Annotated in this window: 81 protein-coding genes, 3 tRNA genes, 6 rRNA genes and 1 pseudogene (1 of these 91 cut by a window edge); 54 read left to right on the top strand and 37 right to left on the bottom strand. The window is 48.2% G+C overall.

What is annotated here, in order from left to right; all coding sequences use genetic code 11:
* Positions 1-102 precede the first annotated feature (102 nt).
* Positions 103-1,965, top strand: a complete 1,863-nt coding sequence (locus ACFPK9_RS13175; protein ID WP_377095366.1) for a sensor histidine kinase — start codon at positions 103-105, stop codon at positions 1,963-1,965.
* A gap of 31 nt (positions 1,966-1,996) precedes the next feature.
* Positions 1,997-2,650 (top strand): response regulator, encoded by a 654-nt coding sequence (locus tag ACFPK9_RS13170; protein ID WP_377095365.1) that lies wholly within the window; start codon positions 1,997-1,999, stop codon positions 2,648-2,650.
* Positions 2,651-3,081: 431 nt separating this feature from the next.
* On the opposite strand, the gene rrf (ACFPK9_RS13165) is transcribed toward ACFPK9_RS13170, so the two are convergent.
* The 6 genes from rrf (ACFPK9_RS13165) to ACFPK9_RS13140 form a co-directional block, all read right to left on the bottom strand.
* Positions 3,082-3,197, bottom strand: a 5S ribosomal RNA gene (gene rrf, locus ACFPK9_RS13165).
* A 290-nt stretch (positions 3,198-3,487) separates the two neighbouring features.
* Positions 3,488-6,285: ribosomal RNA gene (locus ACFPK9_RS13160) — 23S ribosomal RNA — on the bottom strand.
* A gap of 374 nt (positions 6,286-6,659) precedes the next feature.
* Positions 6,660-6,736 (bottom strand) — tRNA-Ile (locus ACFPK9_RS13155).
* A 13-nt stretch (positions 6,737-6,749) separates the two neighbouring features.
* Positions 6,750-6,825 (bottom strand) — tRNA-Ala (locus ACFPK9_RS13150).
* A 221-nt stretch (positions 6,826-7,046) separates the two neighbouring features.
* Positions 7,047-8,577 (bottom strand): 16S ribosomal RNA (locus ACFPK9_RS13145).
* The 16S, 23S and 5S rRNA genes sit together here with 2 tRNA genes alongside, the layout of an rRNA operon.
* 538 nt (positions 8,578-9,115) lie before the next feature.
* Positions 9,116-10,243, bottom strand: coding sequence for an LOG family protein (locus tag ACFPK9_RS13140; protein ID WP_377095364.1), 1,128 nt, complete (start codon positions 10,241-10,243; stop codon positions 9,116-9,118).
* 102 nt (positions 10,244-10,345) lie between these two features.
* On the opposite strand from ACFPK9_RS13140, the gene ACFPK9_RS13135 reads away from it, so the two are divergent.
* The 3 genes from ACFPK9_RS13135 to rimK all read left to right on the top strand — a co-directional run bounded on the left by ACFPK9_RS13135 (position 10,346) and on the right by rimK (position 14,525).
* Positions 10,346-11,332 (top strand): DUF5685 family protein, encoded by a 987-nt coding sequence (locus ACFPK9_RS13135; protein ID WP_377095363.1) that lies wholly within the window; start codon positions 10,346-10,348, stop codon positions 11,330-11,332.
* 69 nt (positions 11,333-11,401) lie between these two features.
* On the top strand, positions 11,402-12,997 hold the full coding sequence (locus ACFPK9_RS13130; RefSeq protein WP_377095362.1) for a glycine--tRNA ligase: 1,596 nt from the start codon (positions 11,402-11,404) through the stop codon (positions 12,995-12,997).
* Between the two features lie 130 nt (positions 12,998-13,127).
* A complete protein-coding gene (gene rimK, locus ACFPK9_RS13125; protein WP_377095361.1) occupies positions 13,128-14,525 on the top strand; it encodes a 30S ribosomal protein S6--L-glutamate ligase in 1,398 nt (465 codons plus the stop codon).
* Positions 14,526-14,539: 14 nt separating this feature from the next.
* Here rimK and ACFPK9_RS13120 read toward each other — a convergent pair whose 3' ends face one another.
* Complete coding sequence (locus ACFPK9_RS13120; protein WP_377095360.1) at positions 14,540-16,270, bottom strand: hypothetical protein; 1,731 nt, start codon at positions 16,268-16,270, stop codon at positions 14,540-14,542.
* 165 nt (positions 16,271-16,435) lie between these two features.
* Between ACFPK9_RS13120 and moeB the strand changes: the two genes are divergently transcribed.
* The 3 genes from moeB to ACFPK9_RS13105 all read left to right on the top strand — a co-directional run bounded on the left by moeB (position 16,436) and on the right by ACFPK9_RS13105 (position 19,642).
* The gene (gene moeB, locus ACFPK9_RS13115) at positions 16,436-17,563 is read left to right on the top strand and encodes a molybdopterin-synthase adenylyltransferase MoeB (protein ID WP_377095359.1); all 1,128 of its coding nucleotides are present in this window, start codon (positions 16,436-16,438) and stop codon (positions 17,561-17,563) included.
* A 442-nt stretch (positions 17,564-18,005) separates the two neighbouring features.
* Positions 18,006-19,400: an RNA polymerase factor sigma-54 gene (gene rpoN / locus ACFPK9_RS13110; protein ID WP_377095358.1), complete on the top strand. Its 1,395-nt coding sequence runs from the start codon at positions 18,006-18,008 to the stop codon at positions 19,398-19,400.
* A gap of 169 nt (positions 19,401-19,569) precedes the next feature.
* Positions 19,570-19,642 (top strand) — tRNA-Lys (locus ACFPK9_RS13105).
* A 656-nt stretch (positions 19,643-20,298) separates the two neighbouring features.
* On the opposite strand, the gene ACFPK9_RS13100 is transcribed toward ACFPK9_RS13105, so the two are convergent.
* From ACFPK9_RS13100 to ACFPK9_RS13075, 6 genes are all read right to left on the bottom strand, one after another.
* Positions 20,299-23,244, bottom strand: coding sequence for an ArnT family glycosyltransferase (locus ACFPK9_RS13100; RefSeq protein ID WP_377095357.1), 2,946 nt, complete (start codon positions 23,242-23,244; stop codon positions 20,299-20,301).
* Between the two features lie 365 nt (positions 23,245-23,609).
* Complete coding sequence (locus ACFPK9_RS13095) at positions 23,610-24,980, bottom strand: tetratricopeptide repeat protein (RefSeq protein WP_377095356.1); 1,371 nt, start codon at positions 24,978-24,980, stop codon at positions 23,610-23,612.
* Positions 24,952-26,355 carry an HlyD family secretion protein gene (locus ACFPK9_RS13090; protein ID WP_377095355.1) on the bottom strand — a complete coding sequence of 468 codons (1,404 nt, stop codon included), beginning with the start codon at positions 26,353-26,355 and terminating at the stop codon, positions 24,952-24,954. The genes ACFPK9_RS13095 and ACFPK9_RS13090 overlap by 29 nt, the downstream gene beginning before the upstream one ends.
* Complete coding sequence (locus ACFPK9_RS13085; protein ID WP_377095354.1) at positions 26,321-27,271, bottom strand: lysylphosphatidylglycerol synthase domain-containing protein; 951 nt, start codon at positions 27,269-27,271, stop codon at positions 26,321-26,323. Before ACFPK9_RS13085 ends, ACFPK9_RS13090 begins: the two co-directional genes overlap by 35 nt.
* 4 nt (positions 27,272-27,275) lie before the next feature.
* The gene (locus ACFPK9_RS13080; protein WP_377095353.1) at positions 27,276-28,601 is read right to left on the bottom strand and encodes a glycosyltransferase family 4 protein; all 1,326 of its coding nucleotides are present in this window, start codon (positions 28,599-28,601) and stop codon (positions 27,276-27,278) included.
* Positions 28,602-29,001: 400 nt separating this feature from the next.
* The gene (locus tag ACFPK9_RS13075; protein ID WP_377095352.1) at positions 29,002-30,024 is read right to left on the bottom strand and encodes a glycosyltransferase family 2 protein; all 1,023 of its coding nucleotides are present in this window, start codon (positions 30,022-30,024) and stop codon (positions 29,002-29,004) included.
* 338 nt (positions 30,025-30,362) lie between these two features.
* Here ACFPK9_RS13075 and ACFPK9_RS13070 point away from each other — a divergent pair, with 338 nt between their 5' ends.
* The gene (locus ACFPK9_RS13070; protein WP_377095351.1) at positions 30,363-31,754 is read left to right on the top strand and encodes an efflux transporter outer membrane subunit; all 1,392 of its coding nucleotides are present in this window, start codon (positions 30,363-30,365) and stop codon (positions 31,752-31,754) included.
* Here the strand turns inward: ACFPK9_RS13070 and ACFPK9_RS13065 are convergent.
* Positions 31,724-32,050: an Hpt domain-containing protein gene (locus ACFPK9_RS13065; protein WP_377095350.1), complete on the bottom strand. Its 327-nt coding sequence runs from the start codon at positions 32,048-32,050 to the stop codon at positions 31,724-31,726. The genes ACFPK9_RS13070 and ACFPK9_RS13065 overlap by 31 nt on opposite strands.
* 44 nt (positions 32,051-32,094) lie before the next feature.
* Between ACFPK9_RS13065 and ACFPK9_RS13060 the strand changes: the two genes are divergently transcribed.
* From ACFPK9_RS13060 to ACFPK9_RS13050, 3 genes are read left to right on the top strand one after another with little or no spacing between them, the layout of a single operon-like run.
* Entirely contained in the window at positions 32,095-33,447 is a 1,353-nt protein-coding gene (locus ACFPK9_RS13060) for a sigma-54-dependent transcriptional regulator (RefSeq protein ID WP_377095349.1), read from the top strand.
* Between the two features lie 42 nt (positions 33,448-33,489).
* Complete coding sequence (locus ACFPK9_RS13055) at positions 33,490-34,029, top strand: heme NO-binding domain-containing protein (RefSeq protein WP_377095348.1); 540 nt, start codon at positions 33,490-33,492, stop codon at positions 34,027-34,029.
* A 5-nt stretch (positions 34,030-34,034) separates the two neighbouring features.
* Entirely contained in the window at positions 34,035-36,122 is a 2,088-nt protein-coding gene (locus tag ACFPK9_RS13050) for a PAS domain-containing hybrid sensor histidine kinase/response regulator (protein WP_377095347.1), read from the top strand.
* Between the two features lie 59 nt (positions 36,123-36,181).
* Here the strand turns inward: ACFPK9_RS13050 and ACFPK9_RS13045 are convergent, their stop codons facing one another.
* Positions 36,182-38,614, bottom strand: coding sequence for a DUF4114 domain-containing protein (locus ACFPK9_RS13045; protein ID WP_377095346.1), 2,433 nt, complete (start codon positions 38,612-38,614; stop codon positions 36,182-36,184).
* Positions 38,615-38,837: 223 nt separating this feature from the next.
* Here ACFPK9_RS13045 and ACFPK9_RS13040 point away from each other — a divergent pair, with 223 nt between their 5' ends.
* Both ACFPK9_RS13040 and ACFPK9_RS13035 read left to right on the top strand, forming a co-directional pair.
* On the top strand, positions 38,838-39,656 hold the full coding sequence (locus ACFPK9_RS13040; RefSeq protein ID WP_377095345.1) for an NTP transferase domain-containing protein: 819 nt from the start codon (positions 38,838-38,840) through the stop codon (positions 39,654-39,656).
* 32 nt (positions 39,657-39,688) lie between these two features.
* Positions 39,689-39,964 carry a hypothetical protein gene (locus tag ACFPK9_RS13035; RefSeq protein WP_377095344.1) on the top strand — a complete coding sequence of 92 codons (276 nt, stop codon included), beginning with the start codon at positions 39,689-39,691 and terminating at the stop codon, positions 39,962-39,964.
* Here the strand turns inward: ACFPK9_RS13035 and ACFPK9_RS13030 are convergent.
* Together ACFPK9_RS13030 and rsmA are read right to left on the bottom strand one after the other, a co-directional pair.
* Positions 39,961-40,755 carry an HAD family hydrolase gene (locus ACFPK9_RS13030; protein WP_377095343.1) on the bottom strand — a complete coding sequence of 265 codons (795 nt, stop codon included), beginning with the start codon at positions 40,753-40,755 and terminating at the stop codon, positions 39,961-39,963. The two genes, ACFPK9_RS13035 and ACFPK9_RS13030, sit on opposite strands and share 4 nt — an antisense overlap.
* A gap of 194 nt (positions 40,756-40,949) precedes the next feature.
* A complete protein-coding gene (gene rsmA, locus ACFPK9_RS13025) occupies positions 40,950-42,302 on the bottom strand; it encodes a 16S rRNA (adenine(1518)-N(6)/adenine(1519)-N(6))-dimethyltransferase RsmA (protein WP_377095342.1) in 1,353 nt (450 codons plus the stop codon).
* Between the two features lie 203 nt (positions 42,303-42,505).
* Here rsmA and ruvB point away from each other — a divergent pair, with 203 nt between their 5' ends.
* From ruvB to ACFPK9_RS13005, 4 genes are all read left to right on the top strand, one after another.
* A complete protein-coding gene (gene ruvB / locus ACFPK9_RS13020; RefSeq protein ID WP_377095341.1) occupies positions 42,506-43,522 on the top strand; it encodes a Holliday junction branch migration DNA helicase RuvB in 1,017 nt (338 codons plus the stop codon).
* A gap of 222 nt (positions 43,523-43,744) precedes the next feature.
* Positions 43,745-44,008: a 50S ribosomal protein L28 gene (gene rpmB / locus ACFPK9_RS13015; protein ID WP_377095340.1), complete on the top strand. Its 264-nt coding sequence runs from the start codon at positions 43,745-43,747 to the stop codon at positions 44,006-44,008.
* 378 nt (positions 44,009-44,386) lie between these two features.
* Positions 44,387-45,445, top strand: a complete 1,059-nt coding sequence (locus ACFPK9_RS13010; protein ID WP_377095339.1) for a hypothetical protein — start codon at positions 44,387-44,389, stop codon at positions 45,443-45,445.
* Between the two features lie 28 nt (positions 45,446-45,473).
* A complete protein-coding gene (locus tag ACFPK9_RS13005) occupies positions 45,474-46,106 on the top strand; it encodes a PEP-CTERM sorting domain-containing protein (protein ID WP_377095338.1) in 633 nt (210 codons plus the stop codon).
* A gap of 293 nt (positions 46,107-46,399) precedes the next feature.
* Here the strand turns inward: ACFPK9_RS13005 and ACFPK9_RS13000 are convergent.
* Both ACFPK9_RS13000 and ACFPK9_RS12995 read right to left on the bottom strand, forming a co-directional pair.
* Positions 46,400-46,732: pseudogene (locus ACFPK9_RS13000) on the bottom strand (peroxiredoxin); the annotation flags it as partial.
* Positions 46,733-46,744: 12 nt separating this feature from the next.
* Entirely contained in the window at positions 46,745-46,870 is a 126-nt protein-coding gene (locus ACFPK9_RS12995; protein ID WP_377095337.1) for a hypothetical protein, read from the bottom strand.
* Between the two features lie 281 nt (positions 46,871-47,151).
* Here ACFPK9_RS12995 and ACFPK9_RS12990 point away from each other — a divergent pair, with 281 nt between their 5' ends.
* Positions 47,152-47,730 carry a CDP-alcohol phosphatidyltransferase family protein gene (locus ACFPK9_RS12990; RefSeq protein ID WP_377095336.1) on the top strand — a complete coding sequence of 193 codons (579 nt, stop codon included), beginning with the start codon at positions 47,152-47,154 and terminating at the stop codon, positions 47,728-47,730.
* Positions 47,731-47,764: 34 nt separating this feature from the next.
* Complete coding sequence (gene der, locus ACFPK9_RS12985; protein WP_377095335.1) at positions 47,765-49,195, top strand: ribosome biogenesis GTPase Der; 1,431 nt, start codon at positions 47,765-47,767, stop codon at positions 49,193-49,195.
* A 253-nt stretch (positions 49,196-49,448) separates the two neighbouring features.
* Here der and hpt read toward each other — a convergent pair whose 3' ends face one another.
* Positions 49,449-49,973: a hypoxanthine phosphoribosyltransferase gene (hpt, locus tag ACFPK9_RS12980; RefSeq protein WP_377095334.1), complete on the bottom strand. Its 525-nt coding sequence runs from the start codon at positions 49,971-49,973 to the stop codon at positions 49,449-49,451.
* Between the two features lie 133 nt (positions 49,974-50,106).
* Here hpt and ACFPK9_RS12975 point away from each other — a divergent pair, with 133 nt between their 5' ends.
* From ACFPK9_RS12975 to sufD, 4 genes are all read left to right on the top strand, one after another.
* The gene (locus tag ACFPK9_RS12975; protein WP_377095333.1) at positions 50,107-50,511 is read left to right on the top strand and encodes a Fur family transcriptional regulator; all 405 of its coding nucleotides are present in this window, start codon (positions 50,107-50,109) and stop codon (positions 50,509-50,511) included.
* Positions 50,512-50,582: 71 nt separating this feature from the next.
* A complete protein-coding gene (sufC, locus tag ACFPK9_RS12970; protein WP_377095332.1) occupies positions 50,583-51,329 on the top strand; it encodes a Fe-S cluster assembly ATPase SufC in 747 nt (248 codons plus the stop codon).
* Between the two features lie 66 nt (positions 51,330-51,395).
* Complete coding sequence (gene sufB / locus ACFPK9_RS12965) at positions 51,396-52,841, top strand: Fe-S cluster assembly protein SufB (RefSeq protein WP_377095331.1); 1,446 nt, start codon at positions 51,396-51,398, stop codon at positions 52,839-52,841.
* A gap of 69 nt (positions 52,842-52,910) precedes the next feature.
* The gene (gene sufD / locus ACFPK9_RS12960; RefSeq protein ID WP_377095330.1) at positions 52,911-54,200 is read left to right on the top strand and encodes a Fe-S cluster assembly protein SufD; all 1,290 of its coding nucleotides are present in this window, start codon (positions 52,911-52,913) and stop codon (positions 54,198-54,200) included.
* Between the two features lie 66 nt (positions 54,201-54,266).
* Here sufD and ACFPK9_RS12955 read toward each other — a convergent pair whose 3' ends face one another.
* Both ACFPK9_RS12955 and ACFPK9_RS12950 read right to left on the bottom strand, forming a co-directional pair.
* Complete coding sequence (locus ACFPK9_RS12955) at positions 54,267-56,930, bottom strand: DUF1592 domain-containing protein (protein WP_377095329.1); 2,664 nt, start codon at positions 56,928-56,930, stop codon at positions 54,267-54,269.
* Positions 56,931-56,933: 3 nt separating this feature from the next.
* Positions 56,934-58,241 carry a DUF1552 domain-containing protein gene (locus ACFPK9_RS12950; protein ID WP_377095328.1) on the bottom strand — a complete coding sequence of 436 codons (1,308 nt, stop codon included), beginning with the start codon at positions 58,239-58,241 and terminating at the stop codon, positions 56,934-56,936.
* Positions 58,242-58,734: 493 nt separating this feature from the next.
* On the opposite strand from ACFPK9_RS12950, the gene ACFPK9_RS12945 reads away from it, so the two are divergent.
* Entirely contained in the window at positions 58,735-59,508 is a 774-nt protein-coding gene (locus ACFPK9_RS12945) for a PEP-CTERM sorting domain-containing protein (protein ID WP_377095327.1), read from the top strand.
* A 68-nt stretch (positions 59,509-59,576) separates the two neighbouring features.
* On the opposite strand, the gene ACFPK9_RS12940 is transcribed toward ACFPK9_RS12945, so the two are convergent.
* From ACFPK9_RS12940 to trpE, 4 genes are all read right to left on the bottom strand, one after another.
* Positions 59,577-61,187, bottom strand: coding sequence for a GNAT family N-acetyltransferase (locus tag ACFPK9_RS12940; protein ID WP_377095326.1), 1,611 nt, complete (start codon positions 61,185-61,187; stop codon positions 59,577-59,579).
* Between the two features lie 63 nt (positions 61,188-61,250).
* Positions 61,251-62,522, bottom strand: a complete 1,272-nt coding sequence (locus ACFPK9_RS12935) for a hypothetical protein (protein ID WP_377095325.1) — start codon at positions 62,520-62,522, stop codon at positions 61,251-61,253.
* A 67-nt stretch (positions 62,523-62,589) separates the two neighbouring features.
* A complete protein-coding gene (gene pabA, locus ACFPK9_RS12930; RefSeq protein ID WP_377095324.1) occupies positions 62,590-63,153 on the bottom strand; it encodes an aminodeoxychorismate/anthranilate synthase component II in 564 nt (187 codons plus the stop codon).
* 12 nt (positions 63,154-63,165) lie between these two features.
* Positions 63,166-64,665 (bottom strand): anthranilate synthase component I, encoded by a 1,500-nt coding sequence (trpE, locus tag ACFPK9_RS12925; RefSeq protein ID WP_377095323.1) that lies wholly within the window; start codon positions 64,663-64,665, stop codon positions 63,166-63,168.
* Between the two features lie 28 nt (positions 64,666-64,693).
* On the opposite strand from trpE, the gene ACFPK9_RS12920 reads away from it, so the two are divergent.
* The 3 genes from ACFPK9_RS12920 (at position 64,694) to ACFPK9_RS12910 (ending at position 66,932) form a co-directional block, all read left to right on the top strand.
* Positions 64,694-64,891 carry a DUF6922 domain-containing protein gene (locus ACFPK9_RS12920; protein WP_377095322.1) on the top strand — a complete coding sequence of 66 codons (198 nt, stop codon included), beginning with the start codon at positions 64,694-64,696 and terminating at the stop codon, positions 64,889-64,891.
* Between the two features lie 311 nt (positions 64,892-65,202).
* Positions 65,203-66,309, top strand: coding sequence for a hypothetical protein (locus ACFPK9_RS12915; RefSeq protein WP_377095321.1), 1,107 nt, complete (start codon positions 65,203-65,205; stop codon positions 66,307-66,309).
* 23 nt (positions 66,310-66,332) lie between these two features.
* Complete coding sequence (locus ACFPK9_RS12910; RefSeq protein WP_377095320.1) at positions 66,333-66,932, top strand: 3'-5' exonuclease; 600 nt, start codon at positions 66,333-66,335, stop codon at positions 66,930-66,932.
* A 153-nt stretch (positions 66,933-67,085) separates the two neighbouring features.
* On the opposite strand, the gene ACFPK9_RS12905 is transcribed toward ACFPK9_RS12910, so the two are convergent.
* Positions 67,086-69,947, bottom strand: a complete 2,862-nt coding sequence (locus ACFPK9_RS12905) for a GNAT family N-acetyltransferase (RefSeq protein WP_377095319.1) — start codon at positions 69,945-69,947, stop codon at positions 67,086-67,088.
* 247 nt (positions 69,948-70,194) lie between these two features.
* On the opposite strand from ACFPK9_RS12905, the gene rplM reads away from it, so the two are divergent.
* Together rplM and rpsI are read left to right on the top strand one after the other, a co-directional pair.
* Entirely contained in the window at positions 70,195-70,626 is a 432-nt protein-coding gene (gene rplM / locus ACFPK9_RS12900) for a 50S ribosomal protein L13 (RefSeq protein WP_377095318.1), read from the top strand.
* 26 nt (positions 70,627-70,652) lie between these two features.
* Positions 70,653-71,048, top strand: a complete 396-nt coding sequence (gene rpsI / locus ACFPK9_RS12895) for a 30S ribosomal protein S9 (RefSeq protein ID WP_377095317.1) — start codon at positions 70,653-70,655, stop codon at positions 71,046-71,048.
* 92 nt (positions 71,049-71,140) lie between these two features.
* Here rpsI and ACFPK9_RS12890 read toward each other — a convergent pair whose 3' ends face one another.
* From ACFPK9_RS12890 to aqpZ, 3 genes are all read right to left on the bottom strand, one after another.
* Positions 71,141-71,431: a hypothetical protein gene (locus ACFPK9_RS12890; RefSeq protein ID WP_377095316.1), complete on the bottom strand. Its 291-nt coding sequence runs from the start codon at positions 71,429-71,431 to the stop codon at positions 71,141-71,143.
* A gap of 82 nt (positions 71,432-71,513) precedes the next feature.
* On the bottom strand, positions 71,514-73,538 hold the full coding sequence (locus tag ACFPK9_RS12885) for a thioredoxin domain-containing protein (RefSeq protein WP_377095315.1): 2,025 nt from the start codon (positions 73,536-73,538) through the stop codon (positions 71,514-71,516).
* A gap of 205 nt (positions 73,539-73,743) precedes the next feature.
* Complete coding sequence (aqpZ, locus tag ACFPK9_RS12880; RefSeq protein WP_377095314.1) at positions 73,744-74,436, bottom strand: aquaporin Z; 693 nt, start codon at positions 74,434-74,436, stop codon at positions 73,744-73,746.
* A 374-nt stretch (positions 74,437-74,810) separates the two neighbouring features.
* Between aqpZ and ACFPK9_RS12875 the strand changes: the two genes are divergently transcribed.
* Positions 74,811-75,305: a protein-tyrosine phosphatase family protein gene (locus ACFPK9_RS12875; RefSeq protein WP_377095313.1), complete on the top strand. Its 495-nt coding sequence runs from the start codon at positions 74,811-74,813 to the stop codon at positions 75,303-75,305.
* Between the two features lie 134 nt (positions 75,306-75,439).
* Positions 75,440-77,311, top strand: a complete 1,872-nt coding sequence (locus ACFPK9_RS12870) for a carbon starvation CstA family protein (protein WP_377095312.1) — start codon at positions 75,440-75,442, stop codon at positions 77,309-77,311.
* On the opposite strand, the gene ACFPK9_RS12865 is transcribed toward ACFPK9_RS12870, so the two are convergent.
* Positions 77,295-78,017: an SIMPL domain-containing protein gene (locus tag ACFPK9_RS12865; RefSeq protein ID WP_377095311.1), complete on the bottom strand. Its 723-nt coding sequence runs from the start codon at positions 78,015-78,017 to the stop codon at positions 77,295-77,297. The genes ACFPK9_RS12870 and ACFPK9_RS12865 overlap by 17 nt on opposite strands.
* A 110-nt stretch (positions 78,018-78,127) precedes the next feature.
* On the opposite strand from ACFPK9_RS12865, the gene ACFPK9_RS12860 reads away from it, so the two are divergent.
* The 11 genes from ACFPK9_RS12860 (at position 78,128) to ACFPK9_RS12810 (ending at position 92,760) form a co-directional block, all read left to right on the top strand.
* Positions 78,128-80,125, top strand: a complete 1,998-nt coding sequence (locus tag ACFPK9_RS12860; RefSeq protein ID WP_377095310.1) for an ABC-F family ATP-binding cassette domain-containing protein — start codon at positions 78,128-78,130, stop codon at positions 80,123-80,125.
* A gap of 157 nt (positions 80,126-80,282) precedes the next feature.
* Positions 80,283-80,690: an ElaB/YgaM/YqjD family protein gene (locus tag ACFPK9_RS12855; protein WP_377095309.1), complete on the top strand. Its 408-nt coding sequence runs from the start codon at positions 80,283-80,285 to the stop codon at positions 80,688-80,690.
* An 80-nt stretch (positions 80,691-80,770) separates the two neighbouring features.
* Positions 80,771-81,214, top strand: a complete 444-nt coding sequence (locus ACFPK9_RS12850; protein WP_377095308.1) for a phage holin family protein — start codon at positions 80,771-80,773, stop codon at positions 81,212-81,214.
* A complete protein-coding gene (locus tag ACFPK9_RS12845; RefSeq protein WP_377095307.1) occupies positions 81,178-81,627 on the top strand; it encodes a hypothetical protein in 450 nt (149 codons plus the stop codon). Before ACFPK9_RS12850 ends, ACFPK9_RS12845 begins: the two co-directional genes overlap by 37 nt.
* Before the next feature lie 13 nt (positions 81,628-81,640).
* Positions 81,641-84,178, top strand: coding sequence for an AsmA-like C-terminal region-containing protein (locus ACFPK9_RS12840; RefSeq protein WP_377095306.1), 2,538 nt, complete (start codon positions 81,641-81,643; stop codon positions 84,176-84,178).
* Between the two features lie 130 nt (positions 84,179-84,308).
* Entirely contained in the window at positions 84,309-86,966 is a 2,658-nt protein-coding gene (locus ACFPK9_RS12835; RefSeq protein WP_377095305.1) for a hypothetical protein, read from the top strand.
* On the top strand, positions 86,963-87,640 hold the full coding sequence (locus ACFPK9_RS12830) for a hypothetical protein (RefSeq protein ID WP_377095304.1): 678 nt from the start codon (positions 86,963-86,965) through the stop codon (positions 87,638-87,640). Before ACFPK9_RS12835 ends, ACFPK9_RS12830 begins: the two co-directional genes overlap by 4 nt.
* A gap of 6 nt (positions 87,641-87,646) precedes the next feature.
* A complete protein-coding gene (locus tag ACFPK9_RS12825) occupies positions 87,647-88,636 on the top strand; it encodes a prenyltransferase/squalene oxidase repeat-containing protein (protein WP_377095303.1) in 990 nt (329 codons plus the stop codon).
* Complete coding sequence (locus ACFPK9_RS12820) at positions 88,633-90,090, top strand: hypothetical protein (RefSeq protein ID WP_377095302.1); 1,458 nt, start codon at positions 88,633-88,635, stop codon at positions 90,088-90,090. The genes ACFPK9_RS12825 and ACFPK9_RS12820 overlap by 4 nt, the downstream gene beginning before the upstream one ends.
* A gap of 2 nt (positions 90,091-90,092) precedes the next feature.
* On the top strand, positions 90,093-91,397 hold the full coding sequence (locus tag ACFPK9_RS12815) for a hypothetical protein (RefSeq protein WP_377095301.1): 1,305 nt from the start codon (positions 90,093-90,095) through the stop codon (positions 91,395-91,397).
* A complete protein-coding gene (locus ACFPK9_RS12810) occupies positions 91,387-92,760 on the top strand; it encodes a hypothetical protein (protein ID WP_377095300.1) in 1,374 nt (457 codons plus the stop codon). Before ACFPK9_RS12815 ends, ACFPK9_RS12810 begins: the two co-directional genes overlap by 11 nt.
* Before the next feature lie 20 nt (positions 92,761-92,780).
* Here ACFPK9_RS12810 and ACFPK9_RS12805 read toward each other — a convergent pair whose 3' ends face one another.
* A complete protein-coding gene (locus ACFPK9_RS12805) occupies positions 92,781-94,289 on the bottom strand; it encodes a glycoside hydrolase family 75 protein (protein ID WP_377095299.1) in 1,509 nt (502 codons plus the stop codon).
* Between the two features lie 111 nt (positions 94,290-94,400).
* Between ACFPK9_RS12805 and ACFPK9_RS12800 the strand changes: the two genes are divergently transcribed.
* The 9 genes from ACFPK9_RS12800 (at position 94,401) to ACFPK9_RS12760 (ending at position 105,892) form a co-directional block, all read left to right on the top strand.
* Positions 94,401-95,537, top strand: a complete 1,137-nt coding sequence (locus ACFPK9_RS12800; protein ID WP_377095298.1) for a M20 family metallopeptidase — start codon at positions 94,401-94,403, stop codon at positions 95,535-95,537.
* A 99-nt stretch (positions 95,538-95,636) separates the two neighbouring features.
* Positions 95,637-96,836 (top strand): enoyl-ACP reductase FabV, encoded by a 1,200-nt coding sequence (gene fabV / locus ACFPK9_RS12795; protein WP_377095297.1) that lies wholly within the window; start codon positions 95,637-95,639, stop codon positions 96,834-96,836.
* Positions 96,837-96,941: 105 nt separating this feature from the next.
* Positions 96,942-97,673 carry a TlyA family RNA methyltransferase gene (locus tag ACFPK9_RS12790; protein WP_377095296.1) on the top strand — a complete coding sequence of 244 codons (732 nt, stop codon included), beginning with the start codon at positions 96,942-96,944 and terminating at the stop codon, positions 97,671-97,673.
* Between the two features lie 67 nt (positions 97,674-97,740).
* A complete protein-coding gene (locus ACFPK9_RS12785; protein ID WP_377095295.1) occupies positions 97,741-98,700 on the top strand; it encodes an AAA family ATPase in 960 nt (319 codons plus the stop codon).
* A 2-nt stretch (positions 98,701-98,702) separates the two neighbouring features.
* Positions 98,703-99,569 (top strand): DUF58 domain-containing protein, encoded by an 867-nt coding sequence (locus tag ACFPK9_RS12780; protein ID WP_377095294.1) that lies wholly within the window; start codon positions 98,703-98,705, stop codon positions 99,567-99,569.
* A gap of 4 nt (positions 99,570-99,573) precedes the next feature.
* A complete protein-coding gene (locus tag ACFPK9_RS12775; RefSeq protein ID WP_377095293.1) occupies positions 99,574-100,296 on the top strand; it encodes a hypothetical protein in 723 nt (240 codons plus the stop codon).
* Positions 100,293-101,318 carry a vWA domain-containing protein gene (locus tag ACFPK9_RS12770; protein ID WP_377095292.1) on the top strand — a complete coding sequence of 342 codons (1,026 nt, stop codon included), beginning with the start codon at positions 100,293-100,295 and terminating at the stop codon, positions 101,316-101,318. Before ACFPK9_RS12775 ends, ACFPK9_RS12770 begins: the two co-directional genes overlap by 4 nt.
* Entirely contained in the window at positions 101,315-103,387 is a 2,073-nt protein-coding gene (locus ACFPK9_RS12765) for a VWA domain-containing protein (RefSeq protein WP_377095291.1), read from the top strand. Before ACFPK9_RS12770 ends, ACFPK9_RS12765 begins: the two co-directional genes overlap by 4 nt.
* Entirely contained in the window at positions 103,388-105,892 is a 2,505-nt protein-coding gene (locus tag ACFPK9_RS12760; RefSeq protein ID WP_377095290.1) for a tetratricopeptide repeat protein, read from the top strand. It begins immediately after the preceding gene.
* Positions 105,893-106,512: 620 nt separating this feature from the next.
* Here the strand turns inward: ACFPK9_RS12760 and rrf (ACFPK9_RS12755) are convergent.
* Together rrf (ACFPK9_RS12755) and ACFPK9_RS12750 are read right to left on the bottom strand one after the other, a co-directional pair.
* Positions 106,513-106,628 (bottom strand): 5S ribosomal RNA (rrf, locus tag ACFPK9_RS12755).
* Positions 106,629-106,918: 290 nt separating this feature from the next.
* Positions 106,919-109,716: ribosomal RNA gene (locus ACFPK9_RS12750) — 23S ribosomal RNA — on the bottom strand.
* A 221-nt stretch (positions 109,717-109,937) separates the two neighbouring features.
* Here ACFPK9_RS12750 and ACFPK9_RS12745 point away from each other — a divergent pair.
* Positions 109,938-110,066, top strand: coding sequence for a hypothetical protein (locus ACFPK9_RS12745; protein ID WP_377094844.1), 129 nt, complete (start codon positions 109,938-109,940; stop codon positions 110,064-110,066).
* Positions 110,067-110,162: 96 nt separating this feature from the next.
* On the opposite strand, the gene ACFPK9_RS12740 is transcribed toward ACFPK9_RS12745, so the two are convergent.
* Positions 110,163-111,693, bottom strand: a 16S ribosomal RNA gene (locus tag ACFPK9_RS12740).
* Between the two features lie 566 nt (positions 111,694-112,259).
* Between ACFPK9_RS12740 and ACFPK9_RS12735 the strand changes: the two genes are divergently transcribed.
* Positions 112,260-113,171: a YihY/virulence factor BrkB family protein gene (locus ACFPK9_RS12735; protein WP_377095289.1), complete on the top strand. Its 912-nt coding sequence runs from the start codon at positions 112,260-112,262 to the stop codon at positions 113,169-113,171.
* Here the strand turns inward: ACFPK9_RS12735 and proB are convergent.
* Entirely contained in the window at positions 113,131-113,883 is a 753-nt protein-coding gene (gene proB, locus ACFPK9_RS12730; RefSeq protein WP_377095288.1) for a glutamate 5-kinase, read from the bottom strand. The genes ACFPK9_RS12735 and proB overlap by 41 nt on opposite strands.
* On the bottom strand, positions 113,880-115,343 hold the 3' portion of the coding sequence (locus ACFPK9_RS12725) for a putative manganese-dependent inorganic diphosphatase (protein WP_377095287.1). Its footprint extends 243 nt past the window's final position; only the last 1,464 of its 1,707 coding nucleotides appear in the window; its start codon lies off the right edge, out of view — the gene reads right to left on this strand; the stop codon is at positions 113,880-113,882. The genes proB and ACFPK9_RS12725 overlap by 4 nt, the downstream gene beginning before the upstream one ends.

Below are 115,343 nucleotides of genomic sequence, written 5' to 3'. Positions count from 1 at the left end.
TTTTTCCTTTCCCTGCTTCTGGGACTTCTGCAGTCATCCTACGGACAGGCCAACACAAACTCGGCTAGAGATAAGCTTTCTCTCACTAAGCTCGAGCAACGAATGAAAGCCATCAATGCCGAACTCGAACAACTGGCCAGCTATAGCCTACGCAGTGGCACAGGCTCAGTCGGCTACCAATCAGAGGCCCATAAGACCGCTATCGAAGGAGAAAAAATCCGTATCGACTTAGGCGCAGAGTTCCCCATCGACCAAATCGTCTTAGTTCCAACCATCAGACGCGACCCGAACACTGGACTACAAGCCGATGGCTTCCCTGCCGCCTTCCAACTTATAGCCGGCACCGATGACACCAGCACTGTCGTGGCTAGCTACACGGAAAAAGATAAGCTCTTACCCCGTATCGCTCCACTCGCAATCTCCTTCCCATCAGTCAATGCATCCTGGATCGAACTCCAGGTCTCCCATCTCACCATGCGTAGCTGGGGCAACTTCTATGTAGTCCAACTCTCAGAGATCATGGTCTTTAGCGGATTAGAAAATGTTGCCCTCACTCAAGCGGTTACAACTAGTTCACAAATAGTGAACCAAAATGCGCGAGACCCAAAATTCCTCGTCGATGGATACGTCCCCTACCTCATGGATGCAGCCAATGGCAGTAAAAGCAAAGCTGTCACCTTTCATACCCATGACGAACTTCAGCAAGTCATTCTCACCATCGATTTAGAAAAATCACAGCTGGTCAATCAGATCAATCTTCACATGACTGACCTCAGCCACACCATCCCTGAGGCCACACTCAGTGACCACGCTGTCCCTCGTAAATTACGTGTCATCTCGTCAAACGACCCCTATTTTTCCGAGCAAACTACCCTCTTCGAATTCAACCAAAACTCGATCTACGATGTCGGCCCCATCCTCATGCGCCGTTTCCCTGAAACTAAATGCCGTTACATTCAAGTCCAAGTCCTAGAACTCCAGCCCAACATTCACAACTCTAAAATCAATTACTCCGTAGGCTTCGCCGAGATAGAAATACTTTCAAAAGGCCAGAACATCGCCCTCCACAAACCCATCCTGCATTCCAGTATCTCGCGCACTAAAAGATCACTGAGCCGATTAACCGATGGCAACAATTTCCTAGGAGAAATTTTGCCGACCCGCGAATGGATGAACCAACTCGCACGACGTCACGACCTCATCACCGAACGACCTCGCGTAGCTAAACGCTTAAGCCTGCTCTTCGATCTTCAAAAAAAGAACCTCCAGCGCATGTACTGGATCGCCGCCCTGCTCGCCATCTGCATCGCCTTAGCCATACTCATCGAGCGCCTCTACCACCTGCGCCAGCTCGAGAAAATGCGCACACGCTTCGCCGCCGACCTCCATGACGAACTCGGTGCAAACCTCCACGCCATTGGCTTGCTCGGAGACTTGGCAAAAGAAGCCGTACATTCTCCAAAGGATTTAATAGAAACTGTCGATGAAATTCGCGCCCTAACCGAACGTACCGGTAAGGCTGCTCGATACTGTGCCGACGTCTATGAAGCACAACTCTGCGGCAATCTAAAACTAGACATGCAACGAAGCGCCCAACGCATCCTTGCCGATATCGATTACGAACTCATCATCGAGGGCGATGAACTGCTCCAGCAGCTCAAACCACGAACACGTGCCGACCTCTTTCTATTTTATAAAGAAAGCCTAGTAAATGTCAGCCGACATTCAGAAGCGAGCCACTGCGTCATTAACTGCATCGCCAATCACCAAAAAGTCACTCTAACAATCTTCGACAACGGTATCGGAATCATTGGAACAGCAGAAAACAAAATGCCCGCTTCACTTAAGCGTCGCGCCAAACTCCTTAAAGCAAAGCTTAACATCGAAACCCCACCACACGAAGGCACAAAGATCACCCTGCAGTTGCGTCGTAGCCAGCGCTTTATTACACTCAAAAACAGCTAAAGCGGCTTCCGCTCTCAAAAAAAACTTCCCCATGAAAACTCCAATTCAAATCATGCTCGTAGAGGACAATCCAGAATACCGAAATGTTCTCAAAGTCGCGATCAACCGAACACCTGAAATGGAGCTCGTCGGCACCGTCGGCACTGCCGAGCGAGCCATGCAAAAGCTTGACCCCGCTGAAAAAACGCAAGCCCCTGATCTCATTCTACTCGATCTAGTATTGCCCGGCCTCTCCGGCCTAGATGTCATACCATGGTTCAAGACCAACGTCCCCGACACTAAAATCATCATCCTCACTCAATCCGAGAATGAAGCCGACATCCTTCTTGCAATTACCTTAGGAATCTCTGGCTACCTCCTAAAATCCTCCACCATCCAACAGATCAAAGATGGAATTCATACAGTCATGAATGGTGGTGCATCACTCGACCCAATCACGGCAAAATTCATCCTAAGCACACTCAAAAAAAACTCTAAAACAGTTCATACAGACATTCCCCTGACTGAACGAGAGCATGAAATCCTCGGCTTACTGAGCCAAGGACTCTCAAAAAAGGAAATCAGTACCAAACTAAACATCAGCTTTTTCACAGTCTCCACTCACATCCGGCACATCTACCAAAAACTAGAAGTCCCCAACGCTCCAGCAGCAGTAGCCACCGCCCTCCGCAAAGGCTGGCTCTAACTCCCAAAACGCAGTGAAGCCAAAGCTCGTTCTCCCAACAGGCCAGGCCGCTTATCCCTAAGCGGCCAGCTGTACCACCTCCTTTCCTCCTCACCCACTCCCATCCCTCATCAACGCTCTCATTCAATACGCAGCACCCTAGCGCACAAAAAACTCTATCGCCATGCACTAACTCGTTAGCGCTCGTCTCTCTACACTGGAGTCATCTTATCACTTTAAGCTTTCCGAGGTCAAAGGGTCCAAGGTCACTCCAGCAGCGCGTGGTCGCGCTGTCCCCATTTTCCAAAGTCACCAGACTTTGCTAGTCTGACTTTCGACCTCCCAACCTGCGACACACCGCAGGCCATTCATCTCCCTTCACGCTTTCGAGCCTAGACATCCAACCCCAAAAAAAGACCCGCACTTAGCGTTAGCTAAATGCGGGTCATATAACCTGGCGACGACCTACTCTCACAGGGCCTATCGCCCAACTACCATCGGCGCTAAAGTGTTTCACTTCCGGGTTCGGAACGGGACCGGGTGGTTCCACTTTGCTATGGTCACCAGAGGTCGGGCTGCTCCCTTAAGTTTGTCAGCTTGCTGTGTTCAGTTTTCAGACTGAGTCACTTGCCTGCGGCAAATTTCTTAAGTGTAGCACGACCTCTACCGGCCTTAGCTTATTAGCTTTGGTTGTGTGTAGATTGTCTACTTGGTTATTTAAAAGAGCTGCTTCATAGGAAGCGCTCTCTGACAACTGTATAGAGAAGACATAAAGTCTTTAACTGCCTGTAATGCGTTGATCACAGCTTTTTGCGTGTTTTGAATACTCTTGATTTGTTAAGCAAATTTAAAGCTTAAGGAATCAAGCCGAACGGATGATTAGTATTGGTGAGCTAAATACATTGCTGCACTTACACCCCCAACCTATCAACGTGGTGGTCTTCCACGATCCTTCAGGGAAAATTAATCTCGGGAGAAGCTTGGCGCTTAGATGCTTTCAGCGCTTATCTCGACCGCACTTAGCTACCCTGCGATGCTCTTGACAGAACAACAGGTACACCAGAGGTGCGTCAAACTCGGTCCTCTCGTACTAGAGTTTGAACCCCACAATTTTCCTACGCCCACAGAGGATAGAGGACCGAACTGTCTCGCGACGTTCTGAACCCAGCTCGCGTGCCGCTTTAATGGGCGAACAGCCCAACCCTTGGGACCTTCTCCAGCCCCAGGATGCGACGAGCCGACATCGAGGTGCCAAACCGCGCCGTCGATATGAACTCTTGGGCGCGATCAGCCTGTTATCCCTAGGGTACCTTTTATCCGTTGAGCGACGGCAATTCCACTTTCTACCGCCGGATCACTAAGGCCTACTTTCGTATCTGCTCGACTTGTTAGTCTCACAGTTAGGCTGGCTTATGCCTTTGCACTCAACACACAGTTGCCAACTGTGCTGAGCCAACCTTCGCGCTCCTCCGTTACTCTTTAGGAGGATACCGCCCCAGTAAAACTGACCGGCTGCCAGGGTCCCCCGGCCTGATTCAAGGCTCGAGGTTAGAACATTCAAAATTAAAGGGTGGTATCTCACTGATGACTCCATGATATCCTAAAACACCATTTCAACGTCTCCCACTTATGCTGAGCATTAAGATTAAATGAACACTAACAGCTTACAGTTAAGGTCCATAGGGTCTTTCCGTCCTTCTGCGGGTAGCCGGCATCTTCACCGGCGTTACAATTTCACTGAGCACCTAGTCGAGACAGCGCCCAACTCGTTGCACGATTCGTGCAGGTCGGAACTTACCCGACAAGGAATTTCGCTACCTTAGGACCGTTATAGTTACGGCCGACATTCACCAGGACTTGGACTCGAAGCTTCGCCTCAAGGGCTAACATCTCATCGTAATCTTTTGGCATTGGTCACGTGTCACATCGTATACGTCGACTTTCGTCTTAGCACAATGCTGTGTTTTTGCTAAACAGTCGGTTGGGCCATTTCACTGCGGCCCCCCTTTAACAGGGGGCACTCCTTATCCCGAAGTTACGGAGCCATTTTGCCGAGTTCCTTGACTAGGTTTCACTCTTGCGCCTTGGTATACTCTACCCACCCACCTGTGTCGGTTTGCGGTACGGGGTGCGTTTAATCGGGTTGGCTTTTCTTGGCACAACGTCCAGTAATGCGAATCGACCGTAGTCTCATCTCGGAATTCAATAACCTAGTTACTTTCTATCATGCGTCCCCTTCCCTTTGCACGTGCAGGAATATTAACCTGCTTTCCATCGCCTACGCCCTTCGGCCTCGGCTTAGGTCCCGACTAACCCTGGGATGACTAGCATTGCCCAGGAAACCTCGGGTTTACGGCGGAGCGGGATCTCACCGCTCTTATCGTTACTCATGTCTGCATACTCTCTTCTATAGTGTCCAGGTTCAGTCGCCATTCCCCTTCAACCTCTATAGAATGCTCCTCTACCACGCCGGGTCCCCGTAGGAACCCGACATCCAGAGCTTCGGTACTATACTTATCGCCAATCATTTTCGGCGCAGGATCTCTCGATGAGTAAGCTATTACGCACTTTTTAAATGGTGGCTGCTTCTAAGCCAACATCCTCACTGTCTATGAAATCCCACCTCCTTTCCACTTAGTATAGTTTAGGCACCTTAGCTGCTGATCTGGGCTGTTTCCCTTTCGACAATGAAGCTTATCCCCCACTGTCTCACTGCTGCGCTCTATTGAATGGTATTCGGAGTTTGATAGGGGTTGGTAGGCGGGTATGCCCCCTAGCCCTTTCAGTGCTCTACCCCCACTCATCAACACGCAACGCTGCACCTAAATGCATTTCGAGGAGAACCAGCTATCACGGGGTTTGATTAGCCTTTCACTCCGACCCACAGCTCATCCGAGAATTTTTCAACATTCACCGGTTCGGTCCTCCACTTAGTATCACCTAAGCTTCAACCTGGCCATGGGTAGGTCACCTCCGTTTCGGGTCTAGCACATGCAACTCATTGACGCCCTATTAGGACTTGGTTTCCCTACGCCTCCGATCCAGAAGATCTTAAGCTTGCCACATATACTAACTCGCAGACTCATTAAGCAAAAGGCACGCAGTCACTCCGAAGAGCTCCTACACCTTGTAGGCACATGGTTTCAGGTTCTATTTCACTCCCCTCACAGGGGTTCTTTTCACCTTTCCCTCACGGTACTGGTTCACTATCGGTCGCTAACGAGTATTTAGCCTTGGAGGGTGGTCCCCCCATCTTCACACACCGTTTCACGTGTGGTGTGCTACTTTCACCTAGCCAGATTAGATTTCGATTACGCGGGTTTCACGCTCTGTGCCGGAACTTTCCAATTCCTTCATCTATCTTCACTGGTCAACTAATGGTTAGGCTCTTCCGCGTTCGCTCGCCACTACTTACGGAATCTCATTTTGATTTCTTTTCCTCTGCTTACTAAGATGTTTCAATTCAGCAGGTATCGCGTATCCTTACCTATGTATTCAGTAAGGAACAATGTCATATTAATAACATTAGGTTACCCCATTCGGAAATCCCCGGGTCAATGGTTACTTGCACCTGACCGAGGCTTATCGCAGCTTATCACGTCCTTCATCGCCTGTTAGCACCAAGGCATCCACTATGTGCCCTTTCTAGCTTGATTCCTTATCTTTAAATCAAGTCGACAGCGTCCTCTTTGAAGTGTTGCTTACCCACTCCGGACTTTCTGTCTAAATTTGCCATATTCTACTAAAAATAAGCGTTAACTTATTTTTGGAAGTTTATATTTTTAGAGTATCCCAACTCGCAAAAAGCTTTCTCATTTGTGATTAATTGCATTTTTGCAGTTAGGAAAAACTTTCAATCTATTCTTTAGAATAAATTGTGTTTCTCTATACAGATGTCAAAGAACGCTGTCAGTCAGCGATGCTTTTCCACATTCTCATGGATTTGAAGAAAGACTCACTTTAAGAGTGAAATTTAGGAAGAATAGCTTGCATTCCCCTACGGTCACCCGCAGGCATTTTACAAGAAAAATGGTGGGCCAGACAGGACTTGAACCTGTGACCCCACGCTTATCAAGCGTGTGCTCTAACCAACTGAGCTACAGGCCCAAAATTGTGAAAATGGTGGAGGTTACCGGAGTCGAACCGATGACATTCTGCTTGCAAAGCAGACGCTCTACCAACTGAGCTAAACCCCCAGATCGAATTTAGAATTTCTTTCCAAATTTCACTCTTAAATATTTTGTTTCCTTCGTTGTGAAGAGAAAAAACTGAATTGTATGCTGCGGTTCGCATTGTCATTGCTGACTTTGCGGACGCTTAATTGTAACGTGCAGATCATTTCTTAACTGCAGGCAATTGATTAAGTTCATCCTAATCTTTAGCCTTCGACCTATGCCTTCCGGCATTTGCTCCATAGAAAGGAGGTGATCCAGCCGCAGGTTCCCCTACGGCTACCTTGTTACGACTTCATCCCAGTTACCAACTACACCTTAGGGCCCTGCCAATGTTGGCGCAGACACTTCGGGTGCGATCGGCTTCCATGATGTGACGGGCGGTGTGTACAAGACCCGGGAACGTATTCACGGCACCGTAGCTGATGTGCCATTACTAGCGATTCCAACTTCATGGAGGCGAGTTGCAGCCTCCAATCCGAACTGAGCCCAGTTTTGTAGATTTCCTCCACCTCGCGGTCTCGGTTCTCATTGTACTGGGCATTGTAGTACGTGTGCAGCCCTAGGCGTAAGGGCCATACTGACCTGACGTCATCCCCACCTTCCTCCCAGTTGATCTGGGCAGTCTGGCTAGAGTTCTCAACTTAATGTTAGTAACTAACCACAGGGGTTGCGCTCGTTGCCGGACTTAACCGAACATCTCACGACACGAGCTGACGACGGCCATGCAGCACCTGTGTAAGGTCCCCGAAGGGTCACAGCCTTTCAACTGCTTAGCAATACATGTCAAGCCTAGGTAAGGTTCTTCGCGTTGCATCGAATTAAGCCACATACTCCACCGCTTGTGCGGGTCCCCGTCAATTTCTTTGAGTTTTAGTCTTGCGACCGTACTCCCCAGGCGGTGCGCTTAACGCGTTAGCTCCGGCACAGATGGGGTCGAACCCACCTACACCAAGCGCACATCGTTTACTGCTAGGACTACAGGGGTATCTAATCCCTTTCGCTACCCTAGCCTTCGAGCCTCAGCGTCAGTAAATGTCCAGTAAGCTGCCTTCGCCGTTGGTCTTCCTCTCAATATCTACGCATTTCACTGCTACACTGAGAATTCCACTTACCCCTCCATTACTCTAGCGCGGCAGTATCGGATGCAGTTTCAAGGTTGAGCCTTGAGATTTCACATCTGACTTACCGCGCAGCCTACGCTCCCTTTACGCCCAGTGATTCCGAATAACGCTCGGGACCTTCGTATTACCGCGGCTGCTGGCACGAAGTTAGCCGTCCCTTCCTCTTAGCATACTATCAAACATACTAGCTATTAACTAATATGCCTTACTCTGCTATGACAGGAGTTTACGACCCTAGGGCCTTCATCCTCCACGCGGCGTTGCACCATCAGGGTTGCCCCCATTGTGAATGATTCTCGACTGCTGCCACCCGTAGGTGTCTGGACCGTGTCTCAGTTCCAGTGTTGCTGATCGTCCTCTCAGACCAACTACCCGTCGTCGCCTTGGTGAGCCTTTACCTCACCAACTAGCTGATAGGACGCGAGCCTATCTCAAAGCACTAGCCCGAAGGCCAGCTTTACTCCGAAGAGCACATGCGGTATTAAACCCAGTTTCCCAGGACTATCCCCCTCTTTGAGGCAAGTTGCTCACGCGTTACTAACCCGTCCGCCACTAAGAGATCATTAGTAAACTAAATCTCTCTTCGTTCGACTTGCATGTCTTATCCACGCCGCCAGCGTTCATTCTGAGCCAGAATCAAACTCTCCGTATATTTTTTACATCTTTCGATGGAGTGTCTTGCGACACTCACTTTAAAACGGTTGGCGTATATATTTGCGTTTAAAAATAAATACTAAATTGACAAGTGCGATTGAAAACCCGTTTAAGATCTCCAATCTTGCCTGCGTCAGATTTTCATCTACCGCAGCGCACAATTCAGTCTTTCCTCTTCCACTTAGTTAAACCTTCCAGAGCGAACTCTGCATTTTAACCAAGCCATGTAATGTGTAAAAGATCTCGTTCAGCAGGAACTACTTAACTTGTGAAACCGTGTTTCAAATCAACTTAGTTAATTCCTTGCTGCGCTCCCCTTAGTGGGTGAGGCGGGGCGCAATCTACATATTCCATGACTCCGCGCAAGACCTTTCGACACTTTTTCATCACCTAATTCTCAGCACATCTCACAAGTCACTTATAACCTGTCATTTTCGAGATTAAACTTTCATCAGATTCAATCTCATCAAAAAGGATTCATTTAAGACACCTTAACCTTTTTAGCTCATACTTAGCCCTAACAGCCTCAAAAACTCTTATTTCGATACTTTAAAAGGTGGATGCGTACGCACAAAAGACACCGCAGAGTCTACTTCATCCGTACAATGAATATACGCGGCGTAATCTCTCCCTTGCGCCAACTGCTCAAGGCAGGGAAACAACATCGTATCTTCAGTATAACGTTTCTCACCTAAGAAGATCATCGGACTCACTTCATCGAAGGTTACATAGTGATTTTGCGTGGCATCCATAAAGATCTCCTGTGTCGTCCCCGCACTTCCGGGTGCAAAGACGACTCCATGCGTCGCGATCGCTAAGAGACCATCCTCGCGAATACTGTTAGAAAAGTATTTTGCGATGTGTTTACTGAATAAATTACTCGGTTCGTGACCATAGAACCATGTTGGAATAGCTAAACTTGTTCCCCCCTTCGGATGCCTCTCTAATACTTTTCGTGCAGCCTGCATATAACCGGGCGATTCGAAATGGGGCGCTCTTGCAAGAATCTGGAATACCTCCTCAAGCTCTTCATCAGACACATCGATCAACCAAGCTCCAAGATTCGCTGCTTCCATTGTCCCAGGGCCACCGCCTGATGCAATAAAGTAGCCAGCACGCGAAAGGTCACGAGCAAGCCTCACCACCTTTTTATAATATACATCGTCACGTGCCGTGCTGTGCCCGCCCATAATTCCAACGACTTTCTTCTCCCCACCAGTTTCGATCCTTCCACCTAACAAATCTCTGACACCATCATCGATAGCGTGATCGTGCAATCGTTGAGCTAGTGACTCCAAAATATCTGCTTTGCTCCGCCCCTTTTTCACGAAGTGATCGTAAATACGCTTATCGACACTTCTGTCTTCAGCTTCAGTCCAGCCCTCCATCAACTCCTCTCTCGCATACAATCTATTCCTATAGGGATTGTAGGGAAGATTTGGAAACGCAGGAAAAATCACCGCTCCCTTATTTATTAGGAAGTCTGCGGTGACTTCTTTTGGGAAATGGCATCCCAGAAAAACGACCCCATCAAAATCAAGACGCTCCCAATCAACTTCAACATTTGTAAAATCCAAGCCTTGCACCACCGCACAATGAAGCTGTCCCTTCTGCTTTAAAAATGCATCTAAACTATCTAACTCTCTAACAACTGAGCATCGCATAGAAGAATCATATGCTGCAGTTTCAGTACGCTCAACGACAATCGGCAGCTATCCGCAACTTGACTAACAGTCTCCAACTAGCGAAAACACCTCTCATCTATTATGTTTGGCTTCACACGCTCCCCAGCCTCCTGCTGCCAGAAGGCATCACACTCCCTCTACAAAAGCTTCTTCTGCGGTCTCTCATGCAGATTAAAAAATGACTACGGCCACAGCGCTCGCTTCTTAGTGAATCGCGATTCCACATTTCTCACCTTACTCGGTGCTTCACTCGCCCCCGCTGCAACCCAGCAAACGATAAGCACCTGCTGCAACCCACTGTCCACACCATGCAGTCTCACCATTGACTCAAGTATCCAACAATATTCTGCAGCCATCACAATCTGTGGACTTACCGAAAAATGCAAAGATGACACAAGCGACCACGTAGGCTGGCGGAAATTCGCAGCCGGCTCCCTACACACGCTCACACGTCCTTGGCAAGATAGAGCAATCAATACACTTAATTCCCTTTATTTCCCCACTGCATCCGTACAAAAGTCACTTAAAAACCAACATCTCGTCGAAACTCCAAGCCACAGTATCGCCGAAGCTGCAACTCCGACCGCGCAATCCTACCAAACAATTTTCGAGCACCTGCATCGAGTACTTAAAATCCCGAAATCTCCTGAGCTCGCCATTGTCGGATTTAACCTAGGTCAGCTCATCTATCTCAGAGACGCGGTCGACGACCTCCCAAGCGATCGAAAAAACAGCCACTACAACCCGTTACTCCACCGCGACCTCACTGAATGCCAATCTCTAGCAGAAGAATCATTTCAAAAATTTAATACATCACTGCGCAGACTCCCTCTCAAACGTCACCACGAAAGCTTACTCGCCATAGCAGAGCAAACAACCAGCTACCATAACGACCTCATTCACAGCCCCACCCCGAAGACACCCAAAAAGAAAAAAGAGCGCTCAAATTCCTGCTGGGATCGCTTCGACTGCTTCCCATGTGACAATTGTTGCTGCGACATTTCTTCTAGCAGTTGTGATTGTGGAGACTCTTGCTGCGGATGTGATTGCTGTAGCTGCGGCTCATAGATACAAAGTTCACTCTTGCCGAAGCGCCTAGGCACTGCTTCTATCCGCGTTCACAAATCACTTTTTATCATGGCTGAAAGAGAAAACACCGACCCACAGAAGATGGAGAAAATTGTCTCCCTCTGTAAGAGCAAAGGCTTCATCTACCAATCCGCAGAACTCTATGGCGGACTCAATGGCTGCTGGGACTACGGCCCACTTGGGACCGAACTCAAACGTAACCTCAAAGAAGTGTGGTGGCGCAAAAATGTCCAAGAACGCGACGACATCCTCGGCATGGACGGCTCAATTCTCAACCACCACGCTGTACTTACCGCTTCTGGGCATGTCGGCGGATTCTCCGATCCAATGTGCGACTGCCTACTTTCCAAGGCTCGCCTGCGTGCCGACCAGATCGATCCACAAACAGGCACAGCCTACCACTACACTGGCGCAAGCCATGCTGAATCTGGCTGGTCTATTGAAAAACCATTCTCCGTACTCATCGACCCGACAGCGAATCAGGACGAAAACAAAGCGCGTAAAACAGCGAAGCAATACTACGCTCAGTTCCTCAGCGACAAACAGATCGCACCGAAGAAGCTCGAGCTCGTAGGCGAAACCACCACCGAAGAAGTAGACACCACAAGCTACAACCCAGAAAACGGATCACTCCTCACCGAGCCACGTGAGTTCAACCTCATGTTCCAAACCAAAATGGGAGCATCTTCCGACGCTAACGACCCAAATGCCGTCGCTTACCTTCGTCCGGAAACAGCCCAAAGCATCTTCGTTCAGTACAAAAACGTCCTCGATTCCTCGCGTGTGAAGCTGCCATTCGGCATCGCGCAGATCGGCAAAGCATTCCGCAACGAAATCAACCCGCGCAACTTCACATTCCGCTCCCGCGAATTTGAACAAATGGAAATCGAGTACTTCTGTCGTCCAGAAGACGGTCTCCGTTTAACTGAAGAATGGCTCGAAACACGCCTTTCTTTCTACGAGGAAATCGGTGTCCCACGCACAAAACTCCACGTACTCGATGTCCCAGATGGAGAGCGCGCGCACTACTCCGCGAAAACCTACGATATTGAATACGAATTCCCATTCGGCATCCAAGAACTCGAAGGCGTCGCCTACAGAGGTGCATACGATCTCGGCAAGCACCAAGACCACTCAGGAAAGACTCTGGAATACTTCGATGAAGAAACGAAAGAACGCTTCATCCCACACGTCGTCGAACCATCCGCCGGCTGCGACCGTACAGTGCTCGCACTCATTTGCGAAGCATACGATGTCGAAGATCTCACCAAAGAAGGCGGCAAGAAAGACGAACGCACCGTCATGCGCTTCAAACCATCTGTCGCTCCGATCAAGGCTGCTATCCTTCCGCTCTTAAAAAATAAACCAGAGCTCGTAGCGAAAGCAAAAGAAGTTCAAAAACTCCTTCAGCCATTCATGAATGTTTTCTACGATGAAGCTGCTGCTATCGGTCGTCGCTACAGACGCCAAGACGAAATTGGTACACCTTTCTGTATTGCCATCGATTTCGAAACCCTCGGTGAAGAAGGCCCGAACGGAGAAGACCTCTCCGACACCGTCACCGTGCGCCACCGCGACTCTATGGAGCAGGAACGCATCTCGATCTCCGAGCTCCTCCCTTGGCTGCTTGAACGAATTCGATAAACAACTTTACCTACACAATGAACCAAAAGCGCAGGGCTCCGGCTCTGCGCTTTTTTTATGGTAATAATGTTGCCATTCGTCCCTTTCCCACCTCTAACTCCATATCTAGAAACAGAGAACAAACCGCATTATGAACGAACAAAAACTCATCGTCGGCAGCTCCGAATGGCTTGCCCTTCCATCTCTTAACGTCCCGGCTATCAAGGCGCGTGTCGACTCTGGAGCGAAGACATCATCGCTTCACGCATTTAACATCCACAGTTTCACTCGCGATGGCGAAAACTGGGTGAATTTTGACGTCCATCCTATTCAAAAAAATCGTAAAACTGTCGTACGCTGCGAAGCCAAAACCATCGACAAGCGTGTCATCAAATCCTCAAACGGTGAGCGCGAAAAACGCTACGTCATCCGTACCACCCTCGAGCTCGCTGGAGAGACTTTCAGTATCGAGGTGACTCTCACCAACCGCGACACCATGGGCTACCGCATGCTCCTTGGTCGCGAAGCAATGCAAGGTCGCATGCTCGTCGATCCTTCAGAAGAACTCTGTCACGGCGAACTTAATTCTGAAGAAATCATCAAACTCTACGGAATCTCAGAGCCAAAACACAAAGGCCTCAACATCGGCATCCTCGCGTCTAACCCAAACCTCTACAGCAATCAGCGCATCATCGAGGCTGGTGAGCAGCGAGGCCACAACATCCACTTCGTCAACATCAAACATTGTTACCTAAAAATGGACGCTGAGTCTCCAGCTGTCCTCTTGCGTGGTGGCCACAGTCTCAACATGCTCGACGCAGTCATTCCACGCATTCGTCCAAGCGTCACCTTCTACGGTTGCGCCCTCACGCGCCACTTTGAAAGCATCGGTAAATATTCGCTCAACTCCTCGGACTCCATTAGCCGTTCGCGCGATAAACTCTTCTCCATGCAGCTCATGCTCAAACATGGACTAGACATTCCCACCTCTGGATTCGCTCATTCTCCAATGGACACCAATGATCTCATCGAAATGGTCGGAGGCGCTCCACTAATCGTCAAACTCCTCGAAGGCTCCCAAGGCCGCGGCGTCGTACTCGCTGAAACGAAAAAAGCAGCCGAGTCCGTAATCAATGCCTTTAAGGCACTCAACGCCAACCTCCTCGTCCAGGAATTTGTCAAAGAAGCCGACGGCAAAGATCTCCGTTGCTTTGTCATCGATGGCAAAGTCGTGGCCTCTATTGAACGCTCAGCCGCCGCCGGTGAATTCCGAGCTAACATTCACCAAGGAGGACAAGCGAACATTGTCAAAATCACCCCACAGGAGCGCGCACTTGCCATTAAATCAGCAAAAGCTTTCGGCCTCCAAGTCGCAGGCGTGGACATCATTCGCTCCCGGAAGGGACCTCTCCTGCTTGAAGTAAATTCCTCACCGGGCCTCGAAGGCATCGAAACTGCAACCGGCAAAGACATCGCCGGACTCATGATTCGCGCCATCGAGAAAAAACTCGGCTGGCAACCAGCTCCGGCAGACAAAGACCAGCATTAAACTCAGCTCTCACACTACTTAAGTATAGCATCGATTCCCATGGCGCTTTTACGAGCAAACTTGGGAATCTTATGCTCATACCGCTTGTGGAAGAGCCTATAAATATAGCCTAAGAGGTGAATCGTCACTAGATGATCTAACAGACGATAACCTCTTTTTTTTCTAAAAAATAGGCGCTTCACTAAAGCTATTTTCTGACTGCTCAGCTCTAGACGTTTAAAACTCGTTTTTACTCTGTAGCGCGGTCGCTGTGAACGAGGGTGCAGAGCTTTATACTCACGCTTAGCAGCCAATATACGTTCCTTAACTTCAGGAGTATACGGAGCAAAAATATACCCCCGTGCCAGCGCGATCAGCTTATAAGAATCGTGCATGAAACGCACATCCTCCACGCTCCAACCAAGCTTTTCCGCTAGGTTTTCCATTTCCTCAAAATTTTCTAAAACTGCATAGCCATCTCGAATCGCCTTTTGCTCATCCTCGACAAAATGCTTCATGACCTTCTTGATCGGATGCTGAAAAAAGATACAATCCCAGTACACGTGCAAAAGTGGCGGAATTCGCACTCTGCGAAAAAACCATTTCTGCTGAGCAAATTCTTCAACATAAAGCCCCTTCATAATCACCTCAGTCGACAACTCTAAAAACCTCCTCACCTGCTCCAACTTGATCGAACCATAGAACTTCGACAGAGCCTCGTCCACCGAGCGACCATACTGCAGCACCTGCACCGTCACCGCGCTATTCAGCTCAACCCAGTACGAGCCTTCACCAATATAGGCTCTCCTAGAAAATGCATGCCAGCCCCCAGTCTGCACCCAGACACTCATCCCAACCAAATTGTTCGCACCTACTAACTCCTGCGCGTACCGCTCCACATCCCAGCCAATAAAACTAGGATACTCGCCAGCCCCCTCGTATTCACGACGCGCTTGGAACTCGATCACCTTCTGCACCGAAGTCTCAAAAAATGCATGATTGAGTGGAAGATAACGGAAAAAATCACTCTCTCCATATTTGAGCGAAAGAATGAAGAAGTCGCTCTCGATTCCGCTCAACAATCCACGTACCCGTTTACGATGCCAAATCAGATCACCTACCGGATACGCCCCCACAGTCCACGTCCGACAAACCAATACTCTCTGATGAAATTTAAACCTCTCCAAAAGATCCTTGAGCATCACATTTGCCTGCTTCGCTGTCTCAATGAACAAGGAATTGTTAATATCTCCCTTAACATCCTTCCCATCACCCTCACCCAAACGCAAAACCACCCCATCCACCTCAGGAAACTCGAGAATAAAATTCTCTAACAATGCCTTAAAGTATCGCGCGATCTCACTCCGCCTCCCACCCATCCCCTCAACCAGAGTCGCTGTCATCGGCACGACATCACTAGTCATCAGAACGCGTAACCCCGCATTTTTGATGATCTGAATCAAGATCCGCATCTCCTTCGCCAGCCTTTTGACGCGTAGTTTTAAAGCGTCAGTATAACTCTCGTGCAGCGTAACGTGAGCTACATCATCCAGCGTCACCGTATTGTACCCATGCGCTCGCACCCGTTGCACAAACTCAGCCATTTCCTCCCGCACCGCCCTCCAATATACATCAGCCGCATCCCCTTCTACTGGCAACTCTGCTAATGGAATCTTAGACCAGTTAATCCGCCTCTTATTATAACTCCGGAAAAAAGGACCAATCCCATCTACGATCACCCATTTAAATTTACCTTGCTCACTCATTATGCGCTCTAACAAATAGTATACAACATATCCTAGCTGATTGAACCAAGGATGACTCCATGACAGAGTCGACACCTAATGTTAATTAAAAACTAGTCACCCATCCCACAAATCACTACCCACTTTATTCTTTCTCCTCCATCCATTTTCCTCTCTACTTCCCCCATGCTCACACCTGCCGAGAAGCAACGCTATGCCCGCCATTTCACCCTACCAGAAGTCGGTGAAGAAGGACAAGAAAAGCTCAAGCAAAGTGCCATCCTCTGTATCGGCACCGGCGGTCTCGGTGCTCCAGCTGCCATGTATCTCGCAGCCGCTGGCGTCGGCCGCATCGGCCTAGTCGATGCTGACCACGTCGAATCATCCAATCTACAGCGGCAAATCATCCATGGCGAAAGATGGATCGGCAAACCCAAGCTCGACAGCGCTAAATCTCGGCTCCTCGAAATCAACCCCTACATTGAAGTCGAATGCCACGAAACTCGCTTCACTGCAGCCAATGCCGAACAAATCGCTAGTGAATACGACATCATCATCGACGGCACCGATAACTTCCCCACCCGCTATCTCAGCAACGACGTCGCTTACCTCCTAAAAAAGCCAAACATCTACGGCTCCATTTTCCGATTCGAAGGACAAGTTTCCGTCTTCGCCCCACACCTAGGCGGCCCATGCTACCGCTGCATGCTCCCTACCCCCCCTGAACCAGGCTCCATTCCAAGCTGTGCTGAAGCCGGTGTGTTAGGCGTACTCCCAGGCATCATCGGCTCTCTACAAGCAATGGAAGCGATCAAACTCATTCTCGGAGCTGGCAAACCACCACTCGGAAAACTCGTTCACTACGATGCCCTCAACACAGAATTTCGCAAATTCACCCTCAGAAAAGACCCAGAATGCCCACTCTGCGGCAACAATCCAACCATCACAGAACTCATCGACTACGAGCAATTCTGTGGCCTACCAAGCACCTCTACCATGAAAGAAATTACCGTACTCGAACTCAAAGAAAAACTCGATACAGGACTCGACGGCATTCTCGTTGACGTCCGCACTCCTGAAGAAGTCGCTGCTGCTGCTCTCGATGGCACCCAGCGGATTCCACTCCAAGAACTTCCGCAGCGTTATCGCGAAATCCCTACGGACAAAACAATTTATATCCACTGTAAAGCCGGCGGCCGCAGCGCTAAAGCCTGCTCCTTTCTCGCGGACCAAGACATTACAAATACAGTGAATATCAAAGGCGGCATCGACGCTTGGCGTGACCTTATCGACCCTAGCCTCCCACCAGCTTAAGCTAGCCCCAACAAACATCCCCCTAAAAAAGTCGAGCACCTAATCCCCCCCGGAATTAGGTGCTCTTTTTATAGCTGTCTCTAACAACAGCTAAAACTAGTATCTCCCTTTAAAATAAGTCTAGATGGTTGAGCTATTAAACCTCGTTTAAAAAACACAAATCTCTCACTTCTCACCCAATATTTATCTCTTAAATCAAGCCAATCTTCTTAAAGCTAAAATCAACCGAGACAGATAAGCTTATTTCATCCAGACCACTAACAGACAAGCTTAAAATGAGCCAGTTTCAAACGAATCATTCATACATCACATGCTAAATAAACAACCACCAAAATAAACCATTCAACCGTTTGGCATAATTTCTGCTATACGACACGCATTTTTGCCTCTATAACCCCTCCAGAGGAAGAGCCCCATTCCTAAATACAGCAACCGCTACACTATGGCAGGAATCGATCTCCATCACAATCTAAGCCAATCTCAAGTTCTCTCGCCACAAATGCGGCAGAGCCTTGAAGTGCTTCAAGCTAACTCTCTGGAGCTAGGGCAAATCCTTCAACAAGCACTCCTCACAAATCCAGTCCTCGAAATTGATCGCGATGAAGAACAATTCGAAGAATCGCTCACCCCAGACGCCGAACATGACATGGAAACCCTCTCTGAGCTCGACGACGACTTCCGCGAACTCAGTATCACCGAACATCGCACTACCAGTTCAAGCGCCGATGATGATGCCAAACGGGAACACCTCTACAATTCCATCGTGGCCCCCGAGACACTTCAACAGCACTTACTCAGCCAACTAGCTCTAGCGGCTCTGCCCGACGAAACAAAACAAGTAGCCACCTTACTCATCGGCTATATCAACGATCGTGGTTTCTTCGACACCCCCTTAGAAGATATCGCCATCGCGAACAATCTCCCTTTAAGAACAGTCGAGCGCGCTCAAATAGCCCTCCAAAACTTCGACCCTCCAGGTGCCGCAGCTACCGACCTCACTGAATGCTTGCTCATCCAACTCGCAAAACGCGATATGCTAGGCTCGCTCGAATACCGCATCGTGGCCGAGCACCTCGACACTCTAGCGCGCAAGCGCATTCCCGAAATCGCTCGCAAACTCGGCGTCACTACTGAAGCCGTCAATCAAGCAGCCGAAACCATCACCACCCTCACCCCTGATCCAGGCGCCGAATTCGACCCCACTTCAAACCCCCACATTACACCAGATCTCGTCGTCTTCAGAAACGCTTCTAACAACCTCGAAATCCAGCTCACCAACGACAACATCCCTGACATCAATATCAGCAATGCGTACAAAGATCTCATGGCAAGCACTGATGACAACACCGCACGCCAGTATCTACGTGATCAAATCCGCGATGGCAAAATTCTCATCCGCTCAGTATCACAGCGCCAAGAAACCCTCTACAAACTCGCGCTTGAACTAGTAAAACGCCAACCAGAGTTTTTTGATGAAGGCCCAAAAGCGCTGAAACCTCTCACCATGAACGACATTGCGGAAACGATCGAAGTTCATCCAGCTACCATTTCACGTGCTGTAGCAGGCAAATACGTTCTCACCCCACACGGCCTGTTCGAGCTAAGAACTTTCTTTACCACTGGCTTCACCACCGATCAGGGCAAAGAAGTCTCAAACACCGGCATCAGAGAAACCATCCAGCAACTCATCTCTAATGAAAACCCGCAAAAACCACTCTCTGACTCAGCAATCGAAAAAACTCTCAAAGAAAAAGGCATCAAAGTAGCACGCCGCACTATCGCCAAGTACCGCGACCAACTCAACATCCTCCCCAGCCACTTGCGAAAGCAGTTTTAAATTCAAACTAGCTTACTAACTAGGGCTGAAAATATTACAAATACCATAGAGACCTCAACCTTTCGCCATTCTAAAAAAAATAGAAAAAACCATCAGAAACTTCTTGCATCCTCCTCGCGATTCCACTACGTCTCTGCCCGCACCGCAAGGAGCACCAAAACCAACAAACGCGCAGATAGCTCAGTTGGTAGAGCAGTTGGCTTTTAACCAATTGGTCCTGGGTTCGAATCCCAGTCTGCGTACTTTCTTTAAGTAAAAAAGCCTCAAGCACTTAACCAGTCTTGAGGCTTTTTTGTGCGCTAAAAGGATGAGACTACAAATATGGAGAGCACGGTGAAACATGCGAATCAAAATTACAGGTAACGCGAATCCATACCGCAGAAACCAATAGCGCGAGGCTGAAGGCCTCCCTCGTACAAGCCTGCTGTGACAAGCTTAGCTCAAACCGTAAGTAAAATACCCCAACTAACAACAAAGTTCATCTTAACATCGTAACAACGCGATGCCCCACTACCAAAGTCATCAGACTTTGCACAAATGACATTCGATTTTCTGGCCTTCCCCCCTAACTCCCAAAAACACTCTTCCCGATTTTCGAATCTTTCGAATTTTCCACGAAAAATCTCGAATTTCACCTGTTCACCTTTCCCCTAGAGTTCCCCCACCTTTTCTGCCATAGTGAACTTCTATGAAAAAAATCTGTATACTCCTAGTCGGTGCCGGAACTCTCGCCCTCACCAGCTGCGCCAGTCCAACACACTGCGGGTGCTCCTCAAAAACCGCCTGCCAATGCGCACAAGGCTCCTGTGGTTGCGTTAGATAATTGACTCACCAAACATAGAGCTTGGTCAGCATCTAGAACAGCCGCCACTCCCGGCTTATCTCGAATAACCTTACCTCATTCGCTCCAGCCATCGGGCTCTTTCCGGAAAGTATTGAATTCGCCAGAAGATTGATCCCACAGGTACACAGCCCAGAGGTAGGAACGGTATTTTAATGCACAATTTTGTCGTATGTAGAGCTCTTCACGAGCACCTGGATACTCCCATCTAATATTCTTCTTCCGAGACCTGAATTTCTCTCTGTTGAGAATCACCCATACTCTCTCTTCGTTAGCGAAGATCTTTTGTAGGTCTGCTAACCGATTGACCACAACTGCTCCTCCATTGCGATCCCTTAAGACCCCTTCTGACCGGTACGTGAAATCATAGAGAATAGGGACGACAAGATCGTAATCAACGCGTCCTAGTTCTAGTAATGCAGCATGCGGATGAGGTTCAGTGATCATCACTTTATCTTTCTCACGTATTTGTGATCGCACATAAGCTAAGGAAGAAATTGGGTCTCCTAAAATTTTCTCATTGTAAGACGCCGGTATCCTCCAAGGTGACATAGAAGCTAACACAACGACCAAAATCACCCATCTAAGTGAACTCGCTGAGCTCAGATAAGACTGTGCCGCCACCCATTTACTCATCACCACTATCCCATGAGTTCCAAGAATAATCCACAGCGGGATCACACAATACATGTAGCGGAAACTCACAGAGGTAATCAAAAGGTTAAAACAAACTACCGATACGATTAAAAATACATGCAAGGTAATCACCACACTTGCCCCCCTGCGGAGTGAATAAATAAAGCTCACAATATAGAACAAACCGAGCACAATATGTAACCTCGAGTAACCTATAAACATAGAGCCTAAGTTACCAAGCTCCCAGAAAGTAGGAGCTATAGTGGCTTCCAGATTAGGAGAAACACCGACCGATTCAGTGATACACTTGACCTTAAACAAGAGAATATCTGCCGCTATTAGTACTCCCGCAAAAACGATATATACAAGTGATTTGATATCCCATTTGAACGGAACTCCACGGCCAAATAAGAGATAGGCTACTAAAAAAACGGGGACAAAAGTGATACTAATCTCTTGGCTCAAAACAGCACAAGTGAAGAGAATAATAGCCCACACCCGAAACCACATTCCCTTTCTCAAAATGAAACCTTCTATGAACAAGAATATCATCATTAACACCATGAGCTGCTGTTGCTGATAGAATCTTGCTATGTGTCCACTGAAGATTAGAAAGGGATGAAGCGCAAAAATCAGAACACTCGCGCACGCTATCCAACGTTCAGAAAAATAGCTAATACAGATCCTCCACATTACCCATGCTGTTAAAACAGCTAATACTACGGAGTAGAGTCTCAGAGACCAGATATGTGGACCGAAAATTTTCACGACTCCGGCAGCCATGTAGTGATAAAGAGGGCTCCGACTGTACCAAATATCTTCAGACAAGTATGGAGCGCCAGTTTCAGCAATCGCCAACACAGCTTGGATTGAGGCGTACTCATCATCATCAATTGGCTGATAATGCACCATCCACGCCCTGCTAATAAAGACGATACACAACAAGGCAACAATCCAGACAGTCCTATGAGTTTCAGATTTCAGTAGCCGCTTCCACCTCTTGCCACACAACAGGACTAGCAAACTGGTTAGAATACAAAGAACAACTAGCAATGGCCCTCTATTTTCTAATAAAAACCACAGATATTCACTGCGCTCAGCCATACTAAACGCAAAGATTGCAGCGAGCCCTAAGCTGACACTGTAGATCACACTCAACCTGCCTAAGTGAGGATAGTGATACACCAATACAATAGCTAGTATCAGTGCTCCAATAATGCATAACACCTTATTCAACCAACTTGCCCCTACATCATTACTTTTGTAGAACTCTAACAATGGCAGTTCGTCAGGCTGCACTTGGTAGCCAAATTTAACAGGCGCACTTCTATCATCGAACCAAGAGAGACTGGCAAATTCATACACATTCCCATCCAGCGTGTGACATTCGCCGTCCACAGCAAATTTCATCGGCTGACTCCCTTTATAACCAGGAGAAACATTTTCCACTAGCTTCACCTCTATTGTATTCCTGCCTGAGTCCAGCAAGCCACTAATATCGTATGCGTGAAACTGAGCGCTGAATCCCTTCCTTTTAAGTGTAAGAGGCTTGGCAGCATCAGCTTCTTCATAGAACCCATAAGGATCTTGCTCTCGCCCTTTTTCTTCGTCTCCATCTCCGGTGAGATCCCCCCCAGTCTGATTTGGCCGATCTCTCGTACGGTTTTGAGTATTTTCGTATCGCTTGAAGTCATTCTTAGTTGGGTCACCATGTCGCGGGTCTTCGTATCGATATCCTGCGTAAAAAGAACCGACTTCATCTGGGTCTAACATTACTGCTGGAGTTGCTAGTGGACGGCGACCTGACCACTGCACCTTCCATTCGCCAGCATTATATGATGATTGCAGGCCCTTTGCTTCAAGGCGCTCTCCATTCACCCATATCCAAAAATCTCCATAGCTAGCGATACGAATGTAAGCTTGAGCTGGATCGTCAATGTTCACTTCCGTTTGAAAACGTGTTTCCCCCACACGGTCATCCTTCACCATCCATTTCCCATAAAACGGTTTTTCAAAAACTTGATTAGGAACCGTACTGACAAACCGTTTTCTCTTTTGATCGCCAAGTATCGCCTTCTTCCAGTGAGACACTGAGTAAAGAGGCATTGTCCAACTATTCTGACTAAGTCCAATAGGTATAGGCTCAGCATACCATTCACGATTCGTCCTAATCTGCGTTTCCTGCCCGCCCTTAGTTAATACCGATCCGAATGCTATCACCTCAGGCTGAATAACGCGGCCCTCGGCCTCGATACTTATACTGTTCTTCCCCTTCTTCAAATAAGGTCTCAGATCGAACAAAGTAACGAGCTGAGTATTATCATGACCTGACCATTGATATTCACGCGGAAAGTTATAAGCAACCATTGGCTCATGAACTACAACCCGCTGACCTGGCTCCGTGAGCCCGTTTTGAAATACACGCGTCGGCCTCCAATACGTTTGAGCGCCCACTGGGTTACCATTACAATGAAGCTCAAACCCACCGTCACTAACGACCCCGATCCATCCATTACGTACTTCGGATTCAAGATCTAAATCATAACGGAAACAACCTGTGTATTGGCTTTCATCTGAACAACGAATCCACTCTGCTCCCTCAGGAACTTCATAGGTATATAACCTAGCCTTTGGCCCATAACTGCCAGTCAGAAAGATTAGAGTCAAAAGTAAGGCAATGCAGCCCCATATTATTGGCTTCAACCTTCCTCTTTGTGATGTCAGTAGCGGCTTCATTTCCCCTGTGATTGCCTACGCGCCCTCCATGCCTCAGATACATTGCCACTATTCAATTCACCCTGTGCTCGCATCCACGCGGATGCAGCTATCACTCCCCGTTTCGTTTTGCTTCGAACCCCTTGGATCACATCTTCTATAGATTGATTCATCTTTTGATTCATCGCTAAATCTCCAGTCTGCAGAGACATGAGCTGTCGATGAAACTGTGCTTGTAAACAATTTTGCTCATTGCTGATCACACTATCCAGATAGTGAATAGCCCTCGAGTATCGACCTGAATTGATATTATTAATCGCCACCCTGAGTTGCTGTCTACTCACTTCCCTAGATTGATAGCGCGGTAATTCACCCGACTGCGCAGCCAGAGAATCTAACATAGATCTCGCCCTATCGTAATGCCCATGGCGTTCGAGTCTATGTATTTGAAAAAAATGAGAGTCCACACTGCCATTGTTATCATCCATCACGTCACAATAACCCAACTGCCTGATCACTCCGCTATCACAGCGTATTGTAGGCATAACGACACACGCCGCTTCAATACATCGTCGAGCTCCAGCGTAATCACTCTCTGAGATTGCTGCTTTAGCTGCACTCAATTCCCAATGCGCAACCTTCACCGAGAGTACTGTTACTGATGCCAAGCTAAGCAACAGACATGAGCCGCAGATCACACTTAACTTAAAAAGATGTCGTGCCGCTACTTCCGATTTACGCCAACTAAACCCCAACACACTCAACCCGACTAGTAGATACCCACACACAGCAAAAAACCAACTACTCCCCACAAACTGCGTAAAACTAGGACCATAGCCAAACCACCACATCCAATCATTAATCTGCGTCCATCCCATTGAACCAACCGGTGGTTTGAAAACAGCTAGTCGATCAGGAGGATCCTGTGCGTTCACACCAGTGCCGAGTTCTACGCTTCGTTCGGAATGCGCGCGATACACATCTCCACCGAGCCAAGTCATCGTATCGAACTGCTGCTGTAACCACGCCGCATCTCCCATGACTTCCGAATCTCTATGAGTCAGTACAGACGGATACCACAGTGTACTCACAAAACCACAGATAGCCCATAAAAGCACAGGCTTCATCCATCCCCCTCCACGCTTGTAAAATAGTACTGTGCCGATTCCAAATATCAGAAACAGCAGTAACTGAGCTAACTTAAAACAAAGAGTGATTTCGGAATCGATCGTATAAAATGTATGTGTCTCCACGACATACATGGGAAACTTAAACCATTTCCCTAAGAACGAAAATACAATCAAAAGCAGAGCGACTAACGCCGCAACAACATTGAAAATCTTTGGTAGAAGATCTACATCACTTTTGATTGACTGAAATTTTATCATCAAGTTTGAGATTCAAATGACCTTCTATCAATACGTGTTCACCCACCTCGAGTCCATCTAGGATTTCCACCTGCTCACCGCCCACATGCCCTACCGTGACTTCTCTAGTTTCCCAACTCTCTCCTATAGGTAAGTATACTAATGCGGATCCAGCAGAGAGAGAAAGAATCGCACTGCGAGGAACCACAATAGATTCTCGCTCGATTTCAAGCCGTGTGAACCCAGTCATTCCAGTAACAATCCTGTGTTTCAGAACATCGGCTTTGAGCTTAATTTGCACCTTAAATGTTGCAGCCCACTCTGGTGACCCTGAGCCTCTAGGGCGTAAAGGTCTCGAAATCTCTGGCCCACCGGAATTAAAGCTAACTACAGGCTTAACCATTTCTATTTCGGCTGGCCACTGCCTGCCAGGGTATGATTCCAGCGTTACTGAACATTGCTGACCTGTCTGGACAGACGCATAGTCAGCTTGATCAAAATACGCGTCAAACCATAGACCGCTTGACAAAAGAAATCCAGGCTTGCCGCTATCTTGATTATACTCACCTACTTGTACTAAGACACGGTCTACGACTCCATCCACTGGAGCATACACTGTGTATTGCCGAAGCTCCTCTTCCCTATGTGCAACGGCCTGTTCAGCATCACCAACAGCGTTCATTGCAATTTTTAAACTCTGCTCTACCCCCTGCTCCGCCATCCTCATTGACAGCTGAGCTTGTTCAAACCCTTCTGAAACATTCGTGTAATCCTTGCGAGCTTCTAGCAAAACAACCCGAGAAATGACCCCCTTCTCAAAAGCTGTTTCGTAGCGTTCTAATTTTTCCTTCGCAAAGCTAAGTTGCTGCTCCATTGCACTCAGGCTGATTTTTTCGACTTCTGGTCTCTCTTGAGCCAGCACATACGCTGATCCTAATCTCACACGCTCCAACTCAGCGGCGGCTGTTGATTCAGCTAACTTTGCAGACTCTAACTTAATCCTAGCTTTAGTTTCACTCAACTTTGCTAAAACCTGTCCAGCTTTCACCCTCTCACCTTCTTTTACATACACCTCGTCTACACGATCCATCGGGATGATTGGAACCAGTACTGGCTGGCTGGCACACACGCCTTCCCCCATAACAAAATACTGAATTTTCTCTTTCGCCACTTGTTTGGAAACCACTGGAATAGCTTTACCTGATTTCCGAAGAAGTTCAGTATAGCTCAACTTTGATGACGCCATCCCATTTCCAGGGCTTTTATATGCTGGGATAATCACCAAAAGAGTTAACAGACAGAAACCTGCAATTACAGTGCCTAAAACCAGAACTTCTTTCCAGTTATCTTTGAAGATCTGCTTAATAACTGAGCCCTTCTTTTTTTGATGATTCATCTTCTTTCAGTTTAGGTTTGGCTTGCTTGATAATTCCAGTTCCGACCATCAGCGAAATAGCCCCAACCTCAGCAAGCATTTGACAACCTCTCCACAGAGCTGCCACTAGAATAGCCTGCTCTAAGGAACTGAACTGACAAACCATCGCTACTATCACGGTCTCTCTGACTCCGATACCTCCTGGGATACCGATTGCCCAAAATCCAGCCAACCATGCCACGCCAGCAATACTTAATGCGGCGACTACAGGAACCTCAACGTTAGGCACAGCTGTCATTACCCCATAAAATAGCAAACCATTGAAAACACAAAGAACTATATAATGAAAAATTGTAGCTAGGCATTTCTTAAAATCAATTGGACCAATACTCAGTACAGCCCTCAGCTTTTTGATTTTGAAAAAAGCGAACGATACTACTATGCCAAAAACTAAAAGCCCCAATATTGCGAAAATAACCCAATTGAGGTAACTCTCGACCTTATCAAACCATGCGCTCACTGGAAATGTGAACAAGGTTGTTAGAGCTAAGCTAGCCCATGCTATATTCGTCATGATTAGCTCCAAGATGATGCTCGAGCTAGCCTTCTTCTTAGTCACCCCTATCTCATCAGCAAGCACCACCCTCGATCCATAGCTCCATACAGATCCTGGCAACCATTTTAATGACTCAGACTCTAACCAGATACGCGCACAATCCGTACGTTTCTTTCCAGTCTCATATATTGATGAAAGCACTTCTGACCAGACACTTGCATTCCATATCTGGTAAACCAATAGGCCAAGTAGAACGCCTCCTAATAAACCAAAATGAACATGCTCAATTAGATTCGGGAGTTCACCTATCTGTTCAGACAAAGCAAACGCACCAAAGGCCATTGCTGAAACTATCGCTCCGTATTTAATCCACGATTTCATCGATTTAAGCTTCCTGTGTTGAGTTAGATCGAGCAGCTAATTTTGAGTATAGCTCAAATGTCTCACTTGCAATACGCTCCCAGTCAAAAAACCTCTTCACATGCAAATAACCAGCATCCCCCAGCTCTTCACACAACTGAGGATCATTCAGTAAACGAAGAATACTATCTGCAAGCTCCTGCTCGTTTTTCTCTTCTACGAGTATTCCCGTTTCGCCATTTTTAATCACATCAGGAATTCCTCCTACATTAGAGGCTATCACTGGTTTCTTGTGTGCAAGAGCTTCTATTAACACCACTCCTAAGCCTTCGGTGTCTCCATTGCTATCATAGATCGCTGGATGCACATAGAGTGTGCAATTCGCATAAAGTCTCCCTAATTCCTCATCGCTAACGAATCCGGGAAATTGAACAGATTCAGATAACCCTAGTTCATGAGAAAGACTCTCCCATTCTGCTTTTCTATCCCCTTCTCCAGTGATCACGACATCTACATCTGTAGAAGCTAATACTGCAGGTAAAGATCTGAGCAATACATCGATACCTTTGCGTTGAACAAGACGGCCACAAAAAAGCAGCAAAGGCTTATCACGCGGCTCTAACTCTTCCTCTTTATTTCGGACGGTAGCCCCATATGGCATGATCATAGAATCTGTACAGCCACTCACACGGCTCACTTCATTTGCCGTATGTGAACTATTTGTGCAGCGCACATCAGCTGAACGAAGAAGCCATCCTAGCACTTTGCGAACTGGGGTACTGCGACGTGCAATAGCGAGCTCAGCACCATGACTCATAGCGATCACTTTTACACCTAATAAGTACTTAGGTAATATTCCATAAAACCCGTGCGGGAACGGCCAATGTATATGCAACACATCTATTTTATGCTTAATGCACCACCAAAATACCGCAAGTGACCCCATTAAGAGATATGGTAACACCAATAATTTGTAGAAAATAGAGTTAATTTTATTTGGAGCCCCCTCATCATGAGTAAGAGTCTCTAAAGATTGAGGGGCATATCGAAAACGATGCACATCGATTCCATCGATTTGATGACTCTTAAGGCCCTTAAATGCTGGTGCCATGACGCGTATATTACAAGAGTGCTCCTTCATTTGTGCAATAAGCTCACGCATCCACGGAACTTGGCAATCATCAGTATCACGAGCGTAGGTTGATGTCACAACTCCAACGTTGATTGTCTTCTCACTACCTCCCTGGTTTGCTTCCTCTATGGTGTGAAGTCCTACATTTGAGTGAACATCTCTCTCGTCCATGCTTGTTGCAACGGACTGATATGACTGATTAAGGGTATTAGTATTCATTAGTTTACATTGATTGAGTTGCTTTCTCATATGCTCGATCCGTGCCAACACAAAAACAAACAACGCAAACATTTAAAAACAAACCAGTTACAATAAATTCAAATCACCAACACTATGAAACTACCCGCATTAACACAGTATTAATTACAGTACATCATCCTCCATCCTGTAATTTGTGCATGAACAAAACTTAGGCACTCGTTCAGGTAGAAACCCACTGAATAACGATATTTACACAAAGAAGCCCTGCGAAACTTAGTATGCCACACATTTCTAAACTCAATCAACGAGCAGGAATGCTAAGTTCGCAGGGCGCGGGGGTAGAGGGGGGAGATTGTTGTAGGAAGCTGAAATGTTCTAAAACAGCAGAAGTACAGCTGATTAAAAAAGATCAAAACTACTAAGCGGATAGCATGTCCGCCTCTCTCACTTTATCTTGAGAAAATTGCTTAGCAGGAATGTAGACGCTGCCATTGATTATATCAGCTAAGAGAAACTGTCTGCCTTCCTCCATGCCTCTATAGACACTGTTCTCCGACATCAATCCCTGCATGCATACAATCACTGCTGAAAGGGAACTTAACGCACCTAGAATAACTAAGATTCCCCCAGCGCCTCCGATCAATGATACCACAGCAGCTGCAGAAAATAACGCCACAGCAGTAAGCACTAAATAGGCAGCTATTTTACCAGTAAAATGCATCGGACAATTCCTAAAACGCTGTAAGAACCCAACAGTCACTGTATCGATAGCACCAATGATAAGGCGCTCTACACCGTATTTACTCACACCATGTTGACGTGCGTGATGCTCTACTTCAATTTCAGTGGTCTTAAAGCCTTTGAATGAAGCAAGAGAAGGAACCATCCTATGCATATCACCATACATTGGAAGAGACTTTACGACCTCTTTTTTGTAGGCTTTGAAGCCACAATTGTGGTCATGTAACTTTACCCCAGTAACTCTACTGAGGACCGCATTAAAAACACGGCTAGGAAGAACTTTATGCCAAGGGTCATGGCGCTTACGCTTCCAGCCAGTAACTATATCACTTCCTTCGTTTAATGCTTCGATAAAGCGAGGAATCTCTTGTGGATCGTCTTGTAGATCTGCATCCATAGTGAAAACAATGTTGCCTGATGCGACTTGATAACCAAGAGCTAACGCATCTGCTTTCCCCTTATTACTAGGGAACCTATATGCCTTAACATGCTCTCGATCGCGGAAGGCAAGTAATTCCATCACAGACCAAGTGCTATCAGTCGAGCCATCGTCAATGAAAAGGATTTCCCAATCATAATCAAGGAGCTCTAACTGCTTTTTAATACCATTATAAAGAGTCTCAAGAGTGGCTTCCTCGTTCATAGCAGGAATGATGAAACTTACGAATTGTTGATTTTTTCTGAATTTGAATGTGTTCATGGGGTATGTTGATTAAGTTGTACAATCACCTATGCGAGCCACATGCCAACGCCTCAAACAAACAACACAAACAACTAAATATAAACAACTTAAGTAAATTAATAGAAATCCAACCTCTCTACTAAAACTGGCAAACACAGTATTTTTTACATTCCTAAAACAAACGAAGCTGTAAGATCTTCAGCAGATTCTCATGGCGATTCAAAACGGTTGTCATTCTATGGATAGACTAAAATTCCTAAAAAACTGTGAATTTAATGCAGCCGAATTGCCAAGAATACTGTAGTAAATTCTTAGTGAATCTATCTGCTCTTAACCCTCTCCTCTGGTTTTCTCTTATGCTGCCCAGCTGTATGGTCGGCCCAGATTACGAGCCACCTGAAATAAAAGTCCCCGATGCCTGGACTGAGGCGATAGATAAAGACAATAAGTCAAAGGTAACGGGCTCTCAAAAATGGTGGAAAAAATATAAAGATCCCATTCTAGACGAGCTCATTCAGCGCTCCCGAGAAGCAAACCCTAATATACGTATCGCTCGAGCTCGCATCTCTGAGTCTTGGTATCAGAGATCCGTTCTCTCAGCGGCATGGTACCCTAAAGCTGAGATTAATGCCCGCGACGCTCATGGATTGGGAACCTTTGATTCAGCAGGTGTCAAATGGGATATTGATAGTTCACGTGATCAATATGCCAATTTTGATGTCGGGTGGGAGCTCGATATATTTGGACGTGTATCCCGACAGGTTGAATCAGCAACCGCTGAATACGAAGCTAAGATTGAAGGCTATAGAGACGCCCTCGTATTCATCAATAGCGAAGTCGCTCTCCATTACATAGCCTATCGCACCCTCGAAAAGCGCATCGCCGTGGCAGAAGAAGGCAGAGATAATTACCAACAAATCAAAGAAATGATCGACGGTCGCTTCGCTGAGGGGCTTTCCACTCAGATGGAACAGCATGAAGCAAACGCAGACCTATTAGCGAGTGAGGCTGAAATTCCTAAACTCAAACAGGAGAAAAAGGTGATCAGTAACCGCTTAGCAGCGCTCGTCGCTATGCGACCAGCAGAAATGCCCCATGTACTAAAATCAGGCTATGACATCCCCTCCCCACCAAAGCGTATTAACGCTGGTTATCCATCTGAAATTTTAAGATCTCGCCCCGACATCCGTAGAGCAGAGCGAAAAATTGCATCGGAGTCAGCACGTATTGGTGTAGCCACAGCCAACCTCTACCCGCAGTTCTCACTATCAGGCGCTATTAGCTACGAGTATTTTACTCAAGGTGCCACCATCGAAACAATCACCAGAACACTTGGGCTCGGCCCCAATGTGAGGTGGCGTATCTTCAATGCCTGCGCAGACCGGAATAGAATCCGTGAACAAGAATCTAAATTAGAACAGGCCATCACCACCTATGAAGGTACTGTCATCAATGCCGTCACTCAAGTTGAGAACAGCATGACCCGCATCCATCATTCGCAAAAACGACTAGAGTATCTTCAAAAAGCCAGCAAGGAATACCATGGCGCTGCAAACCTGCTTTACGAGGCCTATCAGACAGGGCAAGTCGATTTACGCCGTCTCCTGAACTCTCAACAAGACTACATACGTACCAAAGATGAGAGCTATGCAACTGAGGGCCGTCACGTAGCCCACACCGTCCGTCTATTTAAAGCACTCGGAGGTGGTGAACTCCCTCACCCCAAAAGCACGGCTCTCGCTAACTGACACGATTTTTCTAATTGAATACGTAAACTACTAAGCTGCGCCTCCAATAACTCAGTGCTCACTTCTAACTTCTTACATAAATCATGGAGAGTGCTCATCCCAAACATGCCAGACGACCCTTTCAACTGATGTAAAAGCTGCCGAGAAAGCTCAATATTTTCAGCATCTGAGTTCTGCTTAAGTTCAGTAATTATAACCACACTATTTTCATAAAATTCCTCAAGAATCATCAAAACAGCCTCATTATCATCTCCGGCTAAAGCTAACAAATGTGATTTATCAATTTCAACATCCACAACAATAGTCTAACATTATTTAATTCTAAGACAATCGAAACCCCATGCCCTCTCTTCCCTATAATTTGATCATCGCGGATGATGATGAAACTATCCGTAGCCTGCTCACATTAAAAGCCACACACTACGGTTTACATCCAGTAACCGCTGCCAATGGAAGAGAGGCACTTGAGCTCATGCGCGACCATGTAGATCTTGTATTATTAGACCTGCACATGCCAGAAATGGACGGTTTTTCCTGTCTCGAAAAACTCAGTAAATCTCACCCTAATGTCCCGGTGATTGTACTCAGCGGCGCAAATGAAGCGAGTGCAGCTATGAAAGCAGTAAAACTCGGAGCACATGACTACATTACCAAACCATTTGATTTAAACCACCTGTTCACGACACTTAGAAATGCGAAGAAGCTCAGTAAAGTTCAGAAAGAAAACCAGTCTTTAAAAGATTCTATTAGTCAAGAGTCTGCCTCTACTGACATTATTGCACATTCTGACTCCATGAGAGTTCTTCTCAAGAAAGCTAAGAAAATAGCTAAGCTAGACTCTTCAGTCCTACTCACTGGTGAAAGTGGCACAGGTAAAGGAGTGATGGCCCGCTTCATCCACTCTAACAGCTCACGAGCAAATAAACCCTTCGTAACAGTTAGTTGCCCAGCCTTACCTAGAGAATTACTTGAAAGTGAACTATTCGGACACGAGAAAGGCGCATTCACAGGGGCTTTAAAACAACGAATTGGTAAAATAGAAGCGGCCAAAGGAGGCACCTTGTTTCTGGATGAAATCGGAGACCTCCCCATCGACTTACAACCTAAGCTTCTCAACGTACTTCAAGATAAAAAATTTCATCGAGTCGGTGGCGAAAAAGAACTCACTTGTGATGTCCGTATCATTACCGCCACTAACATTGACTTTAAAGAAAAGATCGCGGCTAAGGAATTCAGAGAAGACTTGTTTTACCGCATTAGTGTCATCCCTCTAGAACTACCAGCCCTACGAGCCAGACCGGCCGAGATCATTCCCCTCGCTAACCATTTTTTAAATCGAATCGCACAACAGCGCAACACATCAACCATAACCATCCACAAGGATGCTTCAGACAAATTACTCCAATATGATTGGCCAGGAAATGTCAGACAGCTAGAAAACCTGATGGAGAGAGCGTCCGCATTTTGCGATGACAATGAAGTCACTGCTGATGACCTCATGGGCAGTATCGACCAAGAATCTTCAACATCAACTCAAGCTACGAATCTCGCAGGAATGACTCTAGCCGACGTAGAAAAACTTGCTATTGCGCAAACACTTGAGCTTTGCGGTGGAAATAAAGCTGAATCAGCGAGGAAGCTAGGTATCAGTGAAAAATCCATCTACAATAAAATGAAACGATTAGAACTCTAAGTACCCTAAAAAAATAACAGCACAAAAAACACCCATATACATATGAAAGGAGTCATCTTTACAGAATTTTTAAGCATGGTTGAGTCTGCGCACGGTCTCGACATGGTAGATACTATCATTGAAAAAAGCGACCTCCCGTCAGGCGGCGCATACACGGCAGTCGGAACTTACCCACACACTGAAATAGTTTCACTCGTATGTAATCTCAGTGAGGAAATAAGTGTACCAGTTCCCGACCTACTAAAAGCATATGGTCAGCACCTATTCCACCGTTTGGCGGCCTCTTATCCATCGTTTGTGGCACAAACAGATGACCCTCTCGAATTCCTTGAGCTTGTAGAAACATACATTCACGTTGAAGTTCGAAAGCTCTATCCTGATGCCGAGTTGCCCTCATTCGAGTGTAGTAGACCTAATGCGCCAAATGAACTCCATATGACCTATCACTCGGTCAGACACATGGAAGATGTCTGTGAAGGTCTTATTCGTGGAAGTTTGGAGCACTTTCATCGCACGGCCAATATCAAACGCCAAAGCATCGATGACGACTCCGAACTATTCATTATAACCTTAAATAATTAAATCCTATGCAGGATGAGGCTGATAAATGGAAAAAACGCTATGTGCGGGAAAAAACAGCCCGTCTACAAGCTGAGAACTTATTAGAGGAAAAGAGCTCACAGCTCTTTGAAGTAAATGAACAGCTAGAGCAACAGGTGAAACTTAAATCCTCAAAATTAAGTATTGAGGAAAAAAAATTCACCGCACTATTTCATTCATCTGTAGATGGTATCTTACTCTACACCCTCGACGGAATCATCATAGACGCCAACCCGACCATCTGTATGATTTTGCGGCGTAGCGCCGATAGCCTCATCGGAAGTAAGATCAATGACCTCTATTCACCAGAGTTCACAAGCTTAGCTGAGACAGCCACACAAGAAATAGAAAAATACGGACAAGTTCGCTTCAAGGTGGAGCTCGTACGGAGCAATGGCCGCCACATTCCTGTTGAAATCTCAGCTTCCAAATTTGATGTGGGTGAGAACACCATGATTCAGGGGATCTATCGTGACATCACCGAAAACCAAAAGATTCAAAAGGAATTAGAGGAAGCCACTGAGAGCGCCATCAAAGCGAATGAAACCAAATCTCTCTTTCTTGCAACCATGAGTCATGAAATCAGAACCCCACTCAATGGCATTCTTGGATTCACTGACATTCTTCTAGATTCGGAAGCCAGCGAAGAGCAGATTCAGCATTTACAGCTCATCAAACGAAGTGGTGATATCCTCCTCTCTATTATTAATGACATCCTTGACTTCTCCAGAGTGGAAAGTTTGCAGATTGAGTTAGAAATGGTGGATTACAATCTTACCGACAGCATAGAAGAAACACTCGAGATCCACGCACAGACAGCAGCATCCAAAAACATCGATTTAATCTATCAAACAAATGATGACGTTCCAGTAGACCTCCATGGCGACATTGGCAGGATAAAACAAATCATCCTCAATCTCGTTTCAAACTCTCTTAAGTTCACCAGTGAAGGAAGTGTCATCGTTCACGCTTCTAGAAAGAATGACGATTTCATCGCTATAGATGTCATAGATACCGGTATTGGCTTCGCGCCTGCAGTCAAAGAGCAACTCTTCAAACCATTTATTCAAGCTGATGCTACTACGACCCGCAAGTATGGAGGCACAGGCCTTGGTTTATCAATCTGTACACAGCTCCTCCAAATAATGGGAGGTACTATCTCAGCAAAATCAGTACCAGGTAAAGGAGCCACCTTCACAGTCAACCTCCCCATCATACCAGCGAAAAAGCCAGTCCCTCGAATGTTTAACCAAGATGACTTGGGTAAATTAAAAGGCCTCAAAATTTTAGTCATCGATGACCACCCTATTAATCTCGAATACATGCAGATTAGACTCAGTAAATGGGGCTGTATCGTAACCACGGCCCAAGACAGCACTGACGCCTCGAAGCTCGATGACAAGCAATTGGCCAGCTATGATATTATCATCTCAGACATGCTCATGCCCGACATAGATGGCATTGCCTTGGCCCAAATTTACAAAGAACGTCTCGGAGAAAAAACTCCTCCTATGATTCTCGCCACATCCTCTCGACATCTATCAGAAAGAACCGAAGCAAAAAGTGCCGGCTATTCCAGTGTGATATACAAGCCACTAAAAGAGCGTGAACTCGTAACCCAGATCAATGCTGCCATTACAGGAAAATCAGACAACAGCTCAGACAATTTATCTACCGAAAGAGAAATCGAGTCAAAGCACACATTTATTCTCATTGTAGAAGATAATCCCATCAATGCTAAGCTTGCCAAAATCATCATCGAGCGCATGGGACTTATTGCTAATGTCGCGCACAACGGAGAGGAAGCGATCATTGCCCTTAAAAATCACCGCAACTATTCCGCTATTCTCATGGATATGCAGATGCCCGTCATGGACGGCTTAGTCGCTAGCACTAAAATCCGTGGAGGCGAAGCTGGAGGACATTATGCCGATATCCCAATCATAGCGATGACTGCAAATGCTTTAGCCGAGGACAAACAACGCTGTCTCGACTCCGGAATGAGCCACTATCTATCAAAACCTATCAACGTAAAAGAGCTTACCCAAATCTTGAGTGAGACCGGTGCAATTTAAAGCTGCAACACACTCATTCCATTAGGTAAGCCCTGATCTTTATAGATAAATTACTTCAACTAATAACAGATAACTCCCTCTCTAGGCGTAATCCCATCTTCACCGTTGAAACCAAGTGTTGGGTCAGCTGTAGGCAAACCGAAAAGAGCATCAAAAAGATTCACCTCTGTCATACCTCCTCGGATTAGAATGATCGCATCATCGAAACTGCTATCGCTCACAACACCCTCCTCAGGTGCTTCTGCCACCTCATAGCGAGTATGATCTTCGATGCAGATCATCGTCATGTACCCATCACTCACAGTAAGAACTTGATCCATATGACCTGGATTTGCTCCTACTAGGCTGAATAAAGGCTGACGCTTCGTCCGATTCCCGTGACCTTTCGCTGTATAGCGATGAGGATTTCGGAGAAACACATCTCTACGGTTATTTGGTACCACCATCAATCCAACGGTCTTACCATTGAGCCCATACTTCACAGGATCAAACTCTAGCACATCACCAGGATTCACATCTCGATCGTCTATAATTGAAATGGCTAATTTTGCAGCTCTCGTACGGAACTCAAGTGAACTAGGATCTAAATGCCTCACAAGATCATAGTCAAAGACACAGAGATCAAATTTCATCGAGCTTCTATCCTCGACAAACTCGATCAACATCGGCTCGTCTGAGAGTTCAAAGATCTGGCCTGTTGTCTCGTATTCAGCATAATTCAGGTCATAATTACTTAGGTGCCTCTCAACTCCACGGCGCCCACGATCACTGAAAATACCTGACTGTCCTACTACCACATCATCGTACTGTGTGATCCCACGATATCGAGGAATAATTTCAATTTGAATGATCACATCATTGAAGTCCTCATCCCCTAAAACCTGATCTTCAAACGCAAGGATCAAAGGAGCATTAGAGTCTGCGCTGAATAATTGAGCAGCACACTGCTCAAGGCCTTCGATATTTCGGGTTGCATCTTGGAACACCATCGTTTCTCCGCCACGCGCTCCATCCACTACTAAACCAAACCGTAGATTAGTCCCAGCAGGTAAAACACCAAGACTTGCTCGCGAACCAGGTTTAAGAGGAGCAGTGGGCCCTAACACATAGCTATGCCAAACCTCAGTCATCTTGTCTTCTTGATTCGAGTCATACCAAAATAAGCTATTACGATATGTTCCACCGTCGTAAATTGCCGTCACTATAACTTCAGAATCTTCGCTGAGAATAAAATCCTCTGGATTAAAGCCACGCTTCTCGACCTCGAGCAGCGTGCCATTTTTGCGACAATGCAATTGCTCTTTAACCATTTTCCAGAGCTTTCGAGAGTACTTATAATCATCCTCACTACGCGAATAACTATCGACAAGGGTAACAATATCATCAGCCACAGTAACATAAAAATCCTCAGCTACTGTTAGCTCTCCATCTGAGGCCGTACAGCGCGCCACATATTGTCCGTTACGCGGAAAATACATACCGGTCTTCGCCTCATTCTTGTCACTAAACTCAATCGGAGAGGGGCCAGCTTGATGACTCCAATCCACAACTAATCCATCAGCTTCAAGAGGTAGTCCTTCATCTTGAATACCCAGATCAATAACACACCGTCTTTTTCCATCTAGCGTAACAGCCACATCTTCCAAACTAATTGTTGGAGGCTGATTTTCAGGGATGACCAGTGGACTCTCTGAGATTGGACAGCTAAACCCGTCATTGTTGTTTGTCACCACACTATCGAGTAGAAATACAGCTCTTGGAGTATCACTCGTGTGGTTCAAAATCTGATAGACTCCACCCTTGTTACTACTCACATAGAAATTACCCTCTTGATCTGTATAGGCAGCACCGTAGCTAATCCGACCTTCTGGGAGATTATTTACTGTTTTTCGCTCCACCGTGCGCCCTTCTACATCCCAAACATAAAGATCTTGGTTCCTTGCTCCAAAGAAGTAGCCCTTACCATCAATCTCTTGATAAACGATATCAGCCACTCCCCCTGGATTCACGCCTGAGAATGAAACCATCTCGTAGGTTGAAGTTTCTACATGAATCTTCATCAAATCGGGACTGTAGAAACGATCACCTCTGACCCATAAGTGACCATCAAAATCCATGTCCCCCGCATAAATGCGGTAAGTAGGGACTTCTTTTCCAGACGTCGTCGGAGTTCCTAGGGGCACAAAAGACCCATCACCATGGATTCTTAATAGCTGATCCTTGTAAGGAGCATAGCGCCCCCAAGCATACACGTAGTCATCCAGTATATTATAGCCTGCGGCGTTATAACTTTCGTTGTTGTCTCCTATCTTAGTATAAACACCGTCTCTGGGATCTAGCGTATTCAGTTGTCCAGAGACAACCTGATAGAAGTTTGCTTGACGCTCAAACGGAGTATCTTCGGCCACGAGTTGCCCCACACCAGCCAGAAATATTCCAGCAGAAAAGGCGCACATCGTAACCAAACTTTTGTTTTGGGGTATTGTGTACATAGTGCATTAATCAATCGCACCCATAATGCCAACCCATTCAAAAACACCTCAACACATTATAAAACAATGACCTAAAACTAAACGAAACCATTACGACCTCCATAAACCACTGTAAGTTTTACCCACCTAGAAAATAGACCCTGTAAGTTTTACTTTTCCTACAATGGTTTAATTCTCAGAAATCACTATTGCGCCCACTAGTTCCATGTCGCAGAACTCATGCATGCCAGCACCACTCTACGGACTTCTACTCGTCGGCGGAAAATCCACCCGCATGGGCCAAGACAAAGCCCAGCTCATCTACCGCGATGACACTCCTGAGTGGCAACGGCTCTACGCCCACCTAGAAGCTCTGACTGAGCAAGCCTTTCTCTGCCACCGCGCGGACCAAGATTTCGGCGTTCCAGCGATTATAGATCCAGCAGAAGGACCGCTTTGTGCCATTCATGCGGCGCAGCAAGCGCACCCTAATGCACGCTGGCTTGTCATCGCCTGCGACCTTCCCCTACTAGAAGGTGACACGCTTTCTCAACTCATCGAATCAGCAAACCCTGAAAAAGATGCCACCAGCTTCGCCAGTAACGTCGACCATCGCGCCGAGCCACTCTGCGCCATTTACGAACCAAGCTCGGCAGCCGCTATCTCCACCGCGGTGTCAGACGGCAAACGCTGTCCGCGCCACCTTCTTGAAGCTATCAACACAGCTCTTATTCCACTCGCCAAACCCTTTGCACTGAACAACGCCAATAGCCCAGCCGACACGCTTGAAATACGTAGTCATCTCACCCATTCCCGAGAAATGAAATCGATCACCATCCGCTACTTCGCTCAGCTCCGTGAACTCGCCAAATGCGATACCGAAGAAGTCACAACGGAATCAGTCACCCCATCTGGCCTCTACGAAGAACTCAAAAGCCGACACAACTTTCCCCACAAACAAAAGCAACTCATGGTCGCAATCAATGACGATTTTGCCGACTGGGCCACCCCTCTCAAACCAGGAGACGAAGTCGTCTTCATCCCCCCAGTTGCTGGCGGATAATATACCGCCAGCGCGACCACGCGATGCAAGCAATGACATTCGACTTCAAGGCCTTCGACACCAAAACCTCACCCCAAACCCAGGTAGGAACGACGCTCCGCCGACGTCCAGCTGCGCACCCGCCTTCGAACCACAAAGGCAACACCATTGCTTTCCAACACGCCTCGCCAACATCCATCCCAACTCCATCGCGACCACGCAATGCCACCAAGACTTTCGACCTTCAGACCTTCGACACTACTCCTACCATTCAAGTTATCCCTGAAAGCGCTCTCGAAATTTCCACGTATTTCACGGTGAGAAATTAGCCTAAAAAATGCGTCAACGCCTCGATCGACCCTAGGCTCCCGTGCGCCTTAGCTACATACCCTCCATGTCCACGCACATAATCAACCACCTCTTGTTGGGAATTCCCTACACAAGCAATCATCCCAGCCACATCGGGATGTAACTTATCGATATCATTGTGCCCGTCTCCTATCGCAAAAACATTCTCCACACCCACCCCACTGCGCTTAGCTAACTCTTTCAGCGAGGTTCCCTTATTATACCCATTATGCGTAAAACGCATGTAAATCGAATTATGCAGCACACCGATGAGGTTCGACATATGCCGATGCTCATTCACAAACTGTAAAATTTCCAAAGTTTCCTCCTCTGAACTAGCCACGATCCCCGCAGGATCGCCCTCCTCTTCCACCCATTGAGCTGCTGTAGCACTGGTCACATGCTCCTTCACTAACTCAATAAATTCTCCCGCCTCCTCAAAAAACAATTTCGTATCGCGCGCGTAGCGTTTATGCCAATCTTCCACCCGGTGCCACCTACCAAACTGATCTCCCGGCGTGTAAATTTCACGCTCTCTCGCCACTAAATAATCAGGAGCAAATGGAAATCTCCCCTCCTTAAAACCCTCTAGCATATACAGCAATGAACGCCCCGTATTTATTGCCCATAGCCACCCATCCTCCCGTAAAGATTCAATTTTCCGATAAAAACTAGGATCTAACACCACCTCCTTTTCATGCTCATAAAGTGTCCCATCAAAATCAAAAGATAAGATCCCTCGAACCTCCGCCGGATAATCAAGTGCTTTCACTGCGCCAAACTACCCACACAGCACGTAGCTGCAAACTGATTTCGTCAAAGAAATCGACACTTTGCCAATGAAACACACACAGACCATTCACCTAAAACAACATTGCGTGCGCCTATCTCCATAAAAACACGCAAAACTCGGTCCATTCTTAATAGGAATGAACCGTAGCAGCTCAGAACCGTTAAGCAAGTTACCTAACCTTGCGCACCAGCCATTTTCTCCTCAAACACCTTCCAACATTCAATAAACCCTGGAGCAAAATCTTCTGGGCGAAGCGCAACCCACTCGCGTACTTGCTCCAGCGTGAACCACTCGGCAGCGTAAACCTCGCTACATGGATAACGTAGAGCCCCGTCATGCCGCGCTAAATAAAGCCCAATAAATTCCCAGCCCGTTTTCTCGCTTGGCGACAACTTCGCAATTTCCTGCGTATCACACTCTTCGATGCCCAATTCCTCAGACAACTCTCGCACGACACAGCTCTCGTAATCCTCGCCCGCATCCAAATGCCCAGCCGCGCTGCTATCCCACTTACTCGGGAAATGATCCTTCAAGCTAGAACGCTTCTGCAGCAGCAACTCCTTGCGCTTATTAAATACAAAAACATGCACAGCACGATGCAGTAAACCCTCAGCATGCACTACGCCGCGCTTCTCTTGCCGCTGCACCACATCTCCCTCATCCACCACATCAAAGAGCTCATCAGCATTCTGTGGAATATCTTTCAGCGGATGATCATCATACAAACGCGTAATCTCAATCCAGTCCTCCAACGAAATTTCCTCAGCGCGCGCTGTTTCTTTCAACCCCAACAATGGCGCCACCTCAGCCCACTCACGCGTATCCGGAAGCTGCTTCTTGATCTGTTTCCTGCGTTGAGAAAACCCGCGGCGGATCAATTCATCAAAAAGACGCGCATCGTAATTTGGCAACTCACTCTCAGGCTTCGGCACACACACCATCACCGTAGAATCAATCTTCGGCGGAGGTGTAAATGCCTCGGGCGGAACCAGCATCACCGGCTCACTCACCCACTCACTCTGCATCCGCAGCGATAGCACACCATAGTCCTTCGTCCGTGGCACCGCCACGATTCTATCAATAAATTCCTTCTGCAGCATCAGCACCGCCCGCGAAATCATCGTCGGACGCTTCATAAAATTGCGCATGATCGCACCGCCTGCAGAATACGGTAAATTGCCAAGTAACTTAATCGGCCCATACTTAAAAAGCTGACGCATATCAAAGCGCGCCGCATCGTGATGGAACACCTCCACATCGTCACGGTCCTTATAGGTTTCTTTTTGGTACTCCGCCAAACGCGAATCAAACTCTACCAAAATCACCTTCTTCACCCGCCCGACCAGATGCACCGTAAGCGCACCAGTTCCCGGCCCACATTCCACCACGACATCATTCTCGCTAGGGTGCAACTGATCCACAATCCCACGCGCCACCACTGGATCACATAAGAAATTTTGTCCAAGCTGACGCGACGGTGTCACACCTGCCGCATTGAGAACCTTTTTGATATCGCCAATCTCCATACCCCACCTTCTAGCGAAGAACACCACACAAGCAATCTCAATTCCATCCTCAACTACTCCATCGCGACCACGCGATGCAAACCACGACCTTCAACCTTAAGACCCTCGACCCCATGCCCGACCAAAAGCCCCTTCCCCACTTATTCAGTTGCCAGTTTCATACCTCCGGTTATCTCTAAACAAACACCACTTCTCACATCTCAATGTCCGACTCCTACTTCGAGCAAACGTCCAGCGCACCTGACACCCAAGAAGATATTTCTCTCCGTCCACCCGCATTCAGCGAATTCCACGGACAAGAAAAAATCAAAGAACGTCTCATGCTCATGGTCGAAGCCGCAAAACAGCGCGATGACGTCCTCGAACACGTTCTCCTCTCTGGCCCTCCCGGCCTTGGTAAAACCACCCTAGCTAATATTATCGCAGGAGCCGCCGGCACCCAGCTCCACACCACCTCAGGCCCTCAGATCGAAAAAGCTGGTGACCTCGCAGGCGTCCTAACCAATGTCCAAAAAGGAGACATCCTCTTTATTGATGAAATCCATCGCCTCCACCCAGCCGTAGAAGAATACCTCTACCCAGCCATGGAAGACTTCAGGCTCGATATCATTATTGACTCAGGCCCATCCGCACGCTCTATCCAACTCAACCTACCCAAGTTCACTCTCGTCGGCGCCACCACCCGCGCCGGCATGCTCACCTCCCCACTCCGCTCGCGCTTCGGACTCGTAAACCGGCTCGATTACTACTCGCGCGAAGAACTCGCAGTCATTCTCATCCGCTCTGCAAACCTACTCAAAATCTCCATTCAGCCCGACGGCGCTGCCGAAATAGCCGCCCGCTCCCGCGGCACCCCTCGTATCGCCAACAACCTCCTACGCTGGGTCCGCGACTTCGCCCAAGTCCGAGGAAACGGCATCATCGATGCCGAAACCGCCCACAACGCCCTCGCCATGATCGAGATCGACAACGACGGACTCGATGAAATGGACGTCCGCATCCTCGAAGCCATGATCTATAAATTCAATGGCGGCCCCGTTGGCTTATCCTCCGTCGCCGTAGCGGTCGGAGAAGACGCCTCTACACTAGAAGAAGTCCACGAGCCCTTCCTCATTATGCAAGGATTCGTAAAACGCACCCCACGCGGCCGTGTCGCCCTCCCCGCCGCGTACAAAAAAATCGGCGCACCACTCACCAAGCCAGCAGACGAACTCTTCTAGAAAAATAATCGACGCGACCACGCGCCGCAAACTCTGCCATTGATCTCCTGACTTTCGACAGCATGAAAAATGTGCAAGGTTCTTAGTTGTGCAGAGTGTCGAAGGTCGTAAGGTCAAGGGTCAGATCAGCAAACTCTGTTGAGTTTGTTATTTAGACAATAAATTCCTTGACCTACCACCTCGTCAGTGTTTATCTCCGCGCCCACAACAAATTTCAAGATTATGGCAAAAGTATGTAGCATCCGCGGATCTAAAGTACGTGTAGGTCGCAAGATCCACCGTTCTGGTCTCGCTAAGAAAAAAGGCGGTATCGGTCGTCACGTGACCAAGACTGTGAAACGCACTGTATCCCCTAACCTTCAGACTAAGCGCATCTTTGTTCCTGAACTCGACCGCTACGTACGCATCAAGCTTACAGCAAAAGCGATCAAGACTATCAACAAAAACGGCGCTTACGTAACACTCAAGAAAGCTGGTCTCATCTAAGCGACCCGCTCTTCTTAGTACAAAGAAGATTTCTAAACGACGCATTCCGAGAGGTTTGCGTCGTTTTTTTTGTCCCAATACTTCTACCATAATGCACATCCCTATTCAAAGACTACAAGAGCCCCCTTGCTTCTCGCAATTGGATTAAAAATCTACCTGATGCATACCCCCAAATAAAAATCTGTACATCAGCCATCCATCTACAACAAATCGACGCACTCTCTCAGTTACTTTTTCTAGCATAAAATCATTACATTTAACTCAATTTAAATTATTTTAATGCTACTTCTTTCTTGTCATGAGCTATTTAATTTCTGTACCTTTCGCTATCTAAAATAATTTCGACCTCCCGTTTCAAAAAATCTCACCACATTCACTATGAAGAAATCATTCCAACTGGGGGGCGTCGCAGCTCTCACACTCCTAGGTTCTCTTGCGACAAGTCAGGCCCAAACAGCCACCACCGATCCAGTGGGTTATGTGACAATTACGATTAATGGACATAACAATGAAGTTTCACAGGGCCTCACAATCGCTAGCTTATCTTTAGTTGGAAGCACCGAATATAGTAGTAACGTGTCTTCATTCGCAACTGGGTCAAATAATACTTTAACAGACACCTCAGCAACATTTGCGGCTGGAGAATTTCTTAATTCTGGAGAAATTAGTCATTATATAGAAATTACAAGCGGTGAGCATTCCGGTACAATCACGTGGATTACTGGTTCACCGGGGGGCTCTAGCCTATACACACTAGACGACCTATCTCACATAGCGCCTAACAGTTCATATTCCATTAAAACTGCTCACACTGTGGCTAGCCTCTTCGGCTCCCCAAGCGTTTTGGCTGGAAGTAGTTCACAAGCAAATGCTGACGAAATTCTAATCCTCAATGCCTCCACAGGAGTTTATACTTCGTTCTGGTATAAAAATGCTGGATTAGGAGGAACTGGTTGGCAATCTACAGATAGCAACATTCTGAATCCTGAAAGTTATGCTCTATTCCCGACCGATGGTCTTTTAATTTTAAGAAAACAAGCTGACGACACTAGCATAACATTAACAGGAGCGGTAAAACAGGATGAAACTAATGTTCTCATAGAAGGATCCGGCTACAACCTTCTCTCAACACTCATTCCGATCGAACAACTCACTCCTGCCAACTGTGGACTATACACTGAAGACTCAACTACAGGTCTGGCAGCTTCATCCAGCCTAGCAAATGCTGATGAAATTGTCATATATAACCCTACAACTAAATCATTCACAAGTTTTTGGTACAAAGACGCTGGACTAGGTGGAACTGGCTGGCAATCAACCGATAGCTCAATTATAGATGTAGCCAACTATCAATTCCCTTCAAACTCAGCTCTACTTGTTTACAGAAAACAACCTGATGCATTTACTTGGAACATGCCTTCTGTGACTACAAACTAACCCCCCCCCTAATTAATATATTAATATAATGAAACGTATACCTCTCACATATACAGTCGCCCTTTTCACAACCTCTGTAACGATTGCTAACGCATCGGTTACTGTAACAGCTCAAGCTATTACCAATAACGGGTTAGCTGACTCCACAGGGGCAGATTTAGCGGAAGATTCTCTAATCAGAATAGGAAGTTTTCAAAGCTTTTCAAATGCTGAAATAATCACGAAGTCTTTGATAGAGTTGGAAGCCGACTTTATCGAATTTGGATCAGGAGTGACTGGTACTGGATTTGCAGAAGGGTATGGCGCTCATTTTGACATCTCGATTACCGGAGTCGACTCGGATGCTCTCGGTATAAATGGTGACAGTATTTATGTTTGGGCGTTCAATGGAGAAACTACCAACACATCCTCAGAGCATGCTATTTTCGAATTTACTGAAACATTTCCGAACAACTCAGATATACCCCCATCACAATCAGTAAGCCTTGAAACTGGCGGCTCTTTCAATACTGTTATTGGAGTATTAGACGCTGGAAATACTTCAAATGCAGGCATAGGCCCTTTGTATCTTACACAAGCAATCACAGCAGTCCCTGAACCATCCAGCACAGCGCTCCTCGGTCTTGGTTCTGTAGCTTTTCTTCTTCGCCGTCGTCGCTAAGCCAATCGCAAACGAGAACGACTCAAACATATTTCACAAAGCTCCACGCGCTCACCCCGCATGGAGCTTTTTTTATTCCACCCTTGAGCGCCTTAGAACCAACAATTCAGGCAGGAACGATTATCCCTAATCGTCCGGTTGTGCACCGATCTTAAAACCGCAGAGCTTACACCTCTGGTTTAAAAACACGCCATACCCACCTCTACCCATTAAGCTATCAAAGAACTCTATCAGCTGGACGATTAGGGATAATCGTCCCTGCCTAGCTGAATGGAGGCAATACCTGTGATGGACTACCTCAACACCTCAAGCAATTGCTCAAAGTGCTTCGCTGGCTTTACCTTCTCTAGAATCGCTTCAAGCTTGCCCTCTGCATCGATCACAAAAGTACTGCGCTCCGTCCCCATATATTTTTTCCCATACATCTGCTTCTCCACCCACACGCCATAAGCCTCAACAATTGCTTTATCCTCATCACTTATCAGCGGATAAGGCAGCTCTTGTTTTTCAATGAATTTCACATGGCTCTTGATCGGATCAATGCTAACACCGAACACCTGCGCCCTGCCCTCGAGCTGACTCCAGTCATCACGCATCGCACAAGCTTGCGTCGTACACCCCGGCGTGTTGTCCTTTGGTTAAAACACCAACACCACTCGCTGCCCTTTAAAATCTGCAAGAGAGATTTCTGTCTCCTCCTCATACTGTCCGCCAATCACTGAAGCGGTAAACTCTGGCGCTGCTTTTCCAATTTCTGGTTTCATGCCTAAAGCTCTAACCCATCCCAAATAAAGCATCAACCCTAAGTCGCCACGATGCACCTCCATGACACTCGACCTTCAAACCCTAGGCACCCCCCAGAACCTAATCTCCCACCCATCCCTACCAGCCAAATGGCCGAAGGCATCTCCATTTCGAAACTTTAGCCTATTTCGCGGTACAGCCTCTATTTCCTATTTTCCAATTGTCAGCCTCGCATTCATTCGTGCAATTCGTCTGATCCGTGGTAAAAAATTCAAGCACCCATCTTCCTTTCCACCATTTCGTGAATCCCGCCAACGCCATCACCTTATTTCGCTTTGCCTTGATTCCTGTATTCGGAGTCCTTGCTGTGATGTATGGCCGTAGCATCGAAACTGGAACGCCTGACGAAACCTTGCGTTACGCCGCTCTCGTCACCTTCATCCTTGCCGCTGCCAGCGATGGCATAGACGGCTACATCGCTCGAAAATACAACCTCACCAGCAAGCTCGGCGCTGTACTCGACGCCCTAGCCGATAAAGTCCTCATGCTCACTGGACTCATCACACTTTCCTTTATCGCATGGGGCGAAAGCGACTGGATCATTCCCTCGTGGTACATCATCATGGTCGTCGCCCGCGATGTCAGCATCGGCATTGGCTGCGCGATGATCCTCTCACTCGGAATTAAAATCCAAGTCAAACCACACTGGACCGGCAAAGCCACCACTATCGCCCAGCTATTTACATTAGGCTGGGTCATGCTAAAGGTAGTACCTCTCTCACCGCTGTACCCAACTATCATTGCCGCGGTATTGACACTTTGGTCCTCATGGGCATACAGCCTCAACTGCATCCGCCAAGTCAACGAGCTTCGCAACTAGTTGACCATTCAAATTTAACATTCACTCTGAACACTTGAAAGCTCCAATCATCGCCATAGTCGGCCGGCCCAATGTCGGTAAATCAGCGATCTTTAACCGACTCGCCGAGCGCCGTATTGCCATCGTGCACGATGAACCTGGTGTCACGCGCGACCGCATTTCGGCTCCTTGTAAAATGACCGACCACGCCTGCGAAATCATCGACACCGGTGGCATCGGCATGGAACTCGACGATGGCTTCCACGATCAAGTCACCATCGAGGCCGACATCGCCATGAGCAGCGCTGACATGATTCTCTTTGTTGTCGATGCCCGTGCCGGTCTCACCCCTACAGACGAAGCTCTCGCACAAAAACTCCGCCGTGCGAAATCCCCCGTATTTCTCATCCTCAATAAAGCCGACCACGCCGAACAAGAGCTCATGGCCGGTGACTTCGCCCGCCTCGGACTAGGCTCTGGTGTTGCAATTTCCGCAGCTCATGGCCGCGGCTTTGGCGAGCTCGCCGAACTAATGGACGACACCCTCGGCAAAATCATCGAAGAACGCAGCGAAGAAGAGGAAGAAATTCAAGAAGTCGTCGAACGCGAAGGCCTTAAGATCGCCATCGTCGGCAAGCCAAACGCTGGCAAGTCCTCACTCATCAATGCCATTCTCAAAGACGAACGCACCATCGTTTCCGACATCGCCGGCACCACCCGCGATGCCATCGACATCCCATACACATGGGGAGAAGAAAAGCACACACTCATCGACACAGCAGGCCTGCGACAGCGTCAAAAAATGGATACCTCGGTCGAAGTCTTCTCAGCCATGCGTACCGAGAAATCGATCCGCCGCGCCGATATCTGCCTGCTGGTTATCGATCTTGATGCAGGCATTTCTTCCATGGACCGTAAGATCGCGAAAATGGTCAAAGAAGAACGCAAGCCCTGCCTCATCATTCTCAACAAATGGGACCTCTTTGAACCGGGGGGATCTCGCCAAGCACGACTCGAAAAAGCCAAGGAACTCATCAATCACGAGCTCTTCTTCCTCTCATGGGCGCCCTACGCCTGTGTCTCCGCAAAAGAAGGCCAACACATTTCCCAAATTTTCAACCAGATCTCCCGCATCCGTGACGCGGCGCGTAACCCGATCACAACTGGGCGCCTCAACCGCTTGCTCAATGATGCGATGGACATCAAACCACCATCACAGCATAAAAAATACAAAAAGCGCGTCAAACTCATGTATGCAACTGCTGTAGTGAACGACAAGTACACCGCGATCCCCGTTCCGCAGTTCATTCTCTTCGTCAACGATAAGCGCCTCATGCACGAGCACTACGAACAATACCTAGCCAACCGCATCCGCGAACAACACGATGTTCTTGGCGTACCTATCGTTTTCTCCATCCGCTCACGCAACGCCTCCAAAGGCGGCGGTGCCAAAGGCGGCCACGGCGACCTAGGCCCCGTCGAATAGAGCAATCTTATCCTCCGCGACCACGCGATACATTCGATGACCTACGACTTGAGTCCCTTAGACACATCGCACATCCCAAAAACCTAATCTCACACCCCACCTCAGTGACGTCGCTCCGCCGACGTCCAGCAGCGCCCCCGTCTTCGAACCATAAAGGCAACATCATTGATTTCCAACACAGCCTAGCCCGCTCCATTCCATTAAGCCACCGAGGTCTCCCCTCATCTAGACACCACGTAGCGGCATCCCTATTCTACTGCTTCATCACGCCCACATAGGGCAAATTCCTATACTTTCCTTGAAAGTCTAGCCCATAGCCGATGACAAATTCATCTTCGATATCGAAGGCTCTGTAATCTGCTTCACACGTCACCGACCGCTCTTTCTTTTTGTTCAGCAGCACACACCCCTTCACCTCGCTCGCTCCCAATTCTCTCAGGGAATCAACCACTGCTCGCATCGTCAACCCTGTGTCTAAGATATCATCCATCACCAACACCTTCTTGCCTGCAACCTCTGGCAATTTTGCATCAAGAAACTTCACCTTGCCGCTGCTTTTAATATCTCCATGGTAACTCGCCACATTGATACACTCAACCGTCATCTTCACCGGCAAGCGTCGACACATGTCTGCGGCAAAAACTAAGGCTCCCTTTAACAAAATCACCACAACTAATTCATCGTCGGCAAATTCCAAAAGAATCTTCTGCGCCACCACATCCAACCTTTGGCGAATCTCTTCTTCTGTAATCAAAATCTTCTCAACGTCTCGATGCATCACTAATTTCTACGAAGATAATTTGATTTTGGAACTTCAAAGTTTCATTAGAATTCCTTATACTTATTTAGACTTAGAATTATTCTAAATAAGACTTGATTGGTGAAATTCCCAAGCCTAGCTTCCCCGCGCCATGAAAACTGATGTCGACACACTCAATATTCCCGGCTTGCGCATGACTAAACAGCGCAAGGAAGTGTATCGCGTACTTATGGAAAATCGCGATCATCCAACCGCAGCAGAAGTCTACGAGCGCGTGAAACAGAGCACTCCTGGCATCTCCCTTGCTACGGTCTACAATTGCCTCGAAACACTCGTCGAACACAATGCCGTGCGACAAGTCAACTTCGAGCGCGAGTCCTCACGCTATTGTCCGAACCTCAACGAACACGGCCACTTCCACGACGAGTCCACTGGCAGCATCCTCGATGTCCAATTCAAAAAAGGCGTCAAGCTCAGCGACTTCCTCGAACTCCCCGAAGGAGCACAAGTCAATAACCTCGACATCACCCTTCGCGGCACCATCCCCCACAACTAAAGCTTTCTGCGGCACCCACCGCGACAAAACTAACTTAACACATAAACGTAAAACATAACACTAGTAAGACCATGTCTATCATCATCAAAGACCTTCACGCTAAGATCGGCGACACCGAGATTCTCAAGGGCCTCAACCTCGAAATCCCTAAAGGTGAAGTCCACGCCATCATGGGCCCGAACGGTGCTGGTAAATCCACACTTTCCAAAATCATCGCAGGTCACGAAGACTACGAAGTAACATCAGGTTCCATCGAGATGGATGGTGAAGACGTTCTTGAAATGGAAGTCGATGAGCGCTCACGCGCAGGCATCTTCCTCGCATTCCAGTACCCAATGGAAATCCCAGGTGTTTCCAATGCGAACTTTATCCGCGCTGCTCTTTCCTCTCGCCTCCCAGAAGGTCAAGAAATCGATGCCGTTGCTTACTACAAAGATCTCTACGCAAAAATGGACTCCCTCAACATGGATCGCAAGTTCACTGGACGTGCAGTCAACGAAGGATTCTCCGGTGGTGAGAAAAAGCGCAACGAGATCCTCCAGATGATGATGCTCGACCCTAAATACGCAATCCTCGATGAAACTGACTCAGGCCTCGACATCGATGCCCTCAAGATCGTTTCCGAAGGCGTCAACATGCTCCGCAGCCCAGAGCGAGGTTTCCTCGTCATCACCCACTACCAGCGTCTCCTGAACTACATCAAACCAGACGTAGTTCACGTGCTAGCTGATGGCCAAATCGTTAAAACTGGCGGCCCAGAACTCGCTCTTGAGCTCGAAGAAAAAGGTTACGACCACCTTCAGCCTGCAGCAGTCTAATTAAATGACAGGGACGTCCACACGTCCATTCACCCCGAACACTTCAACCCTAACTCAACGAAGTATATGGAAATTTCAGATTCTACAATTTCTCCTGACATCGATCAGGACACTCAAGACGCGATCGCAGTAGACCGCGCTAAGGGGGACTTCCGTTTCCCGGAAAATCACAAATTCGATGCCGGTTACGGACTCAATAAAGAGACCATCGACTACATCTCAAAGGTCAAAAAAGAAAAAGACTGGATCCGCGAGTTCCGCCACAAGGCACTCGACGTATTTGAATCCAAGCCAATGCCTACCAACTGGGCAACTGACGACCTCAACAACATCGATTTTGATGCCATCCGCTACTACCTCTCTGACGGTGAGCGCCCAAAACGTAGCTGGGACGATGTGCCTGACGACGTAAAAGAAACCTTTGAACGTCTCGGCATCCCAGAACAAGAACGCGCCTTCCTCGCAGGTGTAGAAGCCCAGTTCGACTCCGAAGCTGCGTACTCCAACGTCAAAGAAGAGCTTTCAAAAGAAGGCGTCATTTTTGTGAACTCCACAGAAGGTCTCCGCGAGCACGAAGAAATCTTCCGCCCGTGGTTCGGCAAAGTCATCCCTACTGGTGACAACAAATTCTCAGCTCTCAACTCCGCAGTATTCTCTGGTGGCTCCTTCATCTACATTCCGAAAGGGGTAAAGCTCAAGCAACCACTACAAGCATATTTCCGTATCAACTCCGAAAACTTCGGCCAGTTCGAGCGCACGCTCATCATCGCTGACGAAGGCTCCGAAGTAATGTACATGGAAGGCTGTACTGCACCTCAGTTCGAGACATCTACCCTCCACTCTGCAGTAGTTGAACTCGTCGCCATGAAGGGCGCAAAGATCCAGTACGTCACCGTCCAGAACTGGTCATCCAACGTCTTCAACCTCGTCACCAAGCGTGGCATGGCCCACGAAGATGCTGAGATCCGCTGGATCGACTGTAACATCGGTTCCCGCCTCACCATGAAGTACCCAGGTGTGGTCATGAAAGGTGAACGTGCGCGTGGCGAAGTGATCTCCATTGCTCTGGCGAACAACGGCCAGCACCAAGACACAGGTGCAAAAATGATCCACGCAGCAAACAACACCACATCCAATGTTGTCTCTAAGTCGATCTCTGTCGGTGAAGGGGTCTCCACTTACCGAGGCCAAGTGCACATTCCGAAACACCTCAAAGGCTGTAAAAACAACACTGAGTGTGACGCCTTGCTAATCAACACCAACTCACGTACCGACACTTACCCAGCTATCACTGTTCGAGGTAACCAACACGTGACACAGCACGAGGCCTCCGTTTCTCAGGTTTCCGAAGACATGCTTTTCTACATGCAGCAACGTGGACTCAACGAAGGTCAAGCCATGTCACTCGCTGTGAACGGCTTCGTAAACGACCTCGTCCGCGAATTCCCTATGGAATACTCCGTTGAACTCAAACGCCTCATCGACCTCGAAATGGAAGGCTCCGTCGGCTAATTATAGGCAGGAACGCTTATCCCTAAGCATCCGAAACTAACCTTGATTCAATAATCAAAAACTTTTGTAATGACTACAACTTTAGAATTACCAAGCATTACCGCTGAACAGCCAACAACTCTCGAAGGCGCACCTCAGTGGTTTGTTGATGCACAATCAGCAGCTTGGCAAACATACCTCGACACACCGGCCCCATCCCGCAAGGACGAAAACTGGCGTTTCGGTGAACTCAAGCAACTCAGCTTCGAAGGCTACACACCTGCAGCATTTGCAGACTCCGAAGACATCGACGTCCAAATATCAGGTCTCGACGAGACATCCGCACAGTTCATCTTCGCAAACGACTCACTCGTCCACGCAGAAGCAGAACTGCCTGAAGGCGTGATCTGTCTCCCTCTCGAAGACGCACTCCAGCAGCACGCTAAACTCGTTGAAAAATACTTCATGCAGGGTGACACCAAGCTTGGTTCCACTAAGTACGCCGCCCTCCACAAAGCACACCTTTCCAACGGACTCTTCGTATTCGTCCCGAAAGGCGTCGAAGTTGAAAAGCCGATCGAAGTCTACCACATCGTCGCTGGTGACAAATGCGCAATCTTCCCGCACACACTCATCATCACTGAAGATAATGCAAAGGTAACTGTCGTCGACTACTTCAAAAACGCTGGCGACACCTCAGGTCTTGTCATCGCCATGAACGACCTCATCGCAGGAAAAGGCTCCCAGCTGAATTACTCAGCAATCCAGGACCTCAACCTCAACTCCAAGATTGTCCAAATCAATAACACTGAAGTCGAGCGCGATGCCAATGCAAAGGCATTCACACTCAACGTCGGCGCGTCTTGGGCTCGTAACGAATCCCTCTCCAAACTTAATGGCGAAGGGGCGAACTCTGACATGCTCTCGATTAACCTGCCATCTGGTGAGCAAAAGTACGACCAACGTACTTTCCAACACCACGCAGCACCGCACACCAACAGCGACCTCCTCTACAAGAACACTCTCTTCGGCAAAGCCAAGACAGTCTTCTCAGGACTCATCGCAGTCGACGAAGGTGCACACTACACGGATGCGTACCAGACCTGCCGTAACTTGCTCATGGACGACACCACCGAAGCAAACTCCATGCCTGGTCTCCAGATCAATGCCGACCAAGTGAAGTGCTCTCACGGTTCTACCGCGGCAGCCATCAGTGACGAAGAAATCTTCTACCTCCAAGCGCGTGGCATCCACCCGAAACAAGCTCGCCAGCTCATCGCTCGCGGGTTCTCAGTGGAAGTCATTGAACGCCTTAAAAACGACGCTCTCGAAGCTCTCGTGCTCAGCTACGTAGATACGAAATTCGCAAGCGTCGTGTAATTCGGCCTCGATTATACTCACTCCTTTTCACAGGCAGCCTCCGCACGGAGCGCTGCCTTTTTTATGCTACAGTTTTTCTCGAAACGCCTCACTGGTCACCAGCGCTTCAATGATCGCAGGCAGGGCATAATCCTCGCGCTTCGCATCAGCCACAACCTCGTCCAGCCAGTTCAAGTCGGTAAACCCAAGCCTCCGTCCAAGCGCATACTCTCCAAGATTTTTGATAAATCCATACGCGAAGGCGTCACGGTACTGCGTGCTCACGATCCCTCGAAGCTCAAAGAAGTCCTCGAATGCATCGCCACCATAAATCTTTCCAGCGGGATCAATAAGCAACTTACTCGCCGGCACTCCATGTCGGTCATCACGAGTGCGCCAACGACCGATCGCATCAAAATTTTCTAACCCAAAACCAATCGGATCAATCTTTCGATGGCACTGCGCACACTGCGCTTTTTCTTGGTGCATAGTGATCAGTTCGCGCGTCCCTAACTTTTCCTCTTCGAGTCGGCTGAGCTGAGGAATGTTCGGAGGCGCTGGCGGAGGTGGGTTATTCATCAGCTTTCTGAGCACCCACGCACCGCGCTCGACAGGGCTGGTATCTTTCCCATTACTCCCCATCGCATGAATCGCAGCCATTCCAAGCAAACCACCGCGAGCCGATGATTCAGGTACAGTGACTGGCCGATAATGATCTCCCTCTACTCCAGGAATACCATACAGGTCAGCGAGAATGGCATTCACCACGATGGTATCTGACTGAAGCAAATTGCCGAGACTTCCATTGCTGCGAATCCAGTGCAGGAATGTCTCATAAATTTCCCGGCGCGCCGCCTTTTTGACTCCGAGCGTAAAGTCGGGATGCTTCTGAGTATTAAATTGGAAAAAATCGAGCCGATCCAAGCCCAGCCATTGATCTAGAAATGGCTCAATGAAGCGTTCCACCTCAGGCTTCTCAAGCAATCTACGAGTATGCTTCAGCAACACCTCCTCCTGTTTCAATGTCCCTGCCGTCACCGCCTCTAACAGCTGCTCATCTGGTGGGCCCGCATTGAGGAAATACGACAAGCGATTCGCTAACTCAGCATCGCTGATACTCTGACTATCCCCTGGCTTCTCAGACAAATAGAGAAAACTCGGCGATGACAGCACGATGGAGCCCATTTCGGCGAAGGCTTCCACGGGTGCTTTTCCCTGCTCGAGACGCTTCTGAAAAAGTTCCACCAAGCGATCCGTAAATGGCTTCGAAGGCAAGCGCCCACGCAGTGCTATTGTAGAAAATTCTTGGAGCACCTCAGCCGCTGCAGAGCGATCCCCCTCTAGCTTCACCATCCACTCTTTGAGACGATCCAGACTCTTCGTCTGTCTCTCCGTATAATACGGCCCAGTGATTTCGATAGAATCCACCCAGATTGCCGGCAATAAGCGAACCCCATGTTCCTTCATCGATGCATGATTTAAATACCTTCCACGGCGCTCTAAATCACCACGTTCACTCAGGCTGAATGTGTGCAGATCACCGGGTCTCTGAGTCACCTGAAATTCAATCAAACCAGGCTCTTCAACCGTACCTCTCACATGGTGCGTCGCTATGGTGAAACGTCCTTTCTGTGAATCCACATCTAAGAAATGGCGTGAAGGATCGGTAGCTTCGACCATATATGGGTCCAACTCACGTCGGCTTGGCGGCAACGCATGCTGCCCTATCGCCGCAACCCGCATCTGCACTTTGTACTCACCTGGTTGCCATGCTTGATGGATGTGAAAATGGTTATACACATACGCATTTTGGTCAGGAATGAGGTACACCCCCTTGTCTCGGTGAGGCAATGTCGCGTAATCTAACAAAATAGGCATGAGGTGTTCCCATTTGTTATTAAAAGTATTCGCTCCAGCGACGTCCAAGAATCCATACTTCTTAGGTGAGGGAGCACCTTTAATCTTATCCCAATGCGCATAAAACTCGCTCTTTGGCTTCCCAGCAATCTCCTTCTGAATCGCGAGCTTTGCGTCCCGGTTTTCCGCTAAGTTCGCGAAGTGATCGACCTCTTTTGTCCAGCGCTTATAGCGGTATTGGATACTCGTCTGAATCGCGAGCTGCCTTTGCACTGCGTCATTACGAGTCTCTTCCAAATCAATCCTACGCTTTTGGAGCGCCCGCTCGGATTGCGCGACTTCGATAGCATTTTCGAGTGCTTCCTTCGCCAAGCTCCGATAGTTCAACACCTGATCAGACGACATGTACAAGGAAGACCCCATTGTGTCGTAGGACTCGCTGGACTGATCCGAAGGCAAGACACTCGCATCGATTGGAATGCCTAATAAATCGCGCATCGTATTTTCGTACTCGCGCCGGCTCAGGCGACGCATCACAGACACCCCTTTCGCATCGCTGAGAATATCTCGAGCCACCACCAATGTCTCAGAAAGATCTGCTAAAAAGTCCGCCTTTTCTTGCTCCTTGGGCTGGATTTCATCCTCAGGTGGCATTTCACCCGCATTGATCGCGTTGAGCACTTTCTGCCAATACTCGGCATGCTCAATCGTACCAATCTCGAAAGGGAGATCTTCAAGATTCACCTTGCCCTTTGCCATCGAGCTATCATGACAGTCGATACAGTAATTGTAGATATAATCCTGATGCTTCTCCGGCAAAATCGCTTCAGGTTCGGCAAACGCCAAACTCGGCAGCAACCAGCCCCACCTTGTGATACTTGGAAATAGTTTCATCACCTAAGCCAAAAGCTTCTTCAGTATTCCTGTGCTATCGCCATGACGTGGCACCTTCACTCCCACCCCATTGAGCAAGGTCAACCAGACATCGCACAAAGGTGTGTCCTTCGGTAAAACAATGTTTTCTCCCAACTTGATCGACGCCCCACCACCTGCGAGCAAGGTCGTGCAATTGTCGAGATAGTGAATGCTACGCAGGTTCGACCCGAAGGCTAAGCACGTATTGTCAAATAAGCTCGAGCCGTCAGCCTCTTTGATGTTCTTCAATTTATCAAAAAGCTCCGCCAGCAATTTGCTGTGCGCCGCATCGCGCATCTGCGAAACCTTCATCCGCTCCCCTGGCACGTAGTGGCTCATATCATGCGCCAAAACCGAGGTCCCTAAGCTACTCAGCACATCGGCGATCGGCTGCCTGTAGGTAAGAACGCGAGTGCTGTCAGTCTGCAACGCAGCAACCATCAGGTCGTAACTTAAGCGTATTTCTTCTATACCATTCGCTGGCGGCTTTGGCTCATCAAAAGGAGCTTTCGGCAAAGGCTTATGCATCCATTGCTCGTCTTTACTCAAGCGAGTCTCAATACTGCGAATGCCTTCAAAGTACTCATCCAACTTGTCTTGATCCGACTTACTCAAGCCACGCTGAAGACTTTTCGCGTCAGTCAGCAAAGCATCTAACACGCTGCGCTCTTCAGCCAACATCACTTTCCGCTCCTCAATCGACACCTTTGGCGCTGAAAACAAGCGATGATATAAAACCTGTGGGCTATTCAGCCCAGCAATCGGTTTCCCACCTTGCCCCCAAGCCAACGACAACCCCGGACCATGCCCCGGACCAGCAATACCTTTCTCTGAACCATTTAGATGAATCGAAGAAAACCGCGTGGAGTCGCCCCACTGCGCCGCTGCCACTTGGTCAGCCGAAATACTATTATGAAAGCTGCTACCTGGCGCACCAAAACGATTCGCCCCAGTGAGCCAGAAAGTACTCCCCCAGTGCGCTTCCGCGGAGTTCTTATTGCTCGTATTCTGGACGATACTGAAATCTGACTTATGTCGCTCCAACGCCTTCAGACCTAAAGGCAATGCGTAGTTCTTGCCTGGCTCTTTCTGGCTGGGAAACCACGTCTCTTGAGTCACCCCATACCCCGTCGCTAAAAATACCATACGCTTCGGTGGAGTTGCTGGCAGAGGTGTCGCGGCGAATGCTCGCGCACCCAATGACTCCAATACCGGAAGCGCTAAGGTAGCTGTACTGCTTCTTAGAAACTTACGCCGACTTAGGTTGATACGTTGCGACTTATTCATCATGATTAAGCGTACTCTTTTGCTCCCTCATTCTTTCACACCTAAATTCGCAACACCCTTGGCAAAGCTATCCAATCCAACGACTTCTCCTTACCATACACAACCTCGATTCTGTACACTCTATTACAACTAATCCATCTCCATCCTCCTTCAAACAATGATAAATAAAGGATTCACAAGCACTCGCATCGCTCAATGGTCACATCATCATGAAAGAGCTCAGTACTATCATATGCTTAAAATATCCCTCTCACCGCTCATCTAGTGTCGCAATATGTGTAAAGATTTGACGCTATGATAAATGCACTCGCAAGCCCACTCCCCAAAAAATATCTAGCTCCAATACATGGAATCTTTATTTTTTCTGCCACACCAACTCATAAGGTGTCGTATTTAATTAAAAATCGAGTCGTGAAACGGCATTCACACAACTCAGTTTTTCGCTAACATGGCTAATACCTCAGCTTCCGAGGCACACAATTAAAAACCAAGAACTATGATTCCTTCAACAAAATGCGCCCTACTCGTGTTACTCGCATCGGCGAATGCAGGCCTCGCAGCGACCGTCAACCTCGACTTCTCCACAGCCTCAGGCCTCGGAGCATTTAGTGTCGACGTCGCTGGACAAGGCAGTGGAACAGGTGAAACTGTCAGCCTTACCGCCACACTGGCTCCCACAATCACAAACAACGACCTTAAATCGGTACCCGCTGGCTATGATGCAATCCAGAGTGTCTTCACAGCCTCAGCAAACAATGTAACACTTTCTTCCCATTTCGGCTGGAGCGGTTCTATAAACCTTACAGGTCTCGATAGTAAAGGTAACTCATATAGCCTACTCGTAGACTTAACTTACGAAGAAAACGACTTCATTAACGTTACTGCCGACATCACTGATGAAATTGCCACTGGCTCAGGTGACGATGTCACAGGTGACGTCCGCTTCGCTATATGGGCAGGGGAAAATGGTGGAGGCCATCGTATTTCAGGAGCAACCAACACATTCGCCTCTGGTGCAGATAATTTCTCTATCGTTGGGTCTCGAACACTAAACTCAAGCACAGCATCAAGCAGTATTGGAGACGATGTTGGTTTTATCCTAGGTTTTAGAGACACTCCTAACGGAACTCTTCTCATTGATAACCTTAACTTCAGCGCAGAGCTCAACGAAACCAATACAGTAGACTTTACAGCGGTCCCCGAACCAACTTCTACGAGCCTACTAGGCATTGCAACAATCGGACTTCTAACTCGCCGCAAACGTAGCTAAACTTTTTTACTCACAACCTACATCCCAAATCCTAGGCAGCACTCGTCAACGAGCGCTGCCTTTTTTCTTTAATCTTCTTCAAGCTTAGGCAAATCAATCGGAGCCAATTCATCCTCATTGAGATCAGTAAGCTCATTGCGTAACTTGGCATGAAACTCAAATAGATCTTTCCGCCGATCCAGCCTCGGCCGCACGCTGCCCGAAGCCCTCGAACGGTACAGATCTTCAATGTCCAGATCCGTCACCAGCAGCATCTCCACATTTGCGTCAGCCTCTGCTTGAATACCATCGCGTGCAAATTCAAAATCGCTCGGAGTGAACACCGCGGCCCGACCATAATGAATATCCATCGCCGGCACACTCGGAAGGTTCCCTATCACCCCAGAGGTCACCACATACACCTGATTCTCGATCGCGCGCGCCGCCGCACACAACCTCACACGCTGGTATGCAGGGCGATCATCGGTGCAATATGGCACAAAAATAATCTCAGCTCCCTGATCTGCTAAATACCGCGCTGCTTCAGGAAATTCACTATCGTAACAAATCAACACCCCCACTTTAGCCTTGGGAGTATTGATTACTCGCAGCTCATTGCCACCGGTAATCCCCCAGTATTTTACCTCGGACGGAGTGATGTGCAATTTCGGCTGCGTCACCACTGAGCCGTCAGGGAAAATCACTGGGCACGCATTGTAAATCTTCTCACCGCGACGCATCGGATGGCTTCCCGCGATGATGTGAATCCCATATTCCTGCGCCATCCGCGTCATCAACTCCGTGAATTCCTCTTCCATGTCCGCCAACTTGGCAATCCCCGCCGCCGACGGAAGATTGCGCCACTTCTCTTGCGAAAGCAGCTGCACGGAGAAAAACTCAGGAAACACCAAAAAGTCCGCACGATAATCATGCGCCGTCTCCACAAAATATTCCACCTGCTCGGCGAATTGTTCAAAGCTAGATACCCCGCGCATCTGATACTGCACACACGCCACTCGCACCTTGCGCGACGCCTCCTCCCTTGGTGCGTAATCGGGATTCAGCCACTCGATTAATGTCGCGTAATTTTTACTATTGGGATCCGCAATGTAGTGCTTCAATACGCCGCGCACCACGAAGCCCTCGCGCATTTGAAAACATAGCACCAAATCGCGAATCTCTTTATTTTCCACCGCCCGAATATATTGCTCCGGCGACATCTTGTCCGCATATTCATGGTAGCTGTGGATGCGCCCACCTGCAATAATCCGACGCAAGTTGAGACGACGACAAAGGTCGCGACGCGCCTGGTAAAGCAAATGCCCAATCCCGCTCCCTCTCAAGTCTGGATCCACATACACATCCGCCCCATACAAGGTATCCCCATCTGCTTGGTGGTTATGAAAAAATCCACCATCGGTAATCCCTGCATAGGTATGCTGACGGTACGGATCAATTCCCAGATCTACGATCAAACTCGCCACCGCACCCGCCAATTTTCCATCCTTCTCCGCAACAATCTGCCCTTCAGGGAAAAGCTTTTGGTGCTGCGTCAGCTGCCCGCGAGTCCACACCACGTTCTCTTCGACCATGGCTGGAAAACATTTCTTGTTTAACGCCACTAAACCAGGAATGTCGTCGATCTCTGCGAGACGTAATTTAATTTCACCGCAGGGTGTTTGATGAAAGGATGGAGTCATGCTCACTAAATACGACCACACTCACCCCTTGGCGAGATAATCTCGCGCACCTTGAATAATTACTTATTCCTCCACCACACACGGCACCAAGATCCCATCTTTCATCCCGTGGATCTTCTTCTTATCCGCTGGCACAATCGTCGCTAGCGTTCCCCCAAGCTTGGTCTCGCCCTTCTCATCGGTGAAGTAATACGGACACAGTCTCACCCGCCCCTGCATTAATTTCTCTTTGCCAGTCTCGGGATCAAAATACGGATGCTCTACGATCCTCCCTGCATGGTACACCTGCATCATCCACGGCTGGTGGTCAAACTCACTCACTGCCCGCTCAATCGCAGCCGCCCAATCTTCGCGCGGCATATCGTGACCAATCTGGACACTCTTTGACCCCCACGCCAATTCACTGAAGCCGCTCACTTTCACCACCAGACGGCGCTCTTTCTGGCTAAACTCAGCCACGTCGTCCCAGCAATTCACCCCCAACTTAGGCAACGAAGCATGCGGTGGTAATTTCTGCGGATCCATCATCCAACCAAAAGGCACCACTTCTTTCACGCGCTCGAGATGCCTCCCGCGCATCGCTTCCTGCCACAAGCTCTTCAAAGCTGGCGTCCAGAGCAAGGCAAGCCACAGCTTCTCTTCCAAATGCGGTTTACATGGAGAAGTCAAATGCGCCTGCGCTGCCAGCTCTTTCGCTGCCGAAATATTTTCCCAATCAAACCATTCAAAAAAGCGATACGTCGCTTCGTCAGTCGCCTCCGCAGTCTCAGCCGTTTCCACTCGGAACCCATCGCCCAATTGCTGAGCCAGCCATTCCATCTCTGGACGGTAATCCGCACTTTCTTCAGAAACTAAAATCCGACCACCATCTGGCATCAACTTCTTAAAGCCTTCAGGCATCCCATCGCGTCCACCTATAACCTCAAATCCACCATCGGCGTACAGCTGGCTCAACCACGTCGTAATGCCCATGCCTCCCGGCACGCTATCCAGCTCAGTCAGAGCAAAGCCATCTTCAGTGAGAATGAGATCCGGACGAATCACCCGAGGCAACACCTCGCGCAGCCCAACTTCGCGTTGTTGTTGCACCATCCACTCAGGTTTCCCCGCATCGAGGACCTCAGCAATCCAGCTCGGCACCCGCCCCATCGCCGAACGTTGGTACAGCATATCACTCGCCTGCTGAAACTTTGCCAGTACATGCCCGAGCGACTCAACCTTCCGCGCCTCCTTCTTTGTGAGCACAAACGGCTTAGTTGAAAACAACCACGCCGTACCCTCCCGAAGTCCCGAGTGAGGCAGCGCATTCTGAATATCTGTAACTGAAAGTGACAATGGTTATTTTCTACTGCGAATCGCGCTGACGCTCCGAAAAGGGTTCACGCGCAGCTCAACGAGGACCTTAAATATCCAAAAAGTTCTGCAGCATCACTTTTCCGTGTTCAGTCAATATTGACTCCGGGTGAAACTGCACACCGTGGATTTCCATTTCCTTGTGACGTAATCCCATGATCACTCCATCTTCGGTTTCAGCAGTGATCTCCAAACAGTCAGGAAGTGTTTCACGTTTCACAACGAGTGAATGATAACGCGTCGCGGTGAACGGACTAGCAAGCCCCTTGAACACGCTCTTTCCTTCGTGGAAAACCTGAGACGTCTTTCCGTGCATCAGCTTTTCAGCACGAATCACATCACCGCCGAACACCTGCCCGATCGATTGATGGCCAAGGCAAACTCCGAAAATCGGAATTTTCCCAGCGAAGTGTTCGATGACTTCACAGCTAATGCCCGCCTCTATCGGCGAACACGGACCTGGTGAAATACAAATATGCGTCGGCGCGAGCTCTTCAATCTCAGCGATGCTGAATTTGTCATTGCGCACGACCTTCATTTCTTGACCCAACTCGCCAAAATATTGAACGAGGTTGTAGGTGAAGGAGTCGTAGTTATCGATTACTAAAAGCATGCTTGTGTCCTTCTATTCTTCAATGGTCTTTGCGAGCTCAACGGCGCGGAGCATCCCCATCGCCTTGTTGCGCGTCTCTTCAAATTCATAGGTCGGGTTACTATCAGCAACCACCCCTGCACCAGCTTGCACGTAGACTTTCTCGTCCTTCACTAAGCAGGTACGCAGCGTAATACAGCCGTCGTGGCTTCCATCCCAGCTAAAGTATCCCACCGCACCTGAGTAAGTACAGCGCTTGTTTTTCTCCAGCTCGTTGATGATCTGCATCGCGCGAATCTTCGGCGCACCACTCACCGTCCCAGCTGGGAAGGTCGAGCGCAGAACATCATAGGCACTGTGCCCGTCCGCGAGGTCGCCGTGCACGTTTGAAACGATGTGCATCACGTGACTGTAACGCTCAACAATCATAAAATCGTCCACCGTCACACTGCCGTGCTTGGAAATGCGACCCACGTCATTGCGCGCCAAATCCACTAACATTAAGTGCTCTGCACATTCCTTCTTATCCGCCAAAAGATCCGCCGCTAAAGCGTCGTCTTCCTCTTGCGTTTTACCTCTCCAGCGCGTTCCAGCAATCGGTCGGATATCGATGCGCCCCTGAATCGAACGCACGTGCACTTCGGGAGAACTGCCCACTAGCGAGAAGCCGTCGAGCTGTAAAATAAACATGTACGGAGAAGGATTCACATGACGCAGCGCGCGATACAGGTTCACAGGAGAGCCCTTGTAATCCGCTTCAAAGCGCTGGCTCGGCACCACTTGGAAAGCATCACCCGCGGCGATGTATTCCTTCGCCTGCACTACCATATCCTCGTACTCAGCTTGCGTTGTATTGCTCTTTGCTTCTGGTTTCGCATACTCCACCAGACCGTTCAAAGGAGCCACGTGCATCGGCTCATCCAGCTTATCAAGTAAACTTTGGATCTTCGCCTTCGCCTCTGCATACGCTTCATCCGCAGTTTCAAAATCATCTAACAAAGCGTTAGAAACCACCAACATCCGACGCAATTTCTGGTCAAATACTAACATCGTATCCGCCAGCATAAACACCGCGTCAGGAAGCTTCAGATCATCTTCCGGAACCTGCGTGATCGTTGGCTCAAATTGCTGTACCGCATCGTAACCGAGGTAACCCACCATACCACCGTAAAACGGAGGCGCGTCACCGTGCGTCACCGGCTTATACTTCGCCATCAGCTTTTCAAGCTCAGCCAAGACATCTTGCTCCGCCGAAAGAAACTGTACTTCATTACCAGTCTGCCACTCGATTTCTTTTCCGTATGCTTTGAACACGGCGCGGGGTGCAGATCCTACAAAGGAATAGCGACCACCAGCGTCAGTACTTTCAGCGCTCTCCAACAAAAAGGCACCCTTCTCATCCGCAATCTTCAGATACGCAGAAACAGGAGTCTCAAAGTCGGCAGCTAGCTGAGCATACACAGGAACGACATTTCCACGCTCAGAAAGCGCACGAAACTCGTCGAGACCAGGTTTGACAGGCAGTTGATTCACGCAGAAAGAATGCGTTGGAGACGCCAACATGCAAGTGATAAATGTAGTGGATATTCGGCTCAACAGGGAAAAAACACATGACACATTATTCCCTGCTGCGATAATACATGTAACGACAATGCAGCATTTTTCAGAACATCTCTTTTGGGACACCAATATCCAACACATTGATCCGCAAAAAAATGCGACGAGCTTAACCCAACGTGTTTTAGAAAAGAGCACCTAAAATAATTCGAAACATCTGCTGCGACTATTGGAAAAGTAAACGCGCGTGAGGCAGGCTACTCTATGATGCGTTCTCTCGAAAAGAAAGCTCTCCACTTCGCTTACATTGCTCTTCAGACAAAAAGAAATCACTACTATGCTTCACCTCAAAACAGTCCCAGCACACACATTAGAGTTACTAAAGAGGCTTACACCGTGCCTTCGTAGACAAGGTTTCTATCTAGCAGGTGGCTCAGCCTTAAGCCTACGTTACAGGCATTGAATCTCCGTAAATCTCGACTTTTTCACTTCCGAAGCAGTAGCAGCACTCTGATGCGAATTTTCAGCCTCATCTTTCTCCTTGGCGCACTCAGGCTATGTGCTGCCACTGAACTCCCTGCACCAACTGAGTTCAACAGTACTCCGATCCAAAAGAAAGTATTAAAGCGACTCCACTCCCATCACGGGAAAGAAGCTGCCGAGCAATTCTTTAAAACTCTCGGCATAGATGAAATTTCAAAAGTCGAACAATCCAACCTCTTACTCGATGGCACTTGGCTCAGCCAAGTCACTATCCTGCGTGAACACACTGGCATGTTCTCCCTGCTAGATGACGCGCAAAACATTCCCTTCTTCGCCCCAGAATCCACTGATATTGCAGTCCAAGTTACGATCAATTTAGAAACTCTCAGCGAGTTGATCCAGCAATACCACACACTCATCGGCAGCAACACTCAAGCAAACTCAATACTCGATCAGAAAATCGCGAACTCTTCCTTGCATGACTTACTTGCGTCGCCCAAAACCACATTCCACCTCTGTATCGACTTCGACGAAAACAAAGAGCTCTTCCTCGGTAAAGAATCCATCGGCTATCCACATTTCGCATTTCGCATCGATGGCAACCACGCCCTCTTCGAGTCGATCCTCCTGCACTACATCAAGACCCGAAACGCACTCTTCACTCAAACCAAAACTAAGTCCCAGACAACCTACTCCCTCCCCACCTATTTTGCCGATGCTATTGCAGGTTATGTCCCTAACATCGAGTTCGACACCGAACACGACAGCACCACCATTGTAAGCAGTGCCCATATGCTAGAACGCCTCCATTCCGAAAGTGCCTCATTAAACAACGACCCGTATTTTACTAAAACTTGGCAAAATCTCCCCACCTCAAGCTCAGCCAAAGCGTACATTTCGAAACGAGCACTCGAAGGCTTTCAGCGCTTCTATTTACTGGCGATCAAAGAGAAATGGACCGATCACCCTGCCTTTCTTCAAAAAAAATTCCAAATCACCGCAGCGGTAGCCCAACTCAACAGCTCAGATTCCGGTCTTGCCATCGCGATTTCCTCGGACAAAAACAAAGACACTATCATCAACAAAAGCCCCTTTCCTAGCAACTTCTTGCTATGGCTTTTACAAAACTCACTCTGAGCTCCTTAACCTAGGCCATTCGCTTGAAAATTTCCGAAATCACCTTCACTGCTATCGACTTTGAATCAGCCGGCACCGCACCAGGTAAAACCGATGCTCCCGTCCAAATTGGCACCTGCACTTGGAGTCTAACTGGCAACGTCAGCGACACTTGGATTTCCTACATACATACCGACCAAGACATCACCTGGTCCGCGCAAAAAGTGCACGGAATCACCCACGACGACTTACGCGACGCCCCAAAACTTATGCTGCTTTGGCCCAGCATTAAGCGTCGCCTCAAAAACAAAGCCGTCGTCGCACACGGTCACGGCACCGAGAAACGCTTCCTCCATGCCTTCCCCGGTCACGGATTCGGCCCGTGGATCGATACCCTCCAGCTCTCACGCGCTGCCTGGCCCGACCTCCCAAGCCATTCACTAGGTGACCTCTGCAAAACTCTCGGCCTTGAAGAGAAAGTCACCGCCATAGTCCCAGAGAAAACCTGGCACGACGCACTCTACGACGCCGTCGCCTCCATCCTATTGTTAGAAAAGATCATCTCCGACTTTGAGTTACAGGATGCCGACATTTCAACACTCGAAAACACCGACACCAGAGAGTGGCGCAAACAACGTTATTGAGACTGCTCAACTTTCTCAACCGCGATTTATTGATTAGAACCAAAATGCTCTATGAGTATATATAGCTTCAAAGTGTCAAAGACGGGCAACCATCCTTCCGAAAGAATCGACAGGAGAAATCCCCTCTGAACACAACAACAAACCTGCTAGGTTTCACAAATTCCTCACATGCGTCTCCACACACTCAGCGAGTAATGGAGGCTCATACCCCCCCTCTAACACCGAGATCACTCGACCCTCACAGAACTTATCGGCGTATTTGCATACCAGTTTCGTGAGCTGAGAAAAGCCATCCAAGCTCACCCGTAATTCTGCGAGCGGATCACCATCGGCCGCATCAAATCCAGCTGAGACAAGAATCAACTCAGGTTGAAATTCCTTCAGCCTCTTTTTCAATGGCTCACCCCAAGCTTCTAAGATCTCATTGTCTCCCGCGCCAGCCGTAAGTGGCACGTTGATCGTAGTCCCTGACCCATCACCTTCGCCAGTTTCCTCCGCCTTTCCTCCTGTATAAAAAAGGCCATCTTGGTGAGTCGAGAAATACAATACACTCGGGTCATCATAAAAAATCGACTGCGTCCCGTTGCCGCAGTGTACGTCCCAGTCAAGAATAGCCACGCGCTTAATACCATAGTTTTGCCGAGCATAGCGTGCAGCAATCGCGACATGATTGAAAATACAAAACCCCATTCCGAGATCTGCCGTTGAATGATGTCCCGGAGGACGCACGGCACAAAACACTCTATTCACCTGCCCCGTCATCACAGAATCTACAGCATTCAATACACCTCCAGTCGATAGCACCGCAGCATCATACGAATCCTCACAAATCGCCGTATCCCCAGTTCGCAATTGCTCAGCGAAATTCTCCACATCCATTTTCACGATGTCGTGGTAATGTGCCGAATGCGCTAAAGTAATTTCACTGACCGACGCCACGCGATCTGTGAGTCGCTCCAGCTTTGGAAACTCGCCGTCTAACACATCAAGTACCGCTTGATAGCGTTTTCTCGACTCAGGGTGACTCGGCCCAGGGTTATGCTTTAATAATTCCTCTGAACACCAAAGCGCAACTTTCCTCTTCTTCGCCTTTTTACGCTTGGCCTTCTTAACTGATTTGTTAACAGACTTTTTCTTCGTTTTCTTTGCGATCTTCTTAGTTTTTTGCTTTTTAGCCCACGCCTCAGCCTGTTTCACCAGACTATCAACCTCCATCGTAAACTCATCACTATCCTCTCCCGCTATCCTTTCTCGCTCAGCCCCACGGCTCATGAATAGCTGAATCATCGGCTCATTGCGCTTTAGCACCGATGCCCAAAATGTTTTCACTCCACGTTCCTTCGCAATCACTGCAATCTCAGACAGCAAATAGTTAGCAATCCCTTTTCGACGCGCTTTCTCGTGCACCAAAAATGCCACCTCGGCAGTCTCCCCACTCTTATCAAGATAAAAACGCCCCACCGCCCGCAACAGCTCTCGATGACCGTCTCGGTAAAACACCCCAATCGCCAAATCCTGCGACTGGTCTACGGAAGCCATCCGGTACGCAGCGCCTTCGTCCAAGGTGGGCACCGCGTGCCCATATCGCAAGCGAATCGTTTCTTCATCTTGCGCATAGAAAAACTGCTGAAGCGCACGCACATCACTCGGATGCAATGGTCGAGAAATATAATGCAAACTCTCAAACTGCACTCGCTTACTATCAATCCCCGCATCGCCATCGTGAATACCTTTAGGGTTAAACCCAAAAATCTCAGGAATCCATTTCTGCATCCGCGCTCCCGCTAACAATGCCTCACGCGCATCTGGATGAGCAATTTCAACCAGGCGCAACACCCGTTGACGAATCGTTTGCCCGACCAAATTAGCCACTCCGTATTCGGTAACTACGTAATGCACATCCCCGCGCGAACTACACACGCCACTGCCAGAAGTCAGCCCAGTCACGATTCTGCTAGATCCGTCGGAATCTCTTGAAGCCAAGGCTATAATCGGCCGACCATCCTTACTCATTGCCGCCCCACGAATAAAGTCCTGCGTCGCGCCAATACCTCCATAAAAGCGGTGTCCTCGCGAATCACGTACCACCTGCCCAGTCAAATCGATCTCACGTGCTCCATTGATTGAAACCATTCTCCTATTTTTCGCAATTCTGTGCGGATCATTGGTCCATTCACTCTTATGCAACTCGATCTCTGGATTCCCATCCACAAAGTCATACAATTCCTGAGTTCCCAAGTAATGACTCGCGACACTAATCCCCTGTTGGTAATTTTTCCAACTATTATCCACCACACCCGCTTTCACCAAATCCATCATCGCATCGGTAAAGCATCCTGTATGAATCCCGATGCGACTGTGGTTTTTCAAGGCCCTCAATACCGCCTGCGGACTATTCCCCATACTCACCTGCAAGCACGATCCGTCATCGATTAATTGCGAAGCATATTCAGCAATTTTCTTATGGTGATCTTTGTATTCCCATGGCTCGATTTCAGGGAGCTGCTCATCATACTCTACATAATAGTCGATTTTGCTTAACGGTAATTTCGTATCTCCATACGTCCTCGGAACATGACGATTAATCTGCGCAATCACCTTCTTTGCCGAACGCACGGCTGAATAAATCACATCAGCACTCAATCCCGTTGAAACATTTCCTTCCTCATCAGGAGGACTCACCTGAATCAGTACTGCATCTAGGGTAATCACTCCACAGCGAAAAAGCCGAGGAATCTCAAAGGTTGGACAAGGAGTATAATCCGCCCAGCCACCTTCTACCGCCCCAGACATCTCACGTGACAAAAAGAAACTATTGGTGCGGAAACTTCCTTCATACTTCTGATCAACCCATGGCAGCTCCCCTAAAGTATGAATATGTAGAAGCTCGACATCTTGGAAATGCGCATACTCAGCCAACAAGCTATCAAGCAATGCAAAAGGAACCATCGCTCCACCGCCAATAAAAACTCTCCCACCATTCGGTATCAATTTCTTCCAAGGCACCTGCTCCATACCTTCTATTACCACTCTAAACTCCTCGCGACAAAGTAGAATTCAACAATGCGTCGCCTTCCCCGCCCACACCCGCGTAATCAGCTCGTTTTCAGTCAAATGCCTCACTCTCGACACAAAAGAAGACTAAGCTCCGAGATTCTGATTGACACTTGCCAAACTGCCTCCTAGTTTGCCCGCCCCTTCACCGTGGCGTGAACGTCGGAACGTTCTGACCACGACACAAGGACAACCAAGAAAAGATAAAATGAAAACATTCTCCGCCAAAGCTCAGGACGTTGAGCGCAAATGGTACGTGATCGACGCCACTGATAAAGTGCTCGGTCAAGTCGCTCGTGAAGCAGCAGTGCTCCTCCGTGGTAAGCACAAGCCTATCTTCACTCCACACGTAGACACAGGTGACAACGTCGTCATCATCAACGCTGAAAAAGTCGTCCTCACAGGCAACAAGGAAACTCAAAAGATCTACACCGCTTACACTGGCTTCGTTGGTAACCAGAAAATCGAGACTCCTCAAAAAGTCCGTCAGCGCCACCCAGAACTCCTCGTTGAGCGTGCTGTTAAAGGCATGATCCCACACAACAAGCTCGGTAGCGCAGTCTACAAGAAGCTTCACGTATACGCAGGATCTGAGCACCCACACGAAGCTCAGAACCCAGAAACTTTTGAAATCGCCTAATCTTTCATTTTAATCATTTTCCTATTATGAGCGAAGCAACAACATTTTCCGCAACTGGTCGTCGTAAAAACGCCATTGCACACGCATGGATCTCCGAAGGCACTGGTCAAATCACCATCAATAAACGCCCCTTCGAAGACTACCTTCCCACTCTTACACAGCAAAACGCTGTACTCACACCATTCCAGGTAGCTAACCTTATCAACAAATTTGACGTCCGTATCACTACTAAAGGTGGCGGTCTCAACGGCCAGGTTGGCGCAATCCGTCTTGCGATTGCTCGTGCACTTATTCAGCACGACCCAGAACTTCGTCCAGCTCTTAAAGAAGCAATGCTTCTTCGCCGCGATCCTCGTATGAAGGAACGTAAGAAAGCTGGTCAGCCAGGTGCACGTAAGCGCTTCCAGTTCTCCAAGCGTTAATCCGCTATTCCGGTCAGCCGGATACGGAACTTCAGTTCCTTTTCAAAAACCGCAGTTGCTCAGCAGCTGCGGTTTTTTCTTACCCCTACAACTTAGCGGCAGAAATCCAATTCAGCTGAAGAAAGCTGCTCCCCGTGAGCACGCTCTTTCAACATCATGACGATATTCACATTCTGGCGGTCCGTGATGCACCACTTGTAACCATATTCGGAATCATCGTCTTCTTCCGCTTCGTAAAACCAGCCGTCGGAATCGATTACCAAGTAAGCTCCTTCGACCACGTCAGCCCATTGCAAACGCGTCGTCAACTCTTCGATTGAGTAACTCACACCTAGAAAACCATCTTGGTCGATTTCGTAATACTTTAGTTCAGAGGATACCATCGAGACATAATTTCAGAGTTTATTATTTTTAACATCAGCTACTAATCAGGTGAACTAAAAACCTCCATCTGAGACAGCAAAATTAAATTTCTAATTCCTCTACCTCCGTCACGGGCGATCGACAACTTTCGCCCACACAGAAATAAGCCGTCGTCTTTTCACCCTTAGCTTGCAGCCCTTTTTCAAAGTTCGCAACCCGTCCAGAGTTCCCCATTACAGTTAATTGCGGCCTGTATTCGGCGACAATCTGTCGGTAAAATCCCTCCGCACCATTTTCTCCAGCCACCAGTACCAAGCGCTGCGTACCACTGTAATAAAAGTCTAAAGCCTGCAGCATGTTTGTCATTGATGTGGGTGTCTGTATCAGCACCTCCCCATAGGCCTTCAGCGTACGCTCAGCAATTAAGCGATACTTTTCCTCACCTGTAATCATCGCCAATTTCAGAAACTCCATAGCAGCCACACCACTCGCTGTTGGCATTGCGCCATCATAATCCCCCTTTAACCGAACCATCACATCATCCATCTCCGCACTCTCAAAGAATCCGCCATTTTGCTCGTCGAAAAAGATTCGCTCACTCGCCTCAGCCAAGCACACCGCAAACTCGAGTATCTCTGAGTCGAGAGTCATCTCATACAAACGACGAGTCGACTGCAGCATCAGCAAGTAACTCTCCGCCTGCGCCGAAACATCCAAACCACCTTGATGCCACCGATGCGCCAATCGCTCACCGTCCCACATTTCCTGATGAATAAATCCATGCGCCCGAAGCGCCGCTTCAAAATAACTTCCCACCCCTAGCACCTGCCCTGCACGAGCCAACGCTCCAATCATCATCCCGTTCCACGAAGCCAACACCTTATCATCAATCCCAGGTCGAACACGCTTCGCTCGCACCGCTTTCATTTTAGCTACAACACTCTCCAACAATAGCTTACGACCCTCATTCAACCATTCCTCATCCTGCATCACCGAAAGCACATTTTGGTTCTTCAAAGCCTCAGGATCACTGTGATCGTAAAAATTCCCCTCCTCAGTAATTCCAAAATAACTACACGCCAGTTCCAGCTCCTCAGCGTCCAACACATCAACTAGCTCTGCTTTTGTCCAACAGAAAAATTTTCCCTCTTTCCCCTCACTCTGTGCATCTTCAGCACAAAAAAATGCTCCTCCCTCGTGGCGCATGTCATTCAGCACATAATCGCAAATCTTCCGCGCAGCTTCCGCATACGCCGACTTTTGAGTAATCTGATACAAATCAAGATAAACATCCAGCAACTGAGCCTGATCGTAGAGCATCTTTTCAAAATGAGGTACCAGCCATTTCCCATCTACCGCATAGCGATGAAAACCTCCTCCCAGCTGATCCATCATCCCCGATCGAACCATCATATCTGCGGTAAATCCTACAAAATTTAACAATTGCTCATCGCCTGTACGCTTCCACGAACGCAGCAAATAACTCAGATGCGAGGGCATTGGAAACTTAGGCCCACTCCCCCAGCCTCCTTCTACTTGATCAGCACTCTCTAACAGCAACACGGCAGCACGATCGAGAACCGCCTGCTCAGGCACCTCATCTGACTCCATCCCCTCACCATAGTTCTTTTGCAAATGCTCTCGCAAAGCTGCCGCTGACTGCACAACCTTATCTCGCTTATCTCGCCACGCTTCCTCTAATTGGAGCAAAGCACTCTTAAAACCAACACGACCACCACGATCGACAGGAGGGAAATAAGTTCCTCCGAAAAATGGAGTCAATTCTGGGGTTAAAAATACATTCAACGGCCACCCACCATTCTCCTCAGTCATCGCTTGGTACGATGTCATATAAACCTTATCAATATCTGGCCGCTCCTCACGGTCTAACTTGATAGCTACAAAAAACTCGTTCAACACAGCCGCTATCTCTTCATTTTCAAAACTCTCACGCTCCATCACATGACACCAGTGACAAGTGGAATACCCAATACTCAACAAAATCGGCTTATTCTCACCTCGTGCTTTAGCAAACGCTTCCTCCCCCCATGGATACCAATCCACTGGATTAGTAGCATGCTGACGAAGATAAGGGGATGCGGATCTAGCTAAGCGATTTTTTTTCATAACGATGGAGGCACTAAGCTACGTTCACAAACTCTATCCAACAAGTGTTAGCGAAAGTTCTGGTCTAAAAAGGTGACACACGAATTTAAAATGATCCATCTATAACCAAAATCTCACGGCAAACCCAAAGACTACTTTCACAACGAAAAAGCCCGATCCAACAACTGCTAGGACCGGGCTTTTTTAATGAAAAGACCTTATCAACTTACGCCTCTTTCTTACAGCCGATCACTCGGTAAACGAGCGCTCCAAGTACAGCACCAATAATAGGAGCCACCCAGAATAACCATAATTGCTTGATCGCCCAGTCACCCGCAAAGAGCGCCACCCCTGTAGAACGCGCTGGGTTCACTGAAGTATTTGTCACCGGAATACTAATTAAGTGAATCAAAGTTAAACACAAACCTATCGCAATCGGCGCCAAACCAGCTGGCGCGCGCTCATCAGTCGCCCCAAGAATAACAATAAGAAACATCATTGTCAGCACCACTTCACACACAAAACCCGCCAGCAAACTATATCCGTTGGGTGAATGCTCACCGTAGCCATTCGAGGCGAAACCTCCATCTAAACTAAATGCATCATTTCCGCTCGCTATCACATACAGCACGCCTCCCGCGACCACTGCCCCAACTAATTGCGCTACGATGTATGGGGCTAAATCCTTCTTATCAAAACGTCCACCCAACATCAAACCGATCGAAACCGCTGGATTCAAATGGCACCCAGAAATGTGCCCGATCGCAAAAGCCATTGTCAGCACCGTAAGACCGAAAGCCAAAGCCACACCTAAATAGCCAATCCCTACATCAGGCACACCCGCCGCCAAAACAGCACTTCCACACCCGCCCAATACTAACCAAAAGGTCCCAAAGGACTCAGCAATATATTTTTTCATAGTCTATCTATTAGTTCATCAATAGCTCTTCAGTTATAACTATTGCCTAACAATTTAACAGGTAGAACAAACTCGCACCAGACTATATTTTTGCCACCTTTGTCACGCCCCCTCAACCTTGCTTCTTCCCTCAAACAAAAAAAGCGACCCGATTGTGCATCATCTGGAAAAACCCAAAAACCAGGAATGATAATCAATCGGGCCGCCTATATTTGTCGCGACACCGGAAAAATACACGAACCACACTTCACGTCAACACTTTTCTATAAAAAAGTGCGAAATATTTCTATATTACTAAATAGAACTAACAAACCAAGCGAATATTTTACTTTTTGAAGGTTTGAATCTTCCGCGCAATTCAGCTTCAGTTGGGCATGTCAAAGCTCGTAAGACCGTGGTACTGGCCCGCCAAAGGACAACCTGAAAGAACTGAACCCTTCACCTGGATCGTCGACAACGTCATCGCAGCTTCCTGGTGGCCGGATCCCTATGTTTTCGATATCTATGACGAGCAAGGAGTCAAAGCCGTGGTCAACTGCTGTGAATTCGACAATCGCAAAGACGTCCCGGCACAATTCGACTACTACCACATTCACGTCCCCGACTTCGGTGTCCCCACTGAAGCCCAGATCGATCGTTTTATCCAGATCATGGACAAGCACTACAAAGCCAAGCAACCCGTCGTCATCCACTGCGTCGCGGGTTGCGGACGCACTGGCCAATTTATCGTAGCATGGTGCTCCAAGGCCGGATTGATCCCCAAAGGCAAAAACCCCGTCGACTGGATTCGCAGCAAACGCCGCTGCTGTCTCGAAACTGGTGCTCAAGAAGCCTGCGCCAAAAAGATTTATAAGAAGTACCGTTCTTAACTATCTCTAGCTACTACTAGCTCGTTATTTGCGCACAAGCTGTGTACGCTGATCCATTTATAATCAGAAACCTAAGACATTGCTGTATCCTTTCAACAGAAAGAAAACAACTGTAAGCGTAACCAACTCAACACATGACCACCCTAGCCATTGCCCTCGGAGCACTCGTTCTCTATCTCATAGCCTATAATACCTATGGCAAATGGCTGGGCCAAAAAGTCTTTCGTCTCAACAAAGACCATATCGCTCCCTCCATTGAACTTGAAGATGGAAACGACTACGTCCCTACTAAAAAAGGTATCGTCTTTGGTCACCATTTCACCTCCATCGCGGGCACTGGTCCAATCGTTGGTCCAGCTTTAGCCGTCATGTGGGGTTGGCTCCCCGCTCTACTTTGGGTACTGTTCGGATCAGTGTTTATCGGCGCCGTCCACGATTTTGGCGCACTGGTCGTATCGATGCGTAATCAGGGAAAAACCGTCGGAGATATCGCTGGCAACGTGATCACGCCACGAGTACGCGTCCTATTCCTCCTCATTCTCCTCATCGCACTTTCCCTCGTTCTCGCCATTTTCGGCTTAGTCATTGCCGTTGTCTTTCGACTCTTCCCGCAATCAATTACTCCCTGCCTGCTGCAAATCCCTCTAGCAATCGTAATTGGCTTCTTCGTCCATCGCAAAGGCTTCAACATCCTCATTCCCTCAGTCCTATCCTTAGGAATCATGTACCTCTCTGTAGTCTTCGGCAACCTAGGCTTTCTAGCGGATTCCAATGCCACACTCGCAGCCTGGCCCGTCATGACTTGGGTCACCCTCTTACTAGCTTATTCCTTCGTAGCCTCCGTACTACCTGTCTGGGTACTGCTACAACCGCGCGATTACATCAACTCGCTCCAACTCATCTCCACCCTCGCACTCGTCGTTGTTGGCCTCGTCGTCGCCAGCCTCTTCGGTGGTGCCCCCATTGATGGATTGCGACCACCATTGGAAATCGTCGCCCCCGCCATCGAGCAAAACGTCACAGCCAAACAACTCCCCCTCATCTTCCCCTTTCTTTTTGTCACCATCGCATGCGGTGCTGTTTCAGGATTTCACTGTCTCGTATCGTCGGGCACCTCCTCAAAACAACTCAAATGTGAAACCGACGCTCGCTTCGTCGGCTACGGCTCCATGCTGACCGAAGGATTCCTCGCTGTACTCGTCATTCTCGCCTGCGTCGCCGGCCTTGGCCTAGGACTAAATAAGGGAGACGAATTCCTCACCGGCACCGCAGCGTGGAATGCCCAATACAGCGACTGGGCCAGCTCAAAAGGTCTCGCTGCGAAAATCAACGCCTTCGTCACTGGCTCTTCCAACTTCCTCCAGTCCATCGGCATTTCAGCCACATTTGCTAAAGCTCTGATGGGCGTATTCGTCGCCTCCTTCGCCGCTACCACCCTAGATTCCGCTTGCCGACTCCAGCGCTACGTTGTCCAAGAACTCGCAGGCTGCTTCATTGACTTCAAACACCGCAAACTCGCTGAACCTCTAAAAACTGAAAAATCCTTCCAAGCTCGCAAAACCTCTTGGCTTACCAATAAACATGTCTGCACCATCACCGCCTGTCTCATCGCTTGGTGGATGGCGTCGCTCCCCGCCATTCCTGGCGCGTCTGGAATTTTCGGCCAACCAGGCTCCGGCGGAGTTATTCTCTGGCCACTATTCGGAGCAACTAACCAACTCCTCGGCGGTCTTGCCTTCCTCGTCATACTCTTCTGGATGCGCCGAAAAAACATGCCAATCTGGTTCATCTCCCTCCCCACATTTTTTATGCTCATCCTCCCCGCTTGGGCGATGCTCTATCAGATTTTTGTAGCCGCCATCGGCTCGGACCAATCTTGGATCGAACAAGGCCGCTGGCTACTCGTCGGCATCGGCTCCGCCACCATCATTCTGGAAATTTGGATGATTGTCGAAGCCCTCATCAGCTGGAAAAATCTACAAAAAACAGCTATTCAGCAGGACTGACCAAACGGAATACCACATAGACTTTTGAGCTGATCTTCAATTTACCAGCAGCAGAACTCGCCCCTTCAGCGGGTGGACTTGATGCAAATGGACTCTCCGAAGCGACTTCGTAAGAAGCACGTCCAAATTCCTGATTCCGCTCTTCAATCAACAAAGGCTCCGCAATCTTCGATCCTAAGGATTCAGCTAACTCCGATGCGCGCTCTTTCGCATCAAGCATCGCAGTATGCTTTAATTTAGTTTCAGCCTTCTCACGATCCTCCAACTGGTAATTCACACTCTGAACACTGACACCACCTAATTTAGACAAACCCAACCATAGAGGTTTATATTGAGAAAAATCACTGGAACGAAAACTCACCGAAGTCCGTGCCACATACCCTTCTTTCACCTTCTGCCTATCTCGGTATTGCCAATTCTCACCAAACTCCATTTGCGACGTCTTGGTCTTGTCCACATCCACTTTCTGCTCCTTCAAGTAAGCTAACAGCTCCGCCACTTTACTCGCGTGCTCTTCAGCCACCTTGGCTAACTCTACTCCCTTATTCTCCACCTTGATGCTCCAAGCCATTTCATCAGGTGTCACTAATTCAGAAGCCTGCCCCGTCACCCGCACCTGAGGAAGTTCGGTCACCTCTGCTCCATGCGACGGCAACATCACTGACATACTAATAGCCACTATTGATACAATATGCTTTTTTATCATGCTTAACATTGCTCTCAAGTTCTTGCAGGGTCAACCTACATGTCTCACTTAGCAGTGATTGACGCATTTTCACCATTGCCTAAAGCCGCATTTACCACTACCCCACTGCCGTGCTAGCGATCAAAAAACTACGCGTCGAATTCGGCGCCCGAGTTGTCTTCAAGGACCTCTCCTTTAGTATTCTACCTAAAGAACGCATTTCCTTTGCAGGCCATAACGGCGCGGGAAAATCCACCCTCATGAAATGTCTCGGTGGAGTCCTCGAACCTAATGGTGGTGGGATCAGCAAACCGAAAGATTGTAAAATCGGCTATCTGCCACAAGAAGGCATTCACATCAAAGGAATTAGCCTCTGGGATGAAACCGAATCTGCATTTGGTGAAGCCACTAGCATCCAAAAGCAAATCGACACCCTCTCTGAGCAACTCAATGAGATGGATTCGTCATCAGAAGAATATCTGGAACTTCTCTATAAAATTGGAGATCTCGACATTGCTCTCGAAAAGTTTGACCCAAATACTATCAAACCTCGCGTCGAGTCCGTCCTTACCGGTTTAGGCTTCAAACGTAGCGACTTCACCCGCGACTGTGGTGAGTTCTCAGGCGGCTGGCAAATGCGTATCGCCATGGCAAAGCTCTTCTTGCAAGAGCCAGATGTCCTACTACTCGATGAGCCTACAAACCACCTCGATATCGACTCGCAAACCTGGATGGAGCAATACCTATTCAACTACTCAGGTGCGATCGTCATCATTTCTCACGATCTTTCACTGCTCGACGCCTTAACCACTCGCACTATCGCCTTCGCACATGGCCGCGCAGAAGAATACGCAGGGAACTACTCATTCTACATGAGGGAATCCAAGCTGCGTAAAGAGATCCAACTAAAAGCATACCAAGCGCAGCAAAAAGAAATCGAGAAAACCAAGCAGTTCATCGAACGTTTCCGAGCTAAAGCCTCAAAAGCTTCACAAGCACAATCCCGTCTCAAACAACTTGAGAAAATCGAACTCATCGAGATCGAACAAGAAGATGCTGTGATGAGCTTCACATTCCCATCCCCACCACCTTCTGGACAATCAGTAGCGAAACTCGAAAATGCCTCCAAAGCATACGGAAAACTCCAAATTTTCAAAGACTTCAATTTCGAAGTAGAACGCGGTGAACGCCTCGCGATCGTAGGCCCAAATGGCGCCGGGAAATCTACATTCTGCCGACTCATCACTGGCCAAGAAGATCCAGATGAAGGCCTCTACACCCTCGGGCAGAAATCAAAAATCTCCTTTTTCTCACAAAATCACGCCGACGAGCTCGACCCGAACAAGACAGTTCTGGAAACCTGCCAAGCCGTCGCATCTCGAGAGAACGCCCCGCTCGTAAGAAATATCCTAGGTTGTTTCCTCTTCCGCGGTGACGATGTCTTTAAAAAAGTCGGAGTCCTCTCCGGCGGTGAACGCTCGCGTGTTGCTCTCGTTTGCATGCTAATCCAGCCAGCAAACTTTTTAATTCTCGATGAGCCGACAAACCACCTCGACGTTCAATCTCAGGCGGTTCTACAAAATGCACTGCAAGAATACCCAGGAGCTTACCTCATCGTTTCTCACAACAGATCCTTCCTCGACCCCATCGTCACAAAAACCATCGAATTTCGCCCAGGTGAAGAACCTGCGATCTACCACGGAAATGTAACTTACTATTTGGATAAGAAAGTCGACGAAAAACAAGCTGCCAAAGGACTTTCAAAACTCCCTTCCACAGAACAAGCAGCCGCTCCAGCACAAGCCGCTGCCTCCAAAGGCCCGAAAATCTCCCGCAAGGAGCAGCGCAAAATCGATGCTGAAAATCGCCAAAAGCGCAATAAAGTGCTCAAGCCACTTCAAGAAGAGTTCGCTACACTTGAAAAAGCAATCAGTGAGATAGAAACAAAACAAGCCCAACTAACAGAGTTCATGAGCAAACCTGAGACTCTAGCAGATCCTAACAAAACACAGGAATGCACTGAATCCTATGCAAAACTCACCAACCAGTTAGACCAAGCCTATTCCCGCTGGTCCGAACTTAGCGAAGAAATCGAACAACTTGAAACCTCTCTAGCCACTACAAACTAAGTGTTATTTTCTAGCAGAGCTTTCTTGAGTTTTCTCACTAGGTATGTAAGTTAGTAGCTAAGTGGAACACTTATGGTCATTGCTTCATTCTATTTGATGACCACCTCGTTAAAAAAATAGATTTCTAACCATCTAATAACTCAATAATTAAACTATTATGGATTACGCAACCCCAAACCCAGGTGCTGTCAAAGACGAAGAAAACGAAGTACCTGTAAGCAATACAAGTAAAGCAGCTGAACTCAGTAAAGCAGCTGCAGAAAAAGCGCGCCTCGCAGCACAAGAAGTGCAAAATAAAGCAACTCAACTCAAAAGTGCTGCTTCTGATAAAGCCCAACAATTCAAAGGCTATGCCGGCGAAAAAGCAACAGCCATCAAAGATGGTGCCAGCGCTAAAGCTCACGATGTAAAAGTAGCCGCAGGCGAAAAGTACGAGCAAAGCAAAGCTAAGGCTCAAGACTTGCACCAGAGCTCAGAAGCATACATTCGCCAGAACCCGACTAAATGTGTCCTAGGCGCATTTGGCGTTGGTCTTCTTGTCGGATTATTAGCTCGCCGCCGCTAGGCCAATTATATAACCCTATTTCAGCAACCGGCTCACTCCAATCTCGGTTTGAGCCGGTTTTAATTTAAAGGGACATGCCAATGACAGATCCAGGTTCTCAAGAAAGAGACATTTCAATGAAAGACACCATCAACTACATCAAAGATGAAGGTGGTGCCTACTTTAAAACTAAGGTTGAACTAGCCTCGATCGAAGCAAAAGAAGCCGCGGAAATCACGGCTAAGAAAGCAAAGTTTGGCGGTATTCTCGTCTTCTTCGCACTTTTTTCCTACATCCTCTTGCTCGTGTCTCTCATCGGAGCTTTCACTAAACTCCTCGAGGGCAAGGTGCATACCGTCGAACAATACATCGGCACTTGGCCCATCGTCACCTTCGGCTTTCTCATTCTTCATCTACTCGTGGTATTCATTTTCCTCGATAAACTCAAAAATGTAGAAAAAGTCACCCTCTTTAAACACACCCTCGCTGAACTCGAAAAAGACAAACAATGGCTGCAACAAATCAAATCGAGCAACAAAAGCTAATTCTCGTTAAACAACTCGAAGAATCCCGAACCACTCTTCTTGGTGCGAAGCTCCTGCTCGACGAACAGCTTTCTACCAAGAAGCTTAAGGTCCAAGAGACTCTTAACTTCCCTAAACGCGTAAAGAGCTCTTTCGAACTTCAGCCTTTAAAAAGCTCTCTGATTGCTGCTGGTTCAGGAATAATCGCGTCTCTGTTTTTACGCCACCGCAAAAAACGCGCCAAACACCGCCGAAATAAACTCGCTAAAATGGGGCAAGCTCCAAGTCACTCTATCTCAAAAGTGCTCGCCCTTGCGGTACTCCGACCTGTTGTCCAACGCATCGCCACAAATTTCTACCACCAGTGGCTCGACAAACGCGAACAACAACAGGTTCAAGAACTCTCCTTTCAAAACCGACGAAAGATGCTTTAGTAAAGGCTGAAACATGTCTTTCCGTCATTTCATTATCCGCTTACGCGTCCTCTTTACTATCCTGATTTTCACCGGGATAGTTGGCGTAGTAAGCGGATTTTTTTATCTCCATGAAAAAGGTTTTAGCCACGAAGCCGCCGACCGTGTGGCCGCAGAAATGGAACGTTATGGGATTTTCGCTGAATTTGACAATCTCAGTTTCCACCTGATCCACGGGCTTACAGCCAATAACGTCATTTTTTACCGCACCGAAGCACGCGAGATAGAAATTGCCAGCCTTCCTACTCTCGCAATCCACGTAGATAAAACGAAAATAATGCGTGGAACTCTAAAGATTACCAATATCTCAATCGAAGGAGCAAATCTAGCCATTCCCTTAGTCACGGAACTCCCAAATAGTCCTGTGATCCAAATCAACAATGTCACAGGCTCGATCGATCTCCCCGGTAGACAATCGGTCAGCACCACAGACCTTACCGGCACCTACCAAGGCATCCAAATTTCTCTAAGTTGCAACGTTTGGCGTGACAAACCGAAAGCCCAAAACAAAACTACAAAACACGAAAAACTCGCTAGAATAAAGCAATACAATCAGTTCCTCAAACGATTAGAAGACTGGAAATGGCCAGAACACGCACCACCAAAACTCTCACTTTTCATCGAAGGAAACCTCTCACGTTCGGAAAAAGTCGACTTTGACTTTGTATTCGAGTCCTCACAGCTCGAATACAAAAACTACCCCATGGAGCAAGTGCTCGTCGAAGGTGATTGGAACCAAAGCCTTATCACAGTTGACCATCTCAGCTTCATCAACCAAGCCGAGCAACTTAAACTCACCGCTGATTACGATATTATCCAACAAGGAGGTCGCTACAATTTTAAGTCCTCCATCCACCTACAAAACTTTTTCCAAAAGGTATTCGATAAACGTATTCTCCCTCAATTCCAAGCCATAGGTACCACGAGGATCCAAGCGGAAGGAACCTATAACCTCCCCAAAACACCAGAGACCGAACTTGATATCCAACTCATTGGTAAAGTCGAAAGTAACGATTTCAACTTCTTAGGAGCTACTGTGAACAATTTGAAATCAGATTTTTCATGGAATAATGGCGACCTCTACCTTGATGCCATCCAGCTCCAGCACGATCTCGGGGAATTGTCAGGAAGACTCATCGTTAAAGATCGACTGATCCGCTACGACATGATCTCTAGCCTTCCTGCTCACGTCTATTTTCCATTTATTAAGCAACAGCAACTCCGTGACTACCTGTCAAAAATCACCTTCACGGAAAAATCATACATCGACGTCCATTCCCAAGGCTCACTTAACCAAGATAACCTGAGAGAATGGAATTCCCACGGCCATGCAGAACTGCGAAACTTCAAAAAAAATGGAGTCCCCATCAGCTACGCCACTGGGAAATATAACCTCGATCGATCTTCTGCCACCTTCAGCGATATCACAGCCACCTTCGATTACGCCAACTATCCGCTCAAGCTAGCCTACAGCGGACCGAACTCTGGCACACTCACAGCTAAGTCCCTCCATTTTGATTGGCCTAAAAAATTAGCAAACATCGAACAGATTCGTGGCTCAGCCTACCCAGTTCCAGTTCTCAACCTCTTCGCTCCCCATATTGGAGAACATCTTGAGCAATACCGCTTTCATCTCCCGCCCTCACTCACCAGCTCAGGTAAAGTACAATGGCAAAAAGGGACAAGCAACCAAACAGATCTCACCATTGATTTTACAACTGCTGGCACCACTGATTACAATTTTCTCAAAGAAGATATCCCACTTGAAAACGTCCGTGCCAGTGTGCGCGTTCTACCCAATAAAGTGGAAATCAACCAGCTCGCGGGCAAGGCCATGAGTGGGTCTCTCAATGGATACATCCATGTGATTCCTTCAAATAGTGCCTACCTAGGAAAACTTACCGGCAGTAACGCTCGCCTCAGCGACATCAGTAAAGTCTATGGAATTAAAGGGCTCAACCAAGGCTCCATTTCCGGCAATTTCCAATTCAACGGACGAGGATCCGACATTTCCAGCCTCAACGGAATAGGAAAACTCGCACTCAAAAATGGAGATCTCATGGCTGTCCCCTTATTCGGCCCCCTTTCTAAGCTGGTCGATGGCGTGCTCAGTAATGCAGCTAGACGCGACACTCTACTCCACGAAAAAGCCACAGACCTCGATTGCACATTCACCACTAAAAACGGAGTCTTTTACACCAATGACCTCAACTCCATGACAACAAGTACTGTATTCACTGGAGAAGGCTGGATTAACTGTGTAGATCAGACTATCGACCTGACCATCCGCATGAACTACCGCGGACTCATGGGCCTCGCCGAAGTTCCCATGAAAATCATCGAACTCCCAGTTCAAGCTCTCAATAAAATCTTCACTGGCCGTGACGTCGAAGGCCTCCGCCAGTTCCACGGTACTGGCAAACTCAGCAAACCCGACTGGCAGTTCACCCCCTTTCAAGCACCACGAGACGGTAAACGTAACCCACTTTTCAGCCAGCCATCAAACCGATGAGCAAAAGCTCCTAAAATACCCCTGACTCACTCCAGTTTTCCCTTGGTTTTTCGGAAGATGAGACGAGTATAGTAAGTACTTTATAGGGAACCCTAGATTAATTTATCTAGCACCTCCCTGCATGCGACCCATGAGCAAGCCTGAAAACAAGCCGGAAAACGATCACCAACTGCCAGACTCCTTGCGTCAGCAGCTCAAGGCTTTTCGAGTTAAAGTATGGCGGATCAAGATTCTTGAAGCCTTCCTCGCGGGTCTCTTCGGTTTACTGTTTTCCTATATTCTAGTCTTTTCTCTAGATCGTTTCTTTCCCACTCCCGGCATCGTTCGCCTCCTTATTCTCATCGCGGGAGTCTCACTCTTCACCATATTCGCTCCGATCTGGATTAACCGTTGGGTTTTTAAACACCGCCGTGAAAACCAACTCGCCCAGCTCATCGCCAAGCAATACCCCAGACTCGGCGACCGACTCCTTGGCGCCGTAGAATTACAATCCCAGCACGATGGCTCCATCTCGCCAAGACTCAGAGATGCAGCTATGGCTGAAGTCGCTAAAGAAATCGACGCTCGCGATCTAGAAAATGCACTCCCACGTTCATGGCGCAAACGTTGGGCTGCAGCCGTCATCACACTCATTACCATCTCTATAGTTGCTTGGAGCCTCACACCGAAAGCCAGCTGGAATGCACTCCAGCGTTGGATGTTGCCACTAGCCGAAATCGAACGCTACACAGAGACTAAAATCGATTTCTCTAACCTCCCCCAGCCATATTATGTCCCCCACGGTGAGCCACACACCATTAATTTAAAGCTCACGAAAGACTCGAATAAACCCGAAACTGCAAGAGCTAAACTAGGTGTCCAAGCTTGGCAAAATGCGCACTTAGAAAATGGAGACTACTCATTCGAGCTCCCCCGCATTCTGAAACAACAAGAACTCGAGCTTCAGGCTGGCGATGCATTCGCAAATATCAAGATCACCCCACTCATGCGACCAAGCCTAAAGTCTCTTACCGCTACTGTTCACTACCCAGACTACCTCCAAAAAGAGGATGAGCTTCTCGACCTTAGTTCGGGCCAAGCCAGCATCGTCCAAGGCAGCAAGGTGCAGATTCAGGGTGAAATCAACCGAAACCTCCACTCAGCCTCCGCCACCCTTCGCCTACCCAGCCAACCAAACGACCTAGGTGAAGTCACCTACACCAACACCCCTCTAAAAACAAAAATCTCTAACGAACGCTTCGAACTTCCACCGCTCGATGTCGAACACGAACGTGCCATTATCCCCCTGCGTTGGACTGACGAACATTCCTTGTACAATAGCAAACCCACTCTCTTCACTCTCGAACAAATTATCGACACCCCCCCTGCAGTCTATATCCAAAATATCCCAGAAGAAACCTACGTTCTCTACGACTCATCGATCCAATTTGACATCCTCGCTGAAGACGACTTTGCAGTCAATGTGGCCGGCATCGAATGGAGTGGTGAATTCACTAAAGCCAGCCCAACAAATCCAGCCCGCGGTGAAATTCCTATCGCCAACGGCTCTCCTCAAAGCAGATCTCTTACCGAGGCTGTCGAATTCTCGTTCCCTGCCTATAACATCACCCCTCAGAAACTAACCATCCGCGCTTGGTCAGAAGACTATAAATCGGACCATCCGCGCAGCTATTCAGCTCCAATAACCGTTTACGTCCTCTCACAGGATGAACACCGAGAACTCCTAGAACAACGTACTCGCGATACTATCAATCAGCTCGAGGACTTAATGCGAGCTGAACTCGACCTACTCGATGAAAACAAACGACTTGAACGCCACTCAGGTGAAGAGCTCCAATCTGAAGAACTTCGCGAAAAACTCCGCGACCAAGCCCAGCAAGAATCTGAAAACGCTGAAGCGATGCAAGAACTCGCGGAACAGATGGAAGGTATTTTTAAAGAAGCGAATAAAAATGGAGGGATCGATCCGAACACCCTCAAAAAATTAGCTGAAACTTCGCTAGAATTACGCGAAATGGCACAACAAAAAATGCCAGACATTAAACAAAAACTCGACGAAGCACAAAGCGCCGAAAACACCGCCGAGAAAGCGCAACAAGATGTCACCGAAGCCGTCGAAAAGCAAAGTGATCTACTCCAACAAATGGAAGAAACCATTCAGAAAGCGAGTGAGGCAAACCAACAACTTGAAGCTGGCACCTTTGTCAACCGACTCCGAAAGGCCGCTGGCGACCAAGAAGCAATCGCCAACACCCATATCGAAGTGATCCAAACACCTCATTCCAAGGAACTTCCTATCCTCGGTAAACAATTCACCGAACTAGACCCTAGCGACCAACGCAGGATGTTTGAACTCTACTCACTACAAGATCAAACAGGCATTGATGTCCGTTGGATCCAAGAAGACTTAGGCCATTTCTATTCTCGCACGCAAAAAGAAGAGCACCGCGATCTCTTAGAACGCATGCGCGAATCAGATATTGATGACGACTTCGAACAAATGCTTTCCCTCATCGAGCGAAATAACAACGTGAAATCCATCTACCTCGCGAAAGACACCGCTAAGCAGCTACGCGACTGGGCGAGTTTACTTGAAAAAGCAGCGCAACAAAATGCTACTGGAAGCGGTGCCGGTGGAGCAAACGCTCAAAATTCTGAAGACGAAGACTTCGAATTCATGCTCAAGGTCATGGAGCTCATCCAACAGGAACAAAACATTCGCGCTCGAACACGTTCCCTAGAACAAAAACGGCGTATGCTCGAATCTCAAACCCCTCCAGTATCATGATAAAACACCTTGTGATCTTCTATTCTCTGCATGCTCTGGCATTCGCCAATGAATCTGACTTTATGAAAGCTTATCAAGAACAACACTCCCGCGAGAGTGAAACTCCTGAACAAATCATAGAACACCATTCAGAAGGAGCTCAACGAGTCGCAAGAGAACAAGACGAACTCTCAGCCGACGTCCAAGAGCTAATCCAGTTAGAAACGGACGAAAAAGTAATCCAATTCTTGGCCGAAGCCGAGGAACTCATGGCGGGCGCCACCGATAAATTAGAAGCTCAAGACACCTCTGGCCCCACCATTGCTATCGAAACCGAAATTATCGAAAAAATTGCAGACGCCGCTCAGCAAAAACAACAAAGCCAACCGCAACAAGGCGAAGGTGATCCCCAGTCAGGTGCACTCATGCAGATGCTCCAGCAAATGATGCAGCAAGGCCAAAACCAAGAAGGCCAGAAACCTAGTCAACAAGCTGAAGGCCAACAACCTGGCTCCCAAGGTGGCGAAGGCATGGAAGCTGACTCAAGCTCAGCCAACACCCAACAAGGTGGCGATGTCTCCGGGGTCTCAGAAACCAGACGCCTTCCTAAAAAATCAGGCTCAGCGGGCACCAGCATTCCCAAAGAATTTCAAAAAGCCCTCGAAGCCTACAACAAGGGAATCGAAACTAAATAACACTCCATGCTCATCCGCTCCATCATCTACAGCGTTCTCTGCTTTAGCTCTCTTCAGCTAAATGCTCAAAGTATTGCTCGCCGTGATAGTGACGCCATCCCAGCAAAACTCGAATCCATTTATACTCGGGGCTTGAAATATCTTGCGAATTCGCAGCAAGCAAATGGCGTCTGGACAGACAATTCCGGCCATTATCCTGGTGTCGTCGGCCTAGCAACCCTCGCCTTTCTAGCACATGGCGAAGACCCAAACCATGGCCCCTATTCCTCAAACATAAAAAACTGTATCAACTTTCTCCTAGAATCCCAAAAAGCAGAAAACGGCTACATCGGTACCAGTATGTACAACCACGGATTCGCCACCCTCGCACTCGCTGAAGCATACGGAGTCGTTGATGAACCTAAGATCGAGAAAGCTCTCCAAAAAGCCGTAGACCTCATTCTATCAGCGCAAAAAAGAAACCCAAAAGGCGCATGGCGTTACAGCCCTGATAGCAAGGACGCCGACACCACCGTCACAGGCTGCCAAATCGTTGCCCTCTTAGCTGCGAGAAATGCTGGCATCCCCGTTCCCGATTCAGCCATTGAACGCGCGCTCAAATACATGAGCAGCTGCAGAGACAGTGGCGGCGCGTATGGATACACTTCGCGCGGAGGAGCCAAAACCACACTCACTGCCATCGGCTCGCTATGCTTTTCCTTAGCCAAACAAAAAAACGCAGACGGCTTCGATCAATCCCTCGAGCATCTCAAACAAAACCTCGATTACCGTGACACCCACTACACATATTATTTCGAGTATTACATGTCCCAAGCTCTCTTCCATGCGGACGAAGATCTTTGGAAACTTTGGAATGATAAAAACATCCGTCTCATGTCAGTAACGCAGCAGTCAGATGGCTCATGGCTAGGAAATCGCGGACCAGCCTACAGTACCGCTAGTGCGCTCCTGTCTCTAGCTCTCAACTACCGACTACTCCCCATTTACGAGAAATGAACCCGCTTACCCTCATCCTATTCCTGTCGACGAGCTACCTCCCGTTACATGCTTCTCAGGATATTCTGAATTTTAAAAACAACGACACGCTTCACGGGGAATTTGTTGGATTTAAAGACACAAAAACACTCGTTTGGAAATCAAATCAAGCTAAAGAAACAATACCATTCAAAACAAACAACTTGAGAAAAGTCGTTTTTAACCAAGGGCTCTCCAGAAAACCTTTCGTCCACTCCAGCCTCCTCACACTCTCCAATGGAGACATCCTCCCCTGTTCAATTTCATCAATTACCAAGAACAAACTCTACCTTCATACCGATTTCGCAAATGACATAGTCATTGAAAAAAAAATGGTGGTCAACTGCATCCTTAACCCACTCGGCCAACAAATCCTTTATGCCGGACCTTATTCTGCAAAAAATTGGGACATCTTGTCCATGCCTGAAAATAACGCTAGCGATGTTGCAGAATCTGAACTGCCTTGCTGGGAATTTGGAAGCTTCGGCTGGTATAATCGAGGTGGTTTAGGAGCCGTTCTCCTACGGGACTTCCAGCTCCCCGACAACTTCCGTTTAAAGTTTCAGACCGAATCTCCCCGCCATTCTAACAGCGCTGTCATCATTCATGCAGATCTACAGCAATCTGATCCAACAAATGAAAATGGTGAACCACCCGCTCGCTTAAACTCAGCGGAACGCATCACCTCCATTTTAGGCTCATGCCTCGCCATCAAACTAGGCACACATAACGCCACACTCACGCTCTACTCTGTGTTAGAAAATGGCGAATCCCATTACAACCACATCAAACCAATCAACGGCAGATCCAGCGCTAGTCGCCAATCAACCGACAATCACACAGATGTAGAATTACGCGTAAATCGAACTAAGCAAGTCATCGCACTCTACTACGATCAATACCTCGTCAATCAATGGAGCCTGAAACAAGTCGAACATCTCCCAACAGGTTCCAACTTTGGATTTCTCGCGCATTACAGCGGCCCAAACTATCTAACACGTATTTCAGAAATCTCCATCGCACCATGGAATGGAGTCCTAGACTCAGCTCTTAGCTTAGAAAGCCCATCGAGCGACATCCTGATGCTTGCTAACGGCAAAGAACGCTTCGCTGGTAAAGTCACAGAACTCACGACCCAACAACTGAACTTCGATGGAACCTACGCTGAAATGGTCATCCCCCGAAATGAACTACAGTCTATCCATTTCGCTAAAAATCAAACATCTACTATTTCCGACATTGATGAAAATAGTATTGTCTTTGAGTTGGGAGGGTCAGGATTCATCACCGCCATTCCTGAATCGAGTGAAGGACAAAAAATCAAAGTCACGCATCCCATCCTAGGAAATATCTCACTCGACACGTCCTATCTAACTTCCATCAATTATCAGCCTGGCAACAACATTCTCGACCAATGGAACTCAAAAATTGATTAACTGTGATTCGTCTTTCCATATCCTTACTCTCTAGCCTCCTGAGTCTAGCTCATGGAGCTGATAGCTCCGTCGTGCTTACCAATGGAGATCGTCTGACGGGAGAAATTCAACAACTCCGAGAGAATGGAGAGTGTATCATGCAGCTCTCCACCACGCAGCCGGAAGTAACCATCAAAGCCGATATGCTCAACTATATTGAGTTTGACGCTTCGTCGGAAAAACAAACTACCCACAAGGAAAACATTATTCTCACCAATGGCGATTCTCTACCTTGTGAAATTCTCGGTTTAAAAGAGGGCAAACTTCGCATTGGTACTTCCTATGCTGGCGCATTTCTTATCCCACGAGGACAGATAGAATCCATCTCATTCAACAACTCTGCTTCGCCACAAATTTACCAAGGGCCTAACCGCCCTAGCGAGTGGGACCAGCTCTCTCACTGGGAAATCAATGAACAAAACCTGCAAACAAATAGCAATGCAGAAGCCAGTATAGAGCTGCCTATCCCATCAAACTTCGTAATACGTTTCCAGGCAAAATGGGAAGGCGAACGCCCGAGATTTAAACTCTACCTATGCTCCGACGCCCAGCTCAACGAAGATTTACAAAGCGCGTACTTCATAGACTTCAACACCTCTAACATCCAAGTGTACAGGTCCACTTCGTCTAGAGCCAACCAGCGCATTGGAGAGATTCCTATTCGACTCAGAGAGTTTTCAAAACGCTCAGCTTCAATAGAAGTAAAAGTGGACCGCAAGCTCCAACAACTCACTCTCGAAATCGATGGCGAGGAAATCGGCACATTTGACGATACCGAAATTTCTCCCCCTTCCGGCAAATGGACGATCTTTGAAGCAAATATGCAAAATGCCCTCCTCTCGATTTCTAATATCAATGTCACAGAAGCTCCCGATAATTATTTCACGGGCAACTCACCCGACGACCCCATCGATCCGCAACACGATACCTTCTTTGATAAACAAGGTGGGCGCGCAATCGGGAAACTCATCGACATCAAGCTCTCTGAACAAGAAACTACACTTCATTTCGAAAACCAGCATTCAAAACAATCTCTCTCTATTCCCATTGCTCAAGCTCACACCATTTTCCTAGCAAGTGAAAAGTCCACAGCTTCACAGCGCGGAAACTACCTCATTGAAATGCATGGTGGTGGAAAGCTTGAAGTCTTAAAACTGAGCCTAAATGAAAACTTTATTACCACCACACATCCCATCTTAGGCGAAATTGAATTATCGAGAGCCCCCCTCACTAGTCTCAAAAAACTACCTACCGCTAATGCGCAATAAGAACACCTATCTATCCATTCTTTACGCTTTTGTCGGGTTTTCTAGCACACTCCTTGCAGACCCATTCTCGACATTACACTTCGTGAATGGCGACACCCTCAGTGGTAAACTGCTCCAACTAGAAGAAGATTCTGTCACCTTCCAAGCCGACGCGCTGATTGAACAAATCGACTTCGATCGCCCACAAATACTTAAACTCACATTACCCCACTCTCCAGAAAACACAGAAACCCACAATGCTTCTCACCTAGCCGTACTCACCTTAGAAGATCGCTTTTACCCCAAAGGCGAACGCGACCAACTCAAAGGAAAGCTCCTACAGATTACTGACGATTTCGTAGAACTCCACACCACTTATGCTGGCGTCCTCAAGGTCGATCGATCTCTCATCTATTCCTTAGATATCAAAAATCCAGAGAATATCACCTATTCTGGTCCAAACTCAATGGAGGAGTGGAATGTCATAGGAACCACACCCTCGTGGACCTTTGCTAATAAAGCCCTAGTTACCGGTCTCAATGACAATAGCGTTGCCATCGAGCTAGACTTTCCAAAGCTCTCTCACTTGAGTTTTACTGTAGACCGCAAAAAAAATATCGACCTCTCTGTTCTCCTGTTCGCCGATAGTGTAGATACCGAAAACCCCAGTAATTATTACGACCTCACTATCAACTCAAATTATTTGAGCATGAGAAAATACGTAGAAAAAGGACGCTCCGAGGCACTAACTAGAATTTCCTCATCAAGAGCTACAACTCTTGGAGAAAAGATCCCATATAATATCTATGCGGATCTAAACTCAGGAGAGTTTCATATCTTCGTGAGCGGTGAACTTATCGCTTCATTCTCAGACCCGGCACCAGATGCAGCAAGTATGGGAAATGCCCTCCACTTTCGTTCCCATCGTGGCTATGAAATGCGTATTCGTGATATCAAGCTCGCTCAATGGAATGGCACACTTCCCACAGTCGAAGACTCCAGTAATTCACCGGTAGACGACTCGGGCAACCTCATTAAACTCTCTAACGGAGATGCTTTGGCCGGCGAAATCAAAAAAACGGATGAACTTAATATCAAAGTCGAAACTAAGCACGCTGCCTTCGATGTTCCCATCTCCAGTATCAGTTCCATTCATCTCACACCAAAGGAAGAAAACCACCCCAGAGCTGACACCTACGACCTCAAAGCTTACTTTAAATCCGGCGGATGGATCATCCTCGACCCGATCAGTCTCGACTCCGAGACGCTCGTAGGAAATCACGAAGCCATTGGAGATGTTAGCTTCGACCTCGATGCCTTCGATAAAATTGAATTCAATATCTACGACCGCAAACTCAATAAACTCAGAGAAGACACCTGGTAATCATACCACTCACAAGCTTATTACTTCTCAACATCGGTAGTGTTACCAGCATCTGTCTTTTCTGGCGTGGCATCGTCATTCTGGCTGCCCGCAACTTCTTCAGAATCATCTTCCTGGGGAGCTAACAAGTCTTCCCATTCATAAAGGCTATAACCTTCACCCAAGCCTCCGATCTCACCTAACAGTGCAGCACAGCGCTCACGCCATTTCTCATAATTCGGTGGGCTCGCAGGCAAATCCCTCGAATTACTAAACACCAAATACGTCACAGTTAGATCTGACACAGGGCGACTATAAGGGCTCGCCTTCTCATTAATTTGCTTCGCCATCCGCAGCGACGCTTCTCCTACTTTAAACGTAGGTCCACCGTCACCAACAATTGCCGGATAGATCACATCGTCCACAATCACCACTGCGTAATCTCCCACCCGTGTCGCGTGAGAATCCGTCCGATTAGTAATCACATTCACCGGCATCACAATAAACGGATCGTACTCAGCAATCAAAAAGCTCCTAGCTTCCATATCATCAATACCACGCTGAAGCATCTTCATCCGCGCTTTAAGCCAAGCCTTGCGCTCCGCCGTAGTTTGGGGATCCGCAATCTCACGCTTAGCATTGCCAATTCGCTTCTTCCAACCAGCGACCATCGGATTCGGCGTCTTCGTTTGCTTCTTCCAACCATAACTCGTGAATGGCTGATAGTGGGTCGAATTTACAATCTTATCCGGCATTTCAGCCAAGCGGTCACCATCAGACCCATCAGAAACTACATCCATGTCGCCCTGCAGTAAGAGCATCTTCCGCCCACTTTGTTTGTGCGTTAGATTCAAAATTGTCTCACAATCGTAAAAATTATGTTTAGTTGACAGTTCATTCAATTGCACCACTTCACGTTCCAGCCGCTTCACTTTATTTTCATAAAGCGTGTAGTAAAAATCAGACACCTTCGCTTCATCTAACATTCCACTAAGACCTGGTAACACGTCACCAAGTTTCGAATTCACCTTGCTCAGCTCTTCCAAGCTCTGCGAAGCCTTAGGCAGCCGAACTTTGAGCTTATACTCCGCCACATAACTTTGCTTATCCTCGCGCTCACTTGACGCCAACGCGCCTTTGCTCGTCTCAAAAGTGTAATCAAAATAAAATCCCTTAGACATCCTTACCATGTCTCCCTTTGTCCCCACAAAATGTTCTTTCGTGGCAATTGCCTTCTCAACCATGATCGGATCCTCTTCAACCACCTCAGAAACTGCAGTTTTTTCCTTACTCGGCTTAATTTCCTCCTTCTCTTCCACCACCACATGCACGATCTCTTCAACAGGAGCCTCTTCAGGTGCCACATATTCCTGTCGATCTGCTTCTTTTTTCGCTAGAATGAGCTCTTTCACATAGTCTTTCAACCTCTCAGGAACTGCAGTAAACGGTACAATGACGGCAAATAAGACAAGAAGAAAAAACGACGCGCGGAGCCAAGGAAAGCCTTTCTTATCTCCTTCTTGGAGCATGGATTCTTTTGAATGAGCCATAGTTTTCAATAAAGCTGCCACACTAACAGTATTTGAAAACCTAAAAGCGCTGAAGCTACCAATTTCTTTCTCTTTGCTGCACCTCAAAAAGCCGTTATAGCTATTCCTAACATGACCACTGTCGAACTTCTCCAAACTCTCATCCGCATCCCCAGCGTCAACCCTGACAACGACCCTGGTACCGATAAAGTCGGCGAGCAAGCCATCGCTAAGTTCCTCCGTGACTTCCTCACCCCTCATGGTTTCTCCGTTACCCTCGAAGAAGTTCTCCCCGGTCGCCCCAATGTCATTGCTCGTTGCCCAGGCCCTGACAGCCGTCCACGTATTTTTCTCGGGCCTCACACCGACACAGTTGGAGTCAGCGGCATGGACTTCGATCCGTTCTGCGGCGATATCAAAAATGACACCATCCTCGGCCGAGGAGCTTCCGACACTAAAGGCCCAATGGCTGCCATGCTCACCGCCTTGATAGAAAATAAAGACCTCCTAGCTAAACTCCCAGTCGCCATCGACTTCGTCGCCTTCATGGCTGAAGAATCAGCACAACATGGCTCCAAACACTTCGCTGAATGGCACGCCGAAGAATACATTTTCGGTATCGCAGGAGAACCCACTTCACTCGACATCGTCTACACCACAAAAGGCTCACTCTGGCTCACCGTCGCAGCCAAAGGCACCGCAGCCCACGCTTCACAACCTGAGCGCGGCTCAAATGCGATCATGACTCTTGCCCGCTCGCTCGATCACATGAACCGTAAACTCACTAACCGACTCGCGACCTTTACCCACTCAGTCCTCGGTCATTCTAGTTTCAATGTCGGAACTATCAAAGGTGGTACACGCCCTAATATCGTTCCAGATCACGCCGAAGCCGAAATCGACATCCGCACCACTCCTTCACTTTTCGCCGAAGGTGGAGCTCATTCCCTCGTTATAGACTTCATCAAAGAGCAGCAACTTCCTCTAGAAATCCTCAGCGCACATGAGAACCCTCCAATGGAGACTCCTACTAGTGATCCTATTATTCAACAATTACTGAAAGCAAACTCAGGAACTAAACTCGTCGGAGCGCCGTGGTTCTCCGATGCGGCCCATCTTTCGAACGCGGGAATCCCATCCATTTGCCTCGGCCCGGGATCAATCAACCAAGCCCACACTAAAGACGAATGGATTAAAATTTCAGACCTCGAAGACGGCCATCGCTATTTCTCAAACTTCATCCGTTCCTTCAAGGAAATGCCCCTCTAGCAAAGCGCCATCCTGCTTGACCTCAACCATCGCTCACTCTAGCGTCATTCATCACTCGAGCGAGCATCTCAGTATTCTCGCCAATTCTATTTTATCATCATGATCGTAAAACCAAAAATTCGCGGATTCATCTGCACTACCTCACATCCTGATGGCTGTGCAGCACACGTGCAGGAGCAAATTGACTACGTAAAGTCTCAGCCAAAAATCGAAAACGGTCCGAAAAACGTACTCGTCATCGGTTCCTCCACTGGTTACGGCCTCGCTTCCCGCATCGTTCCAGCATTCCAATCTGGAGCAAATACATTAGGCCTCTTCTTCGAAAAGCCAGGCTCAGAAAAACGCACTGGATCTGCTGGTTGGTACAACTCCGCTGCTTTTGAAAAAGCAGCCACTGCTGAAGGTCTCTTCGCAAAGTCCCTCAATGGCGACGCCTTCTCTAACGAACTCAAGGCACAAGCGATCAACATCATCAAAAATGAAATGGGCGGCAAAATCGACCTCGTCGTTTATTCACTCGCTTCCCCACGCCGCACCGACCCTAACACTGGTGAAGTCTACAAATCCGTCCTCAAAACCACAGGCGGCGATTACACCAACAAAACACTCAACACCGACAAAGGCGAAGTCGACGAAGTCACCATCGGGGCAGCTACTCCCGAGGAAATCGAACACACTATCAAAGTCATGGGTGGCGAAGATTGGGAAATGTGGATGGATGCTCTCATCGAAGCTGACGTCCTCGACCAAGGCGTCAAAACTGTTGCCTATTCCTACATCGGACCTGAACTCACATGGCCAATCTACACTGACGGAACCATCGGTCAGGCGAAAAAAGACCTCGAAAAATCCTGCGCAAAAATCAACGCAGACCTCAAAGAAAAATTCGACGGTGAGGCATTCGTATCCGTCAACAAGGCTCTCGTCACCCAAGCATCATCCGCCATCCCAGTAGTTCCTCTCTACATCTCCATTCTCTACAAGAAAATGAAGGAAGAAGGACTCCACGAAGGCTGTATCGAGCAAATCGAACGTCTCTTCTCAGACCGCCTCTACTCTGGCGATCCTAAACTCGATGAAGCCGGCCGCATCCGTATCGACGATTGGGAAATGCGCGACGACATCCAGTCTGCCGTCCAAGAAGTCTGGAACACCGTTTCTAACGAAAACTTCTCAGACGTTGCCGATTTCAAAGGCTACCAAGACGAGTTCCTCAAACTCTTCGGCTTCGGTATCGATGGCGTAGACTACGAGGCCGACACCGATCCTGCGACAGCGGTTCCATCGCTCGCTGAATAAAACAGAGTCCCGTCTACTCTTTTCCAAAGCGCCTCGCCTAACAACGAGGTGCTTTTTTCATTTATACCACTTCACACTTCATAGTTCTCACTTCACACTTTTCATATGAAAGACCGTGCAGATGCTCTTCTCGTCTCCCGTAAACTTTGCGACTCTCGCGAACAAGCCAAACGCCTGATCCTCGCCGGAGAAGTCCTGCATGGCACCACCGTCGTCGCAAAACCTTCCACTAAACTCCCCGTCGATGCCGAAATCACGCTCAAGGCCAAGCCAAAGTTCGTCTCCCGCGGTGGCCTTAAAATCGAAAAAGGCATAGATCACTTCAATATCGACCCCACTGGACTCACTTGCCTCGACGTAGGTGCCTCCACTGGCGGCTTCACTGATTGCTTACTCCAGCGCGGAGCCGTCAAAGTTCATGCAGTCGATGTCGGCACCAACCAGCTCGTCTGGAAACTTCGCAATGACCCACGAGTCATCGTCAAAGAAAAGTTCAACGCCCGCCACATGGTCCCTAAAGACATCAACAACGATCCCATCGACCTCGCAGTCACCGACGTCTCCTTCATATCTCTCACAAAAATCCTCCCGCCCATGTTTTCCACTCTCAAACCAGACGGAAAAATAATTTGTCTCATCAAGCCGCAGTTCGAACTAGAGAGAGACGAAATCGGTAAAGGCGGCATCGTCCGCGACCCCGAGCTCCACCAAAAAGCCGTCGATAAAATCCGCACCTTCGTCACCGAAGAACTCGGCCACCAATGGCTCGACTATACGACCTCTCCCATTACTGGCACCGATGGCAATGTCGAATACCTCGCGCTTTTGAGCTTTTAAGCATTTCTCTGTAAGATTCCCAGGCCCTACTGCGATACTATCTACCCACCTTCTAAGCACCTGATATATGTCCTCAGTCTCTGATACTCTTCAAACCATCCGCGAACGCGTCGGCCAAGTCGTCGTCGGCCAAGAAACTCTCGTTGAGCGACTCTTACTCGCACTTCTTTGCAATGGTCACGTCCTTCTCGAAGGTGTCCCAGGAGTCGCAAAAACACTCACTATCAACACTCTTGCCAAGGCAGTCAAAGCAGACTTCAGCCGTGTCCAGTTCACCCCCGATCTCCTACCCGGCGATCTCACTGGAACGCTAGTCTACGACCCACGTAATCACACCTTCACCCCTGAGAAAGGTCCCATTTTTACCAATTTCCTCCTCGCCGATGAAATCAACCGAGCTCCCGCAAAAGTACAATCGGCCCTACTCGAAGCGATGGCTGAAAAGCAAGTAACTCTCGGTAAAGAAACCTTCCCACTTCCCAAACCCTTCCTCGTTCTCGCTACCCAAAACCCCGTCGAACAAGAAGGCACCTACATGCTTCCTGAAGCCCAGGTCGACCGCTTCATGTTCAAACTAAAAGTCGAGTACCCGTCCTTCGAAGAAGAACTACTCGTCGTCCAGCGCATGGCTCGAGCTGAGCCATTACTTGAAATCAATTCCATCATCACTATCGAGGAACTTATGCAAATGCGTGCCGAACTCGAGAAAGTGCAAATCGATGAAAAAATCGAACGCTACCTCCTCCGACTCGTCGATGCCACCCGCCATCCAGAGAACTACGACTTAGATATTTCCCAATACATTCGTTTCGGAGCCTCTCCACGAGCCTCAATCTACCTCTCACTCGCTGCACGCGGCCAAGCACTCATGAATAGTCGCGACTACACCACTCCCCAAGATGTCAAAGATGTCGCCCACGACATTCTGCGTCACCGCATTGCTATTAGCTATCGTGCTGAAGCTGCCGCTATGACCTCTGACGATCTGCTAGAAACTATCCTCAAACAAGTCCCCATAAACGTTTAGCCGTGCTCAGCGAAGTCGAACATCGTCTCAACCTCCTCGAACTCAAGTGCCGCAGACCCGTCGAGCACTTGCTCGCTGGTGAGTACCGATCCGTCTTTAAAGGTCGCGGCGTCGAATTCGAAGACGTCCGTGCCTACCAAGCCGGTGACGATGTCCGCACCATGGACTGGAAAGTCACCGCACGCACCGGCCAGCCACACATCAAACGCTACATCGAAGAACGCGAGCAATTCTTCTACCTACTCGTTGACCTATCCGCATCCATGCTTCACGACTCAAAAGGCCGTAAGCGTGAAGCAATGGTTGAAATCTGCTCGCTGCTCACCATGGTCGCTATCAAAAACCAAGACCGCGTTGGGCTCATCCTTTTCACCGACCAAGTCGAACACGTGATCCCCCCCGGCAAAGGCAGAAGCCACGCCATGCGCATCATGGATGCACTCATGCATTTTGAACCAGAAAGCAAAGGAACCGACTTCGTCACCATGCTCGCACGCTTCGGCCACATCGCTCGCAAGCACTCCGTCGCATTCGTCGTGTCAGACTTCCTAACCGATGAATACGTTGACGAGCTTCAAGCACTCTCCTTCCGTCACGACATCAATGCCATCCACCTCTCCGATCCAGAAGTCGCAGAAACCAAACTAAGCGGGCTCGTCCGCATGGAAGATGCTGAGTCTAACACACAAAAAGTCATCGACCTCCATAAGAAAAGCGACATCGCTAAACATACCTCTGAGCTTAAACATGAAATGCTCGAAGCAGGTGTTAACTTGTTAGACCACACTGTTGGAGAAGATTCTGTCGAAGCTCTCGCTGGATTTTTCCATGCCAGACAACGCATAGAAATAGATGAAACTGGAGGTTAACAGAATGAAGAGTTTTCTTTACCATACTCTCACTCTCTTCATCACAACTCTACTAGCGCATGCCGGTGAAGCTGTGACCCTAAAGCTTTCTACCAACGAATGCCTTCCCGGTGATATCGTAGAACTCACTGCCACTTCCTCCACCCCGAGCTACCAAGAGTTCACTCTCAGCATCCCAGCCCACAAAAACCTCCAACTCCTCGCCCACGAAACCGGCCCCGTCACACTCGAAAACAACCATTTCTCTCAAACCAACCACTGGGTATTCCAAACAGTAGCACCTGACTCTATTACTCTCGACGACATCACTGCCACCTTCACCGCGAACTCCGAACCTATTCCTCTCGCCCCGCTTACCCTCACAATCGGCACTTACCCTACTCTCGACACTGATCTCACCCCTGCGGTCTTCCCGACAGCAGCCACAACATCTGCCACCTTAAACATTCTCTGGGGACTCATTCCAGCTGCTCTGCTCATTGGAATCATTGTCGCAAGTAAATCCCGAAAACAATCTCCGATCAGCGAAGCCGCGCCAATTCCCACAATCGAGCAACTCAAAGCACAACTCGCGAACAACGCGCTCCCTGAAGAACTCTGCTATCAATTGCTAAACCGCAGGGTCCTCAGCGAGCGCCAAAAAATACTGATCGAACAAGCACTCTATCAACCTAGCTTCACTGCTAACGATTTACTTCAAGCACTCAACCAGGGAGACGACGCATGACTTTACTCTATCCATGGGTGATCGCCCTCATCCCTCTCGCGCTCTGGCTCATCCGCCGACGCCGAGACCGTAGTTCCGTCACCGTCCCTTCACTCAGCCTCTGGCCAGAAAAAGAATCCGGCAAAGCGCGTTACCTCTGGATTCCTATTGCACTGCGACGCCTCGCTATTATCTGCATCCTCGTTGCCCTAGCGCGACCACAATGGACATCCCAACATTCACTCGACATCTCCGAAGGCATCGCCATTCAAATGCTCATCGATGTCTCAAGCAGCATGGATATGGACGTCCAAGATTTTGCCGGCGAACAAAGCTCTCGTATGGAAGTCGCGAAAACCATGGTCAGCAACTTCATTGCCGGGGACGGCGACACCCTAACAGGTCGACCTAACGACCTCATCGGCCTCATCACATTCGCTCGCTACGCCGATACCAGAAGCCCACTCACATTTGGCCATGACGCCCTTGTGCAAATTGTCAAAAACCTCCAAATCCAAGAACGTCCAAACGAAGACGGCACAGCCTACGGCGATGCTCTGGCGCTCGCTGCGGCACGACTCAAAAAGCTCGACGAACTCAAACATGGCGACTTCCGCACCGACATCGACTCCGTCCAAAGCCGCGTAATCATTCTCCTCACCGATGGTGAGAACAACTCCGGAGCACACCTCCCCACAGAAGCCGCAGGCTTGGCAAAAGAATGGGACTGCAAGATCTACGCCATCAGCCTCGGCGACTCAAACTTCGCTCCAACCAATGCTGCCGGTCAAGAAACCCTCACTGCTGCAGAGCAAGTTCTCGATCATATTAGTAAGGAAACCGGCGGCATTTTCCGTAAAGCGAGCGACTACGAATCACTGCTCTCAGTCTATGCCGAAATCGATAAACTAGAACGCGCCGAATTCTCCACTCGCAGCTACGATATCCAATCGGAATGCTTCTGGCTCCCGCTCAGTGTCGCTCTAGCCTCGCTCCTCGTCGCATTAAGCCTTGAAGCCACAATCTTACGCGTCGTCCCATGAACGAATTCACCTTCCAACAGCCTACTGTATTACTGCTGGCACTCCTCCTCATTCCCCTGAGTTGGTTGCTCTACCGAGCTCGTGAGAAGCGTCGTTCAGTGATCAACGCTCTGGGAATCACATACAGCACACACCGTAAACTCAGAGACATTCTTCGTCTAGTCTCTCTCCTACTCATTGTTTGTGCTCTTGCCAAACCTGGCCATAGCCCCGAAACCAAATCCGTTTCTAACACTGGCCGTGATGTCGTCTTCGCCCTCGATGTTTCTCGCAGTATGCTCGCAGAAGATGTCATTCCCTCACGGCTCGAAGTCGCCAAGCAAGGAATCAAAGATGCTCTGGAAACACTCAACTCCGAACGCGTTGGCCTCGTCGCCTATGCTGGCAGCGCGTCCATCCTCTGCCCGCTCACCTACGATCACGACTTTGTCGCCCACATGTTAGAACAAGCGCACCCGCGCTCAGTCGACTTCGGAGGCACCACTCTCCAATCAGCTGTGGAAAAAATAGCGGACCAAGTTTTCCTTGCAGATCGCGAAAACGTTCAAGACCTGATCATCCTCACCGATGGAGGCGACCACGGATCCCATATGGAAAAAGTTGCTGGAATCCTTGAGGAAAAGCAAGCCAACGCCCTCATCGTCGGCATAGGAGATCCCAACCAAGGCTCACCCATCCCGATTACTAACAAAGAAGGGAAAGCCGAAGACCTAACAATCGATGGACAAACGATTTTCACCAAGCTCGACGATGCCTCACTCACTGCATTTGCCCAGCAATCGAACAGAGCAGAATACTTCCCAGTCGCAACCGCCCCCTTCAACCTCGGTCAGCTCTACATCGACTACGCCCAAGATAAGAAAAAAGTCGCTAGCGATGACAAAACAGGCTTCACCCTCTACCAAGACGCCTCCCTCTATTTTCTAGCTCCAGCTCTCCTGCTCCTGCTGCTCTCTGAATGCTGGGGGCTAAAAGGTCTACAACTCGGAAACGCTGTAGTATTTTTCATCTTCCTCACACCTCTCGATCTCGATGCTGCTGAGACATACGCACAAAAAGAATTCAGCTCAGCCACCACGCTCATGCGCGATGGCTACTATGAAGAAGCCGCTGAAAAACTCCAAGAACTTCCCACCCAACTCAACGACCAACAAGCCGCTCACACCGTCATCGCGGCCAGCTCCTTCAACCTCGGCCTTTGTTACCACGAGCTCTCACAAAGCCATTTCGAAAATTCTCCAGAAACAGCACATTCATATGCTCAGCAGGCACAGCGTGCATTCCTAACAGCCAAGCGGTACGATCAAAGCTTCAAACGCGCAGGCCAGCGCATCGTCAGCACCGCCCAATGGATTGCTGAACTCGATAAAGTACTCAAAGCTCAACAAGAAGCAGAAGAAGCCATCGAAAAAGAAATCCAAGCTCTACTCGAAGAACTTAATAAAATCTTAACAGCTCAACAAGAAATCCGAGAGTCCGTTAGAATCAGTGAACGCCAACACAAGCAACACACCTCACCAGAAGTCACTGTTCTCTCAAAAGAGTTCAGCACCTCTCAAAGCTCTCTCACCGTGCGCTCCTCCAACGCTCGCTCAAGTATGTTGTCGATTCACGAAAAGCTCGAAATCCCAGGATCAGAGCAAGACTCCCTCATGACTCAACCGCTCAAATACATGAGCCAAGTCGTCTCGAGCCAACAGCACGCATCAGAACATCTCATTGACCGAGCTAACTGGTCCGCTGCCCTTAGCCAACAATCCAACGCCGAAAAACTACTCACCGAAATCATCGAACTCCTCAGTGGTAATTCTCAACAAAGTTCTGATGAAGACGGCGAAGAAGGTGACGACGAAGGCGAAGAGGATTATGAATATTCCGAAGATGACTCCGAGAGCTCGATGAGCTCCGAAAGTATGCAAGGCGACTTCTCATCCACCTCTCAAATGCAATCTCTCCCCGAGCCTAACTATTCTGCTGAAGATATCCTCCAAGAAGAACAAAGTAACCTCCAGTTCCGCCAAGAAAAACGTGCCAGCCAAAATGCGGCTCAAGTTGAAAAAGACTACTAAATGAAGCACCTTCTCGTCATATGCATTCTCTGGTTCCCTCTTGTCTCCCTCGCACAAGAGTACAGCGAAGAACCTGAGATCCAGCTCCGAACCACGCAGGTCAAGCCTGAGATCACCACGCGCTCCATCTTCCCCGATAGATTGGCGAGCGCCGTAGTCCACTTCGATACCTACATCGAGCAACCCTTTCTCGATCTGATAGAAAATGACTCCTGCAGAATCGTTAACGTCGAGTCCTACGACACCGAGGATAAAGAAGGCATCGCATCCGCCGCTATCATCCAATTCCAAGTAAAAAAAGCAGGTATAGCCACGCTTCCATCGATCACTTTTCGCTCAGACACGAAAAAATACGAAACCCAGCCCATTCAATTCCTTGCCTCAGAACCCATCCGCAGTGACCAAATGTCACTAACCATTACTCCTACAAAAACGAAAGTCTATGTAGGCGAACCAGTCCGCTTCGAGCTCACTTGGCAGAGCTCCCTCCAAGCTGCAGCCCTACAAAACCTCCGACTCCACCCCGAGCTTTTTGATAATAAAGACATCGAAGTTGCCATCCCACGCAACACTGATGACGAAAACGTACAAGTCGGGCTGCCCATTGGCGGACGACGAACCATTGCCACCCGCCAACTAGATAGCAAGAATGCAAAAACCCTTGGCACGATCACCTTACCTCTCTACCTCCGCTTTAACCAAGTAGGACGCTTCGAGCTACCTCCCACTAAACTCGAAATAAGTAAACTCGCGAAACCAAAATCAAGCTTCGCCCAATACGTCGCTCACTTTAACAACAGCCTCTTCATTCCCACTGATGACCAACAACTCTATCAGCGGCTCTTCACCACCTCAAAAGCGATCGAGATCGAAGTCTTACCACTACCTAACAACGAGCACAGCCCGCACTTCAGCGGCATTTATACACCTGCAGAACTCACAGCCAGCATCAACCCGAGCAACTCGATTCAAATTGGCCAACTCCTAGAAATCGAAATCAATCTAAAAACAGATACGCCCAGCACTTTCCTCGAGTTACCCAAACTCAACGAACAGCCAGACATTGACGAACGTTTCCTCGTTACCGGCGACTTCGGCAAAGTCTGGCACGATGGTTCCACCAGCTTTAAACAGCGAATACGTATTCTCAGTACCACCATCCAACACATCCCTCCCCTACACTTCAAACTCTTCAATCCAGACTCAGGTCACTACGAAACTGTCAACACACCTACTATCCCCCTAGAAGTCAAACCCTACAAAAATCAAAACACCATCTCCCTAAAAAGCCTCAACGCAACCCAACCACTCCTCTCCAACACCGAAGGTATTTGGTATAACTACCCACAGCAGCCCATGAACGACGTTTTCCAATCACTTCTCCAATGCATCGACAAGTACTTCTGGCTCATACTCCTAGTCGTTTTAGCCGTCACCGCTTTGCTCGTTCCAGTCCTTAGAGAACTGCGTAAACGAGCACTCAACCCAAACTACCAACTCCAACGCGCAGCCTACAAAAAATTCCGCCAAACACCTGCGACCAACCCCCAAAAATGGGAACTCTTACTCGCTTGGCTTGCCGCTCATTTCCAATCTAACAAAAAGGCATGGACCTATAGCGACACCTACACAGCCCTCAAAAAGCTTAAAGCCGACCAATCTGACCTCGAGACTCTAGCAACCATACACCAACTTCACGACCAAGCTATTTACACCCAAGAAAAACCATCACCCGACTATAAGCAACTCAACAACATAGCCAAACGACTCGCAAAGCTCCTCCCACTCATCCTCTTCTGCTCATTAATTTCAGCAAACACTATCCACGCCTCCTCTATCTGGCAACAAGCAGAACAAAACTTCCAGCTCGCCCAAGAAAAAAACAAGCCTCAACTTTACGCACAAGCGGCTCTCCAATTCGAAGAGTCAGCTAAAAACAACACCCGACCAACCACCTCATGGTACAATGCTGGCAACGCATGGTTCCAAGCCGGCGAAATCGGTCGCAGTATCGTCGCCTATCGTCATGCACAACAACTCGATCCGCTCGATAAAAACATTGAACAAAACCTCAGCGCTGCACGCACGCTTGTAGCAAACGGCATTCCTCTAACCCAATCCTGGTGGGACAAAATCCCGCTCATAGGATTAAAAACACTCACCCTCCTACTAAGCCTCATCTTCGCAGTATTCCTTTTGATCAAAATCCGCTGCGACAACAAAAGGCTTACCAAATGCACCCTCCTAAGCGGCATTATACTCCTAAGTTTTCTTGCTACCACCACCGTCAAAATTGCTCAACAAAAACCTCAAGGTGTCATCACGAACAACAAAGTCGTCGCTAAAAAAGGCCCAAGCTACGCCTACGCTAGTGCCTTCGATAGCTCACTCAAAGACGGTCTAGAATTCACCCTCTTAGAAACCCGCAACAACTGGCACCTCATCCAACTCCAAGACAAACGCCAATGCTGGATCCCCACCAGCCAAGCCACCCTAATCCAATAACACCGCCAACCGAGTGATCCTCCTAAGCCACTAAATTCTGTAGCTCACCTCCACCCTATAAGGATAAGGTGCATCTTGCCCTTTGTCACAAATCAAAAGTCATCAAGCACACGGTCTCCACCAACATCGTGGCTACGCGATGTCCTATGCTCCAAAGTCACTAGACTTTGCACACAATGGCACACTCCTCCTCACCATAACCGAAAATTAGCTCTGGATATAGCTCCCTCGGCGTCCAGTGATGTAGCCGTCTTCAAAGGTAACGTCCCGAAAGATTCGGCACACTACCTTAGTTCACTGGCATCGATTCGGATCATCTCAGACTTGGCACTTGCCGCTGAGTTATTTACTACTGCTGCTGTCTTCTCGTTGTTCTTGCTTGTATCGGGCATGGTTATTTTATTTGCCCAATCAGTCTGATACGACTTTCAACGAGGAGGCGATTCCCTTTTTAGTTAGGGACTCACCTCCTGCTTTTTACAATTTGCGAAACTTTCGGGACGTTACCACCCAACCTGCGACACACCGCAGGCCATTCATCTCCCTTCACGCTTTCGAGCCTAGACATCCAACCCCAAAAAAAGACCCGCACTTAGCGTTAGCTAAATGCGGGTCATATAACCTGGCGACGACCTACTCTCACAGGGCCTATCGCCCAACTACCATCGGCGCTAAAGTGTTTCACTTCCGGGTTCGGAACGGGACCGGGTGGTTCCACTTTGCTATGGTCACCAGAGGTCGGGCTGCTCCCTTAAGTTTGTCAGCTTGCTGTGTTCAGTTTTCAGACTGAGTCACTTGCCTGCGGCAAATTTCTTAAGTGTAGCACGACCTCTACCGGCCTTAGCTTATTAGCTTTGGTTGTGTGTAGATTGTCTACTTGGTTATTTAAAAGAGCTGCTTCATAGGAAGCGCTCTCTGACAACTGTATAGAGAAGACATAAAGTCTTTAACTGCCTGTAATGCGTTGATCACAGCTTTTTGCGTGTTTTGAATACTCTTGATTTGTTAAGCAAATTTAAAGCTTAAGGAATCAAGCCGAACGGATGATTAGTATTGGTGAGCTAAATACATTGCTGCACTTACACCCCCAACCTATCAACGTGGTGGTCTTCCACGATCCTTCAGGGAAAATTAATCTCGGGAGAAGCTTGGCGCTTAGATGCTTTCAGCGCTTATCTCGACCGCACTTAGCTACCCTGCGATGCTCTTGACAGAACAACAGGTACACCAGAGGTGCGTCAAACTCGGTCCTCTCGTACTAGAGTTTGAACCCCACAATTTTCCTACGCCCACAGAGGATAGAGGACCGAACTGTCTCGCGACGTTCTGAACCCAGCTCGCGTGCCGCTTTAATGGGCGAACAGCCCAACCCTTGGGACCTTCTCCAGCCCCAGGATGCGACGAGCCGACATCGAGGTGCCAAACCGCGCCGTCGATATGAACTCTTGGGCGCGATCAGCCTGTTATCCCTAGGGTACCTTTTATCCGTTGAGCGACGGCAATTCCACTTTCTACCGCCGGATCACTAAGGCCTACTTTCGTATCTGCTCGACTTGTTAGTCTCACAGTTAGGCTGGCTTATGCCTTTGCACTCAACACACAGTTGCCAACTGTGCTGAGCCAACCTTCGCGCTCCTCCGTTACTCTTTAGGAGGATACCGCCCCAGTAAAACTGACCGGCTGCCAGGGTCCCCCGGCCTGATTCAAGGCTCGAGGTTAGAACATTCAAAATTAAAGGGTGGTATCTCACTGATGACTCCATGATATCCTAAAACACCATTTCAACGTCTCCCACTTATGCTGAGCATTAAGATTAAATGAACACTAACAGCTTACAGTTAAGGTCCATAGGGTCTTTCCGTCCTTCTGCGGGTAGCCGGCATCTTCACCGGCGTTACAATTTCACTGAGCACCTAGTCGAGACAGCGCCCAACTCGTTGCACGATTCGTGCAGGTCGGAACTTACCCGACAAGGAATTTCGCTACCTTAGGACCGTTATAGTTACGGCCGACATTCACCAGGACTTGGACTCGAAGCTTCGCCTCAAGGGCTAACATCTCATCGTAATCTTTTGGCATTGGTCACGTGTCACATCGTATACGTCGACTTTCGTCTTAGCACAATGCTGTGTTTTTGCTAAACAGTCGGTTGGGCCATTTCACTGCGGCCCCCCTTTAACAGGGGGCACTCCTTATCCCGAAGTTACGGAGCCATTTTGCCGAGTTCCTTGACTAGGTTTCACTCTTGCGCCTTGGTATACTCTACCCACCCACCTGTGTCGGTTTGCGGTACGGGGTGCGTTTAATCGGGTTGGCTTTTCTTGGCACAACGTCCAGTAATGCGAATCGACCGTAGTCTCATCTCGGAATTCAATAACCTAGTTACTTTCTATCATGCGTCCCCTTCCCTTTGCACGTGCAGGAATATTAACCTGCTTTCCATCGCCTACGCCCTTCGGCCTCGGCTTAGGTCCCGACTAACCCTGGGATGACTAGCATTGCCCAGGAAACCTCGGGTTTACGGCGGAGCGGGATCTCACCGCTCTTATCGTTACTCATGTCTGCATACTCTCTTCTATAGTGTCCAGGTTCAGTCGCCATTCCCCTTCAACCTCTATAGAATGCTCCTCTACCACGCCGGGTCCCCGTAGGAACCCGACATCCAGAGCTTCGGTACTATACTTATCGCCAATCATTTTCGGCGCAGGATCTCTCGATGAGTAAGCTATTACGCACTTTTTAAATGGTGGCTGCTTCTAAGCCAACATCCTCACTGTCTATGAAATCCCACCTCCTTTCCACTTAGTATAGTTTAGGCACCTTAGCTGCTGATCTGGGCTGTTTCCCTTTCGACAATGAAGCTTATCCCCCACTGTCTCACTGCTGCGCTCTATTGAATGGTATTCGGAGTTTGATAGGGGTTGGTAGGCGGGTATGCCCCCTAGCCCTTTCAGTGCTCTACCCCCACTCATCAACACGCAACGCTGCACCTAAATGCATTTCGAGGAGAACCAGCTATCACGGGGTTTGATTAGCCTTTCACTCCGACCCACAGCTCATCCGAGAATTTTTCAACATTCACCGGTTCGGTCCTCCACTTAGTATCACCTAAGCTTCAACCTGGCCATGGGTAGGTCACCTCCGTTTCGGGTCTAGCACATGCAACTCATTGACGCCCTATTAGGACTTGGTTTCCCTACGCCTCCGATCCAGAAGATCTTAAGCTTGCCACATATACTAACTCGCAGACTCATTAAGCAAAAGGCACGCAGTCACTCCGAAGAGCTCCTACACCTTGTAGGCACATGGTTTCAGGTTCTATTTCACTCCCCTCACAGGGGTTCTTTTCACCTTTCCCTCACGGTACTGGTTCACTATCGGTCGCTAACGAGTATTTAGCCTTGGAGGGTGGTCCCCCCATCTTCACACACCGTTTCACGTGTGGTGTGCTACTTTCACCTAGCCAGATTAGATTTCGATTACGCGGGTTTCACGCTCTGTGCCGGAACTTTCCAATTCCTTCATCTATCTTCACTGGTCAACTAATGGTTAGGCTCTTCCGCGTTCGCTCGCCACTACTTACGGAATCTCATTTTGATTTCTTTTCCTCTGCTTACTAAGATGTTTCAATTCAGCAGGTATCGCGTATCCTTACCTATGTATTCAGTAAGGAACAATGTCATATTAATAACATTAGGTTACCCCATTCGGAAATCCCCGGGTCAATGGTTACTTGCACCTGACCGAGGCTTATCGCAGCTTATCACGTCCTTCATCGCCTGTTAGCACCAAGGCATCCACTATGTGCCCTTTCTAGCTTGATTCCTTATCTTTAAATCAAGTCGACAGCGTCCTCTTTGAAGTGTTGCTTACCCACTCCGGACTTTCTGTCTAAATTTGCCATATTCTACTAAAAATAAGCGTTAACTTATTTTTGGAAGTTTATATTTTTAGAGTATCCCAACTCGCAAAAAGCTTTCTCATTTGTGATTAATTGCATTTTTGCAGTTAGGAAAAACTTTCAATCTATTCTTTAGAATAAATTGTGTTTCTCTATACAGATGTCAAAGAACGCTGTCAGTCAGCGATGCTTTTCCACATTCTCATGTTGAGAGAAAAAACTGAATTGTATGCTGCGGTTCGCATTGTCATTGCTGACTTTGCGGACGCTTAATTGTAACGTGCAGATCATTTCTTAACTGCAGGCAATTGATTAAGTTCATCCTAATCTTTAGCCTTCGACCTATGCCTTCCGGCATTTGCTCCATAGAAAGGAGGTGATCCAGCCGCAGGTTCCCCTACGGCTACCTTGTTACGACTTCATCCCAGTTACCAACTACACCTTAGGGCCCTGCCAATGTTGGCGCAGACACTTCGGGTGCGATCGGCTTCCATGATGTGACGGGCGGTGTGTACAAGACCCGGGAACGTATTCACGGCACCGTAGCTGATGTGCCATTACTAGCGATTCCAACTTCATGGAGGCGAGTTGCAGCCTCCAATCCGAACTGAGCCCAGTTTTGTAGATTTCCTCCACCTCGCGGTCTCGGTTCTCATTGTACTGGGCATTGTAGTACGTGTGCAGCCCTAGGCGTAAGGGCCATACTGACCTGACGTCATCCCCACCTTCCTCCCAGTTGATCTGGGCAGTCTGGCTAGAGTTCTCAACTTAATGTTAGTAACTAACCACAGGGGTTGCGCTCGTTGCCGGACTTAACCGAACATCTCACGACACGAGCTGACGACGGCCATGCAGCACCTGTGTAAGGTCCCCGAAGGGTCACAGCCTTTCAACTGCTTAGCAATACATGTCAAGCCTAGGTAAGGTTCTTCGCGTTGCATCGAATTAAGCCACATACTCCACCGCTTGTGCGGGTCCCCGTCAATTTCTTTGAGTTTTAGTCTTGCGACCGTACTCCCCAGGCGGTGCGCTTAACGCGTTAGCTCCGGCACAGATGGGGTCGAACCCACCTACACCAAGCGCACATCGTTTACTGCTAGGACTACAGGGGTATCTAATCCCTTTCGCTACCCTAGCCTTCGAGCCTCAGCGTCAGTAAATGTCCAGTAAGCTGCCTTCGCCGTTGGTCTTCCTCTCAATATCTACGCATTTCACTGCTACACTGAGAATTCCACTTACCCCTCCATTACTCTAGCGCGGCAGTATCGGATGCAGTTTCAAGGTTGAGCCTTGAGATTTCACATCTGACTTACCGCGCAGCCTACGCTCCCTTTACGCCCAGTGATTCCGAATAACGCTCGGGACCTTCGTATTACCGCGGCTGCTGGCACGAAGTTAGCCGTCCCTTCCTCTTAGCATACTATCAAACATACTAGCTATTAACTAATATGCCTTACTCTGCTATGACAGGAGTTTACGACCCTAGGGCCTTCATCCTCCACGCGGCGTTGCACCATCAGGGTTGCCCCCATTGTGAATGATTCTCGACTGCTGCCACCCGTAGGTGTCTGGACCGTGTCTCAGTTCCAGTGTTGCTGATCGTCCTCTCAGACCAACTACCCGTCGTCGCCTTGGTGAGCCTTTACCTCACCAACTAGCTGATAGGACGCGAGCCTATCTCAAAGCACTAGCCCGAAGGCCAGCTTTACTCCGAAGAGCACATGCGGTATTAAACCCAGTTTCCCAGGACTATCCCCCTCTTTGAGGCAAGTTGCTCACGCGTTACTAACCCGTCCGCCACTAAGAGATCATTAGTAAACTAAATCTCTCTTCGTTCGACTTGCATGTCTTATCCACGCCGCCAGCGTTCATTCTGAGCCAGAATCAAACTCTCCGTATATTTTTTACATCTTTCGATGGAGTGTCTTGCGACACTCACTTTAAAACGGTTGGCGTATATATTTGCGTTTAAAAATAAATACTAAATTGACAAGTGCGATTGAAAACCCGTTTAAGATCTCCAATCTTGCCTGCGTCAGATTTTCATCTACCGCAGCGCACAATTCAGTCTTTCCTCTTCCACTTAGTTAAACCTTCCAGAGCGAACTCTGCATTTTAACCAAGCCATGTAATGTGTAAAAGATCTCGTTCAGCAGGAACTACTTAACTTGTGAAACCGTGTTTCAAATCAACTTAGTTAATTCCTTGCTGCGCTCCCCTTAGTGGGTGAGGCGGGGCGCAATCTACATATTCCATGACTCCGCGCAAGCTCTTTTCGCATCTTTTTTAAACTCTCTCCCACCCCCTCTCCGCAAGACATTAATACAACAACATTTATAGACTAAAGACTCTTTTAGGAATTTGTAGATAACCACTCCACCGCATGCCCGTAGCGTGCTCATTTCTAAACCAAAACTGAAAATATTTAAGCATTTCACCCCAAATTAGATCTGTTAGCATGAAGTAATGAGGCAGTTCAGGGACATTTTGCTAGTATGGGGTAGGCGCTTCACCACCGCTGGCTACTATTGGTGGAAGAGCAAACATGCGAATGAAGCCGCAGCCTTAGCCTTTTACTCACTCTTTTCTCTGATACCGATGCTACTCATAGGCCTTTTCGTAGCTTCTTGGATTGTTGGTAAAGACATAGCAACTCAAAGCTTATTGGAACAAACCAACAAGATGACTGGTTTTAGTACTAGCGATTATCTCAAACAAGCTCTCACTAGCGATCTAAACTGGGTCGACAGCAAATACCCACCCTTAATAGGCGGCCTAGTTCTGGCCTTCTCCGCAACCAAAGTTGTCAGCGAACTCAGACGAGCACTAAGTAACATCTTCGGCAACCCTCAATACGAGAAAAAGCGGCAAGCCGCACTATCCATCCTCATCGGGCGAGCGATTTCATTAATGGTCATTTTAGCTCTAGGCTTAGCTTTAGCTCTCTCAGTAATGCTAACATCGATCCTCAATCAGCTAACCGCATTATTCACTGAAACTCCGTACATCCACATACTCATACAATTTTTAAGCCCGTTCACCACCATCGCCGGCACATTATTCCTTGGAACCATAGTGATGCGCTGGCTACCCAAGCGACCACCTGGGCTCAAAGAGGCTTTCCTTGGATCGATTGTATTTTCAAGCCTACTTGTACTCTTAAAATACGGCCTAACTATCTTCCTCCAACACGCAAACATTTCAAATGTCTTTGGAGGCGCCTTAACTTTAGTACTTTTGTTGCTGTGGATTTACTTCGTGATGCAGGTCATTCTCTACAGCGCCGAATTTACAGCAATTCTCGTCCGTGAAAGACTAGAAAAGAATAGCGAGGATACTACGGATGAAACCGAGTACACAGACCCGATCCCTGAGTAATTTCTAACAAGCGCTCTGGATGCTTTCCGTGAGCGATCACTGTTGGAACTCCTGAATCGAGAGCCACCTTCACAGCCTTAAGCTTCGAAGCCATACCACCAATCGAGAATTTACCTTTGTCAGCTCTAATAAAGCCTAACACATCCTCAAGATTCTCGACGTCACTAATCACCTCATTGGAACTAGGAGCGTATAGACCATCGATATTTGACAATAAAATGAGTTGAGATGCTCCGATCAATTCAGCAACTCGCGCTGAAAGCATATCGTTATCTCCCATACTCAATTCCTCTACTGCCACAGAGTCATTTTCATTGATAATTGGTACAATTTGCGGAGCTTCAGCAAGACGGCCTAGAGTATCTTGAACACGACCTAGGCGAGCAGGATCCCGGAAATCATCAGCAGTGAGTAATAGCTGAGCGACACTCAACTCAAAGTTATTAAAAAGACTCTCATAGGCATGCATCAATCGAGTCTGACCCACCGCAGCACATGCCTGGCGTGTGCGAACATCCGCAGGGTAATCACTTAGACCTAGCTGGGAAATTCCAGCTCCTACTGCGCCACTAGACACTAGCACACAAGGAACACCAGATTTAACCAGATCCGCGACAGCTGTCACCAACCGCGCCAAGGCGGCCCGATCTAACAGGCCATCGCTTTCACGAGTAAGAACCCCTGTACCGATTTTAATGACAATCTTGCTCATACAGTTTCGAGTGAAGTAGCAGCCGCATCATGGATAGCTTCCGCCACTGCAGGGAAAATTTGCTTCTTACGACTCACTACACCTTCAGCATCGAAGAGATTAGAGCCACACGCATCAAACGACAGTGCATCGATAATAGTTTGTTCCCCAACAGCCACAATTTTACTAAAATGCTTAGTGATGTCAGTCACCGCGAGCAATGCTAGGTCATAACCTTTTTGCTCCAAAAGATTCTGAAGGCCTGTTTGCATCTCTCCCACACGATCTTCAAACGTGTCGAGCCCCATCTCTTCTACTTGAGAAATACTCACAAACTTGCTCCCCTCCTTAAACTCTTTGCGATCAGTACCGATCAACTCTTCAACACTTCCTTTTAAAAGGAGTGAGCCAGAGGCGAAAAAGTCATGAGTGAACTGAGCTGCATCTACACCAGCAATATCAGTCAACCAAGCTAACATTTCACCGTCGAGCTCCGTGGTAGTAGGTGATGTCAAATTCAGTGTGTCAGAAATGAGTCCAGCACAGAGACACATCGCCACACCTTTAGAGAGTTCAATTTTATGATCTCTAAACTTGCGAGCAACTAATGTTGAAGAAGAACCTACTGGCTCATTAAGAAAGCGAATTGGCTCACGAGACATGATATCTCCACCCAGTCTATGGTGATCAACCACCTCCACAACTTTCGCCTCTTCTACTCCTTTCACCGCTTGAGCGTATTCGTTGTGATCCACTAAAACCAGCTTTGTCGATGGAGGATCAACTAGAGCTGACTTACGAAATACTCCAACTAATTTGCGCGTTCCCTTAATCACGACAGGGAACAGATCTTGTGGAGCTGCACTTAGGCGTTTGCGAATATCTGATACTGCATCTTCTGCATTCACACAGAGGAAATCCTCGCCAAGCGCGTTCTTGACTGAGCGAGAACAACGCACGAGCTGCACTGTGGTAGCTGTATCATACTTCGAGCGAATAATTGCCACACCCTTATCTTTCGCAGCTTCAATTAAGCTATCAGAAACATCAAAACCACCAGTAACAATCAGCACACGCACTCCACTGCGCACCGCCGCAGCGTGAATATCTTCACGATCACCACAAATCACCACCTGCTTATTCGCCAGTCCCTTTTTCTCAGAAGACTCTATACTTTCGATAACAGAACTCTGGCTGGAAGCTCCAACAAACATGACGAGATCCTCTTCTTCATCGCTCAACTCACCAGCTACCGACTGCCCGCGTAATGTCTCTGTAATTCGTTGTAATGAGGAGTGCACGGACTTCACTCCTGCGCGCGTCTCGATCGCAACAGGCATGAGCAATTGCATTAAATCGGTAAATCGTAAAATCCCACGGATCTCACCTTCAGCACTCACCACTGGAATAGACTTCACCTCAGATTTCTGCATCGCTCGATACACTGAAAAGAAAGTATCCTCTTCTGACACTGAAACATA

The sequence above is a fragment of the Rubritalea spongiae genome (assembly GCF_042652385.1).
GTDB lineage: Bacteria > Verrucomicrobiota > Verrucomicrobiia > Verrucomicrobiales > Akkermansiaceae > Rubritalea > Rubritalea spongiae.
Note: the sequence above shows the minus strand (reverse complement) of the source record. Positions and strands in the feature narration are given on the sequence as shown.

Excerpts from the sequence above, each read along its gene's own strand:
- ACFPK9_RS13175 (WP_377095366.1), top strand. The coding sequence starts at position 103 with ATGAAAGCCATCAATGCCGAACTCGAACAACTGGCCAGCTATAGCCTA.
- ACFPK9_RS13170 (WP_377095365.1), top strand. The coding sequence starts at position 1,997 with ATGAAAACTCCAATTCAAATCATGCTCGTAGAGGACAATCCAGAATAC.
- ACFPK9_RS13140 (WP_377095364.1), bottom strand. The coding sequence starts at position 10,243 with ATGCGATGCTCAGTTGTTAGAGAGTTAGATAGTTTAGATGCATTTTTA.
- ACFPK9_RS13135 (WP_377095363.1), top strand. The coding sequence starts at position 10,346 with ATGTTTGGCTTCACACGCTCCCCAGCCTCCTGCTGCCAGAAGGCATCA.
- ACFPK9_RS13130 (WP_377095362.1), top strand. The coding sequence starts at position 11,402 with ATGGCTGAAAGAGAAAACACCGACCCACAGAAGATGGAGAAAATTGTC.
- rimK (WP_377095361.1), top strand. The coding sequence starts at position 13,128 with ATGAACGAACAAAAACTCATCGTCGGCAGCTCCGAATGGCTTGCCCTT.
- ACFPK9_RS13120 (WP_377095360.1), bottom strand. The coding sequence starts at position 16,270 with ATGAGTGAGCAAGGTAAATTTAAATGGGTGATCGTAGATGGGATTGGT.
- moeB (WP_377095359.1), top strand. The coding sequence starts at position 16,436 with ATGCTCACACCTGCCGAGAAGCAACGCTATGCCCGCCATTTCACCCTA.
- rpoN (WP_377095358.1), top strand. The coding sequence starts at position 18,006 with ATGGCAGGAATCGATCTCCATCACAATCTAAGCCAATCTCAAGTTCTC.
- ACFPK9_RS13100 (WP_377095357.1), bottom strand. The coding sequence starts at position 23,244 with ATGGTTGCTTATAACTTTCCGCGTGAATATCAATGGTCAGGTCATGAT.
- ACFPK9_RS13095 (WP_377095356.1), bottom strand. The coding sequence starts at position 24,980 with ATGATAAAATTTCAGTCAATCAAAAGTGATGTAGATCTTCTACCAAAG.
- ACFPK9_RS13090 (WP_377095355.1), bottom strand. The coding sequence starts at position 26,355 with ATGAATCATCAAAAAAAGAAGGGCTCAGTTATTAAGCAGATCTTCAAA.
- ACFPK9_RS13085 (WP_377095354.1), bottom strand. The coding sequence starts at position 27,271 with ATGAAATCGTGGATTAAATACGGAGCGATAGTTTCAGCAATGGCCTTT.
- ACFPK9_RS13080 (WP_377095353.1), bottom strand. The coding sequence starts at position 28,601 with ATGAATACTAATACCCTTAATCAGTCATATCAGTCCGTTGCAACAAGC.
- ACFPK9_RS13075 (WP_377095352.1), bottom strand. The coding sequence starts at position 30,024 with ATGAACACATTCAAATTCAGAAAAAATCAACAATTCGTAAGTTTCATC.
- ACFPK9_RS13070 (WP_377095351.1), top strand. The coding sequence starts at position 30,363 with ATGCTGCCCAGCTGTATGGTCGGCCCAGATTACGAGCCACCTGAAATA.
- ACFPK9_RS13060 (WP_377095349.1), top strand. The coding sequence starts at position 32,095 with ATGCCCTCTCTTCCCTATAATTTGATCATCGCGGATGATGATGAAACT.
- ACFPK9_RS13055 (WP_377095348.1), top strand. The coding sequence starts at position 33,490 with ATGAAAGGAGTCATCTTTACAGAATTTTTAAGCATGGTTGAGTCTGCG.
- ACFPK9_RS13050 (WP_377095347.1), top strand. The coding sequence starts at position 34,035 with ATGCAGGATGAGGCTGATAAATGGAAAAAACGCTATGTGCGGGAAAAA.
- ACFPK9_RS13045 (WP_377095346.1), bottom strand. The coding sequence starts at position 38,614 with ATGTACACAATACCCCAAAACAAAAGTTTGGTTACGATGTGCGCCTTT.
- ACFPK9_RS13040 (WP_377095345.1), top strand. The coding sequence starts at position 38,838 with ATGCCAGCACCACTCTACGGACTTCTACTCGTCGGCGGAAAATCCACC.
- ACFPK9_RS13035 (WP_377095344.1), top strand. The coding sequence starts at position 39,689 with ATGACATTCGACTTCAAGGCCTTCGACACCAAAACCTCACCCCAAACC.
- rsmA (WP_377095342.1), bottom strand. The coding sequence starts at position 42,302 with ATGGAGATTGGCGATATCAAAAAGGTTCTCAATGCGGCAGGTGTGACA.
- ruvB (WP_377095341.1), top strand. The coding sequence starts at position 42,506 with ATGTCCGACTCCTACTTCGAGCAAACGTCCAGCGCACCTGACACCCAA.
- rpmB (WP_377095340.1), top strand. The coding sequence starts at position 43,745 with ATGGCAAAAGTATGTAGCATCCGCGGATCTAAAGTACGTGTAGGTCGC.
- ACFPK9_RS13010 (WP_377095339.1), top strand. The coding sequence starts at position 44,387 with ATGAAGAAATCATTCCAACTGGGGGGCGTCGCAGCTCTCACACTCCTA.
- ACFPK9_RS13005 (WP_377095338.1), top strand. The coding sequence starts at position 45,474 with ATGAAACGTATACCTCTCACATATACAGTCGCCCTTTTCACAACCTCT.
- ACFPK9_RS12995 (WP_377095337.1), bottom strand. The coding sequence starts at position 46,870 with ATGAAACCAGAAATTGGAAAAGCAGCGCCAGAGTTTACCGCTTCAGTG.
- hpt (WP_377095334.1), bottom strand. The coding sequence starts at position 49,973 with ATGCATCGAGACGTTGAGAAGATTTTGATTACAGAAGAAGAGATTCGC.
- ACFPK9_RS12975 (WP_377095333.1), top strand. The coding sequence starts at position 50,107 with ATGAAAACTGATGTCGACACACTCAATATTCCCGGCTTGCGCATGACT.
- sufC (WP_377095332.1), top strand. The coding sequence starts at position 50,583 with ATGTCTATCATCATCAAAGACCTTCACGCTAAGATCGGCGACACCGAG.
- sufB (WP_377095331.1), top strand. The coding sequence starts at position 51,396 with ATGGAAATTTCAGATTCTACAATTTCTCCTGACATCGATCAGGACACT.
- sufD (WP_377095330.1), top strand. The coding sequence starts at position 52,911 with ATGACTACAACTTTAGAATTACCAAGCATTACCGCTGAACAGCCAACA.
- ACFPK9_RS12955 (WP_377095329.1), bottom strand. The coding sequence starts at position 56,930 with ATGAAACTATTTCCAAGTATCACAAGGTGGGGCTGGTTGCTGCCGAGT.
- ACFPK9_RS12950 (WP_377095328.1), bottom strand. The coding sequence starts at position 58,241 with ATGATGAATAAGTCGCAACGTATCAACCTAAGTCGGCGTAAGTTTCTA.
- ACFPK9_RS12945 (WP_377095327.1), top strand. The coding sequence starts at position 58,735 with ATGATTCCTTCAACAAAATGCGCCCTACTCGTGTTACTCGCATCGGCG.
- ACFPK9_RS12940 (WP_377095326.1), bottom strand. The coding sequence starts at position 61,187 with ATGACTCCATCCTTTCATCAAACACCCTGCGGTGAAATTAAATTACGT.
- pabA (WP_377095324.1), bottom strand. The coding sequence starts at position 63,153 with ATGCTTTTAGTAATCGATAACTACGACTCCTTCACCTACAACCTCGTT.
- ACFPK9_RS12920 (WP_377095322.1), top strand. The coding sequence starts at position 64,694 with ATGCAAGTGATAAATGTAGTGGATATTCGGCTCAACAGGGAAAAAACA.
- ACFPK9_RS12915 (WP_377095321.1), top strand. The coding sequence starts at position 65,203 with ATGCGAATTTTCAGCCTCATCTTTCTCCTTGGCGCACTCAGGCTATGT.
- ACFPK9_RS12905 (WP_377095319.1), bottom strand. The coding sequence starts at position 69,947 with ATGGAGCAGGTGCCTTGGAAGAAATTGATACCGAATGGTGGGAGAGTT.
- rplM (WP_377095318.1), top strand. The coding sequence starts at position 70,195 with ATGAAAACATTCTCCGCCAAAGCTCAGGACGTTGAGCGCAAATGGTAC.
- rpsI (WP_377095317.1), top strand. The coding sequence starts at position 70,653 with ATGAGCGAAGCAACAACATTTTCCGCAACTGGTCGTCGTAAAAACGCC.
- ACFPK9_RS12890 (WP_377095316.1), bottom strand. The coding sequence starts at position 71,431 with ATGGTATCCTCTGAACTAAAGTATTACGAAATCGACCAAGATGGTTTT.
- ACFPK9_RS12885 (WP_377095315.1), bottom strand. The coding sequence starts at position 73,538 with ATGAAAAAAAATCGCTTAGCTAGATCCGCATCCCCTTATCTTCGTCAG.
- aqpZ (WP_377095314.1), bottom strand. The coding sequence starts at position 74,436 with ATGAAAAAATATATTGCTGAGTCCTTTGGGACCTTTTGGTTAGTATTG.
- ACFPK9_RS12875 (WP_377095313.1), top strand. The coding sequence starts at position 74,811 with ATGTCAAAGCTCGTAAGACCGTGGTACTGGCCCGCCAAAGGACAACCT.
- ACFPK9_RS12870 (WP_377095312.1), top strand. The coding sequence starts at position 75,440 with ATGACCACCCTAGCCATTGCCCTCGGAGCACTCGTTCTCTATCTCATA.
- ACFPK9_RS12865 (WP_377095311.1), bottom strand. The coding sequence starts at position 78,017 with ATGATAAAAAAGCATATTGTATCAATAGTGGCTATTAGTATGTCAGTG.
- ACFPK9_RS12855 (WP_377095309.1), top strand. The coding sequence starts at position 80,283 with ATGGATTACGCAACCCCAAACCCAGGTGCTGTCAAAGACGAAGAAAAC.
- ACFPK9_RS12850 (WP_377095308.1), top strand. The coding sequence starts at position 80,771 with ATGACAGATCCAGGTTCTCAAGAAAGAGACATTTCAATGAAAGACACC.
- ACFPK9_RS12845 (WP_377095307.1), top strand. The coding sequence starts at position 81,178 with ATGGCTGCAACAAATCAAATCGAGCAACAAAAGCTAATTCTCGTTAAA.
- ACFPK9_RS12840 (WP_377095306.1), top strand. The coding sequence starts at position 81,641 with ATGTCTTTCCGTCATTTCATTATCCGCTTACGCGTCCTCTTTACTATC.
- ACFPK9_RS12835 (WP_377095305.1), top strand. The coding sequence starts at position 84,309 with ATGAGCAAGCCTGAAAACAAGCCGGAAAACGATCACCAACTGCCAGAC.
- ACFPK9_RS12830 (WP_377095304.1), top strand. The coding sequence starts at position 86,963 with ATGATAAAACACCTTGTGATCTTCTATTCTCTGCATGCTCTGGCATTC.
- ACFPK9_RS12825 (WP_377095303.1), top strand. The coding sequence starts at position 87,647 with ATGCTCATCCGCTCCATCATCTACAGCGTTCTCTGCTTTAGCTCTCTT.
- ACFPK9_RS12820 (WP_377095302.1), top strand. The coding sequence starts at position 88,633 with ATGAACCCGCTTACCCTCATCCTATTCCTGTCGACGAGCTACCTCCCG.
- ACFPK9_RS12810 (WP_377095300.1), top strand. The coding sequence starts at position 91,387 with ATGCGCAATAAGAACACCTATCTATCCATTCTTTACGCTTTTGTCGGG.
- ACFPK9_RS12805 (WP_377095299.1), bottom strand. The coding sequence starts at position 94,289 with ATGGCTCATTCAAAAGAATCCATGCTCCAAGAAGGAGATAAGAAAGGC.
- ACFPK9_RS12800 (WP_377095298.1), top strand. The coding sequence starts at position 94,401 with ATGACCACTGTCGAACTTCTCCAAACTCTCATCCGCATCCCCAGCGTC.
- fabV (WP_377095297.1), top strand. The coding sequence starts at position 95,637 with ATGATCGTAAAACCAAAAATTCGCGGATTCATCTGCACTACCTCACAT.
- ACFPK9_RS12790 (WP_377095296.1), top strand. The coding sequence starts at position 96,942 with ATGAAAGACCGTGCAGATGCTCTTCTCGTCTCCCGTAAACTTTGCGAC.
- ACFPK9_RS12785 (WP_377095295.1), top strand. The coding sequence starts at position 97,741 with ATGTCCTCAGTCTCTGATACTCTTCAAACCATCCGCGAACGCGTCGGC.
- ACFPK9_RS12775 (WP_377095293.1), top strand. The coding sequence starts at position 99,574 with ATGAAGAGTTTTCTTTACCATACTCTCACTCTCTTCATCACAACTCTA.
- ACFPK9_RS12770 (WP_377095292.1), top strand. The coding sequence starts at position 100,293 with ATGACTTTACTCTATCCATGGGTGATCGCCCTCATCCCTCTCGCGCTC.
- ACFPK9_RS12765 (WP_377095291.1), top strand. The coding sequence starts at position 101,315 with ATGAACGAATTCACCTTCCAACAGCCTACTGTATTACTGCTGGCACTC.
- ACFPK9_RS12760 (WP_377095290.1), top strand. The coding sequence starts at position 103,388 with ATGAAGCACCTTCTCGTCATATGCATTCTCTGGTTCCCTCTTGTCTCC.
- ACFPK9_RS12735 (WP_377095289.1), top strand. The coding sequence starts at position 112,260 with ATGAGGCAGTTCAGGGACATTTTGCTAGTATGGGGTAGGCGCTTCACC.
- proB (WP_377095288.1), bottom strand. The coding sequence starts at position 113,883 with ATGAGCAAGATTGTCATTAAAATCGGTACAGGGGTTCTTACTCGTGAA.